We start from the raw sequence: 115,343 nt of genomic DNA, 5'->3' as shown, positions 1-115,343 counted from the left end.
AACCCTGGAGTGCGGCCAGGGCGGCAGGCCGGTCGAGGGTCAGCGCCCCATCGGCAATCCGGACTCGATCGCCGAAATGCTGCGCGACGCCAGCGGCCCGGTGACCATCATCGTCGGGGAGCAGGTCGCCCGCGACGACGCCCGCGTCGAACTCGAAGCCCTGCGCGCGGTGTTGCGCGCGCGGGTGGCCACCGTGCCCGACGCCAAAGACGTCGCCGGCACACCCGGCCTCGGATCGTCGTCCGCGCTCGGGGTGACGGGCGTCATGGGCCACCCGGGTGTGGCTGAAGCGGTGGCCAGCAGCGCCGTATGCCTGATCGTGGGCACGCGCCTGGCGGTCACCGCGCGCACCGGGTTGGACGACGCTCTGGCGGCGGTGCCGACGGTGTCGCTCGGGTCTGCGCCGCCGTATGTCGCATGCCCGCACGTGCACACCGACGACCTGCGCGGCTCGCTGCGCATGCTGACCCTGGCGCTCTCGGGTCCGGGACGGCCCGCGAAGGTGCGGGTGCCGGGCGCGCTGCGGCCCACCGAGCTGGCGCCGCCGCCCTTCGCCGGGCCGGGCGTGCGGTACCGCGACGCCATGGCCGTGCTGGACGGCGTCCTGCCCGACGGGGCCGACATCGTGGTCGACGCCGGCAACACCGGCGCCGCCGCCATCCACTACCTGCCGGCGCGCCGCGGCGGCAGGTTTGCCGTCGCGCTCGGGATGGGCGGGATGGGCTACAGCTTCGGGGCGGGGATCGGAATGACTTTCGGGCGTGCCAGCAGTGGCCGGCCCGGCGGCCGCACCGTCGTGATCGCCGGGGACGGCGCGTTCTTCATGCACGGCATGGAGGTGCACACCGCGGTGCAGTATCGGCTACCGGTGACGTTCGTCCTGTTCAACAACAACGCGCACGCGATGTGTGTGACCCGCGAGCAGTTGTTCTATGACAACCTGTACAGCTACAACCGTTTTCGCCCCAGCCGGCTGGGCGCAGGGCTGGCGGCGATGTTCCCGGGCTTGACGTCGGTGGACGTCAACGACGTCGATGGGTTCGCGGCGGCCATGGGCGCCGCCCTCGGCATCGACGGTCCGGCGGTGGTCAGTGTCGAGTGCAACGCTGACGAGATCCCGCCTTTTGCGCCGTTTCTCGCGGCGGCACCCATCAAAGGTGCTGTCGCGAACCATATTTCGCTTGCTAAGGAGAACCAGACCAATGTCGCTGCCAGCGCTTGAGGACATCCCCGACCTGATCGACGGGGTCACCCGCATCGAAACCAGTCCCAGGGAGAAGGCCACGCCCATCATCATGGACATGATGCGGTCGGTATACCCGCACGATCAGGTCTTCGGGCAGTACTGCACCGTCAACGATTACGTCGACTGTCCACCCGACGAGTTGTATGAGTACATGGCCGACACCCGCAGCCTGGAGGAGTGGACCTACAGCCTGCGCGGATTCACGCCCACCGACGAGCCCGGGCTGTGGCTGGCCCACGATCGGCTCGGCTCGGAGACCGAGATCTACACCCGCACGGTCGCCAACGCGCAGGCCCGGACCGTGGACTACCACTGCGCCTGGGATCAGGGCAAGCACCTGTGGATGATCTATCTGATGCGCGTCGTCGACGCGGCGGTGGTCCTCGATAAACCGGGATCGGTTGTGCTGTGGACGAATTGCCACCACCCGTTCTACGACCACAACCCCTATCCGGAGACCGCGCCCGCCCAGCGCCCGGTGTGGGTCGGCGACTTCTGGGACATGTTCGGCGCCGGGCATTACCTGGAGCTGCGCAACCTCAAGGCGATCGCCGAGTACCGCCACCGCAACGGGCTGCCGGTGACGCCGGTATGGATGAGGTGACACCATGAGCGTCAGCCTGATCGATGTCTCCACGTACCTGCCGGGCGAGCGGATCCCCGCCGACTACTATGCGCGGTTCGCCGAATCCGACGACCTGCGTGAGAACGTGATGTTCCGCGCGCCCAAGTTCCGCCATCACGTCGGCGCGGACGAGAGTTCCATCGACATGATCGAACGTGCGACCCAGGGCCTGATCGAGCGGCATGGTCACGACGTCATCGAAGGCGCCGACGTGCTGATCACCCACACCCAGGTGCCCGACATGGCGTTCTACGGCCAAGGCGGTGGCATCGCGCACCGGCTGGGCATGCGACCGTCGTGGGTGCTCGACCTGAACAACGGCGGCTGCGGCGCATTTGTCTTGGCGCTCAACGTCGCCCGCAAACTGCTGGCCGCGGGCGAAGGGCACACCGCGCTGATTGCGATCGCGCAGAACGCGGCCGGTCAATTCTTCGACCAGCCCACGATCCGGCGCAAGGCGCAGTCCGCGGTGCCCGGCGACGGGGCCGCGGTGGGACTGGTCACGGTGGGCGACCAATCGCCCATCTTGGATATCGAGTGCCGCAACTACGGCGAGTACGCGGGCGAGATGACGCTCTCCTACGACCCGCCCCGCAAGTGGTGGCAGGCCGGGCCCGGCGAGGGCAGCATCGGCTTCACCGAAAGCAAGATCACCAAGGTGCTGGCCCGCGGCAACCGGCAGGTCCCCGAGGTGGCGCTGGCGGTGTGCGATCGAATCGGGTTGGCCGCCAAGAACATCGACCTGCTGGTCACCAACCAGCCGAACCGGGCGTTTCTGCGCAACTGGCGCGACGCGCTCGAGGTGCCGCAGTCGAGACACCTCGACACCTTCGATGAGTGCGGCAACCTGTTCGGCGCCGGCATCCCGATCAATCTGGACCGCGCCATATCCGACGGTCGGCTCGCGGCCGGGGACGTGGTGCTGATGGCGGCCTTCGCGCATGCCGGCGACTTCGCCGCCGCCGCCGCGGTGCGCTGGGGTGGGCGGGGCTGATGCACCGCGTCCCGGGCCTGATGGACGGCGGGATCTGCGAAGCGCTGCCCAGCGCGGTGGATCCGTTTGCCCTGTCGCTCAACGAGAATCCGTTTCCCCCGCTGCCGGCGGTCCGTTCGGCGCTGATCCGGTCCGTTGGCGCGGCGAACCGGTATCCGGAGTTCCTGCCGGAACGGTTGCGCGACGTGATCGCCGCCCACATCGGTGTGTCCGCGGACCGGGTGGTGCTGGGTGCGGGGGCGACGGGTGTCGTGTTGCAGGCGTTGCGTGCGCTGACGTCGCCAGGTGACACGATGGCGATGTCCTCGCCGACGTTCGACGGCTATCCGATCGTCGCGCAGATGGCGCGGCTGAATCCGTCGCTCGTCCCGCTCGACGAGCGCGGCCACAACGACCTCGGCGCGCTGGCCGACGCGGCCGGGCAGGCGCGGGTGGTGGTGGTGTGCCGGCCGCACAACCCGACTGGCACCATCGAGCCCACGGCCGCCGTGTTCCGGTTTCTCCGCCGGGTGCCGCGCGACACCGTCGTGCTGCTCGACGAGGCCTATATCGAGTTCACCGCGGCCGAGCACCGTTTCGACGTGGCGGCGTTGGTCGCGCGCTTTCCCAACGTGGTGGTGGTGCGGACCTTCTCCAAGGCCTACGGCCTGGCGGGGCTGCGGATCGGTTACGCGGTGGCGTCGGCCGAGCTGGCCCGGATGCTGTGGTCCCAGCAGTTGCCGTTCGGCATCGCGATCACCAGTTTGCTTGCGGTGGCGGCGTCCTATCACGCGGAAGACGAACTGCTGCGCCGCATCCGGTTGATCACCGCCGAACGCCGCCATCTGCGGAAGCGCCTGAGCGCGATGGGGATCGACACCACCGACGCGCATGCGAATTTCATGTATCTGCCCTGCCGCGGTGGGCAGTGTCGGCCGTGGCGTGAGGTTTTCGGCGACAGCGGCCCCCGGGTGCGGTATTACGCCGACGGTGGCGCGCGGATCACCGTGGGCAGCCGAGCGTCGACGACGGCGGTGCTGTCGGCGCTGGGAAAGGCCACACCCGGGCGCTAAGTGCGGTAAGAAGGGGCGTGGCGCAATCACAACCGGACAAGCGCGATCCGATCGCCGCGGCGCGCGCCAATTGGGAGCGATCCGGGTGGGGTGACGTGGCACCGGGCATGGTGGCGGTGACCTCGGTGATGCGCGCGCACCAGATCCTGCTGGCGCGGGTCGAGACCGCGCTGCGCCCCTACGACCTGAGCTTCTCGCGGTACGAACTGCTGCGGCTGTTGGCGTTCAGCCGGACCGGGGCGCTGCCCATCACCAAGGCCTCCGACCGGTTGCAGGTCCACGTCACCAGCGTGACGCACGCCATCCGGCGGCTGGAGGCCGACGGACTGGTGCAACGGGTACCGCACCCCACCGACGGGCGCACCACGCTGGTGCAGATCACCGACCTGGGCCGCTCCACGGTCGAGGACGCCACCGTCACCCTCAACAAGCAGGTGTTCGCCGACATCGGGATGACCGACACCGAATCGCAGAGCCTGGCGGCGAGCATTGAAACGTTGCGGCGCAACGCCGGTGACTTCTAGCCCGGTAGTTCTTTGCTGCCGCGCAGCATCTCGATGACCGCGCTGAAATCCTTGTCGGCGTGGGCGGCGGCGAATTTCGCGTAGATCTCGGCGGCGTGGGAGCCCAGCGGCGCCGCCGATCCGGTGGAGGACACCGCATCCATCGCCAGGCCCAGGTCCTTGTTCATCAGCGCGGCGGCAAAACCCGGCTTGAAGTCGTTGTTGGCCGGCGACGTCGGAACCGGGCCGGGCACAGGGCAATTGGTGTGCACGGCCCAACAGTTTCCGGTCGCCCCGGTGATGACGTCGAACAGCGACTGCGCGGACAACCCCAGCTTCTCCGCCAGGATGAACGCCTCGCCGATCGCGATCTGCTGCACCGCCAGCACCATGTTGTTGCACACCTTCGCGGCCTGCCCGGCCCCGGCCGCGCCGCAGTGAATAATCTTGCCCGCCATGGGTTCCAGCACCGGCCTCGCGCGTTGCAGGGCGTCGGCGTCACCGCCGACCATGAACGCCAGCGTCCCGGCGACGGCACCCTTGACCCCGCCCGAGACGGGCGCGTCCACCTGCGCGACGCCGTTCGACTCCGCCAGCGCATTCACTTCGCGGGCGTCGTTGACCGAGATCGTCGAGCTGTCGATGAACAGGGCGCCGGGTCGCGCGGCCGGCAGGATCTCCGCGTAGCAGCGCTTGACCAGCTCCCCGTTGGGCAGCATGGTGACGACGACGTCAGCCCCGGCCACCGCGTCGGTGGCGCTGCCGAATGCGGTGACGCCGGCCTCCGTCGCCGCGGACAACGCCGCGGGCACCGGATCGAATCCACGCACCGCATGTTTGGCCGCAACGAGATTCGCCGCCATGGGGCCGCCCATGTGGCCCAGGCCCAGGAAGGCCACCGTCAGGTGCTCGGTCATCTCCACGACCTTTCTATACGGTTGCGCGGACCCGTGCGGCTTCGGCCCGGCCGATGACCACCCGCATGATCTCGTTGGTCCCTTCCAGGATTCGGTGCACCCGCAGGTCGCGGACGATCTTTTCCAGACCATACTCGCGCAGGTAGCCGTAGCCGCCGTGCAGCTGCAGGGCTTTGTCGGCGACCTCGAAGCAGGTGTCGGTGACGTAGCGCTTGGCCATCGCACACAACTCGACCTTGTCGGGATCGTTCGTGTCCAGCGCGTTGGCCGCCCGCCACAACATCATTCGCGATGTCTCGAGACCGGTGGCCATGTCGGCCAGGGTGAACCGGATGGTCGGTTCGTCGAGCAGGGACGACCCGAACGCCTGCCGATCGCGCACATAGGCTCCGGCCTTGTCGGCGGCGGCTTGGGCGCCACCGAGCGAACACGCGGCGATGTTGAGCCGGCCGCCGTTGAGCCCGTTCATCGCGATGCCGAACCCGGCGCCCTCGCCGTCGGCGCCGCCCAGCATCGCGTCGGCCGGCACCCGGACCCCCTCCAGAATCACCTGGGCGGTGGGTTGGGCATGCCAGCCCATCTTCTCCTCGAGGGATCCGAAACTCAGTCCCGCGGTGCCCTTTTCGACGACGAAGGCGGAAATGCCGCGCGGGCCCTCATTGCCGGTGCGGGCCATCACCACGTACACGTCCGAGGCGCCCGCGCCGGAGATGAACTGCTTGACGCCATCGAGCACATAGTCTGCATTTTTTTCGGGGCCCTGTTTGACGGCGCGGGTGCTCAACGCGCTGGCGTCGGACCCGGCGCCCGGCTCGGTGAGGCAGTAGCTGGCGATGACGTCCATGGATGCCAGCCGGGGCACCCAGTCCTTGCGCTGCTCGGCGGTGCCGAACGTATCGAGCATCCACGCGCACATGTTGTGAATGGACAGGAATGCGGCGGTGGTCGGGTCGGCGATGGCGAGCTGCTCGAAGATGCGGACCCCGTCGAGGCGGCGTAGCCCGCTGCCGCCGACGTCGTCACGACAGTAGATCGCCGCCATGCCGAGTTCGGCGGATTCGCGCAGCACGTCGACCGGAAAATGTTTGGCCGCATCCCATTCCAGGGCGTGCGGCGCGAGGCGCTTGGCGGCGAACGCGGCGGCCGTCTCGGTGATCACCCGTTCGTCGTCGTCGAGGGTAAAGGAAGCCATGAATCAGCCGGCCTAATCCATTGTGGGAATGACGAACTCGGCGCCGTCCTTGATGCCGGACGGCCACCGCGACGTCACGGTCTTGGTCTTGGTGTAGAACATGATCGACGAGGGGCCGTGCTGGTTGAGGTCGCCGAAGCCGGAACGCTTCCAGCCGCCGAAGGTGTGGTAGGCCACCGGCACCGGGATCGGCACGTTGACACCGACCATGCCGACCTGCACGCGCGAGACGAAGTCGCGGGCGGCGTCGCCGTCGCGGGTGAAAACCGCCACGCCGTTGCCGTATTCGTGCTCCGACGGCAACCGCAGGGCCTCCTCGTAATCATGCGCGCGCACGATGCACAGCACGGGCCCGAAGATCTCGTCGGTGTAGATCGACATGTCCGGGGTGACGTGGTCGAACAGGGTGGGGCCGATGAAGAAGCCGCCTTCGAGGTTGGCGTCGCCGAAGGTCAGGTCGTCGCTGGCGCGGTCGCGGCCGTCGATCACCAGCTCGGCGCCCGCGTCGACGCCCTGGGAGATGTAGTCGCGCACCCGCGCCACGGCCGCTTCGGTCACCAGCGGGCCGTAGTCGGCCTTGGGGTCCAGGCTGTGGCCCACGCGCAGGTTGTTGATCCGCTCGATGAGGCGGGCGCGCAGCCGGTCGGCGGTCTTGTCGCCGACCGGGACCGCGACGCTGATGGCCATGCAGCGCTCGCCGGCGCTGCCGTACCCGGCGCCGATCAGCGCGTCGACGGCCTGGTCCAGGTCGGCGTCGGGCATCACGATCATGTGGTTCTTGGCGCCACCGAAGCACTGTGAGCGCTTGCCGGTGGCCGCGGCCCCGGCGTAGATGTACTGGGCGATGTCGGAGCTGCCGACGAACCCGACGGCCTGGATGTCGGGGTGGTTCAGGATGGCGTCGACGGCCTCCTTGTCGCCGTGCACGACCTGGAACACGCCCGGTGGCAGCCCGGCCTCCAAGAACAGCTCGGCGAGCCGGACCGGGACCGACGGGTCACGCTCGCTGGGCTTGAGCACGAAGGCGTTGCCGCAGGCCAGCGCCGGGCCGGCCTTCCACAGCGGGATCATCGCCGGGAAGTTGAACGGGGTGATGCCGGCGACCACACCCAGCGGCTGGCGCAGCGAGTAGACGTCGATGCCCGGCCCGGCGCCCTCGCTGTACTCGCCCTTGAGCAGGTGGGGGATGCCGATGCAGAACTCGATGACCTCGATGCCGCGCTGGATGTCGCCCTTGGCGTCGGCCAGCGTCTTGCCGTGTTCGCGCGACAGCAGCTCGGCCAGCTCGTCGACTGACTGGTTGACCAGCTCGATGAAGCGCATCATCACCCGGGCTCGCCGCTGCGGATTCGTTGCCGCCCAACCCTTTTGGGCCTCAACTGCCGATGCCACCGCGGCGTCGATGTCGGCCTGGCCGGCCATCGGCACGGTGGCCTGCACGCTCCCGGTGCTCGGGTCGAAGACGTCGGCGCTGCGGCCGGACTGGCCGGCGGTGCGCTGCCCGTCGATGAAGTGCGGAATCTGTGTGGTCATGGGGCCCTCGGGTGTGGTTGAGCGCTTAAGCGGATACTTGCATATCCTAGTAACGCGGTTCGGGCGTTGGCAAGGTGGGAGCGGGCTAGCCTGACAGCTGATGCACACCATCGCGGCCGACTATCTGGTGGTCGGCGCGGGCGCCATGGGCATGGCGTTCACCGACACGCTGGTCTCCGAGACGGAGGCCCGCGTCGTGGTGGTCGACCGCCACCACGCCCCCGGCGGGCACTGGACCATGGCCTACCCGTTTGTGCGACTGCATCAGCCCTCGGCGTTCTACGGCGTCAACTCCGCCAGGCTCGGCAGCGACACCATCGACCAAGTCGGTTGGAACAGGGGCCTTTACGAACTGGCGACCGCCGGCGAAATCTGCGCGTACTACGACCGCATCATGCGCCGCGAGTGGTTGCCGACCGGGCGGGTCAGCTACTTCCCGATGAGCGAATACCTCGGTGACTGCCGGTTCCGCACGCTGGCCGGCGCCGATTACACCGTCGGCGGGACGTGCCGCGTCGTCGACGCCACCTACATGCGGGTCACGGTTCCGGCGATGCGCCGCCCCCCGTACGAGGTGGCCCACGGCATCGCGTGCGTCCCGCCCAACGACCTGCCCCGCCTCGGCCCGTACGAGCGCTACGTCGTCGTCGGGGCCGGCAAGACCGGAATCGACACCTGCCTGTGGCTGCTCGGTCACGGCGTCGAACCGGATCGGCTGACCTGGATCATGCCCCGGGATTCGTGGCTGTTGGACCGCGAGACGATGCAGCCCGGCACGTTGTTCGCCGACAAGCTCAAGGCCAGTTTCACCGCACAGCTGCGCGCGATCAACGACGCGGCCTCGGCGCAGGATCTGTTCGCGCGTCTCGAAGACGCGGGCGTGCTGTTGCGGGTCGACCCGGCGGTCCGGCCCGCGATGTATCGCTGCGCGACCGTCACTCGGCTCGAACTCGAGCAGCTGCGGCGCGTCACCGACGTGGTGCGCATGGGTCACCTGGTGGCCGTCGAGGCGGGCAGGCTGATTCTCGACGGCGGCACCGTGGCGGTCAGCGGCGACGAACTGTACATCGACTGCACTGCGGACGGTGCCGAAAAGCGTCCCGCCACACCCATTTTCGACGCCGCAGGCATCACGTTGCAAAGCGTGCGCGGCTGTCAGCAGATCTTCAGCGCTGCGCTGATCGCGCACGTCGAGGCCGCGTACCGCGACGACGCGGTGAAGAACGAGCTGTGTGTGCCGCTGCCGCATCCGGACACCGACCTCGACTGGTTGCGGCTGGCGCTGGCCGACTACACCAATCAATTGCGCTGGTTCGACGACCCGGAGCTGATGTCGTGGCTCTCCGCGGCGCGCCTGGATCTGTTCGGCCATCTGATCGGCCACCTGCTGCCGGCGGCGTCGGCGAAGCCGCGGGTGCGCGAGCGGATACTGAGCATCGCCAAATCCGTGTTCTCGGCCACCGCCACCAAGCTCGACCAGCTCATGGCCGCCGAAGCCGCACTCGCTGCGCCCTGACCCGTGTAACCCGAGTCGATATTCATCGGGTGAAGGAGGCAAGTGGCGGCAAGAAATGAACCCGTCGGCCCGCGACCCCTGCGCGCGGTGCCCGACGACGGCAATGACGCCGGCTACCCGAGCTGGGAAGCCGTGTACTCCGACAACGCGACCTGGGTGTACCGCACGCTGTTCGCGCGCGTCGGAAACCACACCGACGCCGAGGACCTCACCGCCGAGGTGTTCCTGGCCGCGCTGCGGCCGCTGCGGCTGACCGCGAGCGTCGCCGAGGTGCGGGCGTATCTGCGGGCTACGGCCAGGACGGTGCTGGCCGCGCACTGGCGCGAGACGCTGGGGCGCGAGATAACCTCGATCGAGGACGTCGAACAACCAGCCGACAGCCAGGACGCGATCAGCACCGCGCCGCAGCGGGTTGCCCGCGTTCTGGACAGCCTGCCGGACCGCTACCGCCAGATATTGGAATCGCGCTTTCTGCAGGGCAATTCGATCAAGGAGTCAGCCGCGGAACTCGGGATCAGCGTGGCCAACGCCAAAGTGCTCCAGCACCGCGCCCTGCGGTTGGCGGCCCAGGTCAACGATGGGGGCCAGCCATGAATGCGCGAGGGTTGCGGCGTTATGTGGACGATCTGTTGCGGGGGCGCCGGCCCAGGCCGTTCGCTCCCGACGATTTCGAGGCGGCGCAGCTGCGCACGGCAATCGAGCTGCGCGCGGCCCGCGAGGGTGGTGACGCGCCGCGTCCAGAGTTCCTGACCGACCTGCACCGGCGCCTCGCCGAGCAGATGTCCGGCGCGCCAACGCAAACGGCGCCGGGCCGCGGCAGCACCCGCCGTCAGGTCATCGTCGGCACGTCGGCCGCCGCGACGGCGGCGGTCGCCGCGGTTTCCGTCGATCGCGCCCTGATCCGCGGCCAATCCGGCGACGGTCACGCCCCCGAGGCCGCGGCCGGGCAACTCACCCCCAACGAGGGCAGCTGGCAGCGGGTGGCGGCCAGCTCGGAGGTGCCCGACGGTGTCATGCACGCCTTCGACCTCGGCTCGGTGACCGGATTCGTCCGCCGCGTCGACGGCAAAGTCCAGGCGGTCTCGGGGGTGTGCACGCATCAGGGTTGCAAGCTGTGGTTCGACGCGCCCGACGACACGTTGCGCTGCCCCTGCCACACCACGTCGTTCTCGCCCGCCGGCCAGGTGCTCACCCACCAATTGCCGATAGCGCCAAAGCCGTTGCCGTCCCTGATGGTTCGTGAGGACAACGGGAGCATCGAGGTGTTCGCGCCGCCGCGTCCCGAGCGGCCGGCCTGAGCGGTGTAACCCACCGCCATATCTCTGGGCATGGATATCCCCATGCTGCGAAGATGTTCGGTGGTCGTGCCCGCCGTGGCGGCGCTGCTGTTGGCCGGTTGCTCCCAGTCACGGCCGGTCGCGACCACCCCCGCGCCCACGACCGAGCCGTCGATATCCGCACCGGCGGCTCCCGTGCGCGGAAACCAGGTCACCATCGACGGTTTCGCGTTCCAACCCGCCTCGCTGACCATCACCGCCGGAACCACCGTCACGTGGACCAACCGCGACGAAGAACCCCATACGGTGGCCGCAAGCGACGGCTCGTTTCACTCACCCGGCATGGGCACCGGAGCCATCTTCACCCATACCTTCGCCACCGCAGGGACTTTCGACTATGTCTGCTCGATTCACCCGATGATGCGCGGCACGGTGGTGGTGACGGGATGAGCGACCACGCGAACGGCATGACCCGCCGCCAGCTCATCCGGCACACGGCTTGGTTCGGTGCGGCCGTCGGGTTCGCCGTGGCCGGCGGTGAGGTCATCTCCCACGTCGCCGGGGACGCCGCGGCCCAGCACACGGCGGGCCGGCCCGCCCTGCGATTCGCCCAGATCAGCGACAGCCACCTCGGTTTCACCGGCGCACCTAACCCGGATGTCACCTCGACGTTTGGCCACGCGATCGATCAGGTCAACAACCTCGGGTACACACCGGATTTCGTCATCCACACCGGGGACCTCACCCATCTCTCCAGTCCGGAGCAGTTCGACCAGGTCAAGCAGATGATGACGGGCCTCAAGACGCCACACGTGCTCACCGTGCCCGGGGAGCATGACTCGGTCGACGACGCGGGGCAGAAGTACCGAAACGCATTCGGCGCCGGTTCTGTTGGCGATGGATGGTACAGCCTCGATATCGCCGGCGTGCACCTGATCGCGCTCGTGAATACCCTGAACCTGCATAAGCTCGGCCATCTGGGCGCCGATCAGTTGGAGTTCGTCAAGAAGGACGTCGCCCGCCTGTCCAGCGACACGCCCATCGTTGTGTTCAGCCACATCCCGCTGTTCGCCATGTACCCGCGGTGGGGCTGGGGCACCGACGACGCCACCCAGGCGCTGAGCTACCTGCGCCGTTTTTCGTCCGTCACCTGCCTCAACGGCCATGTCCACCAACTGTTCTCCAAAACCGAAGGCAACGTGAGCTTCTACAGCGGAACCACCACCGCTTACCCGCTACCACGCCCGGGTGACGGGCCGGCGCCCAAGCCGGTCACGCTGCCCGCGGGCAAGCTGCGCGACGCGTTGGGCATCCGCGAGGTCAGCTACACCAGGGGAGAGGCCGCCTTGGCCTTGAAGGAGCGCACACTGCAATGACTTTCACGCACGCACTGGTTCGGCTCGGCCTCGCCGCGTCGCTGGCCGTCGCCGCCGCGGCCCACGCCTACCTCTATTGAGGTGAGCCCGTCGTAGTGGTCCAGTCGTTGTGGGACTCTGTTGCTCGAGTGTTCGGGCAGGAAGAATCGACGACGGCATGGCATCGAACAAGCGCCGGCGGCATACGCCGGATCAGATCATCCGCAAACTCGCCGAGGGCAACAAGCTGCTCGCCTCGGGCCAAGAGGCGGCCGAGGTGTGTCGGCATTTGGAGATCGCGGAATCGACGTGGCATCGCTGGCTGGCCCAGTACGGCGGCATGAAGGCCAACGACGCCAAGCGGCTCAAAGAGCTCGAGGCCGAGAACGCCCGCCTCAAGAAACTGGTCGCCAACCAAGCCCTCGACATCGACATGCTCAAGGAGATCGGGTCGGGAAACTTCTGACCCCGAACCGCAAACGCCGCGCAGCGACCATGTTGCGCGAGCGGTTCGGGGTCTCTGAACGCCGCGCCTGTACCGTCGTCGGTCTGCACCGTTCCACGATGCGCCTGACGCCGCCACCGATCAGCACCGAGGAATCCGAGCTACGTGCCTGGCTGCGCCGGTTCTCCACCGACCGGCCCCGCTGGGGGTGGCGGCGGGCGGCCAAGATGGCCCGCCGAGCGGGTAGGCGGGTCAACAACAAGCGCATCCGGCGGCTGTGGCGCGAGGAGGGCCTGCGGGTCCCTCAGCGGCGCCGTAAGAAGCGTTTGTCCGGTATCGGTGTCGCCGTGGGCGCGATGTCACCGATTCGGCCGAATGTCATCTGGGCGATGGACTTCCAGTTCGACACCACCGCCGATGGCCGCACGTTGAAGATGCTCAACGTGATCGATGAGTTCACCCGCGAAGCCCTGGCCATCGAGGTCGACCGCAGCATCGACGCCGACGGCGTGGTCGCCGTGCTGGAAGGCCTCGCCCTGGCGCACGGAGCGCCGCACTATGTGCGCTTCGACAATGGCCCGGAGTTCGTCGCGCACGCGGTGGCCGATTGGTGCCGATTCAACAGTGCCGGTTCACTTTTCATCGATCCCGGCTCGCCATGGCAGAACGCATTCATCGAATCGTTCAACGGCAGGCTACGTGACGAACTGCTCAACTCGTGGCGCTTCGACTCCCTGCTGGAAGCCAGAGTGATCATCGAGGACTGGCGTCGCGACTACAACGCCAACCGACCCCACACCGCCCACGGCGAACTCACCCCGGCCGAGTTTGCCCTACAGTGGGCCACGGCCCACCAACCGAAAGTTGCATAGCGACTGGACCACCAAACGGGTCCCCCTCAGTGGGCGCGATGTCACCGATTCGGCCGAATGTCATCTGGGCGATGGACTTCCAGTTCGACACCACCGCCGATGGCCGCACGTTGAAGATGCTCAACGTGATCGATGAGTTCACCCGCGAAGCCCTGGCCATCGAGGTCGACCGCAGCATCGACGCCGACGGCGTGGTCGCCGTGCTGGAAGGCCTCGCCCTGGCGCACGGAGCGCCGCACTATGTGCGCTTCGACAATGGCCCGGAGTTCGTCGCGCACGCGGTGGCCGATTGGTGCCGATTCAACAGTGCCGGTTCACTTTTCATCGATCCCGGCTCGCCATGGCAGAACGCATTCATCGAATCGTTCAACGGCAGGCTACGTGACGAACTGCTCAACTCGTGGCGCTTCGACTCCCTGCTGGAAGCCAGAGTGATCATCGAGGACTGGCGTCGCGACTACAACGCCAACCGACCCCACACCGCCCACGGCGAACTCACCCCGGCCGAGTTTGCCCTACAGTGGGCCACGGCCCACCAACCGAAAGTTGCATAGCGGCTGGACCACCAAACGGGTCCCCCTCAATAGGGCCGATGCCAGACCTACTCTACCGTCAAACGCATGTTTCTCTGTCAGGAAAAACGCCGTGAGCGGGCGAAGTTTTCAACCAGATCGGCGGTGTTGGAAATGGTTTCGGCAGGCTTGGTCATCCGTGCTGCGAGCTCTCGGGCGCGGACGGCATATTCGGGAGCAAGGATCTTACGCAGGTCTTTGACGAGTGATTCGCGGGTCGTCGTGGAAAAGCGCCGGGACGTGCCCACCTTCAACCGTTTGAATTGAGCCCCCCAGATCGGCTGATCGGGCATCGTCCAGAGGATCAGCGTGGGAACCCCTGCGCGAAGGCTTGCGGCGGTGGTGCCCGCCCCGCCGTGGTGGACCACCGCGCGGCAGGCGGGGAAGGTCGCCGCGTAATTCACCGCTCCGACCACCTTGACGTGGTCGAACTGGGGAACGTCGCGGAAGTCGGTCCACCCCGAGCAAATCAACGCCCGTTCGCCCAATTCCGCGCATGCGCTGGCGATCATTTCGACTGTCGCGGAAGGGGATTCGACCGCAAAGCTGCCAAAGCCGAAGCAAATCGGCGGCGTGCCCGACGCAATCCAGGACGCGACTTCGTCGTCGGCTTCCGTGGTCAACTCCATTGTGAGCGGTCCGACGAAGGGCCGTTGACCATTCCATTTCGCCCACTCGGCCGCTAGCCCCGGAAAGCAAACCTCGTCGTACGCTTGGATTTCCAGCGCTCCGCTTTCGGCGAGGCGTCGCCAAGAGGTGCCTTTCGCCTTCGGCAGGCCTAGTTCGCGACGCTGAAGATCATCGAGCTTCTTGGTCAGAAGATGCCAAGACGCCAAGCCCATCGCCGTCATTCCGGCGCGGATCAGTGGCGGAGGTAGTGCCCCAATGAGTTGCCCGTTGGGTCTAATCGGAAAGAAGTGCAGCGTGGCAAACGGGATGTCGTAGTATTCCGCGACGTTGGCGGCGGCCTGTTCGAAATTGAGGCCGGTCAGTAACAAGTCGGCGTCTTGCGCCAACGACTTCAAAGTTGTATTCATATGCGCCCACATGTCGGCGACGGGGTCCCATAGCCCATGCCACGCCGCGCGCAGCTCGTCAAGCTTCCAGAAGTTATGGAAGATCAACGTCCAGAATTCGCGGTTCGCTTCGAGGCCCTCCTGGAGCCCATCCTGGGTGTCAAGCCCATAAGAGACCGTTGTGAGGCCAGTGGACTCGACAAAACTAACCAAGTTGGGTGGGACGGCAATGCGCACATCGTGTCCTCTGCGCAGCAGTTCGCGACCGACAGCGACGGAGGGCTCGATGTCTCCGCGAGTGCCAAAGCTTGCCAAAGCAAACTTCATGAGAATCCCACCCTTTTCACTCCATACCGCCGAAGTTCTGCGCCATCATGACATCCGAGGCATCTTGGGCGCAGCTCATTGGGCAATGTCGTAGGTCATTTCGGCTTGGGTCCTGGCAAGCGACCCGGTCAAGCTAGTGCGTTTCGCGAGATGCTGTTATTGGGCAGAGCTGTTTGCGCCTTATGGCTGTGGTGATTGGGTTACGTTACTGACATGGAAGGGCCCGGCGGTCATCGGGTTACGTGGTGATGGCGGAGTTAGGGTTGGGATTTGGTATACCCGCGGGCCAGCGATGCGGTACACGCAGATGAGACGGATCTTGTACACGCCGGCGTGCTGGATGTTAGATTCGCTCGTTTCGGGGAGGGTTGTCGGATGAACCGGATTAAGGCCGTGCAGCGGGCGCTCGAAGGGCGGCCGAACAGCATCTACTTGGAGATTGGTGTCTCGCGTGGGACAGCGTTCCGGCGCATCGCCGCCGACGAGAAGATCGCCGTCGACCCGGCGTTCAGGCTCTCGGCGCGTACGCGGCGACGTGCCGACTCGAAGGCTGGTGCGACCCACTACTTCGAGACCACAAGCGACGCCTTTTTCGCCAACGAGACAGCTTTCCTCAAGCAGCGCCGCATCGACGTCGCCCTGATCGATGGTCTGCACACCTACGGGCAGGTCGTTCTCGACGTGGAAAACACCTTGCGCTATTTGCGTGACGATGGCGTCATTTTCCTGCACGACTGCAACCCGACGCGACGATCGGTGGCATGTCCGGCAGACTCGTACGCTGATTTCCGCCGGCAGAACCGCTGGTGGGAGATTGACTGGAGTGGCGACGTCTGGAAGGCGATCGTCTTCCTGCGGAGCACGCGCCAGGATCTGCGAATCGCGGTGCTCGACTGCGACTGGGGCGTGGGCATCGTCAAGAAGGGATCTTCGGAGTCACGACTGTCTTACTCTCAGGAGGAGATCGAGGCGCTCAGTTACACGGATCTGGCCGCCGAGCGTGATCGGTTGCTCAATCTGAAACCACCTGCTTACCTTGATCGATTGCTCGCCTCAGAGGGCCGAATCTCATCTACGCCGTAGGGCGGCCGATGCCACGCCTATCGCGGCAGTAGTTGGTGCTACCATCTGCTGCGTGTCTCGTGCGGCCACGGTGCGGATTGGCATTCTTGGCACGGCGCGTATCGCGCCGATGGCACTGATTAACCCAGCCCGCGACAACGATGAAGTCGTGGTTGCCGCAGTGGCCGCCCGAGATGCGTCGCGCGCTCAAGCTTTCGCCGCCGAACACGACATCGACGGAGTCCTCGATAGCTACGAGGCGCTGATCGCCGAGCCAAATGTCGATGCAGTCTACATAGCTCTGCCAAACAGCTTGCACGGCAAGTGGACTAAAGCTGCACTTGCCGCGGGCAAGCATGTTTTGTGTGAGAAACCGTTCACTGCCAATGCCGAAGAGGCCCGCGAAATCGCCAACCTGGCCGCGAAGTCAGACAGGGTCGTGATGGAGGCGCTCCATTACCGTTATCATCCATTGGCTTTGCGCGTCGAGGAGATCATAGCCTCGGGGGAGCTGGGCAAGTTGCGGCGGGTGGAAGCGACTCTCTGCTTTCCGCTTCCGAAGTTCTCCGATATCCGTTACGACTACTGCCTCGCCGGCGGGGCGACAATGGATGCCGGGTGCTATGCCGTCGATATGGTTCGCATATTCGGCGGTTCAACGCCGGAGGTCGTTTCAGCACAGGCGAAGCTGCGTGGGCCTCAGGTGGATCGAGCGATGACGGCCGAGCTGCGATTCGACGCCGGTCATACGGGACGGGTCCGCTGCTCCATGTGGTCCACAAATCTGTTGCAGATGAGCGCCAAGGTGACCGGCGATCGCGGTGAGGTGCGTGTGTTGAACCCGGTGATGCCACAGTCTTTCCATCGGCTGTCAGTCCGGTCTGCGGACGGCAAACGAGCGGAACGCTTCCCGCGCCGCCCTTCGTACGCATATCAACTCGACGCTTTCGCCGCCGCGGTATTACGGGGCGAGCCTGTGGCAACAACACCGGAAGCTGCGATCGAGAACATGGCCGTCATTGATGCGATCTATTGCGCGGCGGGACTTCCGGTCCGCCAGCCGGCCTAGGCCAATCGCCGTGGGCGAGTGGACGTTTCCGACGGCGCGCGTTGGCGGTCGTTAGGTATTGAAGTGCGCCTGGTTCACATGCGCGGCCACGCGTAAAGCATTGGCCGCGATCGTAAGACTGGGATTCAAGCCGGCGCTCGACGGGAAGAACGAGCTGTCCACTACATAGAGGTTGTCGAGTTCATGCGCCCGGTTGTTCGGATCCAGCACGCTCGAGCTGGGATCGGTGCCGAATCGGCATGTGCCGCAGACGTGAGCCACGGCCTTATTGTCTTCCGCACCTCGCAGCGTGATCTTGCGGAAAGGGGCCAATACTTCTTGTAATTGCTGCAAGAAGATTGCACGGCGTTCGATCTCACTGGTGTGAAGACGATATTGCAGTCGCAAGCGCTGACGGCCATCCGTGCTCTGCTTTTTGGTTGGTAGGACGCGATTGTCCAGATAGGGGAGGTCCTCCATGATCGTCGCGAGCACCAGTCCACCACTGAAGAACCGCTCATAGACTTGGCGAACGGCTGGATTCATCATGCGTAATGCCCTGGCCCGCCACCCAGGGGTGCTGGTCAGAATTTCCATGGGCGCCATGGAGCCGAATGACTGTATGGTGCCGTATTTTTGGCCCTCCCAGAAGTAAAAATCGTTGAGCCCGATCTCCTTATTGGCGCCTGACATCCGCTGACGGGGCTGCGGCCAGATCTCGACCAAATCCACAAGATGACGCATCAGGTTGCGGCCCACCAAATCTGAGCCGTTGGCCAGTCCGCGCGGCCAGTCTGCGGAACGGGAATTGAGCAACAGCACCGGCGTGACCAATGCGCCGGCAGCCATTGCCACCACCTTCGCCCTGAGAGCCACCTTGCCCTCGCGGCTCTCGCAGATCACTTGTCGTACCTGTGTGCGGTCCGCCTCAACACGCACGACCTGGCATTCCGCAAGTAAGTGAGCGCCGTGCTCAGCGACAGCCGGCAACACGCAATTTCGGGCAGCGTCGTTTTTACACGACCGGTGGCAGAGAAAGCTCTGACAGGTAGAGCAGTTTTCCGTGTAGTCACAAGCCATCGGCAGGTGATAGGGATGCAAGCCGCGACCCACCAGATAGTCGACCAATGGCTGGTTTTCCACCGAAAACGGCGGTGACGCAGGGAGATCCGTCGAGACCGCCTCCGGCCGTAGCGGGTCGGGCTGGCCTCGGACCCCCAAAAGCCGCTCGGCCGCGGCGTACCAGGGTCGCATCTCGTCGTAATTGATCGGCCACGCGTCTGGCACGGTGGAATCGCCGGGACTTCGGAAGTGCTGACGAGGTGTGAAATCCTCAGCGAAAAATCGCTCGCAAACCATGCCGTAGAGGGACGATGAGCCGCCCGTCCCGCTGCCTAGAAAAGGCACAAACCGGTGTGATGAGCGCCCGCTGATGTCTTCGATTTCGTCGGTTGAGCGTCCAGATCGCGCCAACACTTCGTAGTAGGTCTTGGGCGAACGGCACGCGCGGGCCTCGGCCACTTCGGGCATCGACGCGCGGATTGTTCCCGGCGCCCCCGGAAGGGTCGAGCGGCCCTTCTCGACGAACAACACCCTTCGACCCGAACGGGCCAGGGAGTAACCGAGCACCCCGCCGCCCATCCCGGTGCCGACAACGATTATGTCCCACACTTGGCGTTCCGCCTCGCGCGCGCTCAGCTCACGGTCAGCCAAAATCCATTTCCTCAGCGGATGATTGCCCCAGCTCTGCCCCGTCTGGGCGAACCCCGACAGTACCACCTGCCATTGGTATGGAGGTGGAAGTTTCCGGCTCGAGAACATTAGCTGTGAGCGGGCAAGTGGATGATGACCCTGTCATGGCGCGGCGGGGCGGGTCCACCCGACGACCGTCGCGCGATGTGTAAGGTGACGCCTGAACCGCTGCGAACATGCCTCTTTTGACAGAACCGGTACATGGGGCGTCTGTGACTGCGCAAGACTGGACGGGCAATCGGCGATAGGTGAATACGCATGAAACTGGGGCAGGTATTCGATCCGCGAAGAAATGCGCTCAATGTGTGGCGTCTGGTGATGGCCAGCGCGGTCGTCCTGCAGCACTCCTGGCCACTCACCGGCCATATGGCTCCGGGACTGGGAGGTCTTTATGACGTCGCGGTCGACGGGTTCTTTGTCCTCTCCGGATTCCTCATCACCGCTAGCTGGCTGCGCAACCCGCGTCCTCGCGAGTACTTCGTGGCGCGTGCCCTTCGCATCTTTCCTGGGTTATGGGTCTGCCTGATCATCATCGCGTTCGTTATCGCGCCGATTGGCGTGGCGGTTCAGGGCGGCTCGCCGAAAAAGTTGCTGATGTCCACCGCGCCAATCGAATACGTCCTAAACAACGCCGTGCTCAACGTGTATCACGCCAGTATCGCGGGAACACCGAACGGCGTCCCGTGGCCGCATGTCTGGGATGGCACTCTTTGGACTCTCATCTTTGAACTGTTCTGCTACATCGGAGTTGCCGCGGCCGGCATGACCGGGTTGCTCAGTCGCCGTTGGGCGGTGCCTGTGGCGTTCCTAGCGGCCGTTTCGGTGGCAGCGGTCGTGTCCTACCCGGCTTTCGCGGTGCAAACAATCCCGCAGATGATCGCGCGCTTCGCTGTCGTCTTCCTCGCCGGAATGCTCATACATCAATTTCGTGAGGTGCTTCCCGCTCGGTGGTCGCTCGTCGCACTGAGCATGGCTATCGTTGTGGTGTCCGCGCTGCTCATGGTCAATTATCGGGTGGTGGCCGCCATTCCATTGGCCTACGCCGTGATTGTTTCAGGTGCATTGATTCGCAATCCGCGCTTGAGATTGCGTACCGACTTGTCCTACGGCGTCTACATCTATGGATGGCCGTTGCAACAGTTGCTGGTTATCTGCGGCCTTGGGATTTTTGAATCCGTTCGCATTCGCGGTCATTGCGGGCGCCGCGACCCTGTTGCTCGCCGCCGGCAGTTGGTTCATGGTGGAAAAGCGAGCGATTGCCTTGAAATCCCGATTCACTCGCAAGGGGCTTGGTGCGCCCGCAGCCACCGTCCAGCAGGAGGCGGCTTCGGGCTGAACGGGTCGGCGCGCAAATACGCAAATAGACGTGCGTCCCGCTCTCTACGTGCGTCAGCCCCCGGTCTCCGCAACCAGCAAAGCGTTAAGGCTCAGCTGAGCAATTGCTGTTCCGTCTTTTGCGGTTGGCTTCCATTATGCGCAGAATCTGCGATCGAACTAGGGGCTGGGGGCGTCTTCACCCAATCCGCCAGGCCATCGACAAATGCTACCTTTTTCTGCAGAATGATTTGATAGTGGGCATGCAGAACTTTGTATTCGCCAGTATGGTATTTCAAAAATTGGTGGATTGCCCACGCTGTATTGGCGCGTGCTCGCGGATATGCCGGCCACATGACGTCATCGAAGATTATTATTCCACCTTGCTTCAGCAAGCGCCAAGAATTGATCGAGTCTGTTATAGCGTCATCCGCTAAGTGCGATCCATCCACATAGATGACATCAAATTGCTGTTGCTCATCGAGCAGTTGCGGCAAGACATGCAGCGATGATCCCTTGCGCTTCGTTACCCGTGTCCCACCCGAGGCGACGTTATTGTCAAAGCGCGCTTCAAGGTCCTGCAAATCAGGGGTTGCATGGTAGTGCCACTCGTCACTGCCGGCCCAAGTGTCAACCGCTGTCAACTGGCCTTGCGCAAAGTAGGTCAGGAAAAACAGGCTGGAACGCCCTTCCCATGACCCGATTTCGAGAATGCGCACGGGGTCCGAACGGTCGAAGACTTTCGGAAAGGTGACAGACCAGGGCACGACATTCATGTCGAACCAGCGCTCTTGAAATTGTCCCTGCGCGGCATGCCCATCGAACTCCGCACGAACTTCAGCGACATGCTTTGCCGTGCGGGATGGGATCCCCAGGTTGACCAGACGGTAACGCAATGCGTCAGTAAGGTAATGCCGAACCACCGAAGGGCGCATTCCGCCGATCCACCAAAAGAATAGGAATGTAAGTGTTCGGGGTGTCCAACGAAATCTCAGGGTGGTCATGTTTTCCTTGGTCTTGTTTCAAATGTCTGCGGTCTTGTCTCGCAACTTCAATTACCCGAATTATACCGTTTCGGTGAGATCGTTGACCGGCGTCGTTGGATACTAACAGGCAGTCGCGCGGCAGCGCGGCGCTTTGGCGCATCGCGGCAGGCCCGGGGGAGGTCAGCGGCGCCTCCGCGGCCAGGAGAGGTTAATCATGAACGGCGGCGTGGGAAGCCGGGTTGTTCGCCATCGCCGGTCAGGCGAGATGCTTCGCACGTGCAAAGTCTTCCACGAGATCGGCGGCATGGGTGAGGCTTTCGGCCGGCGTGGTCATCCGGGTGGCGAGCTCTCGGGCTCGGGTCGCGTACTCCGGGTCGAGGATGCGTCGTAGGTCCCTGACCAGTGATTCCCGAGTGGTATTCGAAAAGCGCCGGGCGGTACCGACCTTCAATCGCTTGACCGCGGCCCCCCACAATCTCTGGTTGACGTCCATCGACAGGATGAGGGTGGGAACTCCGGCGCGCAAGCTGGCGGCCGTGGTGCCTGAACCGCCGTGGTGAACGACTGCCCGGCAGGCACGGAAGATGGCCGCGTAGTTCACCCCGCCCACAACCTTGACGTGGTCGGCATGCGGGATGTCGCTGAAGTCGCTCCACCCAGCGCAAATCAGGGCGCGTTCGCCCAGCTCTGCGCAGGCGGATCCGATCATTTGGATCGCGTCGGCGGGGGATTCCACCGGCATGCTGCCGAACCCGAAGCAAATGGGCGGTGTTCCCGCAGCGATCCACGATGCGACTTCGTCGTCGGCCCCCGTCGTCAATTCCATCGTCAGTGAGCCGACGAAAGGCCGGTGGCCGTTCCATTTGGCCCATTCGGCTGCCAGCCCGGGGAAGCACGCCTCGTCATAACCTTGGACTTCCAGCGCTCCGCTTTCCGCGATGCGCCGGGCGGCGGGGCTCGTCGCTGTGGGTAACCCTAGTTCGCGGCGTTGCGCCCGCTCGACTTTCATGTTGAGGAACCACCCGAGCCAGTCGAACGCAGTCATCGCGAAGCGGGCCAGCGGTGGAGGCAAGATCGGCACAAGCTGTCCATTGGCACGTACTGGTACGTGGTGCAGGGTGGCTAATGGAACCCCTAGGTGTTCCGCAACGTTAATGGCGGCCTCTTGGTAGCTGAGTCCTACAAACAGGAGGTCAGCGTCGCCCGCCACCGACGTCAGGGTCCTACTCATCTGCGTCCAGATCTCGTCGCTGAGCTGCCACATCTCGTGCCATAGCCGGCGCAGTTCTCTGAGCTTCCAGAACGCTCCGAAGAATGACGTCCAGAAATTGCGGTAGACATCCAACCACGTTTGCGTGTCGAGCCCGTATGCGACCGCCGAGACGCCGGCCGCCTCGACGAAACCAACCGAGTCGGGCGGCACGGCCATGCGCACCTCGTGCCCTCTGCGCACAAGTTCACGGCCGACAACCAAGGAGGGCTCGATATCTCCCCGAGTTCCGTAACTTGCCACCACAAATTTCATCGCTAGTCCCGAAGCCTCACACTTCTGTGCGCAGTGCTGTGGTCCGCGCGCGCTGGCGCCGGCGCAGACGGTAAGCGCCTAGACAGCAAAACGCGTCCCGGCCGGTTCCAGCCACTTACTTGCGCCAGAACACACCGCATTGGTCGATGGTGACGATTTCTGCGGAGATGCCATGCTTGGCGCGGTAGTCCGTGACTGCTTGCCGACACCCGGCGAGGTTGTAGTCATCGATGATGCAGAAGCCCCCTGGGGACAACCGCGGGTACAGCCCATCGAGCGCTTGAATCGTCGACTCGTAGAGGTCGCCATCCAATCTCAACACCGCGATCTGTTCGATCGGGGCGTCGTGCAGCGTGTCCTTGAACCAGTCCGGCAGGAAGCGGACCTGCTCGTCTAACAGTCCGTAGCGCGCGAAATTCGCGCGGACATCCGCCTCCGACACCGCCAGAACGGGTGCGGCGTGATGTAGCCCGAGCGCGAATCGCGGCAGCTTGTCCGCCTCGTAATTCGCGGTATCAGGAGGCGGCACTCCCTCGAACGAATCGCATAGCCAAACCTGCCGCGTCTTGTCCCCGTAGGCCGCCAGCACGGCCCGCATCAAGATTGATGCCCCGCCTCGCCATACCCCGCACTCGACCAAATCGCCGGGGATGGCTTCGTTGAGCACCGTCTCAACACACTGCTGCAGGCTGGTTAGCCGCGTCATTCCAATCATCGTCTCGGCGTCCACGGGCCAGTCCATGCCCAGATCACGCGCCCGCTGATCGAAGGGGCGCTTACGCACCAGCATCATGTTGCGGTTTTTGAGGAAGGGAAGCCACGTCAACCACCCCACGCTGGCGCGCATCCCCAATGGCCACCCTACGGGCACTAATTGGTCCATGCCGTACCTCGTGAGATCACGCCGGATCTGATCGAGGTAGAGAGATCGGACGTCGCTATCGGTCACGGTCAAAACCGCCCCCTGTCTCGCATGCCAGTAGTGCCGGAGGTGAGCTTAGACGCCCACCGAAGTCGTCAATGCGCGTTTGAAGTTTTACATCGGGTTTGCCGGAGTTCGATTCCTCACATCGGAATGTTCCCGCGTCAGCAGAACTTTGGTTTGGTACCCGTGTGCCGCCCCTGGAATGTGTGCCACAGGCAGTCGCGTGGCACAGGCTACCCGAGGTCTCGCTTTGCGGGTGCGGCACCAAACGACCGGCGCCGCTAACGGTGCACTGGAGAGGGCGCAAGAGCCTGATCGCTTGCCGCCGATGGAAGATCGGGTTGGTCGTCAATCCACCCGAGTAGCGCGCGCAACCCATCATCGAGCGCCCACTTGGGGCGCCACTGGAGTTCGTTGCTCGCCGGTTCGACGTTACAACTCGCGGCGCGTATGTCGCCGTCGCGAAATTTCGGCACGACCACTGGTTCGGGGGCGTCGAAGGTGGCGGCGATCTTGCGAGCCAGCTCATGGATCGTGATGCCGTTGCCCGACCCGATGTCGAGGCAGCGAGATTCCGCCGCCGGTTTTTGCACCGCGGTGAACAGTGCATCAACGACGTCATCGATATAGACGAGGTCGCGCACGATACGTCCGTCCTCGTACACCTCCGACGGGAGTTTCTCGCGCGACAGCCTCGCGAAAAAAGGAACCACCCCCGTGTACGGATTGGTCAGCGACTGGCCCGGCCCGTACGCGTTCTGCAGGCGCAGCACGCTGAGCTTGGTGTCGTGCGCGGACGACCAGGCGGCCAACAAATGCTCCTGAGCGAGTTTTGTCGCACCGTAGATGTTGGTCGGTCGCGGCTCCGTTTCGCCGGCGCAGTTCGGCAGCGGTACCGCCGGTTCGCCGGTGGGCCCTACGGGATCCCAGACCCCCGCTAGCAGCTGTGCATGGCTGCGTGGGCGCGGATAGAAAATGTCTGGGCCGGATTGCCACGCGCCTTCGCCGTAGACGGCCCGCGAGGACGCTAGCACGAGTTGGTCAGGTACAAATTGATGGCGGCTCAGAGCGTCGAGGAGCTGCGTGGTACCTACCACGTTTACCGAGCCGTGGCGGGTTGCGTGGGAAAGCGATTGCGCCGTTCCCGTCTCGGCCGCCAAATGCACGATCTGCGACGGTTCGAACAATCTGAGTACCGCATCCCAGTCGGGTGCATGGGTGACATCGCCGGTGAAAAACCGCACCGGCGGCGCTAGCTTCAGGGTTGGACGCTCACCATGTACCTGCGGAAGCAGGACATCCATGACGGCGACGTCGTAACCGGCTTCGACGAGACGGCGCGAAAGCAGGGAACCGATGAATCCCGCCCCGCCAGTGATGAGCACAGACGCTGACAAAAGTCGACGCCTCCTGTTCGAGTGCAGCGAAAATGAGTGAGGGGCATACCGTGCCGGGAATTGGATCCGGATCGATCATATCGGTGAGTCCGCAACGCCTCCGAGTTAGCCCGCAATCGTGCGCGATCCCCACCCGAGCCGCTATCACACAAGATGGACCTTCGGCGCGTACAGGATCCAGCGTCCACCGCTTTCGTGAAACTGGCGTTCCTTGGCCATGATCTCTTCGGCATGGTTCCAGGCGAACAGCAACGCGTATTCAGGGTACGGGTCTGAGAACGATTCGGGCGCAGATACCGGAATCTTCGTGCCTGGAGTCAAACAGCCCTGCTTCTCCGGGGTCGAATCAAACACCATGGGCAGCAACTCGGGACCGATACCGCAATAGTTCATCACCGTGGCACTTCTCGATGTCGCCCCGTACCCGACAACACGTCGCCCGTCGGAACGCAGGTCATGGAGTAGGGAGAGCAGGTCCGTCCGAATTTGGTCGATGGCGGTGGAGAACTCGGCGAAGGTCGCTTCCTCGGCGAGTCCTGCGGCCTTCTCACGCGCCAGCAGTTGGTCGACGACGGCGGCCGGCTTAGAAATGCCCCTGCGGGCAACCGTGTAGCGGATGGAGCCGCCGTGCAGGTCAAGGTGCTCGGCATCGATTAGCTCGAAGCCGAACTGCGCAGCCATCGCCTGTACCGAGCGCACTGAGAACAGGTAGATGTGTTCGTCGTAGATTTGGTCGAAGTAGACGCAGTTCACGATGTCGCCGAGATAGCGATCCTCGAATACGAATAGTCCGTCCGGCGCAAGCAGAATATCGACTCCGAGGAAAATGGAGTCAAGGTACGAAATATGACTGATCGTGTTTGCCGAATAAATCAGATGAGCCGGACCGTGCTCGTCGCGGATCCTCGTTGCCGTCGATGCGTTGAAAAATTCTTTCCACACGTGCACGCCGTAGGTCTGCGCCACGTCCGCCGCCACAGCAGCAGGGTCAACCCCGAGATGTCGAATTCCTGCGTCGCTCAGCCTTTTCAGCATGACGCCGTCGTTGCTGCCGATTTCGACAACGAATCCGTCCTTGGTACTCGAGCATTTTTGCATTATTCGTTCTGCTACGTCTTCGCCATGTTTGCGAATCAGTGAGGAACCAGACGCGCGGTAGGGATATTCTGCATGAAACATTTTGTTTGGTGGGACCACGTCAATCTGTTGAAGCATCGTGCAAGAGGTGCACAGTCCCATTGCAAGGCGAAAAAATGGTACTTTCGACGCTTCCTCGGGCCGCACGAAGGCGTTCGATATGGGCTGGCGACCGAGATCCAGAACCTCGTGAACCCCGCCTCTGCATAGACGACATCTGTGCTCGGTCAACCCTGGCCCCTATCGCGCATATCAGTACCGGTCCGTGGCGACCTAGACTCAAATATTGACCTCACCGAAGAATTCCAGAGTTTTAACCTGAAGTCGCCACGGCACTGATCATGGCATCCCGCCAGGGACCCAGCAACTGTTGTTTTGGGCGTATTTTGGCGACGGCGCGCTAGCGCGCACCTGTGGCTGAACGTGGTCTGCGACGAACCGCGTCTTCTAAGAGGTCGGCAGCCCTGGCGATGCTGTCGGCAGGTTTGGTCATCCTCCCAGCGAGTTCGCGGGCTCGGATCGCGCATTCGGGGGAGAGCGTGCGGCGCAGGTCGGCTACTAGCGATGCGTGGCTGATGGCCGAGAAGCGCCGCGCCGTGCCTACGTTTAGACGTTTGACCTGATTTCCCCAGTACGGCTGGTCGGCCGAACTCCAGAGGATCAACGTGGGCACTCCGGCGCGCAGGCTCGCAGCCGTAGTGCCAGAGCCACCGTGGTGGACGACCGCGCGGCAGGCGGGAAACACCGCAGCGTAATTCACCACTCCTACCATTTTGATGCCATCCTGCGGTGGCACGTCGCTGTAGTCGCTGCCGCCGAAGCAGATCAACGCCCGCACGCCCAACTCCGCGCATGTTGCGCTGATCATCGTGACAATCTCTGCAGGCGATTCCACAGGAATGCTGCCGGAAGTGAAGCACACCGGGGGCGTTCCGGCGGCAATCCAGGACGCGACATCCGCGTCGTCATCGGTCGCCAACTCCATGGCCAGCGCGCCAACAAAGGGACGTCGCTCGCCCCACTTCGCCCATTCAGCCGCCAACCCGGGGAAACACACCTGGTCGTAGGCTTGGATCTCGAGCGACCCACGCTCGGTGATGCGGCGCGACGAGCGACGATTCGCCGGCGGCAGCCCGAGCTCACGGCGCTGCGCGTTCTCGACTTTTCTTGTCGAGCGCCAAAACAGCCACTCGGTCGCATTCATTGTCGACCGGACCACCGGTGGGGGCGCGCTGGGTACGAGCTGACCATTGGCTCGCATCGGGAAATGGTGGAGTGTGGCCAGCGGGATACCGTAGTACTCGGCAACATTGGCGGCGGGCTGCTCGAAATTTATTCCGGTGGACAGCAGATCGGCACCCTCCGCCAACGACAACAGCGTCGTGCTGGCCTCGCCCCAGTGCCGGATGATGGGCTCCCACACTCTTCGCACTACGTTGAGCGGGCCGCGGACTGTCCAAAGGCCGCGGAAGAAATCTCGCCACATGTTGCGAAGGAACTCTTCGTCCAAGAAATCCTGCACCTTTGGGCCGTAGGGCACCGCGGCAAGGCGGGCTGACTCCACGAATCCAACGAGATCGGGCGGGACGGCCATACGAACTTCGTGCCCTCGGCGCTGCAGTTCTCGGCCAACTGCGGCGGAAGGCTCGATGTCACCGCGAGTTCCGTAACACGCAAGAGCGAATTTCATTGCAGATCCTCGGCCGCCGTTGCTGTTCGCCTAGACGACATCAAAAGCATCAATCATTGCCTCTGGAAACTTGAGATCACAACGGTGGCATCCAACGTCCAACGGGCGCGTAGCGTCGCTGCGCATCGGAATGGTCTCGCCCGGCTAGGTCGGAGGCCGACGAACGGGAGACTGCGGTCCTTGGAGCGCTGGTCTCGGGAACTCCACTGTGGGGGCATCCGCGTCGTCGTCACTATGCAGTAGCGCGCGCACCGATGGACGCGTGCCCACCGAGCGAAGCAGCAGGCTGGCTGGCCTCGGCCGAACCAATTGCGGCCACCAGAACCACCGTCCGAGCAGAGCAGCGATGGTGGGCGTCATGAACGAGCGCACGATCAACGTGTCGAACATCAGGCCCAGGCCGATCGTGGTACCGACCTGACCGATGATCCGCAGGTCGCTGACCACCATCGAGGCCATGGTGAATGCGAACACCAGACCGGCGTTTGTCACGACCTTGCCGGTGCCCCCCATCGCGCGAATGATGCCCGTATTGATGCCGCCGGCTAGTTCCTCTTTCATTCGGGACACTAGCAATAGGTTGTAGTCGGATCCGACCGCCAGCAAGACGATCACTGACATTGGCAGCACCATCCAGTACAACTTGATGCCAAAGATGTACTGCCAGATCAGCACCGAGATTCCGAACGATGCGCCCAACGAGAGGGTCACTGTGCCGACGATGACCAGGGCGGCCACGAAACTTCGGGTCAGGATGAGCATGATGATGAAAATCAGGCACAGCGCACCAATGCCCGCGATAAACAGGTCGTACGTGGAGCCGTCCCGGAAGTCCTTGAATGTCGACGCGGTACCCGCGATGTAAATCTTGGAGTTTTCCAGCGGGGTGTTCTTGAGCGCCTCTTCGGCCGCCAGCCGGATCTTGTCGATGCGGTTGACACTTTCGGACGTCGCGGGATCGCCCCGGTGCGAGATGATGAATCGAGCGGCTTTCCCGTCCGGCGACAAGAACTGGGCCATCGCGCGCTTGAAGTCCGCATTGTCGAAAATCTCAGGCGGCAGATAGAACGAATCGTCGTTTTTCGAATCGTCGAACGCCTGCCCCATGACGGTGGCGTCCTTGTCATTGCTGGTCATCTGGCCGAGGATGCCGGACATGGTGCTGTGATTCGTCAGCATCATGTTCCGCATGTCCTCGGACATCGCGATCATCGGTGGATACTGCTCGAGCAGCTGAGGCATCAGCTGGTCCATGTGATCGAGATCGTGAAGGAGATATTGGATTTTATCGCTGAGCGTATCGACGCCATCAAGCACATCAAAGATACTCCGCAATGCAAAGCAAATAGGTATGTCGTAGCAGTGCTTTTCCCAGTAGAAATAACTCCGAAGCGGCCTGAAGAAGTCCTCAAAATCCGATAAATGATCGCGTATCTCAGAAACAATGACGGCCATCTCATGGGTTCTGGTGATGGATTCGTGCGTGATTTCAGTCATCCGCGTTTGCAGTTCGTAGATGCGCTTCATAATTGCAATTTGTTTGCCGATCATGTCCGCTTGAATAAGCATGTCGTCCATGCGCGCCTGCATGTACTTCATGTCCTGGCCCATCGTCGCCTGCTGCATGCTGAGCAGAAACGGAATCGACGTGTGCTGGATCGGTGTTCCCTCGGGCCGGGTGATGCCCTGCACGCGAGAGATGCCATGAACTGCGAAGACCGCCTTCGCAAGTCGGTGCAGCAACAGAAAGTCTGCCGAGTTCCGCATGTCGTGATCGGATTCGATCATCAAAATCTCGGGCATCATGCGCGACTGGTTGAAGTGGCGGTCGGCTGCCGCGTAACCGACGTTGGCCGGAACATTGTCAGGCATGTAGAGCCGGTTGTTGTAGCTTGTCTGGTAGCCGGGGAGGGTCACCAGGCCGACCAGGGCGACGGCGATCGTCGCGCACAGAATTGGCGCGGGCCAACGCACGATCGCCGTGCCGATCCGCCGCCACCGGCCGAACCCGATCGCGCGCCTCGGATCGAACAACCCGAAGCCACTCCCGACGGTCAGCACCGCGGGAACCAACGTCAGGGCGATTACCACCGAGATGAGCATGCCCACGGAGCAAGGCATGCCCATGGTTTGGAAGATGGGCATGCGGGTGAAGCTCAGGCACAACATCGCCCCGGCGATCGTTAGGCCGGAACCCAAGACGACGGGCGCGACGCTGCGATAGGTGGTGAAGTACGCCGTTTGCCGGTCTTCGCCGGCCTGGCGCGCCTCCTGATAGCGGCCGAAGAAGAAGATCGCGTAGTCCGTGCCCGCGGCCATGGCCAGCGCCACCAGCAGGTTGACGGCAAACGTGGAGAGTGCCATCCAATTGTTGTTGGCGATAAACGCGATCACACCGCGGGCGGCGAAGACCTCGATACCGACGGTGATCAACAGCAGAATGACGGTCGTGATCGAGCGGTAGACCAGGAGCAGCACGACGAAGATGATCAAGGCACCGATCATCGTCATTTTCAGAATGGATCGGTCGCCGGCGAGCTGCATATCGGAGAACAGCGCCGACGGACCGGTGACGTAGGCCCTGACCCCGGGGGGCGGCGGCGTCCGCGCGATCACGTCGCGGACCGAGGCCACGGATTCCTGACCCAAGGTCGTGCCTTGGTTGCCCGCCAGATTCAACTGCACATAGACGGCCTTGCCGTCCGGGCTCTGGGCGCCCGCCGCGGTGAGGCGATCGCCCCACAGATCTTGCACATGCTCGATATGCTTTGTGTCGCTTTTTAATTCAGCAACCAGTTTGTCGTAGTAGGCATGTGCCTGGTCACCCAGCTGCTGCTGCCCCTCCAGGACCAGCATCGCAAAGCTGTCCGAGTCGGATTCCTTGAAATCGCGGCCCATGCGCTGCATGGCCTCCACCGCCGGCGCGTCCTGGGGCGCGAGCGGAACCGAATGCTGTTGCCCGACAATCTCGAGCCGTGGCACACCGAACGTCACCAGCAGGGTCAGGGCCACCCACCCGATGATGATGAACACTGCAAGGTGGCGGATGGACCGCGCGACGCGCGAAGGCCGCGGTGGATGCGTGGTCATAAGGCCTCCGGCAGGCCGACGACGCTATTGCCCTGTGTCACAGTGTTCCCCACGGTCGCTGCTCCCATCCTGAAGTGGAAAGCCGCCACTTATTGCGGTTGCTTCAGGAGCAGTGAACGCACCAACGGACGGGGGCCGGTGTGCCGCAGCATCGTGCTGGCCGGGCGCGGGCGCACCAACTGTGGCCACCAGAACCAGCGTCCCAGCAATGCCGCGACGGACGGCGTCATGAATGCCCGCACGATCAGCGTGTCGAATATCAAGCCGATACCGATAGTCGTGCCCACCTGGCCGATGCTGCGCAGCTCGCTAACCGCCATCGAGGCCATGGTGAAGGCGAACACCAGGCCGGCGTTCGTCACCACCTTTCCGGTACCGGCCATGGCGCGGATGATGCCCGTGTGGATCCCCGCAGCCAACTCCTCCTTCATTCGGGAGACCAAGAGCAAGTTGTAGTCGGAGCCCACCGCCAACAGCACGATCACCGAGGTGGAGAGCACACTCCAGTGCAGTTGCATGTGCAGCAAGTACTGCCAGACCAGCACGGACAACCCGAAGGATGCGCCGAGCGAAAGCAGAACCGTGCCGACGATCACCATGGCGGCAATGAAGCTCCGCGTCATGATCAGCATGATGATGAAAATGAGGCAGATCGCGGATACGCCGGCGATCAGGAGGTCGAACTTAGATCCATCCACCAGATCTTTGGTGATCGCCGCGGTGCCGGTCAAATAGATCTTGGCGTTTTCCAGGGGAGTGCCCTTGAGCGATTCCTCGGCCGCGGTTTTGATCTGTTCGACCCGAGAGAGGCCCTCGGGTGTCGCTGGGTCGCCGCGCTGGGAGATCAGCAGACGAACGTCCTTGCCGTCCGGCGACATGAACACCTTCTCGACCCGCTTGAACGACTCGGACCCGTTGATGATCCCGGGCGGCAGGTAGAACGAATCGTCGTTCTTGGATGCGTCGAACGCCTGCCCCATGGCACTGGGATCCTTTGCGCTCGAATCCATTTGGCCCATGACGCCGGACATGGTGCTGTGCATGGTCAGCATCATGTTACGCATGCCCGACATCGTTTCGATCATCGGCGGGATCTGCATAACCAGCTCGGGCAGGATCGCATCAAGCTGATCGAGGTTCTTCACCAGGTCGCCCAGTTTGTCGTTGACTTCGTCGACGCCGTCGAGTGCATCGAAGACGGACCGGAGCGAGAAGCAGACCGGGATGTCGTAGCAGTGTTTCTCCCAGTAAAAGTAGCTGCGAAGCGGCCGAAAGAAATCCTCGAAATCCGAAATGCGATCACGCAATTCCGATGTAATGTCTTGCATTTCGTGCGTCGTCTGCACCATGTGGTGAGTCGTGGCAACGAGCTCCCTCATCAGACCCAGCATGTGCTGCATGAGGCCGATCATCTTCCCCAGCTCATTGGCCTGGGTGAGCATGTCGTTCATGCGATCTTTTTGGAAAGCCATGTTCTGCATTTGGCTCGCCTGACCCATGCTGATGATCCAGGGAATCGTCGTGTGCTGCAGCGGCACTCCCTCAGGGCGGGTCACGGTCTGCACCGTCGCGATTCCGGGAACGGCCAGCACGCCCTTGGCGAGTTTGTTGATGACCAGCATGTCCGTCGGATTGCGCAAGTCATGATCGGTCTCGACCAACAGAATTTCGGGCATCGACATCCGCTGGCCCGGGAAGTGGCGGGCCGCGGCCGCATACCCGACGTTGGCGGGAATGCTGGCCGGAATGAATTTCTGGTCGTCGTAGCTGGGCTTGTAATTCGGCAGCGTCAGCAACCCGATCAGCGAGACGGCCAACGACGCGATGAGGATGGGCGCCGGCCACCGCACGATGGCCGTACCGATCCGCCGCCACCTGCGGGTCGAGAGTGCACGCCGCGGGTCGAACAGACCGAACCGGGCTCCGGCGGCCAGGAGGGCCGGGCCCAGCGTTATCGCGACCAGGACCGCAATGGAGATACCGACGGCACAGGGGATACCCAGCGGCTGGAAAAAAGGAAGTCGGGTGAAGCTGAGGCAGAGCACCGCACCGGCGATGGTCAAACCGGAGGCCAATACGACCTTGGCGACGCCGTTGAATGTGGTGTAGAACGCCTCTTCTCGGCTTTCGCCCGCGTGCCGCGCCTCTTGATAGCGGCCGACGAAGAAAATGCCGTAGTCCGTACCCGTCGCGATGACAGCGGCGACCAGCAGGTTGACGGCAAAAGTGGTCAGGCCGACCAACCCGAGATGGCCGAGCAGCGCGACCATTCCGCGCGCGATCTGCAATTCCAGGCCGACGATCAGCAACAATAGAATGACCGTGACGATCGAGCGATAGACAAGCAGCAACGTCAGGAAAATCACGGCAAGGCTGACCAGCGTAACCAGCATGATGCTCTGCTGACCCGCGATGTTCATGTCCGCAATGATCGGCGCCGGCCCGGTCACGTAGACCTTTAATCCCGGTGGTGGCGAAGCCTCCTGCACGATCTTCCGAACGGCCGCCACAGACGCGTCACCCGCGGCCGCGCCCTGGTTACCGTTCAGATTCACCTGGACATATGCGGCCTTGCCGTCCTGGCTCTGGGCGGCGCCGCGGGTCAGCGGGTCGCCCCAGAAATTCTGGACGTGCTGCACATGCGCGTGATCGTCTTCCAGGAGCTTGACCAGGCGGTCGTAATACTTGTGTGCGTCGTCGCCGAGTTGTTGCTGGCCCTCCAGCAGGATCATCGCCAACGCGCCGGAATTGGTCTCATTGAAGTCCTTGCCAAGGCGCTCCATGGCCTTGAAGGACGGTGCGCCCAAGGGGCTCAGCGAGACAGCGTGCTCTGCCTCGACCTGCTCCAGCGAAGGGACGCCGATGCTGATCAGGACGGCGATCGCGAGCCAGCCCAAAATGATGGGGACCGACAGGCGATGGATGATCCGCGCAATCCGTGGTCGCGCGGCCGGCTGGGTCTCCACGGGGGGCGCGCTCATGTGGCCGTCAACACGCAATAGGTGAAGGCATTCATTTCGTGCGAGATCCTCTCGGCTTTGACGACACCGTCGACCACGATGCGGCAGCCGAGACTATCGCTATTGCCCTGCGCGACTACATTGCCCACGATCGACGGCAGCGTCGTCGAGATGTCGAACGTCCACGGCAACGGTATGCCGTTGATGTGGTTCGGCTCGCCGTTGGCGTCGAAGTAGCTGATGTCGGCCATCGAGCCGGCGGGTCCGAAAACCTCGTACTTCACGTGCTTGGGGTTAAACGGCTTGGTGTCCTGCTGCCTGGATTCGGCGTAAGTCGGGCGCTTCTCGGAGCCGAAAACACCATGCAGCCGCGAGACGGTCATGCCTCCGGCGATGACGACGGCCACGATGACCAGCGGGATCCACAGCCGGCCCAGGAAACCGAAAAGCCCGGGGCCCTTTTTCGTTTTCGGACGGGCCTTGGCAGGACCGCTTTGCTGCTCGGGTTCTTTTGACGATCGACGACCAAAGCCCAGGAAACCGCGTTGGCTAATGTCTCGTCCTTCCGCGATGGTGTTGTCGGGCCGGGCCCGTACCTCCGATTCGACCACTGCACCCCCTCTAGCCGCGCCGTCGCGCCGTCGCGCCGTTCGCCCCCGACCATGCAACTACACACCGGCCGCAATCGCGCCACGCAACGGCGCTCCGAATGCCAGGACCACCGCCGACCAGTCGTTTCTCTGTCACCTCTGGCAGGTCCCGCCCCCGGGGAGCGCGACCAAGTCTTGATGAGTAAACCACGGCAGTCGCTTCCGTATCAGTGCTTTGCCAACGCGATGCGGGATCGTAATGCCTATGCGCGTGCGTAACGACATTCGTCGATCACCAATCCGCCCGAGGACTCCCGCAGCGTCGCACCGCCACCTAAGCACAACACACCGTACGTGTCACTGGCACAGTTGGTTCAAGGTTCCTCCGGTTCAAGATTCCTCGCGGAGCCGGAGCCATCCGCCTCTTGGTGAATTTCGGGGCCACCGTCGCTTCGGCTAAACTGTGTGGTGACGAGCACAAAAACTTCATCGGCCTGAAGGACATGCCTGCCCCAAAGCGATATCTCGCAATCAACGCCATTGGTGCAGGTCATGGCAGCGAAATCCGGGGCATCGGAGCCCCGCCGCACACCGACACTCGACGGCGTCAACAGCCTTCTCGGCCACACCAGGAACTTTGACCAAACCTCGGGCGAGCGCCTTCGGGCTCAACTATGGTTTGGATCTGTTCCACTCATGTCCACTTGCATCTGGAGAATTGTGAGCATCAATCCATTCGACGACGACAACGGCAGCTTTTTCGTCTTGGTGAACGACGAGGAGCAACACAGCCTGTGGCCGGCCTTCGCGGATGTTCCGGACGGCTGGCGGGTGGTTCACGGGGAAGCGGACAGGGCTGCGTGTTTGGAGTACATCGAGCAGCACTGGCCCGACATCCGGCCGAAGAGCTTGCGCGACAAGCTCGCAACGGGCCGGGGTTTTGATCAGTAAGCAGTCGGGGTACGGGGCGGTTGGGCGGAGACTTGGGGGAGTCGATGGAGCACGTTGACCGGGTACTTCCGCTCACGCGCGGACAGCTTGACATCTGGCTGTCGCAGGAAGCCGGTTTCGTCGGTACGCAATGGCAGCTTGGGCTGCTGGCGCGAATCGACGGCGCGGTTCATTTTGACGCTCTAGAGCGAGCTCTTGGCCAAGCCGTCGCCGAGGCCGAATCGGGCAGGGTCTCGTTTTTCGAGGTCGACGGTGAGGTCGTTCAAAAGCCTATCGATTACCCGAGCGTCAAGTTGGATTTTCATGACCTCACGAGTTCACCCGATCCCGTAGAGGAAGTGCGGAGGATGGCTTCGACCATCCAGCGCACGCCGATGGCGTTGAACGGTCAGCTGTTCAAATTCGTGCTCTTTCAAACAGGGCACGAGGAATTCTATTTGTTTGGTTGCTGCCACCACATCGCCGTCGACGGTCTGGGCATGGCCCTGGTGTGCCGCCGGCTTGCGACCATCTACTCGGCGATGGTGGCCGGCAAGCCGATCCCCGACGCCTACTTCGGCTCGGCACAAGACCTGGTCGACCTCGAGTCGGAGTACGAAGCCTCCGACGACTACGCCGAAGACAAGGCCTACTGGAGCGAGCACCTGCCGCCGGAGAGCGGGCCCGTCGACCGGCTGCCCACCGCCGCGGGGGAGCAAGACCACTACTCGCCGTCGGCGTCGGTGCAGCTGGCCCCCGCGGTCGCCAACCGGATCAAAGAGTTGTCGAAGAAGCTGGCCATCCGCCGGTTCTCGGTGACCACCGCCGCCTGCGCCCTGCTGGTACGTGGGTGGTCCGGCAGCGGTTCGGAGGTGGCGCTCGACTTTCCGGTCAGCCGGCGGGTGCGTCCCGAATCGAAGACGCTGCCCGCGATGCTCGCCGGCGTGGTGCCGCTGGTCCTGACGACCGAGCCGCAGTCGAGCGTCGCCGACTTCTGCAAGCACGTCGACAAGCGGATCCGCGAGCTCCTGCAGCATCAGCGCTTCCCCGTCCACACCCTGGAGGGCGACGGGCTGCGGCAAGCGCCGAACCGGGTTGGCATCAACTTCATCCCGTCCCGGCTGACGCTGGACCTCGCCGGTTCCCCGGCGACCGCGTCGTACACCAACCACGGCCCGGTCGGGCACTTCGGGCTCTTCTTCCTCGGCGCCGGCGACCAGTTGTTCCTCAGCACCGCCGGCCCGGGCCAGCCGTTCGCGAGCTTCGGCGTCGCCGACCTGGCGGGCCGGCTGCAGCAGATCCTCGAGGAGATGACCGCCGACCCGGACCGGCCACTGTCGTCGATCGATCTGCTGACCCCCGACGAGCCCGCCCTCATCGACCAGTGGAGTAACCGGCCGGCGCTGCACGAGCCCGTGCCCGATCCCATTTCGATTCCCCAGGCTTTCGCCGAGCACGTGCAGAACGCGCCCGACGCGGTGGCGGTGACCTTCGGTGACCGCGCCCTGACCTTCGCGGAACTCGACGAGGCCTCGACCCGGTTGGGCCATCTGCTCGCCGGTCATGGCATCGGACCGGGGGACTGCGTGGCGGTGATGTTCCCCCGCTGCGCCGACGCCATCGTCTCGATGCTGGGGGTGCTCAAGACCGGGGCGGCGTACGTGCCGATCGACCCGGCGCACGCGTCGTCCCGGATGGATTTCGTGCTCGCCGACGCGGGACCCCGCGCGGTGATCACCACGGCGGACCTGCGCTCGCGGCTCGACGACCACGACGTCCTCGTCGTCGACGTGCACGACCCGGCCGTCGACAGCCAGCCCACCACCGCGCTGCCGCTGCCGGCGCCGGAGAACACCGCGTACATCATCTACACGTCGGGAACCACCGGGACCCCCAAAGGCGTTGCGATTCCTCATCTCAACGTCACGTGGCTGATCGAGTCGCTCGACGCCGGCCTGCCCAAGGGCAACGTGTGGACCCAATGCCACTCGGCGGCCTTCGACTTCTCGGTGTGGGAGATCTTCGGCGCGCTGCTGCGTGGCAGGCGGCTGCTGATCGTGCCCGAATCGGTGGCGTCCTCCCCGCAGGATCTGCACGCGCTGCTGGTCGCGGAGAAGGTCAGCGTGCTGACCCAGACCCCGTCGGCCGTGGCGATGCTGCCGGCCGACGACCTGGAGTCCACGGCGTTGGTGGTGGCCGGCGAGGCCTGCCCGACCGACGTGGTCGATCGGTGGGCGGCGCCCGGCCGGGTGATGCTCGATGCCTATGGCCCGACCGAGACCACGGTGTGCGCGTCGATCAGCACGCCGCTGACGCCCGGCTCCCCGGTGGTGCCGATCGGTTCCCCGATCGCCGGCGCGGCGATGTTCGTGCTCGACAAATGGCTGCAGCCGGTGCCCGCCGGCGTGGTCGGCGAACTGTACCTGGCCGGTCGCGGCGTCGGACACGGCTATGTGCGCCGGGCCGGGCTCACCGCATCGCGGTTCGTAGCCAATCCCTTTGGCGGCCCGGGCGCGCGGATGTACCGCACCGGCGACCTGGTGTGCTGGGGCCCGGATGGGCAGCTACAGTACCTCGGCCGCGCCGACGAGCAGGTCAAGATCCGCGGCTACCGCATCGAACTCGGTGAGATCCAGGCCGTGCTGGCCGGCCTCGACGGCGTGGACCAGGCCGCGGTGATCGCCCGCGAGGACCGCCCCGGCGACAAGCGGCTGGTCGGTTACATCACCGGCACCGCCGACCCGGCGTCGCTGCGCGCCCAGCTGGCCGACAAGCTGCCGCCCTACATGGTCCCGACCGCCATCATGGTGCTGGACACACTGCCGCTGACCGGCAACGGCAAGCTCGACAAGCGCGCCCTGCCCTCGCCCGAGTACGCCGCGAGCGAGTATCGAGCCCCGGCCAACGCCATCGAGGAGATCCTGGCCGACATCTACGCCCAGGTGCTGGGCGTGGAACGCGTCGGCGTCGACGACTCCTTCTTCGACCTCGGCGGGGACAGCATCCTGTCGATGCAGGTGGTGTCGCGGGCCCGCGCGGCCGGCGTGATCTGCCGACCGCGCGACATCTTCGTGGAGCAGACGGTGGCCCGCCTGGCGCGGGTGTCCGAGGTCGCCGGCGACGGCGAGCTCGGCGCGGCCGACGAGGGGATCGGGCCGGTGGTGGCCACCCCGATCATGCGCTGGCTGCAGACCATCGACGGGCCGATCGACGAGTTCAACCAGACCATGGTGCTGGCGGCTCCGGCGGGCGTGACCGAAGACGACGTGACGGCGGTGCTGCAGGCGCTGCTGGACCGCCACCCCATGTTGCGGCTGCGGGTGCAGGACGACGGCGCCGGCGGCTGGTCCCTCGAGGCGCCCGAGGCGGGTTCGGTACAGGCTCGCGACTGCCTGCGTGCGGTCGACGCGCTGTCCGACGCGGCGCTGATCGAGGCCCGCGGCCGGCTGAACGTCGCCGACGGCGCGCTGATGAGCGCGGTATGGGCAAGCGGCACAAGCCAATTGGCGTTGGTCATCCACCACCTTGCCGTCGACGGCGTGTCGTGGCGGACCCTGATCGAAGACCTCAACATCGCGTGGGCCCAGCATCACAACGGCCAACCGGTGGAACTGCCGGTGCCCGGAACGTCGTTTGCCCGTTGGTCTTCGCTGCTGGCCGACTACGCGCAGAGCCCGGCGGTGGCCGGGCAGGCCGACGCGTGGCGGCAGGTGGCCGCCACGCCGGCGGCATTGCCGGCCGTGCAGCCCGGCGACACCTACGCGACGGCCGGGCAGTTGACGGCGTCGCTGGACGCCGACACCACCCGGCTGCTGTTGGGCGAGGTGCCCGCGGCGTTCCACGCTGGGGTGCAAGACATTCTGTTGATCGCCTTCGCGCTCGCGTTCACCGAATTCCTGGGTGAGGCCGCGCCGATCGGTATCGACATCGAAGGACACGGACGCCATGAAGAGGTGGCGTCGCGCGTGGACCTGTCCCGCACGGTGGGCTGGTTCACCACCAAATACCCTGCGGCCCTACGGATCAACGGCACGCTGAGCTGGTCGCAGGTGGCCGCCGGTGCGGCCGCGCTGGGTGCGGTGATCAAGGACGCCAAGGAGCAACTGCGCGCCCTGCCCGATGGCCTGACCTACGGACTGCTGCGCTACCTGAACGACGACGTCGACCTGCAGGGCGCAGACCCGGTGATCGGGTTCAACTACCTGGGCCGCTTGGCCGCGGGGGCCGACCTTTCCGAGGACCTGTGGCGCGTCAGCGAGGACAGCCTGTCGTCGGCGGCCGTGGCCACCGCGGTGGCAATGCCGTTGGCGCACACCGTAGAACTCAACGCCGGCACCATGGACACCGAGGCCGGCCCGCACCTGCACGCCAACTGGCGGTGGGCGCCGTCGGCGCTGACCGACGAGCAGGTGAACCGGTTGAGCCAGTTGTGGTTCGACGCGCTGACCGGCATCTGCGAGCACGTGCGCAATGGTGGTGGCGGGTTGACCCCGTCCGACATCGCCCCCGCCCGCCTGGACCAGCAGCAGATCGACGAGCTCTGCCGTCAGCACCAGATCGCCGACGTGCTGCCGCTCAGCCCCGTTCAGCAGGGGTTGCTCTTCCACACCAGCTTCGCGCAGGAACTGGAGGACCTCTACGCGGTGCAGCTCGGCATCACCGTGAGCGGTTCCCTTGACGCGCAACGACTTCGGGAGGCGGTGCAGACCGTCGTCAACCGCCACCCCAACCTGGCGGCCCGCTTCATCGACGAATTCGGTGAGCCGGTGCAGATCATCCCGGCCAAGCCGGTGATGGCATGGAACTACGTCGAGCTGGACGGCGGAGGCTCGGCCCCGCGGGACGAACAGGTCGAGGCGCTGGCCGCCGCCGAACGCACCGCCGTCTGCGACCTGACCGGCGAATCGCCGTTCCGGGCGGCGTTGATCCGCATCGCACCCGACCGGCACCGGTTCGTGCTGACCATCCACCACATCGTCATCGACGGCTGGTCACTGCCGGTCCTGATGCGCGAAGTGTTCGCGGGCTACTACGGCGAGCGGCTGCCCGCGCCGCCGTCGTACCGCAGCTACCTGATGTGGCTGGCCGCCCAGGATCGTCCCGGCGCCCAAGCGGCCTGGGGCGAGGCGCTCGCCGGATTCGAAGCGCCCACGCTGGTGGCGCCGCCCGGCAAGATCGGCCGGCGCGCCGTTGCCACTTATACGATTTCGGCGGACACCACCCGCGCGCTGACCGAACTGGCCCGCTCCAGCCGCACCACCGTCAGCACCGTGCTGCAGGGCGCCTGGGCGCAACTGTTGACCTGGCTGACCGGCCAGCACGACGTGGCCTTCGGCACCGCGGTCTCGGGCCGGCCCACCGAGCTGGCCGGCGCGGACGCCATGGTCGGCCTGTTGATCAACACCGTGCCGGTGCGGGCCAACATCGCCGCCGCGACCACCGTCGCCGATCTGCTGGAGCAGCTGCAGCGCGTCCACGCCGAGACTCTCGAGCATGAACACTTGGCGCTCAACGAGATTCACCGCGTCACCGGGCACGACCAACTGTTCGACACGCTGTTCCTCTACGAGAACTACCCGATCGATGCCGGGGCGCTGCTGGGTGTCAACGAGCTGGCCGTCACCGAGTTCAGCAGCCGCGAGTTCAACCACTACCCGCTATCGGTGGTGGCCACCCCGGGCCACGAGCTGAGCCTGCGCGTCGAATACGACACCGAGGTGTTCGATGCGTCCGGCGTCGAGACGCTGATCGAACGGTTACGTCAGGTGATGGCCTCGATGGCCGCCGATCCCGCGCAACGCCTGTCGTCGATCGACCTGCTCGACGCCGCCGAGCACGAGCGGCTCGACGCCTGGGGCAACCGGGCGATGCTGGCGCAGCGCCGGCGCGCACAGGCGTCCATTCCGGCGTTGTTCGCCGCGCAGGTGGCCCGCGCCGCCGACGCCGTGGCGATCACCTGCGGCGAGCGGTCGTTCACCTACCGCGAGGTCGAAGAGTCGGCAAACCGGTTGGCGCACTTGCTTTCCGAGCGTGGTGCGGGGCCGGGTGAGCGGGTTGCGGTGGTGATTCCGCGGTCGGCCGAAGCGGTGGTGGCGATCTTCGCGGTGCTCAAGACGGGTGCGGCGTATGTGCCGATCGATCCGAGCGTGCCGGCGGCGCGGTTGGAGTTCGTGCTCGGTGATGCCGCGCCGGTCGCGGCGGTGACCACCGCCGAGGTGCGGCCACAACTGGACGGCTTCGACGGGGTGATCGTCGACATCGACGACCCCGCCGTGCGCACCCAGCCCAGCACCGAGCTGCCGGTGCCGGCCCCGGAGAATATCGCCTACATCATCTACACCTCGGGAACCACCGGAACCCCCAAGGGCGTGGCGATTCCACACCACAACGTGACGTTGTTGCTTGAGACACTGGATGCTCAGCTCGGGTTGGGCCAGGTGTGGACGCAGTGTCATTCGCTGGCGTTTGACTTCTCGGTGTGGGAGGTCTTTGGGTCGTTGCTGTATGGCGGGCGTTTGGTGATCGTGCCGGATGCGGTGGTGCGTTCGGCCGAAGATTTGCATGCGTTGTTGGTGCGTGAGCAGGTCAGTGTGTTGAGCCAGACCCCGTCGGCGTTTTATGCGTTGCAGAGTGCTGATGCGTTGGCGCCGGAGTTGGGTGAGCAGTTGAAGTTGCAGACGGTGGTCTTCGGTGGTGAGGCGCTGGAGCCGCATCGGTTGTCGACATGGCTGCATCGCCATCCGGGTCTGCCGCGGATGATCAACATGTATGGCATCACCGAGACCACGGTGCACGCGTCATTTCGGGAGATCGTCGACGGGGATGTCGACAGCAACGTCAGCCCCATCGGGGTGCCGCTGGCCAACCTCGCCTTCTTCGTGCTCGACGGCTGGTTGCGGCAGGTTCCCGTGGGCGTGGTCGGTGAGCTCTACGTCGCCGGCGGCGGCTTGGCCACCGGCTATGTCGGCCGCCCGGGCCTGTCTGCCACGCGGTTCGTGGCGTGTCCGTATGGGGCGCCCGGCGGGCGGATGTATCGCACGGGTGACTTGGTGCGCTGGGGTGCCGACGGGCAGCTGGTGTACATGGGCCGAGCCGACGAGCAGGTCAAGATCCGCGGCTACCGCATCGAACTCGGCGAAATCCAGGCCGCCCTCGCCTCGCTGTCCGGGGTCGAGCACGCGGCGGTGATCGCCCGTGAGGACCGCCCCGGCGACAAGCGGCTGGTGGGCTACGTGACCGGGACGGCCGACCCGGCCGAGGTTCGCGCCCAGCTCGGCGAGCGGTTGCCGAGCTACATGGTGCCCTCGGCCGTGGTGGTGCTCGAGGCGCTGCCGCTGACGGTCAACGGCAAGCTGGACACCCGCGCGCTGCCGGCGCCGGAGTATCAGGACGCCGACCGCTACCGCGCGCCGGTGAGCGCCATCGAGGAGATCCTGGCCGGCATCTACGCCCAGGTGCTGGGTGTGGAACGCGTCGGCGTCGACGACTCCTTCTTCGACCTCGGCGGCGACAGCATCCTGTCGATGCAGGTGGTGGCCCGCGCCCGCGCGGCCGGGGTGGTGTGCCGCCCGCGCGACGTCTTCGTCGAGCAGACGGTCGCCAAGCTGGCGCGCGTCGCCACGGTGGCCAGCGGCGACGACGACGTGATCGACGAGGGGCTCGGGCCGGTGGTGGCCACCCCGATCATGCGGTGGCTGCAGGCCATGGACGGCCCCGTCGAGCAGTTCAACCAGACCATGGTGCTCGCGGCGCCCGCGGAGGTCACCGCCGACGACGTGCCGGTGGTGGTGCAGGCGCTGCTCGATCGGCACGCGATGCTGCGGCTGCGCGTCGAGGACGACGGCGTCGGCGGCTGGTCGCTCGAGGTGCCCGAGGCGGGTTCGATCCAGGCCGGCGACTGCGTCGAGTCGGTGGACGTGCTCTCCGAAGCGGTGCTGGTCGACGCCCGGACGCGGCTGAATCTGGCCGACGGCGTGCTGCTGCGTGCCGTATGGGCAAGTGCGACAAACCAATTGGCGTTGATCATCCACCACCTGGCCGTGGACGGCGTGTCCTGGCGGACCCTGATCGAGGACCTCAACATCGCCTGGGCGCAGCACCACAGCGGGCAGCCGGTGGCGCTGCCGGTGGGCGGCACCTCGTTCGCACGGTGGTCGTCACTGCTGGATGACTACGCGCGGCGCCCCGAGGTGGTCGAACGGCTGGAGGAGTGGCGGCAGGTGGCCGCCGTCCCGGCGGTGTTGCCGCAGGCCCAGCCCGAGGACACCTACGTGACGGCCGGGCAGTTCTCGGCGTCGCTGGACGTCGAGACGACGCGGCTGCTGCTGGGCGAGGTGCCCGCGGCGTTCCACGCGGGCGTGCAAGACATTCTGTTGATCGCGTTCGGTCTGGCCTGGACCCAGTTCGTGGGCACAGGCGCGCCGATCGCCATCGACGTGGAAGGCCACGGACGCAACGAGGAGCTGGGCCCGCAGGTGGACCTGTCCCGCACCGTCGGCTGGTTCACCGCGAAGTACCCGGTGTCGTTGCGGGTCGGGGGACTGTCCTGGGGCCAGGTGGTCGGCGGCGACGCGGCGCTGGGCGGGCTGGTCAAGGACGCCAAGGAACAACTGCGCGCCCTGCCGGACGGCTTGACCTACGGACTGCTGCGCTACCTGAATCCCGAAGCGGGACTGGATGATCCGGATCCGGTCATCGGGTTCAACTACCTGGGTCGGCTCGGCGGCGGGGCCGCCGAACTGTCCGCCGATCTGTGGCAGCTGGACCCGGACAGCTTCGCGCTGGCCGGCGCGGCGGGCGCGGTCGCGCTGCCGTTGCCGCACACGGTGGAGCTCAACGCCGGCACCATGGACACCGCGGACGGCCCGCACCTACAGGCCAACTGGACGTGGGCCCTCTCGGCGCTGGACGAGAAGCAGATCAGCCGGCTCAGCGAGCTGTGGTTCGACGCCCTCGCCGGCATCTGCGCGCACGTGCGCAACGGTGGCGGCGGGCTGACCCCGTCCGACATCGCGCCCGCCCGGCTGAGCCAGCGCGACCTCGACGAACTGCAGCAGCGGTACCGGATCGCCGACGTGTTGCCACTGACACCGCTGCAGCAGGGGCTGCTGTTCCACACCGGCACCGCCCAGGGCGGCGAAGAATCCGAAGACCTCTACGCGGTGCAGCTCGACATCTCGGTCGCCGGCGCCATCGACCCGGAACGGCTACGCCAGGCGGTGCACACCGTCATCACCCGCCATCCCAACGTGGTGGCCAGCTTCTCGGAGGACTTCGGGGAGCCGGTGCAGGTCCTCTCGGCCGACCCGGAGCTGGCCTGGCAATACGTCGAGCTGGACGCCGGCGGCGACATCGACGAGCAGGTGGAGCGGTTGTCCACGGCCGAACGCGTCGCCGTCTGCGACCTGGCCGGGCAGCCGCCGTTCCGGGGCGCCCTGATCCGCACCGCGGAGAACACCTACCGATTCGTGCTCACCAACCACCACATCGTGCTCGACGGCTGGTCGAAGCCGCTCCTGCTGCAAGAGATCTTTGCCAGCTATTTCGGCGTGCGGCTACCGGCGCCGGTGCCGTATCGCAGCTTCATCACCTGGCTGTCGGAGCAGGATCGGGCCGCCGCACAGGCGGCGTGGCGCGAGGTGCTCGAGGGTTTCGAGATCCCGACGCTGGTGGGGCCGTCGGGCCGCACGGGGCTCGGACCGCGCGGCGTGGCCGAGTTCGGAGTGTCCGCGGAGACCAGTCGACTGCTGGGCGAATTGGCCCGCTCGTGCCGTACGACGGTCAGCACGGTGCTGCAGGCGGCATGGGCGCAGCTGCTGATGTGGCTCACGGGACAGCACGATGTGGTGTTCGGCACAGCGGTTTCGGGCCGTCCGACGGAATTGGCCGGCTCCGACGCGATGGTGGGCCTTTTGATCAACACCGTGCCAGTGCGGGCCACCATCGGCGCCGAAACCACCATCGCCGACCTGCTTGACCAGCTACAACGCGCCTACACCAACACCTTGGACCACCAGCATTTAGCACTGAATGAAATCCATCGTGTAACGGGACACGACCAAATTTTCGACACAATGTTCGTGTATGAGAACTATCCCATCGATACTGCCGCGCTATCGGCCGTGGACGAGTTAACTATTAGTGGATTCACGAATCGGGAATACAACCACTACCCGCTTTCGGTGCAAGCCGTGCCAGGCCACGAAATAGGTCTTCGCGTCGAGTTCGATACAGACGTGTTTGGCGAGGCGAGGATCGAAAAGCTTGTTGAGCGATTTCGGCGGGTGCTGGAAGCCATGACCGTGGACTTGGAGGAGCAGTCATGACCGTCGGTGCGGGACGGCGATTGTTGTCGATCGATCTGCTGGATGGCGGAGAGCACGACCGACTCGATGAGTGGGGTAACCGCGCGGTCTTGACGAAGCCGGTCAAATCTCCGGCGTCGATTCCCGAGGTGTTCGCGACCCACGTGGCGCGCGACCCTCAGGCCGTGGCGCTGACCTTCGGTGAGCGCTCGTTGACCTACCGCGAGCTCGATGAGGCCGCGAACCGGCTGGCGCACCTGCTGGCCGAGCAGGGCGCGCGCCCTGGTGAGTGCGTCGCGCTGCTGTTCTCCCGTTCCGCCGAAGCGATCATCTCCATTCTCGCGGTGCTCAAGACCGGGGCCGCCTACCTGCCGATCGACCCGGCGTTGCCGTCGGCGCGCATGGAGTTCATGCTCGGCGACGCCACGCCGATCGCGGTGGTGACGACGGCCAGCCTGCGCAGCCGGCTGGACGGGTTCGACCTGCCCGTCGTCGACGTCGACGAAGCCGCGGCCGACGACCAGCCCAGCAGCGAGCTGCCGGGCCCGGCGCCCGACGACATCGCGTACATGATCTACACCTCGGGCACGACGGGAACCCCCAAGGGCGTCGCCGTCACGCACCGCAACGTGACCGAGTTCCTGCGGACGCTGCACGCCGACCTGCCGACCGGACCAGGGAAGGTCTGGTCGCAGTGGCACTCGCTCGTCTTCGACGTCTCCGTCTGGGAGATCTGGGGTGCGCTGCTGCACGGCGGACGCCTGGTGGTGGTGCCCGAGTCGGTCGCCGGCTCGCCCGATGAGCTGCACGCGCTGCTCGTCGCCGAGAAGGTCAACGTCCTGAGCCAGACGCCGTCGGCGGTGGGCATGCTCTCGCCGGAGGGCCTGGAGTCGACGGCGCTGGTGGTGGCCGGTGAGGCCTGCCCGGCCGAGGTGGTCGACCGCTGGGCGCCGGGACGCGTCATGATCAACGCCTACGGCCCGACCGAGGCCACCGTGTACGCCGCGATGAGCACGCCGCTCGCGGGCGACTCCGGGGCACCGCCGATCGGCTCCCCGGTTCCCGGGGCGGCGCTGTTCGTGCTGGACAAGTGGCTGCGGCCCGCGCCGGAAGGCGTGGTCGGTGAGTTGTACGTGGCCGGGCGCGGCGTCGCCACCGGCTATGCCCGCCGGTCCGGATTGACGGCCTCGCGCTTCGTCGCCTGCCCCTTCGGCGGGCCGGGCTCGCGCATGTACCGCACCGGTGACCTGGTCCGCTGGGGCGCCGACGGCCAGCTGCAGTACCTGGGCCGCGCCGACGAGCAGGTCAAGATCCGCGGCTACCGCATCGAACTCGGCGAAATCCAGTCGGCCCTGGCCGCGCTGGACGGCGTCGAGCAGGCGGCGGTGATCGCCCGCGAGGACCGCCCCGGCGACAAGCGCCTGGTCGGCTACATCACTGGGACCGCCGACCCGACCGAGCTGCGCACCCAGCTGGGCCAGCGGCTGCCGGCCTACATGGTGCCGGCCGCGGTCGTCGTGCTGGAAAGCCTGCCCCTGACGGTCAACGGCAAGCTGGACAAGCGCGCCCTGCCCGCCCCCGAGTACCACAAGCGCGGCGGCCAGTACCGCGCCCCGAGCAACCACACCGAGGAGATCCTGGCCGGCATCTATGCCCAGGTGCTGGGTGTGGAGCGGGTCGGCGTGGACGACTCCTTCTTCGACCTCGGCGGGGACAGCATCCTGTCGATGCAGGTGGTGGCCCGGGCCCGGGCGGCCGGCGTGATGTGCCGCCCGCGCGACGTGTTCGTCGAGCAGACCGTCGCCCGGCTGGCCCGCGTGGCCACCGACGGCGCCGACGAGGACGACGTGGTCGACGAGGGGATCGGGCCGGTGCTGGCCACCCCGATCATGCACTGGCTGCAAACCGTCGAAGGTCCGATCGACGACTTCAACCAGACCATGGTGCTGGCCGCGCCCGCGGGCGTCACCTCCGACGACGTCGTCGTCGTGCTGCAGGCCCTGCTGGACCGGCACCCGATGCTGCGGCTGCGCGTCGAGGACGACGGCGAGGGCGGCTGGTCGCTGCAGGCGCCCGAACCGGGCACCGTGCAGGCCGCCGACTGCCTGCAGTCGGTCGACGAACTGTCCGACGCCACCCTGGTGGCGGCCCGGTCCCGGCTGAACCCGGGCGCGGGAATCATGGTGAGCGCCGTCTGGGCAAGCAAGACAAGCCAGTTGGCGCTGATCATCCACCACGTGGCCGTCGACGGCGTGTCGTGGCGGACGCTGATCGAGGACCTGAACATCGCCTGGGCGCAGCACCACAGCGGCCAGCCGGTGGCGCTGCCCGCCGGCGGGACCTCGTTCGCCCGCTGGTCCTCGCTGCTCGCCGAGCACGCACTCAGCCCCGAGGTCGTCGCGCAGGCCGACGCCTGGCGCGAGGTCGTCGCCACCCCGGCCGTGCTGCCGGCGGTGCGCCCCGAGGAGGACACCTACCAGACGGCCGAGCAGCTGTCGGTGTCGCTGGACGTCGAAACGACCCGCCTGCTGCTGGGTGAGGTGCCCGCGGCGTTCCACGCCGGGGTGCAGGACATCCTGTTGATCGCGTTCGGGATGGCCTGGACGCAGTTCCTCGGCGACAGCACGCCGATCGGCATCGACGTCGAGGGCCACGGCCGGCAGGAAGAGCTGGGCCCGCGCGTCGACCTGTCGCGCACCGTGGGCTGGTTCACCACCAAGTACCCGGTGTCGCTGACGGTCGACGGCCTGGACTGGGCGAAGGTGGTGGCCGGCGACGACGCGCTGGGCGCGGCGGTCAAGGCCACCAAGGAGCAGCTGCGCGCCCTGCCCGACGGGCTGACCTACGGCCTGCTGCGCTACCTGAACCCCGACATCGACCTGGGCGGATCCGACCCGGTGATCGGGTTCAACTACCTGGGACGGCTGGGCGCGGCCGCCGACCTGCCCGGCGAGTTGTGGCGGCTCAGCCCCGACAGCCTGTCGCTGAGCGGCGCCGCCGCGGCCGTCGCGATGCCGCTGATGCACACCGTCGACCTCAACGCCGGCACCATGGACACCGAGGAAGGCCCGCACCTGCACGCCAACTGGACGTGGGCGGCCTCGGCGATGGACCGCGAGCAGATCAGCCGGCTCAGCCAGCTGTGGTTCGAGGCCCTGACCGGCATCTGCGCCCACGTGCAGGGCGGTGGCGGCGGGTTGACCCCGTCCGACATCGCGCCCGCGCGGCTGAACCAGCGCCAGATCGACGAGCTGAGCAAGCAGCACCAGGTCGCCGACATCCTGCCGCTGACCCCGCTGCAGCAGGGGCTGCTGTTCCACGCCAGCTTCGCGCAGGACCCCGGTGATGACGTCTACGCGGTGCAGCTCGGCATCACCGTGACCGGCGAGCTGGACTCGCACCGCCTGCACGACGCCGTGCACACCGTGGTCAACCGCCACCCCAACCTGGCGGCCCGGTTCTGCCCGCAGTTCGGCGAGCCCGTCCAGGTCATCCCGGCCGACCCGGTCATGGCGTGGCGGTACATCCAGCTGGGCGCCGAGGACCTGGACCCCGAGCAACGGGTCGACGAGCTGTGCGCCGCCGAACGCGCCGCGGTGAGCGATCTGGCCAACCGGCCGGCGTTCCGCGCCGCGCTGATCCGGACCGCGGACAACAGGTACCGGTTCGTGCTGACCAACCACCACATCGTGATGGACGGCTGGTCGCTGCCCATCCTGCTCCGCGAGATCCTCGCCAGCTACTACGGCGACCAGCTGCCCGCGCCGGCGACCTACCGCAGCTACCTGACCTGGCTGGCCAGCCAGGACCGTGCCGCCGCGCAGGCGGCGTGGCGCCAGGTGCTCGACGGGTTCGACACCCCCACCCTGGTGGGACCGGCCGGCCGGATGCGGCTCGGCCGGCGGGCCGTGGAGTCCTACCGGCTGTCCGCGGAGACCACGCGCGCCCTGGGCGAGCTGGCCCGCACCTGCCACACCACCGTCAACACCGTGCTGCAGGCCGCGTGGGCACAGTTGCTGATGCGGCTGACCGGCCAGCATGACGTCGCGTTCGGCACCGCGGTGTCGGGCCGGCCGGCCGACCTGGTCGGCGCCGAGTCCATGGTGGGCCTGCTGATCAACACCGTTCCGGTCCGGGCCAGCATCACCTCGGAGACCACCGTCGCCGACGTGCTGGACCAGCTGCAGCAGCACCACAACGACACCCTCGAACACGAGCACCTGGCGCTGAGCGACATCCACCACGTCACCGGCCACGACGCGCTGTTCGACACCTTGTTCTTGTACGAGAACTACCCGATCGACACCAGCGTGCCGTTGGGCTTCCACGAGTTGGCCATCACCGATGTCACCAACCGCGAGTACAACCACTACCCGCTGTCGGTGATGGCGCTGCCGGGCCGGGAACTGGGCCTGCGCGTCGAATTCGACACCGACGTGTTCGACGCCGCCGGCATCGAAAAGCTGACCGAGAGGTTCCAGCGGGTGCTGTCGGAGATGACGGCCGACCCGACCCGACGGCTGATGTCGCTGGACGTCGTCGACGAGCACGAGCACGCCTGGCTCGACGAGCGCGGCAACCGTGCGGTGTTGAGCCAGCCGGCGCCCGCGAAGTCGATCCCGGCGATGTTCGCCGCCCAGGTGGCCAGCGCCCCGGACGCGCCGGCGCTGACCTTCGGCGGCAGCACGATGACGTACCGGGAGCTCGACGAGGCCGCCAACCGGATGGCGCACCTGCTGACCGAAGAGGGCGCCGGGCCGGGCGAGCGGGTCGCGCTGCTGTTCTCGCGATCCGCCGACGCGATCGTCGCCATCCTCGCGGTGCTGAAGACCGGGGCGGCCTACCTGCCGATCGACCCGGCGCTGCCGGCCGCCCGGATCGAATTCCTGCTCACCGACGCCGAGCCGGTCGCCGTGGTCACGACCGCGGCTCTGCGGGAGCGGGTGGCGGGCTGCGGCCCGACGGTGATCGATGTCGACGACCCGGCGCTGGCCACCCAGCCCGCGACGGCGCTGCCGATACCGGCGTCGGACAACATCGCCTACGTCATCTACACGTCCGGAACCACCGGCGTCCCGAAGGGTGTGGCCGTCACGCACGCCAACGTCGCCCAGCTGGTGGAGACGCTGCACGCCGACCTCCCGCAGGGCGGGGTGTGGGCGCAGTGGCACTCACTGGTGTTCGACGTCTCGGTGCACGAGATCTGGGGCGCGCTGCTGCACGGCGGACGCCTGGTCGTGGTGCCCGAGTCGGTCGCGGCCGCGCCCGACGAGCTGCACGCGCTGCTGGTCTCCGAACAGGTCACCGTGCTGAGCCAGACGCCGTCGGCGGTGGGCATGCTCTCGCCGGAGGGCCTGGAGTCGACGGCGCTGGTGGTGGCCGGTGAGGCCTGCCCGGTCGAGGTCGTCGATCGGTGGGCGCCGGGACGCGTCATGATCAACGCGTACGGCCCGACCGAGGCCACGGTCTACGCGGCCATGAGCGCGCCGCTGAAGAGCGGAACCGGATCGGCGCCCATCGGTTCGCCGGTGCCCCGCGCCGCGCTGTTCGTGCTGGACCGGTGGCTGCGCCCGGCGCCCGAGGGCGTCGTCGGCGAGCTGTACATCGCCGGTCATGGTGTGGCGACCGGGTATTCGCGCCGGCCCGGCCTGACGGCGGGACGCTTCGTCGCCTGCCCGTTCGGCGGCCCGGGTTCGCGGATGTACCGCACCGGCGACCTGGTCCGGTGGGGCCGCGACGGTCAGCTCGAGTACCTCGGCCGCGCCGACGAGCAGGTCAAGCTGCGCGGCTACCGCATCGAGCTCGGTGAGGTCCAGGCCGCCCTGGCCGCGCTGGACGGCGTCGAGCAGGCGGCGGTGATCGCCCGCGAGGACCGCCCCGGCGACAAGCGCCTGGTTGGCTACATCACCGGAACCGCCGACCCGGTCGGCATCCGCATCCAGCTGGCCGACCGGCTGCCCGCCTACATGGTGCCGGCCGCGGTGGTGGTGCTGGACGCGCTGCCGTTGACGGTCAACGGCAAGCTGGACCGGCGTGCCCTGCCCGCACCGGAGTACCAGAAGCGCGGCGGCGAGTACGTCGCGCCGTCCGACCCCACCGAAGAGATCGTCGCCGACATCTTCGCCCGCGTCCTCGGGATGGAACGGGTGTCGGTCGAGGACTCCTTCTTCGAGCTGGGCGGGGACTCGCTGTCCGCGATGCGGGTGATCGCCGAGATCAACACCGCCGTCGATGGCGCGCTGTCGGTGCGCACCCTGTTCGACTCGCAGTCGGTCCGCAGCCTGAGCCAGCGGATCACCAGCGGGGCCGACACCGAGGGCGCCGCCGGACCCGGCTTTGCCGCGGTGCACGGCGCCGACGCGAAGGAGGTCCACGCCCGCGACCTCACCCTCGACAAGTTCATCGACGCGACGACGTTGTCGACCGCGCCGACGCTGCCCGGCCCGAGCGCCGAGGTCCGGACGGTCCTGCTGACCGGGGCGACCGGTTTCCTGGGTCGCTACCTGGTGCTGGAATGGCTCGAGCAGCTGGAAGTCGTGGGCGGCAAGCTGATCTGCCTGGTGCGGGCCAAGTCCGACGAGGACGCGTGGCTGCGGTTGGAGAAGACCTTCAACAGCGGAGACCCGGAATTGCTGCAGCACTTCCAGGAATTGGCCGAAGAGCACCTCGAGGTCGTCGCCGGCGACAAGGGCCAGGCCAACCTGGGCCTGGACGAACAGACCTGGCAGCGGCTGGCCGACACCGTCGACCTGATCGTCGACTCCGCGGCCGTGGTCAACGGCGTCCTGCCCTACAACGAACTGTTCACCCCCAACGTCGGGGGCACGGCCGAGCTGATCCGGTTGGCGCTCACCACGAAGAAGAAGCCGTACGCGTACGTGTCGACTTCAGACGTGGGCCGCCAGATCGACCCGGCGGCGTTCACCGAGGATGCCGACATCCGGGTCATCAGCGCCACCCGCGTCATCGACGGCGGCTACGCCAACGGGTACGGCAACAGCAAGTGGGCGGGCGAGGTCCTGCTGCGCGAGGCCCACGACCTGTGCGGCCTGCCGGTCTCGGTGTTCCGCTCCGACATGATCCTGGCCGACACCAGCTACGCCGGTCAGCTCAACGTCGCGGACATCTTCACCCGGATGATCCTGAGCGTCGTGGCCACCGGCACCGCGCCCAAGTCGTTCTATCAGCTCGATGCCGACGGCAACCGGCAGCGCGCGCACTTCGACGGCCTGCCCGTCGAGTTCGTCGCCGAGGCGATCGCCAAACTGGGCGCCCAGGTGATGGACGGGTTCGAGACGTACCACGTGATGAACCCGCACGACGACGGCATCGGCCTCGACGAGTACGTCGACTGGCTGATCGAAGCGGGCTACCCCATCGAACGCGTCAACGACTTCGGCGAGTGGCTGCAGCGCTTCGAGACCGGCCTGCGCGGCCTGCCGGAACGGCAGCGGCAGAACTCGGTGCTGCAGATGCTGATGTTGCTGCTGCGCGACCCGAAGAACCTGCAGCCCGCCGAGCCGGCCCGGGGCGCCTTCGCGTCGACGGACCGCTTCCGGGCCGCCGTGCAAGAAGCGAAGGTCGGTTCCGACAACGACATCCCGCATGTCAGCGCGCCGGTGATCGTCAAGTACGTCACCGACCTGCAACTGCTCGGTTTGCTGTAATCCCTTCGGGGAGCTCGAAAGCGGCGTGGTCCACCGGGGCCACGCCGCTTTGGTGTGATGCGCAATTCGTTGTGATGGTCGGGCACAGGCGGCGGGGGTCCGGCCGCCGATAACGCGGCGATAAAGATCCATGCCGCAATGCGTGGCGACCAACGCCGAAACCCCCCGAAACATGCCATACCGTACGTTGCTGCGACCATCTTAACCAGTACTGGAGGTATGTATCAAGACCCTTGCCTTGAGTGAAATATATTATTTTGGCAATTCACAGGACATTAAGTTTGTATAACCCTGGACTAACGGGGTAGTCCTCTACTAAATTTTCGAACTGTTGCACTCATGTTGACTACGGCGTCTTCGGAGTGGGTGAGCGTCGACCGTTCCACCGTCGGCACCGCCCAGCCCTGTCGCTCCGGCCAACGACGAGCGGCAACGAAGGTTGCGGTCGGTCTTTGCCGACGCTGCGCCCGATCGCCGGGTGTGGCGCCGCGAAGCTGACCGCGCCGAAGGCGGGGCTACCTCGAGCAGCAGCGGACCGGTTTCCGGCCCGAATGCCTGCGCGAGCGGCTCCACTCAACCGGGGGGTTGAAAGGAACACCCTGTGGTTGGGGAGATGGATGGAGCTTGACGGCCGGGCGCTTCCGCTCACTCGCGGACAGCTAGACCTCTGGCTTGCGCAGCAGACGGGTCACTCCAACACGGAGTGGCAGCTGGGGTTGTTCGTGCGGATCAACGGCCCGGTCCAGCGCGACGCCCTGCAGTGGGCGATCCGGCAAGCCGTCCAAGAAGCGGAACCGACCAGGGTCGCCTTCTTCGAGGTCGACGGCGCGGTCTTCCAGCGCACGATCGACGACCCGAACGTCGAGCTGACGTTCGACAATCTCATCGACTCGCCCGAGCCGGTCGAAGAGGCCCGGCGCAGAGCGCTGACCATCCAGCGAACGCCCATGCCGCTGACCGGTCCGCTGTTCAAGTTCGTCCTGTTTCAGACCCGGCGCGACGAATACTTCCTGTTCGCCTGCTGCCATCACATCGTCATCGACGGGACCGGCGTCGGGCTGGTCGGCCATCGCATCGCCTCCATCTACTCCGCGATCGTGTCCGCCGGACCGATCCCGACGGCCGTCTTCGGTTCATTGCGCGACCTGGTCGACTGCGAATCCCACTACGAGGCCTCCGCCGATTACCGGGATGACGAGGCGTACTGGCTGGCGAACCTGCCCCCGGACCGCGACGGCCAGCCCGTGCCCGTCGGCGCGGGGGAGCGTGACCCGTGGCCGTCGGCTCCGGTGGCGCTGGACGCCGCGGTAATGCGCCGGGTGCACCGGTTCTCCGACGTGTGGGGCGTATCCCAGACATCGGTCATCACCGCGGCCTGTGCCCTGTTGGTCCGTGGGTGGTGCCCCGACGGCCCCGACGTGGTCCTCGATTTCCCGGTCAGCCGGCGCGTGCGCCCGGAACTCAAGACGCTGCCCGGGATGGTCGCCGGCGTCGTGCCGCTGGTGTTCACGACCGCACCGGAATCGACGGTCGCCGATTTCTGCAAACACGTCGAGGCGCGCATCGACGAGGCGGTAGTGCACCAGCGATTCCCGGTGCACGCTCTCGAGCGCAAGGTCCGCGGCCTGACGAAGTCGCCGGAGCGGGTCAGCGTCAACTTCATCCCGTCGGCGTTCACGTTGCCCTTCGGTGGGGTCACCGCCTCGGCGTCCTACACGAATTCCGGTCAGGCGGACGGCTTCGGCCTCATCTTCACCAGCGACGGCGACGAGCTCTTCCTCAGCACGGCGGGCAGGTGGGCACCCTGGTCCGGCCTCGACGCCCCCGACCTTGCGGAACTGCTGCAGCGGCTCCTGATCGCGATGACGGCCGACCCCACCCGGCGGCTGAGGGCGCTGGATGTGGTGGATGAGGTTGAGTGTGTGCGGCTTGGTGTGTGGGGCAATGTGTCGGGGTTGGGTCGTTCGGTGGTGCCGGTGTCGGTGGTGGAGGTGTTTGTCGGGCAGGTGGGGCGTACCCCGGATGCGGTGGCGGTGGTGTGTGGGGGTCGGTCGCTGACGTATCGGGAGCTCGATGAGGCGGCTAATCGGTTGGCGCACTTGTTGGTTGGGTGTGGTGTTGGTCGGGGTGGGGTTGTCGCGGTGTTGTTGTCGCGCTCGGTCGAGGCGATCGTGGCGATCCTGGCGGTGCTCAAGTCCGGGGCGGCGTATCTGCCGATCGATCCGGGGTTGCCCGGTGCGCGGGTGGAATTCATGCTGTCCGACGCCGCGGCGCGCGTCGCGGTCACCACGGCTGATCTGGTCGAGCGGTTGGACGGGTTCGCTGGGGTGGTCATCGACGTTGATGATTCGGCGGTGGCTGTGCAGTCGAGCGCGGCGCCGCCGGGGCCGTTGGCGGGTGATGTGGCGCATGTGATTTATACGTCGGGGACCACGGGTGTGCCCAAAGGTGTTGCGGTGACGCATCGTAACGTCACGCAGCTGTTCGATGGCCTGGATCTGGGTTTTGTCCTGTCGGCTGCGCAGGTGTGGACGCAGTGTCATTCGTATGCGTTTGACTTTTCGGTGTGGGAGATCTGGGGTGCGCTGCTGCATGGGGGGCGGTTGGTGGTGGTGCCCGAGGTGGTGGCCCGCTCGCCGCAGGAGTTTCACGCGTTGTTGGTGCGTGAGGGTGTGACGGTGTTGACCCAGACCCCGTCGGCGGCGGGGTTGCTGCCTACCGAGGGTTTGGATTGCGCGGCGTTGGTGGTGGGGGCCGAGCCGTGTCCGCCGGAGTTGGTGGAGCGTTGGGCGCCGGGGCGGGTGATGGTCAACGTCTACGGGCCCACCGAAACCACCATGTGGGCGAGCAAGAGCGTGCCACTGTCGCCCGGGCCGGGTGCGCCGCCGATCGGTGCACCGGTCACCCATGCGGCGTTTTTCGTGCTGGATGGGTGGTTGCGCCCGGTGCCGGTCGGCGTGGTGGGGGAGCTCTATGTTGCCGGTGACGGCGTCGGCGTCGGGTATTGGGGTCGCCCGGGGTTATCGGCGTCGCGGTTTGTGGCCTGCCCGTGGGTCGCGGGTGCCCGGATGTATCGGACCGGGGATCTGGTGCGGTGGGGGGCTGATGGGCAGCTGCGGTATGTGGGGCGTGCTGATGAGCAGGTCAAGGTGCGTGGGTATCGCATCGAGTTGGGCGAAATCCGCACCGCGTTAACTGCATTGGACGGCGTGGCGCAGGCCGCGGTCGTCGTGCGTGAAGATCGTGTCGGCGAGCGGCGTCTCGTCGGCTATGTGACTGGAGCCGCTGACCCCGCCGACATTCGGGCCCGGTTGGGTCAGCGGCTCCCTCCATACATGGTGCCCGCCGCGGTGGTGGTCCTTGAGGCGTTGCCGTTGACGCTTAACGGCAAGCTCGACACCCGCGCCCTGCCCGCCCCGGACTATCAGGGTCAGGGGTATCGGGCGCCGCAGACCGCTCTCGAAGAAATCCTGGCCGGCGTCTATGCCCAGATCTTGGGTATCGAGCGCGTCGGCGTGGAGGACTCCTTCTTCGACCTCGGCGGTGACTCGCTCTCGGCCATGCGGCTCGTCTCCGCCCTCAACGCAGAACTCGACGCCGACCTCAACGTCCGATCCCTATTCGAAGCACCCACCATCACACAACTGGCGCCCCACGTGGAGGCCGGCGTCGGTCGCACCGACCGATTGGTAGCCGCCGAACGGCCGGCCCTGGTGCCCTTGTCGTTCGCCCAATCCCGCCTGTGGTTCATCGACCAATTCCAGGGTCCGTCGCCGGTGTACAACATGGCGGTCGCGCTGAAGCTGAGCGGGCCGGTGGATGCCGAGGCGATGGGCGCCGCCCTGGACGACGTGGTGACCCGCCACGAAAGCCTGCGCACACTGTTCGTCGCGCCCGAAGGCACACCCCAACAGGTGGTCCTGCCGCCCGAACGCAGCGAGGCCGGCTGGCAGGTCATCGATGCCAGCCGGTGGCCCGCCTCCTGGCTGGCCGAGGCCACCCACGAGGCCGCGCGTTACACGTTTGACCTCGCCAACGAATTACCCTTGCGGGCATGGCTTTTCCGCACCAGCGACCGTGAGCACGTCCTGGTGGCGGTGGTGCATCACATCGCCGCCGACGGGTGGTCCCTGACCCCGCTGGTGCGCGATCTCGGAACGGCCTACGCCAGCAGGTCGTCCGGCCGAGCCCCCCAGTGGGCACCCCTGCCCGTGCAATACGTCGACTACACGCTATGGCAGCGCGCCCAATTCGGCGACCTCGAAGACCCGCACAGCCCCATCGCCGCGCAGCTCGCCTACTGGGAACGAAGCCTTGCCGGGTTACCGGAACATCTCGAGCTGCCCACGGACCGGCCGTATCCCTTGGTGGCCGATCACCGCGGGGCCAGTGTGGCCGTGCAATGGCCTGCCGAACTTCAGCAGCACATCGCCGACCTAGCCCGGGCCCACAACGCCACCAGTTTCATGGTCGTGCAGGCCGCCCTGGCTGTGCTGCTGTCCACCCTGAGCGCCAGTTCCGATGTCGCCGTGGGCTTCCCGATCGCCGGCCGGCGCGACCCGGCTCTGGACGACGTCGTCGGGTTCTTCGTCAACACCCTGGTGTTGCGCATCGATCTCGGCGGCGATCCCAGCGTCGCCGAACTGCTGGCCGGGGTGCGGCAACGCAGCCTGGCGGCCTACGAACACCAAGACGTCCCCTTCGAAGTGCTCGTCGAAAGGCTCAACCCCACCCGCAGCCTGGCCCACCACCCGCTGGTCCAGGTGATGTTGGCCTGGCAGAACAACGAACCCGTCGACCTGAGCCTGGGCGACGTGCAGGTCACGCCCGTGCCGCTGGAGACCCAGGTGGCCCGGATGGATCTGGTCTTCTCGCTCGCCGAAAGCTGGGACGAGGACGGCCGGGCCGCCGGCATCGGCGGAACGGTGGAATTCCGCACCGACGTCTACGACGCGTCGAGCATCGAGACACTTATCGCGCGACTGCGGCAGGTGCTTTCGGCCATGACCACCGATCCCGCCCGGGCGCTGTCAACGATCGACCTGCTCGCCGGCTCGGAGCACGCCCGCCTCGATGCGATCGGGAACCGCGCCGTGCTGACCCAGCCGGAGACCGGCCCGGTGTCCATCCCCGCGCTCTTCGACGAACAGGTGTCCCGCGCGCCCGGGGCGGTAGCGATCACCTGCGGCCAGCGGTCGTTCACCTACCACGAGATCGACGCCTCGGCGAACCAACTGGCCCGCTTGCTCATTGGCCGCGGCGCGGGCCCCGGCCAGCGGGTGGCGGTGGCGATCCCGCGGTCGGCCGAGGCGATCGTGGCGATCATGGCCGTGCTGAAGACCGGCGCGGCGTACGTGCCGATCGACCCCGCGCTACCGTCGGCCCGCATCGAATTCATGCTCACCGATGCCGCGCCGATCGCGATGATCAGCACGGCCGAGGCCCGAGCCCACCTGCCCCGGTCCGTACCGGTCATCGACATCGACGATCCCGCCGTGCGCGTCCAGCCCACCACCGGGCTGCCGGCGCCGGCGGCGGACAACATCGCGTACATCATCTACACCTCGGGGACCACGGGCGCCCCCAAGGGTGTCGCGGTCACCCACCACAACGTCACCCAACTGTTGCTGTCGCTGGATGCCCAGCTCGGTCTGGGCCACGTGTGGAGCCACTGCCATTCCCTGGCCTTCGACTTCTCCGTCTGGGAACTCTTCGGGTCGCTGCTGCGAGGCGGGCGCCTCGTCGTCGTCCCCGATCCGGTGGTCCGGTCTCCAGAAGACCTGCGCGCCTTGCTGATTGCCGAAGGCGTCCAGGTGTTGAGCCAGACCCCATCGGCGGTGGCGGCGCTGGCGTCCGACGGGCTGGAATCGGTGGCGCTGATCGTCGGCGGCGAACCGTGCCCGGTCGAGGTGATGGATCGGTGGGCGCCCGGTCGGGTGATGATCAATCAATACGGCCCGACGGAGACCACGATGTACGCGGCGATGACCGCGCCGCTGACAGCCAATCTCGACGTGGTGCCGATCGGTTCGCCGGTGCCCGGCGCCGCGCTGTTCGTGCTGGATCACTGGTTGCGGCCCGTGCCGTCCGGGGTGGTGGGGGAGTTGTACATCGCCGGCCGCGGGGTCACCGCAGGCTATCTAGGCCGGTCCGGATTGACGTCATCGCGGTTCGTCGCCTGCCCGTTCGGCGGGTTCGGCGCGCGCATGTATCGCACCGGCGACCTGGTGCGCTGGGGCGCCGACGAGCAACTCGAATACCTCGGGCGCGCCGACGAGCAGGTCAAGATCCGCGGCTACCGCATTGAACTCGGCGAAATACATTCCGCGCTCACCGAATTGGACGGCATCGAGCAAGCGGCGGTGATCGCCCGCGAAGACCACCCCGCGACCGTGCAGCTGGTCGGATACGTCACCGGAACGGCGGACCCGGCCGAAGTGCGGTCGCGCCTCGCCGAGCGGCTGCCGGCCTACATGGTGCCCGCCGCGGTTGTGACGCTCGACGCGCTGCCGCTGACCGTCAATGGCAAACTCGATACCCGCGCCCTGCCCGCCCCGGATTACGGCTCGAACGCCTACCGCGCCCCGGCCGACGCGATCGAGGAGATCCTCGCCGGCATCTACGCCCAGGCCCTCGGGGTCGAACGGGTCGGGGTGGACGATTCGTTCTTCGATCTGGGCGGTGACAGCATCTTGTCGATGCAGGTGGTTGCCCGGGCCCGCGCCGCCGGCGTAATGTGCCGGCCGCGTGACATTTTCGTCGAACAGACCGTGGCGCGGCTGGCCCGGGTCGTCACGCTCGTCTCCGCCGAGGACGACGCGGCCGACGCCGGGACCGGGCCGATGGTGGCCACCCCGATCATGCGGTGGCTGCAGAATATGGACGGTCCCGTCGAGCAGTTCAACCAGACCATGGTGCTGGCGGCGCCGGCGGGCGTGGGCCACGCCGACGTAGCGGTGGTCCTGCAGGCATTGCTGGACCGGCATCCGATGCTGCGGCTCTGCGTCGACGACGACGGCGCGGGCGGTTGGTCCATGCAGGTGCCCGAGGTGGGTGCGGTGGACGCCCGCGCCTGTTTGCGGACCGTCGACGTGCTCTCTGAGGCCGCGCTGAGCCAGGCCCGGTCCCGACTGAACCCCGGCGCCGGTGTGCTGCTTAGCGCGGTATGGGCCTGCGCGACAAACGAATTGGCGTTGATCGTTCACCATCTGGCCGTCGATGCCGTGTCCTGGCGGACCCTGATCGAGGACCTCAACATCGCCTGGGCGCAGCATCACCGCGGCCAGCCCATCGAACTGCCCGCGGGCGGGACCTCGTTCGCCCGCTGGTCGTCGCTGCTGTCCGACCACGCCCGCAGCGCGGCGGTGCTCGACCAGGCTGGGGCCTGGCGGCGCATCGAAGAGACGCCGGCCGTGCTGCCGGCGGTGCGGCCGGAGGACACGTTCGCGACGGCGGGGCAGCTATCGGCGTCGCTGGACGTCGAGACGACCCGGCTGCTGCTCGGCGAGGTGCCCGCGGCGTTTCACGCTGGGGTGCAAGACATCCTGCTGATCGCCTTCGGGATGGCGATCACCGAGTTCTTGGGTGCGGCGGGGCCCCTCGGGATCGACGTCGAGGGCCATGGGCGCAGTGAAGAGCTGGGCCCCTCCGTGGATCTGTCGCGCACCGTGGGGTGGTTCACCGCCAAACACCCGGTCGCCCTGAACGTTCCCGGTCTGGACTGGGGCCGTGTGGTGGCCGGTGACGCCGCGCTGAGCGGGCTGATCAAGGACGCCAAGGAGCAACTGCGCGCGCACCCGGACGGACTGACCTACGGGCTGCTGCGCTATCTGAATCCCGAAGCGGGACTGGAAGGTCCGGATCCGGTGATCGGGTTCAACTATCTGGGCCGGCTCGGCGGCGGAACCGCGGAGTTGTCCGGCGACTTGTGGCGACTGAGCCCGAACGGTCCGTCGCTGAGCGCGGCGGCCGCGGCGCCGGCGCTGCCGTTGCCGCACACGCTGGAGCTCAATGCGGGCACCATGGACTCCAACGACGGACCCCATCTGCAGGCGAACTGGACGTGGGCACCCTCGGCGCTGACCCACGGCGAGGCAACCCGCTTGAGCCGGTTGTGGTTTGAGGCGCTGTCGGGGATCTGCGCCCTGGTGCGGCGCGGCGGCGGCGGCTTGACCCCGTCCGACATCATCCCGGCCCGGCTCAGCCAGCCCCAGATCGACCAACTGGAACGGGAATACGACGTCGCCGACATCCTGCCGCTGACCCCGCTGCAGCAGGGGCTGCTGTTCCATGCGACCGCGGGCCGAGGCGACGCCGACGTGTACGCGGTCCAGCTGACCATCACGCTGCGCGGTGCCCTCGATCCGCACCGACTGCATCGGGCCCTGCATGCCGTCGTCCGCCGCCACCCCAACCTGGCCGCCCGATTCTGCTCCGACTTCGACGATCCGGTGCAGATCATCCCCGCCGCCCCGGACCTCGCCTGTCAGCATGTCGAGATCCGCGACGGCGACATCGAGGAGAAGGTGCAACGGCTGTGCGCCGCCGAGCGCGTCGCGGCGCGCACCGTCGGTGACGAACCGCCGTTGCGGGCCGCGCTGATCCGCACCGCGGACCCCGAACACCGGTTCGTCCTCACCGTCCACCACATCGTGATGGACGGCTGGTCGCTGCCGATCCTGCTGCAAGAGATCTTCGCCTGCTACTACGGCTCTCGCTTGCCGACGGTGCTGCCGTATCGCGGGTTCGTCAGCTGGCTGGCCGATCGGGACGTCGCCGCCGCGCGCCTGGCGTGGCGCGATGCGCTCGACGGTTTCGACACCCCGACCCTGGTGGCCCCGGCGGGTCGCGTCGAGCTCGGGCCGCGCGCCGTGGCCACACTGCGGTTGACGGCCGAAACCACCCATGCGCTAGGCGAACTCGCCCGCTCCTGCCGTACCACCGTCAACACCGTGCTGCAGGCCGCATGGGCGCAGCTGCTGATGTGGCAGACCGGTCAACGCGACGTCGCCTTCGGCGCCGCCGTCTCGGGCCGTCCGGCCGATCTGCCCGGCGCGGAATCCATGGTGGGTCTGCTGATCAACACCGTGCCGGCGCGCGCCCGCGTCACGGCGGCGACCACCGTCGCCGACTTGCTGGGTCAGCTGCAACGGGCCCACAACGACACCCTGGAGCACCAGCACCTGGCGCTCAACGAGATTCATCGCATCACCGGGCACGACCAGCTGTTCGACACCTTGCTGGTGTACGAGAACTATCCGGTCGACGCCACGACGTTGAAGGCGACGCACGACCTGACCGTTACCGAATTCACCAGCCACGAATACAACCATTACCCGCTGTCGTTGCAGGCCGCGCCCGGGGAAGAACTGCGCCTGCGCGTCGAATTCGACACCGACGTGTTCGCCCCGGCCGAAATCGACAGCCTGACCGCGCGGTTGCACCGGCTGCTGGTCGCTATGGCCGTCGATCCGGCGCGGCCGGTGCTGTCGGTGGACGCCCTCGACGGCCGGGAACATGCGCGACTTGCCCGGTGGGGGAATCGGGCGGCGTTGACCGGGGGCGCGGACGCACCGGCGTCGCTCCCTGCGCTGTTCGCCGCACAGGTGATCCGCGCTCCTGACGCGATCGCGGTGACCTTCGAGGGCCGCGCGATGACCTATCGCGCGCTCGACGAGGCGTCGAACCGCTTGGCGCACCTGCTTGTCGGCCACGGCATCGGCCCGGGCCACTGTGTCGCGCTGCTGTTTCCCCGGTCGGCCGAGGCGATCGTGGCCATCCTGGCGACCCTGAAAGCGGGCGCCGCGTACCTGCCCATCGACCCGGCGCTCCCGGAATCCCGGATCCACTTCATGATCGACGACGCCGCACCGACCATCGCGCTCAGCACGACCGTCCTGCGTTCGCGCCTTGCCGGGTTCGGCCTGCCGGTCATCGACGTCGACGGCACCGCCGCGCAAGACCACCCCAGCACCGCGTTACCGGCGCCGGCGCCCGAGAACGTCGCCTACATCATCTACACCTCGGGCACCACCGGCGTTCCCAAAGGCGTTGCCGTCACGCATCGCAACGTCGCGCGGCTGCTGGAGTCACTGCACGCCGCACTGCCCGAGGCCGGCACGTGGTCGCAATGCCATTCCTACGGCTTCGACGTCTCGATCCAGGAAATCTGGGGCGCGCTGGCCGGCGGGGGCCGACTGGTGATCGTGCCCGAGCCGGTGACGCGCTCGCCGGACGAGCTGCACGCCTTGCTGATCGCCGAAAACGTCACGGTGCTCAGCCAAACCCCGTCGGCGCTGGCGGCGCTGTCACCGCACGGACTGAACACCGCGCTGATCATCGGCGGCGAACCCTGCCCGGCCGCACTCGCCGACCGGTGGGCCCCGGGACGCGTGATGATCAACGCCTACGGTCCCACCGAAACCACCGTGGACGTGACCCTCAGTGCGCCGCTGGCCGCGGGCGCGGGCCGCCCGCCGCTCGGCGCACCGGTGGCCGGGGCCGCCCTGTTCGTGCTCGACGCGTGGCTGCGGCCGGTGCCCGCCGGCGTGGTCGGCGAGCTGTACGTGGCCGGTGCCGGGGTGGCCGTCGGCTATGCCCGCCGGGCCGGTTTGACGGCATCGCGGTTCGTGGCCTGCCCGTTCGGCGGGTCCGGGGCGCGCATGTATCGCACCGGGGACCTGGTGCGCTGGGACGCGGACGGTCAGCTGCGCTATGTGGGGCGTGCCGACGAGCAGGTCAAGATCCGCGGCCATCGCGTCGAGCTCGGTGAAATACACAGCGCCCTGGCTCAATTGGATGGGGTAACGCAGGCGGCGGTGATCGCCCGCGAGGACCGGCCCGGTGAAAGGCGGCTCGTCGGCTATCTCACCGGCACCGCCGATCCGGCCGGGGTCCGCGCCCGGCTGGCCGAGCGGTTGCCGGCCTACATGGTGCCCGCCGCGGTGATGGCCGTCGAGGCACTGCCGCTGACGCCCAACGGCAAGCTCGACACCCGCGCGCTCCCGGCGCCCGAATACACGGCCGGTGAATACCGGGCCCCGTCCACCGCGGTCGAGGAAATCCTGGCCGGCATCTACGCCCGGGTCTTGGGGCTCGAGCGGGTCGGGGTGGACGAGTCGTTCTTCGATCTAGGCGGCGACTCGCTGTCGGCGATGCGGGTGATCGCCACGATCAACACCACCCTCGACGCCGGCATCGGGGTGCGAATGTTGTTCGAGACGCCCACCGTTGGCCGGTTGGCCGCGCGCGTGCACGCGGGCGGGGGCAGGCTCGACGGCGTGGTGGCCCATCAGCGGCCGCCGGTGCTGCCGCTGTCGTTCGCGCAATCGCGGCTCTGGTTCATCGACCAGTTGCATGGCCCGTCACCGGTGTACAACATGGCGGCGGCCCTGCGGCTCAGCGGGCACCTCGATGCCGGCGCGCTCGCGGCGGCACTGCGAGACGTAGTGGCGCGCCACGAGAGCCTGCGCACGGTGTTCCCCGCCGCCGAGGGCATCCCGCGCCAGGTCGTGCTGCCCCCGGAGCGCGCCGATGTCCCATGGCAGGCGGTCGACGCCACGGGCTGGTCACCGGCACGCCTGGACGACGCCATCCGCGACACGGCGCGGCACACGTTCGACCTGGCCACCGAAATCCCCTTGCGCGCCCGGCTTTTCCGCCTCGACGACGAGCGGCACGTCCTGGTGGCCGTGGTGCACCACATCGCCGCGGACGGGGGCTCGCTGGCCCCGCTGGTGAGCGATTTGGCGCTGGCCTATGCCAGCCGTGCGGCCGGTAACGCCCCGGACTGGACGCCGTTGCCGGTGCAATACGCCGACTACACGCTATGGCAGCGCGCCCAATTCGGCGATCTGGAAGATCCGGACAGCCCGATCGCGAAGCAGCTGGCGTACTGGGAGCAGGCGCTGGCCGGGCTGCCCGAACGCCTCGAGTTGCCCACCGACCGGCCGTATCCGGTGGTCGCCGACTACCGCGGGGCCAGCGTGGCCGTGCAGTGGCCGGCCGAGCTGCAGCAGCGGGTGCGCGCGACGGCCATGGCGCACAACGCGACGAGCTTCATGGTGGTGCAGGCCGCCCTGGCGGTGCTGCTGGCCAAAGTCAGCGCGAGTTGCGATGTGGCGGTGGGCTTCCCGATCGCCGGCCGGCGCGACCCCGCCCTCGACGACGTGGTCGGGTTCTTCGTCAACACCCTAGTGCTGCGGGTCGACGTCGGTTCGGACCCCACCGTCGCCGAACTGCTCGCACAGGTTCGCCGGCGCAGCCTGGCCGCCTACGAGCACCAGGATGTGCCCTTCGAGGCGCTGGTCGAGCGGCTCAACCCCACCCGCAGCCTGGCACACCATCCCTTGGTCCAGGTCATGCTGGCCTGGCAAAACCACGAGCCGACGGACCTGAGCCTCGGCGACCTGCGCGTCATCCCGCTGGCCGTCGACACCCGCACCGCCCGAACCGATTTGGCCTGGTCGTTGGCCGAACGCTGGACCGATGGCGGCCAGCCCGCCGGGATCGCCGGCGCGGTGGAATTCCGCACCGACGTGTTCGACACCGCCACCGTCGAGACGCTGATCGAACGCCTGCAGCGGGTACTGGCGGCGATGACGGCCGACCCCGCCCGGCGACTGTCGTCGATCGATCTGCTCGACGGCGACGAGCACGCGCGCCTCGACGCCGTCGGTAACCGCGCGGCGCTGTCACGACCGGCCATCGGGTCGTCCTCGATTCCGGCGCTGTTCGCCCACCAGGTGGCACGCGACCCGCTGGCGGTGGCGCTGACGTCCTGCGACCTGTCGATGACCTATCGCGAGCTCGACGAGTCCGCGAACCGGTTGGCGCACCGGCTGATCGACGAAGGCGCCGGTCCCGGTGAATGCGTGGCGCTGCTGATGGAACGCTCGGCGCGGGCCGTCGTCGCCATCCTGGCGGTCCTCAAGACCGGCGCGGCGTACCTGCCGATCGACCCCGCGGTGCCCGCGCAGCGGATCGGATTCACGCTCACCGACGCCGCTCCCATCGTCGCCATCACCACCGCGGCCCTGCGGACGCGGCTCGACGGCTGCGGCGTCGCGGTCATCGACGTCGACGAGCCCGCCGCAGACAGCCGACCCGTCAGCGCCTTGCCCGCGCCCGAACCGGCCCACCTCGCCTACATCATCTACACCTCCGGCACGACCGGAACCCCGAAGGGTGTGGCGGTCACCCACCGCAACGTCACCGAGCTGCTGGCCTCCCTGACCGGCCGGCTGACGTCGCCGACCGGCGTGTGGAGCCAATGCCATTCGCTGGCCTTCGACTTCTCGGTGTGGGAGATCTTCGGCGCGCTGCTCTCGGGCGGACGGCTGCTGATCGTTCCGGACGACGTGGTGCGATCACCGGAAGAGCTGCGCGCCTTGCTGATTGCCGAAGACGTCAGCGTGCTCAGCCAGACCCCGTCCGCCTTCTTTGCCCTGCAGAGCGCCGACGTGCCGCGGCGGGCGGACCAGTTCGGCCCGCGGACCGTGGTCTTCGGCGGCGAAGCGCTGCTTCCCCAGCGGCTGGGCACATGGATGCACAACCACCCGCGCCGCCCGCAGCTGATCAACATGTACGGCATCACCGAGACGACGGTGCACGCCTCCTTCCGGGAGATCTGCGACGCCGACATCGACGGCCACGTCAGCCCCATCGGAAAGCCGTTGGCGCATCTCGGCTTCTTCGTGCTCGACGCGTGGCTGCGGCCGGTGCCCGCCGGCGTGGTCGGCGAGCTGTACGTGGCCGGTGCCGGGGTGGCCGTCGGCTATCTGGGCCGGGCCGGTTTGACGGCATCGCGGTTCGTGGCCTGCCCGTTCGGCGGGTCCGGGGCGCGCATGTATCGCACCGGGGACCTGGTGCGCTGGGGCGCGGATGGTCAGCTGCGCTATGTGGGGCGTGCCGACGAGCAGGTCAAGATCCGCGGGCATCGCGTCGAGCTCGGTGAAATACACAGCGCCCTGGCTCAATTGGATGGGGTAACGCAGGCGGCGGTGATCGCCCGCGAGGACCGGTCCGGTGAAAGGCGGCTCGTCGGCTATCTCACCGGCACCGCCGATCCGGCCGGGGTCCGCGCCCGGCTGGCCGAGCGGTTGCCGGCCTACATGATGCCCGCCGCGGTGATGGCCGTCGAGGCACTGCCGTTGACTCCCAACGGCAAACTCGACACCCGCGCCCTGCCCGCACCCGACTATCACGGCCGCGATCAGTACAGCGCCCCGACCACCGCCGTCGAGCAGACCATGGCCGACATCTACGCCCACGTCCTGGGTATCGCCCGCGTCGGAATCGATGACTCCTTCTTCGATCTCGGTGGCGACTCGCTGTCGGCCATGCGGCTGGTGGCCGAGATCAACGCCGGTCTCGATGTCCACCTCGGCGTCCGGGCCCTCTTCGAGGCGCCCACCGTCCGCCGATTGGCGGGCCGCCTTGGCGCCGACGGGGCGGGGCGCCTGCCGTTGGTCGCCGCTGCCCGGCCGGCGGTGGTGCCGCTGTCGTTCGCCCAGTCGCGGTTGTGGTTCATCAGCCAATTGCACGGGCCGTCGCCGGTGCACAACATGGCCATCGCCTTGCAACTACACGGGCGCCTCGACGGCGAGGCGTTCGGCGCCGCGCTGGCCGACGTCGTCGCCCGCCACGAAAGCCTGCGGACCCTGTTCCCGGCGCGCGAGGGCATACCGCAGCAGCTGGTCGTCGAGGCGGACGAGGCCGACTTCGGGTGGCAGATCAGCGATGCGCGCGGGTGGCCGGCCGGCCGGCTGGGCGACGCCATCGACACCGTGGTCGGCCACCGCTTCGACTTGGCCACCGAACTCCCGTTGCGGGCGTTGCTGTTTCGGCTGAACGACAACGAGTACCTGCTGGTGGCCGTGCTGCATCACATCGCCGCCGACGGGTGGTCGCTGACGCCGCTGGTGCGCGATCTGGGCGAGGCCTATGCCAGCCGCGCGGCCGGCGAGGCCCCGGACTGGGCACCGTTGCCCGTGCAGTATGTCGACTACACGCTGTGGCAGCGCGCGCAATTCGGCGAATTGCAGGACCCGCACAGCATGATCGCCGGGCAGTTGCGGTATTGGGAACACACCCTGGCCGGAATGCCCGAGCGTCTGGAACTGCCGACCGACCGGCCCTATCCGTTGGTGGCCGACTTCGGCGGGGCCAGCGTGGCGGTGGACTGGCCGGCGGAGTTGCAGCAGCGGGTGCGCGCGACGGCCATGGCGCACAACGCCACGAGCTTCATGGTGGTGCAGGCCGCCCTGGCGGTGCTGCTGGCCAGGATCACCGCGAGTTCCGATGTGGCGGTGGGCTTCCCGATCGCCGGGCGGCGCGACCCGGCCCTCGACGACGTGGTCGGGTTCTTCGTCAACACCCTGGTGCTGCGGGTCGACCTGGCCGGTGATCCCACCGTCGCAGAGGTGCTGGCGCACGTTCGCGCGCGCAGCCTGGCCGCCTACGAACATCAGGATGTGCCCTTCGAGGTACTCGTGGAGCGGATCAACCCGACCCGCAGCCTGGCGCACCATCCGCTGGTACAGGTCATGCTGGCCTGGCAGAACACCGATTCCGCCGAGCTGAGCCTCGGCGACGTGCGGGTCACGCCCGTGCCGGTCGACACCCGCACCGCCCGAATGGATCTCGCGTGGTCGTTGGCGGAACGCTGGACCGATGACGGCCAGCCCGCGGGGCTCGGCGGCGCGGTGGAGTTCCGTACCGACGTGTTCGACACCGCGACCATCGAAGCGCTGGTCACCCGGTTGCACCGGGTGCTGACGGCCATCACCGCCGACCCGGCCGCGCGGTTGTCGTCGATCGATGTGCTCGGTGCCGGTGAGCATGCGCGCCTCGACGCGATCGGTAACCGGGCGGCGCTGACGCGCAAGGGGCACACACCCGCGTCGATCCCCGGGGTATTCGCCGAGCACGTCGCGCGCACCCCGGAGGCGGTGGCCGTCACCGACGGAGCGTGTTCATGGACGTACCGTGAACTCGACGAGGCCGCGAACCGGTTGGCGCACTTGCTCGTTCGTCACGGCGTGGGGCCGGGCCAGTGCGTGGCACTGCTCGTGGAACGCTCCGCCCGCGCCGTCGCCGCGATCCTGGCGGTGCTCAAGACCGGCGCCGCATACGTCCCGATCGACCCGGCCCTGCCGGCGGCCCGAATCGATTTCATGCTCGACGATGCCGCGCCGACGGCGGTGCTCACCGTAGCCGAGTTACGTTCGCGTTCAAGCATTCTCGTCCCGATCGTCATCGAGATCGACGACCCGGCCATCGAGATCCAGCCGACGACGCCGCTGCCGGCACCGGCGCCGCAGGGCGTCGCCTACACGATCTACACGTCGGGCACCACGGGGATCCCCAAGGGCGTGGCCGTGACCCACCACAACGCCACCCAACTGTTCGCCTCGCTGGGCGCGGCCGGCCTGCCCGCGGCGCCCGCGAAGGTGTGGAGCCAGTGCCATTCGCTGGCCTTCGACTTCTCGGTGTGGGAGATCTTCGGTGCGCTGCTGCACGGCGGCCGGGTGCTGGTCGTGCCCGACGAGGTGGTGCGCTCGCCGAAAGACCTGCACGCCTTGCTCGTTGCCGAACGCGTCGACATGCTGACCCAAACACCGTCCGAGGTGGGGATGCTTTCCACCGAGGGGCTGGAACGGACGGTGCTGGCCGTCGCGGGGGAGGCCTGCCCCCTCGATGTGGTGGACCGCTGGGCCGCCGGGCGCGTGATGGTCAACGTCTACGGGCCCACCGAGATCACGATCGTCGCGGCCGTCAGCGCGCCGCTCACCCCGGGGCCCGAGGCGCCTCCGATCGGTTCGCCGGTGGCGGGCGCCGCGTTGTTCGTGCTCGACGGGTGCCTGCAGCCGGTGCCCGCGGGTGTGGTCGGTGAGTTGTATGTGGCCGGCGCCGGCGTGTCGACCGGCTACCTGCGCCGGGCCGGCCTGACCGCGTCGCGGTTCGTGGCCTGCCCGTTCGGCGGGGCCGGGACGCGCATGTACCGCACCGGGGACCTGGCCTGGTGGGGCCCGGACGGTCAGCTGCGCTACGTCGGGCGCGCCGACGAGCAGGTCAAGATCCGCGGCTACCGCATCGAACTCGGCGAGATCCAGGCGGCCCTGGCCGGGCTGGACGGCGTGGAGCGGGCGCTGGTGATCGCACGCGAGGACCGCCCCGGCGACAAGCGGCTGGTCGGCTACATCACCGGAGAGGCCAACCCGGCCGAACTGCGCACGCTGCTGGCCGAACGCCTGCCCGCCTACATGGTGCCCGCCGCGGTGGTGGTGTTGCCGGCCCTGCCGTTGACACCCAGCGGCAAGCTCGACACCCAGTCGCTGCCGGCGCCGGACTATCAGGGCACCGACGACTACCTGGCTCCGGCCACCGCCGTCGAGGAGATCCTGGCCTGGCTGTACGCCCAGGTGCTCGGCCTGGAGCGGGTCGGCGTCCAGGAATCGTTTTTCGACCTGGGCGGCGATTCGCTGTCGGCCATGCGCCTGGTCGCCGCGATCTACAACGCCCTCGACATCCACCTCCCGGTGCGCGCCGTCTTCGAGGCGCCGTCGGTGCGCGCCCTGAGCCAGCAGCTGAACGGCGATCACGATGCCGCAGAAGGGCTTCGGGCCGACTTCGCGTCCGTGCACGGCCGCGACGCGACCGAGGTGTACGCCAGCGATCTCACGCTGGACAAGTTCATCGACGCCCCGACGCTGTCGACCGCACCGGGGCTGCCCGGCCCGCGTGGCGACGTGCGCACGGTCCTGTTGACCGGGGCCACCGGCTTCCTCGGTCGTTACCTGGTGCTGCAGTGGCTGGAACGGCTGGAGCTGGCCGACGGAAAGCTGATCTGTCTGGTGCGGGCCACCTCCGACGAGGAAGCGCGCCGCCGCCTCGAAAAGACCTTCGACAGCGGCGATCCGGCGCTGTTGCGGTATTTCCACGAACTCGCCGACGACCATCTGGAGGTGATCGCCGGCGACAAGGGGCGCGCGAACCTCGGTGTGGACGAGCAGACCTGGCAGCGGCTGGCCGACACCGTCGACCTGATCGTGGACTGCGCGGCCGTGGTCAACGGCGTGCTGCCCTACAGCGAGCTCTTCGCTCCCAACGTCGCGGGCACCGCCGAGCTCATCCGCCTGGCGCTCACCACCAGCCGCAAGCCGTACACCTTCGTGTCGACGGCCAACGTCGGCGACCAGATCGAGCCGTCGGCGTTCACCGAGGAGGCCGACGTCCGCGCGGCCGGCCCGATCCGCACCATCGACGGCGGCTACGGCAACGGCTACGGCAACAGCAAGTGGGCGGGCGAGGTGCTGCTGCGCGAGGCCAACGACCTGTGCGGGCTGCCGGTTTCGGTGTTTCGCTGCGACATGCTCCTGGCCGACACCACCTACGCCGGCCAGCTGAACCTTTTGGACATGTTCACCCGGATGGTGCACAGCGTGGTGGCCAGCGGGGTCGCGCCGCGCTCGTTCTACGAACTCGACGCGCACGGCCACCGGCAGCGCGCCCACTTCGATGCCCTGCCGGTCGAGTTCGTCGCCGAGGCGATCACCACGCTGGGCGCCCAGGTGATGGACGGGTTCGAGACCTACCACGTGATGAACCCGCACGACGACGGCATCGGCCTCGACGAGTACGTCGACTGGCTGATCGAGGCCGGCTACCCGATCGAGCGGGTCGACGACTTCACCGAATGGCTGCAGCGGATGGAGACCGCCCTGCACGCCCTGCCGGAGCGGCAGCGCCACCAGTCGGTGCTGCAACTGCTGCAGTTGCGCAACGCCCAGCACGTGCCGCCGGCGGACCCCGCTCGCGGGTGCCTGGGCCCGACCGACCGGTTCCGGGCCGCGGTGCAGGAAGCCAAAATCGGTCCCGACAACGACATCCCGCAGATCAGCGCGTCGGTGATCGTGAAATACGTGACCGACCTGGAGCTGCTCGGCCTGCTCTGAAACGCGTTGGCCCGCACCGTGTTTGGCTGTCGGACGCAAACCCGTCGTCGCCGCGCCCCCGGCTGACTACCATGACGGGAGAACGCGACGGTCCCGCCCGCACGGAGGAGTGCCCATCCGATGACAACAGCGCGCCTGCCCCGATTGCCGCTCGACGAAGCCAAGGCCGCCGCCGACGAGGCGGCCGTCCCCAACTACATGGCCGAGCTCAGCATCTTCCAGGTGCTGCTCAACCACCCGCCGCTGGCGCGCGGCATCAACGACTTGCTCGCCACCATGCTCTGGCACGGCGCCCTCGACTCGCGGCTGCGCGAGCTGGTGATCATGCGGATCGGCTGGCTCACCGGCTGCGATTACGAATGGACCCAGCACTGGCGCGTCGCATCCCGGCTCGGCGTGCCGGCCGAAGACCTGCTCGGCGTGCGGGATTGGCACAACCACGCCGGCTTCGGCGTCACCGAGCGGGCCGTGCTCGCGGCCACCGACGACGTGGTGCGCGACGGCGCGGTGAGCGCCGCGAACTGGGCCGCATGTGAGCGCGAATTCCAGGGTGACACAACGGTTCTCGTCGAGCTTGTCACGGTCATCGGGGCCTGGCGGATGGTGGCCTCGATCCTGCAGAGCCTGGAGGTGCCGCTCGAGGAGGGTGTGGCGAGCTGGCCCCCGGACGGCCGCTCGCCCTGAGTTGCCCACGCCCCGTGGTCGATTGACTTCGGAATCGATAACTTTTAGCGTCGGGCGATGAGAACCAGGGTCGCCGAGATGCTCGGAGTCGAATTCCCGATCTGCGCCTTCAGCCACTGCCGCGACGTGGTGGCCGCGGTGACCAACGCCGGAGGCTTCGGGGTCCTGGGCGCCACCGCGCACAGCCCCGGGCGCCTGCAGAGCGAGCTGGCCTGGATCGAGGAGCAGACCGGCGGCAAGCCGTACGGGGTCGACCTGCTGTTGCCGCCCAAGTACGTCGGTGCCGAACAGGGCGGCATCGACACGAGCCAGGCGCGCACCCTGCTGCCCGACGAGCACCGCGCGTTCGTCGACGACCTGCTGGCCCGCTACGGGGTCACCGCGGCCGCCGCCGAGCCGCGGGGCTCCCTGGGTGGCCTGAACATTTCGCCCAAGACCTACGAGCCGCTGCTCGACGTCGCCTTCTCCCACAACATCCGGCTGATCGCCAGCGCGCTCGGCCCGCCCCCGGCGGATCTCGTCGAGCGCGCGCACGACCGGGACGTGCTGGTGGCGGCGCTGGCCGGGACCACCCGGCACGCGCAACGGCACGCCGCCGCGGGCGTCGACCTGATCGTCGCCCAAGGCACCGAGGCCGGCGGCCACACCGGCGAGGTGGCGACCATGGTCCTGGTCCCCGAGGTCGTCGATGCCGTGGCGCCGGTGCCCGTCCTGGCCGCCGGCGGGATCGCCCGCGGTCGCCAGATCGCGGCGGCGCTGGCCCTGGGCGCCGAGGGCGTGTGGTGCGGCTCGGTGTGGCTGACCACCGAAGAGGCCGAGACCGTGCCCGTGGTCAAGGAGAAGTTCCTGGCCGCCAGCTCCTCGGACACCGTGCGGTCGCGGTCGATGACGGGCAAGCCCGCGCGGATGCTGCGCACCGCATGGACCGACGAGTGGGAGCGGCCGGAAAACCCCGACCCGCTGGGCATGCCGCTGCAGACCGCGCTGATCACCGAGCCGCAAGTGCGCATCAACTCCGCCGCCGCCCACCAGGGCGCCAAGGCACGCGAGCTGGCCACCTACTTCGTCGGGCAGGTGGTGGGCTCGCTCGACCGGGTCCGCCCGACGCGCTCGGTGGTGCTCGACATGGTCGAGGAGTTCATCGACACGATCGGCCGGCTCGAGGGCCTCGTCGAGAAGTGACCCCGGGGGTCGTACGCCCAGGTCAGGGCCCCGAACCTGACCGAATGCTGTACGCCTCCCGCATGAATCCGTAGAGAATCACCGACACGCTATCCGGGGATTTGACCCCGCCATACCCGTCGTGCATTATCGGTCGGGTATGCACCTCGTTAGGTGAGGCGTCTACACGAATACAGGCCACTGACCCCGAACGTCGAAAGACGCCCCGGGTCAGGACAGCTCCTCCCGGCTTAAGGGTTGAGCCCAGGTGGCTTCCGCTCGGATCGGTTTCCGGGCCAGGACACGTCGTGTAGTGCCGAAGCTCTGACGAGAGGGGTGCGGATTTCCGACGGTCGTCGGGTTCTGCTCCTCTGCTGCGCATAGATCGCATGCGACCCGCGCATGCGTCGTGACCGCGAGGAGGTGAGGGGCACATGCGTTCCAGCGATAGTCCGGATCGAAGTCCGAACCGTGTTTCGTCCCCCTCCGGTCTCCGGCGCGACCTTCTCGGCTGAGTCTTCGCAACGCGAAGTGCCTGCCGGCCAAGCGTTCTCGAGATCGGAACCGACACGGGACGGGACACGTCAGTCCAATCAATCCCCGTTTGGATCTCCCCTCTAGGAGGCGATGATGACCGCAGCTTTCTACGACGAAGTGGTAACCGGAGCGCCCGCCCGCACGCTGACCGTGGTGCGCGACACCGACGCGATCCCGGCCCTGCCGCAGGCCCCGGTGGCCAAGGCCCCCCGCCGCACCGACACCCCGCCGTTCGGCGCCGGTGGCGACCCGCTGGTGGACGGCGCCGCCCGCCTGCTGAGCGTGCCGCTGCGCCACGTGTACGCCGCGCTGTGGCGCGCCGGTGTCCTCGAAGTCCGGGCCTGAACGCCGAACTTCGATGGACGTCGAGCAACTCGAGCTCCAAGGGGTCGCTTGGTCGCAGAGGTAGCTCTGCGCCCCGGCGACCCCTTGGAGTGCACCCCGATTTGCGGGTCTTCGTAGAATCGTTGTACTGGCGCCGATCCGGCCATCACCGGGGAGCCTTCGGAAGAACGGCCGTCCTGGCTCAGTAGAACCGAACGGGTAGGCCCGTCACAGCCGTCATCGAGCGGCCACGCGAAAGCGCGGCAAGCGGGGTGGTACCGCGGCGCTCGCGCAGCCAGCGCGTCGTCGTCCCCGGTTTGCACCGTGGCACAGGAGACAACGCGCACCGTGACCGATAACGCTGACCTCGACGCTTCGCAGGTGGACTCCGTCCAGGCCTACCCCAAGCCGGCCGGCGGAGCGCCCGACTTCCCGGCGCTCGAGCTCGAGGTGCTCGACTACTGGGCCCGCGACGACACCTTCCGCGCCAGCATCGCCCGCCGCGACGGCGCACCGGAATACGTGTTCTACGACGGGCCGCCGTTCGCCAACGGGCTGCCGCACTACGGTCACCTGCTCACCGGCTACGTCAAGGACATCGTCCCGCGGTACCGCACCATGCGCGGCTACAAGGTGGAGCGCCGCTTCGGCTGGGACACCCACGGGCTGCCGGCCGAACTCGAGGTGGAGCGCCAGCTCGGCATCACCGACAAGTCGCAGATCGACGACATGGGCATCGCCGCGTTCAACGACGCCTGCCGCGCCTCGGTGCTGCGCTACACCGACGAGTGGCAGGCCTACGTCACCCGCCAGGCGCGCTGGGTCGACTTCGACAACGACTACAAGACGCTGGATCTGCCCTACATGGAGTCGGTCATCTGGGCGTTCAAGCAACTGTGGGACAAGGGCCTGGCCTACGAGGGCTACCGGGTGTTGCCGTACTGCTGGCGTGACGAAACCCCGCTGTCCAACCACGAATTGCGGATGGACGACGACGTGTACCAGAGCCGCCAGGACCCCGCCCTGACGGTGGGATTCAAGGTGGTCGGCGGCCCGCTGGACGGGGCCCACCTGCTGGTCTGGACGACGACACCGTGGACCCTGCCGTCCAACCTCGCCGTCGCCGTCAACCCCGAGGTCACCTACGTCGAAGTCCGTTCCGAGAACGGGCGTTTCGTGCTCGCGCAGCCACGGCTGGCCGCCTATGCGCGCGAGTTGGGCGACGAACCCGAGATCCTGTCCACCCATCGCGGGGCGGACCTGCTCGGCACGAGGTACCTGCCCCCGTTCCCGTACTTCATGGACACTGACAAGGCATTTCAGGTGCTGCCCGGCGAGTTCGTCACCACCGAGGACGGCACCGGCATCGTGCACATGGCACCGGCCTACGGCGAGGACGACATGGCGACCACCGACAAGGTCGGCATCGTCCCGGTCACGCCGGTCGACTCCAAAGGCCGCTTCGACGCCACGGTGCCGGATTATCAGGGACAGCACGTCTTTGACGCCAACCCGCACATCATCCGCGACCTGAAGAACGGCAGCGGACCGGCCGCGGCCAACGGCGCAGTGTTGCTGCGCCACGAAACCTACGAGCACCCCTACCCGCACTGCTGGCGTTGCCGCAATCCGCTGATCTACCGGGCGGTGTCGTCGTGGTTCGTCGCGGTCACCGAATTCCGGGACCGCATGGTCGAACTCAACCAACAGATCACCTGGTATCCCGAGCACGTCAAGGACGGCCAGTTCGGCAAGTGGCTGCAGGGCGCGCGCGACTGGTCGATCTCACGAAACCGCTACTGGGGCACCCCGATTCCGGTGTGGAAGTCCGACGACCCCGCCTACCCGCGCATCGACGTCTACGGCAGCCTCGACGAACTCGAACGCGACTTCGGGGTGCGCCCCACCAACCTGCACCTCCCGTTCATCGACGAGCTGACCCGGCCCAACCCCGACGACCCCACCGGAGCCAGCACGATGCGGCGCATCCCCGACGTGCTCGACGTGTGGTTCGACTCCGGTTCGATGCCCTATGCGCAGGTGCACTTCCCGTTCGAGAACGATGAATGGTTTTTGGGCGGGGCGGCGGGGGATGCCGAAGCCCACTATCCCGGCGACTTCATCGTCGAGTACATCGGGCAGACCCGCGGCTGGTTCTACACCCTGCACGTGCTGGCCACCGCGCTGTTCGACCGGCCGGCCTTCAAAACCTGTGTGGCACATGGCATCGTGCTGGGCTCGGACGGCCAGAAGATGAGCAAGTCGCTGCGCAACTATCCCGACGTGTCCGAGGTGTTCGACCGCGACGGCTCCGACGCCATGCGCTGGTTCCTGATGGCCTCGCCGATCCTGCGCGGCGGCAACCTCATCGTGACCGAGCAGGGCATCCGCGAGGGCGTGCGCCAGGTGCTGCTGCCGTTCTGGAACGCCTACAGCTTCCTGGCCCTCTACGCGCCCAAAGTCGGTACCTGGCGCACCGATTCGACACAGCTGCTGGACCGCTACATCCTGGCCAAGCTCGCCGAGCTGCGCGACGACCTGACCCAGGAGATGGACACCTGCGACATCTCCCGGGCCTGCGAGCAGCTGCGCCAGTTCACCGAGGCGCTGACGAACTGGTATGTGCGGCGGTCGCGTTCGCGGTTCTGGGAGGAGGATGTCGACGCCATCGACACCCTGCACACCGTGCTGGAGGTGACGGCGCGGCTGGCCGCGCCGCTGCTGCCCTCGGTGACCGAGATCGTCTGGCGCGGCCTGACGTCGCAGCGGTCGGTGCATCTGACCGATTGGCCGCAGGCCGGCGACGTGCCCGCCGACCCCGACCTGGTCGCCGCGATGGACCAGGTCCGCGACGTCTGCTCGGCCGCGTCCTCGCTGCGGAAGGCCAAGAAATTGCGGGTGCGGTTGCCGCTGCCGAAACTCACCGTGGCCGTGGAGGATCCGCGACGGCTGGAGCCGTTCGTCGACCTCATCGCCGACGAACTCAACGTCAAGGCCGTCGAGCTGACCGACGCGATCGACACCTACGGCCGCTTCGAGCTCACCGTCAATGCCCGGGTGGCCGGGCCACGGCTGGGCAAGGACGTGCAGGCGGCCATCAAGGCGGTCAAGGTGGGGGAGGGCGTCGTCAATCCCGACGGCACCCTGACCGCCGGTCCCGCGGTGCTGCAACCCGAGGAATACAGCTCACGCCTGGTCGCCGCCGACCCGGAATTCACCGCGGCCCTGCCCGACGGCGCGGGCCTGGTGGTGCTCGACGGCACGGTGACCCCGGAGCTGGAGGCCGAGGGTTGGGCCAAGGACCGGATCCGCGAACTGCAGGAGCTGCGCAAGTCGACGGGTTTGGATGTGTCCGACCGGATTTCGGTGGTGATGGCGGTGCCCGACGAGCGGGCCGACTGGGCACGCACCCACCGCGACCTGATCGCCGGTGAAATCTTGGCCACCCGTTTCGAATTCGGTGATCCGGGCGACGGCGCCGAAATCGGCGACGGCGTGCGGGTGAGCATCGCCAAGGCCTGACCCCGCGGCGGTCAACTTCTCGATCGCAGCGCCCGGTGGGCGTGCGCCCAGAACGGCATGCCGGCCACCACGGTCGCCCCGGTCGCGATGACGCCGACGGCGACGTCCACGCTCTCGCGGCCATCCGATGCCCAGTACACGTCCTTGAGGTCGAGCAGCAGCGCCAGCTCGTCGACGATCATGGCGTTGGCGGCGCCGTACGCCACCGCGGCCGCGGGGTGCCGGCGTTGCTCGTCGCTGCCGCGCAGCCCCACCCCGGCCACCGTCGCCAACAAGCCGATGCCGATGTTGTAGTGATGGAAGTGCTTGCCGCCCAACGACACCCCTCCGCCGGAGGGGCCGTGCCCGGCGCGGATCCAGTGGGTGAGCCCGCGCAGCCCGGCGAAGGTGAGGGTGAACGAGGCCCAGGCCAGCACCGTGGCCTGCTCCCCGGGTCGCAGGCGCTCGTTCCATTGGTGGCGCAGCCGCGTCCATCGCGTCGTCGGTGCGTTGGTGCCGTCAGGCTCCATACCCAACGACGCTAGACCAATAGCATCGATCGGGTGGAGTCTCGGTGGGTGCTGCACCTGGACATGGATGCGTTCTTCGCCTCCGTCGAGCAACTCACCCGCCCGACCCTGCGCGGTCGCCCGGTGCTGGTCGGCGGCGTGGGTGGGCGCGGCGTGGTGGCCGGGGCCAGCTACGAGGCGCGCGTGTTCGGGGCGCGCTCGGCCATGCCCATGCATCAGGCCCGCCGGCTGGTGGGGGTGAGTGCGGTGGTGCTGCCGCCGCGTGGCGTGGTGTACGGACTGGCCAGCCGACGCGTCTTCGACACCATCCGCGCCGTGGTGCCCGTCGTCGAGCAGCTGTCCTTCGACGAGGGCTTCGGCGAACCCGCCCAGCTCGCCGGGGCGTCCGCCGAGGACGTCGAGGCGTTCTGCGAGGACCTGCGCCGACGGGTCCGCGACGACACCGGGCTGATCGCCTCGGTGGGCGCCGGTTCGGGCAAACAGATCGCCAAGATCGCCTCCGGGCTGGCCAAGCCCGACGGGGTCAGGGTGGTGCGCCGCGCCGAGGAACGCGCGCTGCTGGGCGGGCTGCCGGTGCGCCGGCTGTGGGGGATCGGCCCGGTCGCCGAGGAAAGGCTGCATCGCCTCGGCATCGAGACCATCGGGGAGCTGGCCGCGCTGTCCGAGGCCGAGGCGGCGAACATTCTGGGCGCCACGACCGGGCCGGCGCTGCACCGGCTGGCCCGCGGCATCGACGACCGCCCGGTCGCCGAGCGCGCCGAAGCCAAGCAGATCAGCTCCGAATCGACCTTCGCCGCCGACCTGACCAGCCTGGAGCAGCTGCGGGAGGCGATCGAGCCGATCGCCGAGCACGCCCATCAGCGCCTGCTGCGCGACGGGCGCGGCGCGCGCACCGTGACGGTCAAGCTGAAGAAGTCCGACATGAGCACGCTGACCCGGTCGGCGACGCTGCCGTACGCCACCACCGAGGTGGCCGCGCTGCTCGGTCTGGCCCGGCGGTTGCTGCTGGATCCGCGCGAGATCGGGCCGATTCGCCTGCTCGGCGTTGGCTTTTCGGGGCTGAGCGACGTGCGCCAGGAATCGTTGTTTCCCGACCTGGAAGTGCTTGAGCCGCAACATGATTCGGCGTCAGTGGAAACGGCGTCGGACGCCATGTTCGCTCCCGGCCCCGACGACGCCGGGTGGCGGGTCGGCGACGACGTGGCCCACCGCGACCTCGGGCACGGCTGGGTGCAGGGCGCGGGCCACGGCGTGGTCACCGCGCGCTTCGAGACCCGCAGCTCCGGGCCCGGCCCGGCCCGCACGTTTCCCGCCGACGGCGGGGACCTGGTCCGCGCGAACCCGGTCGACTCGCTGGACTGGCCGGATTACGTCGGGGGGCTGCAGGCCTCAGAAGTCCGAGCGGTGTCAGCCCCACCGGGCAACGACGTCGCCGGCGGGTAGCTTCGCGGCCAGCGCGGCGATCAGCAGCACGCGCGCCTGGGGCGGCCGCAGCCGCGGCACCATCACCGCCCCGGCGGCCGCCATGTCGTGCCCGGGGCCGTAGCTGGCGCCGACCCGCCCGCCGGGCACGCGGGTGGAGACCGCGACCACCACCCCGTCGCGGCAGTGCCGGCGCACCGCGTCGACCACCGCCGGCCCGGCGTTGCCGGACCCCAACGCCTCGAGCACCACGGCCCGCGCCCCGGCGGCCACGCACGCGTCGATGGCGACCGCGTCACTGCCCAGGTAGGCCGCGACGATGTCGACGCGCGGCGCGGTCGCGGCCCGCAGCTCGCCGACGTACGGGCGGGTCTTGGGGCCGGCCAGTCTCACGTCGCCGGCCACGGTGCCGAGCAGCGGGCCGGTGAAGCCGCTCAGGTCCTCGGTGGCCACCTTGCTCATCCCCAGCGGTTGCAGCACCCGCCCGGCGAAACACAGCAGCACGCCCAGGCCCCGGGCGGCCGGGCTGGCCGCCACGGCCAGCGCGTCGCGCACGTTGCCGGGGCCGTCCGCGTCCGGCGCGTCGGCGCTGCGCATGGCGCCGGTCAGCACCACCGGGGTCTGGCCCGCATAGGTGAGCTCGAGCCACAGCGCGCTTTCCTCCATGGTGTCGGTGCCATGCAGGACCACCACCCCGTCGGCGCCGCCGTCGACGGCGGCCGTCACCCCGTCGCGGATCCGGTCCCAATCGGCCAGCGTCAGCTCCGAGCTGTCGACCGCCAACAGGTCGACGACCTCGACGTCGTGCTGTTCGCGGAAGGGGGCCGTCAGATCGGCCCCGCTGTACGAGGGCCGGTGCACCCCGTCGTCGCCGGTCCCGGTCGATATCGTGCCCCCGGTGGCGATCACGGTCAGGCGGGCCATGCTGGCATCATTGCGCATCGCCGCCGGGCGAACAGGGTGAGCCCGCGCGGGGCGGTAGGGGATGATGGGGAAGTGCCTGAAGAACCGACGAAATCGACTGAGCCGGTGACCTCAGCCGAACAGGCTGGTGAGGCCGCCCCGATCGAGCGGGACGCGGAGCCCGGCACCGTGGCGCCGCCCGAATCCGCGCCCAGGAGGCTGCGGCTGCTGCTGTCGATCGCGGCCATCGTGCTGGCCCTCGACGTCGTCACCAAGGTCCTCGCCGTCAAACTGCTCCCGCCCGGCCAGCCGGTGCCCATCATCGGTGACACGGTGACCTGGACCCTGGTCCGCAACTCGGGGGCCGCGTTCTCGATGGCGACGGGCTACACCTGGGTGCTGACGCTGATCGCGACCGGGGTGGTGGTCGGCATCTTCTGGATGGGCCGGCGCCTGGTGTCACCCTGGTGGGCGGTGGGCCTGGGCATGATCCTCGGCGGCGCCATGGGCAACCTGGTCGACCGCTTCTTCCGCGCCCCCGGACCGCTGCGCGGCCACGTCGTCGACTTCCTCTCGGTCGGCTGGTGGCCGGTGTTCAACGTCGCGGATCCCTCGGTGGTCGGCGGCGCCATCCTGCTGGTGGTGCTGTCGATCTTCGGCTTCGACTTCGACTCGGTCGGCCGGCGCACCGCCGGCGACCGGCGCAAGGACGAGGACGACGCCGGAGACGGCGCGGGTGAGTGACCGCTCGATGCCCGTCCCGGAGGGACTGGCGGGCATGCGCGTCGACGCCGGCCTGGCGCGGCTGCTGGGGCTCTCGCGCAGCGCGGCGGCCGCGATCGCCGAGGACGGCGGCGTCGAGCTCGACGGCGTGCAGGCCGGCAAGTCCGACCGGCTAACCGGCGGCGCCTGGCTGCAGGTGCGGCTGCCCGACGCGCCACCGCCGCTGCAGAACACGCCGGTGGACATCGAGGGCATGACGATCCTGTACTCCGACGACGACATCGTCGCGGTCGACAAGCCGGCGGCGGTGGCCGCGCACGCGTCGGTGGGCTGGACCGGACCCACCGTCCTCGGGGGTCTGGCCGCCGCCGGGTACGGGATCACCACCTCGGGGGTGCCCGAGCGGCAGGGCATCGTGCACCGCCTGGACGTCGGCACGTCCGGGGTGATGGTGGTGGCGCTGTCCGAGCGCGCCTACACCCTGCTCAAGCGGGCGTTCAAACAGCGCACCGTCGACAAGCGCTATCACGCGCTGGTGCAAGGACATCCGGACCCGTCCAGCGGGACCATCGACGCCCCGATCGGGCGGCACCGCGGCGGCGAATGGAAGTTCGCGGTCACCAAGGACGGCCGGCACAGCCTCACCCACTACGACACCGTGGAGGCGTTCGTCGCCGCCAGCCTGCTCGACGTGCACCTGGAAACCGGCCGCACGCACCAGATCCGGGTGCATTTCTCCGCGCTGCATCACCCCTGCTGCGGCGACCTCGTCTACGGCGCCGACCCCAAGCTCGCGAAAAAGCTTGGCCTGGAACGGCAATGGCTGCACGCCCGCTCGCTGTCGTTCGCCCATCCGGCCGACGGCAGGCGGATGGAGATCGTCAGCCCCTACCCGCCCGACCTGCAGCACGCACTGGACGTGCTGCGCGACGAGGGCTGACTCACGCCGGCTTGCGGGCCTCGACGAGCAGGCGCACGGAGTGGCCGACGAACGGCCCGTCGGATTCGATGCGCTCGTGCAGTTCGGCCAGCCGGTCGCGATACCGCTGCACGGTGAAGTCGGGCACCGTCCAGATCACCTTGCGCAGGAAGTACACGACCGCGCCGATGTCGAAGAACTCGGCCCGCATCCGCTCCATGCGGATGTCGACGATCTGCAGCCCGGCCGCCTCGGCCTGCGCGCGCACGGTGTCCGGGTGAAACTCGGTCCATTTCTCCGGCTGCGGCCCGATGAAGTATTCGACCAACTCGCCCAGGGTGGCGGGGCCGATCTGCTGCGCGAAGTAGGTGCCGCCGGGGCGCAGCACCCGCAGGATCTCCGACCACCAGACGGAGATCGGATGCCGCGTGGTCACCAGGTCGAACGCGTCATCGCCGAACGGCAGCGGCGGTTCGTCGCGGGTCGCGACCACCACCGCGCCGAGCGGATGCAGGCGACGGGTGGCCAGGGCCGCGTTGGGGGGCCACGTCTCGATGGCCGCCATGGTGGGCGGGAACGGTGCCGCGCCGGAGAGCACCTCTCCGCCGCCGGTGTGAATGTCCAGCGCGGCCGACACCGTCGCCAACCTGGCGCGCAGCAGCCGCTGGTAGCCCCACGACGGACGTTCCTCGGTGGCCCGGCCGTCCAACCAGGAAAAATCCCAACCGTCGAGTGGGGCGGCGTCCGCCTCCGCGATCAGGTCGTCAAATGTGCGGGACATGCATAGCATTGTCGCCGCGCGGCGAGCCGGTGTCACCGACGCGAGACCGCCGGCGCGTTCACACCGTGGTGGTTTCGGCCGTGGCGATCTCGGGGGCCAGCGGGGCGATCGCGCCGAGTATCTCGGTCACCGTCTCGGACGGCACCCCGGCGGCGGCCAGCGCGTCGGCCAAATGCCCGGCCACCAAACTGAAGTGGCGCATGGTGATCCCGCGACCCTGGTGCACCTGCTTCATCGGCGCGCCGGTGTAGGGCTCCGGGCCGCCCAGGGCCGCGGCGAAGAACTCCACCTGTTTGCCCTTGAGGCGGCTCATGTTCGTGCCGGTGAAAAAGCCGGACAGCTGCGCGTCGGCAAGCACCCGGACGTAGAAGTCCTCGACCACGACTTCGATCGCCTCGTGCCCACCGATCCGGTCGTAGATGGGTGCCGGTGCGGCCTTGCGGAAGCGCGCCAGAATTTTCATGACCACGATTGGAACATTTCGGCGTTGCCCGTCGGTTTATCCGCGATCACGCCCGGATTGCGTTGTGTAACAGGGTGATTGCCCAAGGCTGACGGGTGTTCTCGGCGACGCGTGAGGGTGGGGGTCGGGATACATGACGGCAATCGGCGGCACGGCGGCGCGATGATGCCCTAGGTTGGCTTAATGATGCACGTCACATCACTCGCCCAGCCCCGTAAGGCGGTCGTGGCCATCGGGCAGGCCAGTTGCGGTCGGGGGGCTCACATCATCAGGAGCGATTGCCGATGAACCTTGGTGACTTAACGAACTTGGTGGAGAACTCGCTCGGGAACCTGGTGGAAAAGCCGCTCGCGGCGGTCTCTCACATCGTCAACACCCCGAACTCGGCGGGACGGTACCGGCCGTTCTACCTGAGGAATCTGCTCGACGCGGTGCGGGGCCGCACGCTCGAGGAGGCCGTCACGGGCAAGACGGTCCTGATCACCGGGGGATCGTCGGGCATCGGTGAGGCCGCGGCGAAGAAGATCGCCGAGGCCGGGGGGATTGTGGCGCTGGTCGCCCGCACCCGGGAGAACCTGGAGAAGGTCGCCGACGAGATCCGCGAGAGCGGTGGGACCGCGCACGTCTACCCGTGCGACCTGTCCGACATGGACGCCATCGCCGCCATGGCCGACCAGGTGCTCAGCGAGCTGGGCGGCGTCGACATCCTGATCAACAACGCCGGGCGGTCGATCCGGCGCTCCCTCGAGCTGTCCTACGACCGGATCCACGACTATCAGCGGACCATGCAGCTGAATTATCTGGGCGCGGTCCAGCTGATCCTCAAGTTCATCCCCGGCATGCGGGAACGCGGCTTCGGCCACATCGTCAACGTCTCCTCGGTGGGCGTGCAGACCCGCGCGCCGCGCTTCGGGGCCTACATCGCCAGCAAGGCAGCGCTGGACAGCCTGTGCGACTCGCTGCAGGCCGAGACGGTGAACGACGGCGTCAAGTTCACCACCGTGCACATGGCGCTGGTGCGCACGCCGATGATCAGCCCCACCACGCTCTACGACAAGTTCCCGGCGCTCACGCCCGAGCAGGCCGCGGGGGTGATCGGCGACGCGATCGTGCACCGGCCCCGCCGCGCCAGCTCACCCTTCGGGCAGTTCGCCGCCGTCGCCGATGCGGTCAATCCGGCGGTGATGGACCGGGTGCGCAACCGCGCGTTCGCCATGTTCAGCGACTCCAGCGCCGCCAAGGGGGATGAATCACCAAACGACACAACGGAATTCGATAAGCGCAGCGAGAACTTCGTGCGGGCCACCCGCGGGATACATTGGTGAGACCATGAGCCTTCCGAAACCTGACCTGCAGACCACCGTTGTCATCACCGGCGCCTCGTCCGGTATCGGCGCCGAACTGGCTCGCGGATTGGCCCGTCGCGGCTTCCCGCTGCTGCTGGTCGCCCGCCGCCGCGAGCGCCTCGACGAACTGGCCAACGAGGTGGGCCAGGAGTATTCGGTCGCCGTCGAGGTGCTGCCGCTGGACCTGGGCGACAGCAAGGCCCGGGCCAAACTGGCGAGCCGGTTGCGCACCGAACCGATCGCCGGCCTGTGTAACAGCGCCGGTTTCGGCACCAGCGGGGTGTTTCACGAACTGCCGCTGGAACGCGAGAGCGAAGAGGTGACCCTCAACGCGCTGGCGTTGATGGAACTCACCCACGCGACGCTGCCGGGCATGGTGTCGCGGGGGGCGGGCGCGGTGATGAACATCGCGTCGATCGCCGGATTTCAGCCGGTTCCCTACATGGCGGTGTACTCGGCCACCAAGGCGTTCGTGCAGACGTTTTCCGAAGCGGTGCACGAGGAGCTGCACGGGACGGGCGTGTCGGTCACCTGCCTGTGCCCGGGGCCGGTGCCGACCGAGTGGGCCGAGATCGCCAACGCCGAACGGTTCAGCATCCCCATCGCGCAGGTCTCGCCGCGCGACGTGGCCGAGGCGGCCATCGGCGGCATGCTGTCCGGCCGTCGCACGGTGGTGCCCGGGGTGGTGCCCAAGGTGGTCAGCACCGGCGGGCGGTTCGCGCCGCGCAGCCTGCTGTTGCCCGGCATCCGGATCGGCAATCGATTCCGCGGCGGCCCCAAGACCTGAGCGATCCGGTCGCGGATCAACGTGAGAGGCCGCGACACTGAACCTACGCACACGACACGCCGGGACGGGTGTGCGTGGATGCAGTCTCGAGGAATGGGGCGGCGCATCGCGCGCAGGTGGCGCACGACGCGGGCGCTAGGCTCGGGCGGTGGCCGCCGTGGATCTGACCGCCGATGTCCCGATGACCCCGCAGGACATGTGGGACCGCGTCTCCGACCTGTCGGACCTGGGCGACTGGCTGACCGTGCACGAGGGATGGCGCAGCGAGCTGCCCGACGACATCGCCGAGGGCACCCAGATCGTCGGCGTGGCGCGGGCCAAGGGCTTCCGCAACCGCGTGACCTGGACCGTGACCACCTGGGACCCGCCGCACGAGGTGGCGATGTCGGGAGCCGGCAAGGGTGGCGCCAAATACACCGTCACGCTCACCGTGCAACCCACCGCCGAGGGCTCGACGCTGGGTCTGCGCCTGGAACTGGGAGGACGGGCGCTGTTCGGTCCGGTGGGCTCCGCGGCGGCCCGCGCGGTCAAGGGCGACGTCCAGAAGTCGCTGAAGAACTTCGTCGAGTTGTACGCCGGCGACTGATCGCAACACACGCGGCGACACGCCCAACTAGTGTCGGTCCGCGGTCATAGACTGGCGTCCCTATGAACCACTCGTCCTTCGTGCACCTGCATAACCACACCGAGTATTCGATGTTGGACGGTGCCGCGAAGATCGGGCCGATGCTGGCCGAGGTGGACCGGCTGGGAATGCCCGCGGTCGGGATGACCGATCACGGAAACATGTTCGGCGCCAGCGAGTTCTACAACGCGGCGACCAAGGCCGGGATCAAGCCCATCATCGGCGTCGAGGCGTACATCGCGCCGGCCTCGCGCTTCGACACCCGGCGGATCCTGTGGGGTGACCCCGGCCAGAAGTCCGACGACGTGTCGGGCAGCGGCTCCTACACGCACATGACGATGATGGCCGAGAACGCCACCGGCCTGCGCAACCTGTTCAAGCTGTCCTCGCTGGCCTCGTTCGAGGGCCAGCTGGGCAAGTGGTCGCGGATGGACGCCGAGATCATCGCCGAACACGCCGAGGGCATCATCGCCACCACCGGCTGCCCCTCGGGCGAGGTGCAGACCCGGCTACGGCTGGGGCACGAGCGCGAGGCGCTGGAATCGGCCGCCAAGTGGCGCGAGATCTTCGGCGCCGACAACTACTTCCTGGAGCTGATGGACCACGGGCTGTCCATCGAGCAACGGGTCCGCGAAGGGCTGCTCGAGATCGGCCGCAAGCTGGGCATCCCGCCGCTGGCCACCAACGACTGCCACTACGTCACCCGCGACGCCGCCCACAACCACGAGGCGCTGCTGTGCGTGCAGACCGGCAAGACGCTGTCGGACCCCAACCGGTTCAAGTTCGACGGCGACGGCTACTACCTGAAGTCGGCCGCCGACATGCGCGAGATCTGGGACGACGAGGTTCCCGGCGCGTGTGACTCCACCCTGCTGATCGCCGAGCGGGTGCAGTCCTACGACGAGGTGTGGGCGCCGCGCGACCGGATGCCGATCTTCCCGGTCCCCGAGGGGCACGACCAGGCCAGCTGGCTGCACCACGAGGTGCTCGCCGGGCTGCAGCGCCGGTTCCCCTCCGGGGTGGGCCAGGACTACATCGACCGGGCCGAGTACGAGATCAAGGTCATCTGCGACAAGGGTTTCCCGTCCTACTTCCTGATCGTCGCCGACCTGATCAACTACGCGCGCTCGGTCGACATCCGGGTGGGTCCGGGCCGTGGCTCGGCGGCGGGCTCGTTGGTGGCCTACGCGCTGGGCATCACCAACATCGACCCGATTCCGCACGGTCTGCTGTTCGAGCGGTTCCTCAACCCCGAACGCCCGTCGGCGCCCGACATCGACATCGACTTCGACGACCGTCGTCGCGGCGAGATGGTGCGCTACGCGGCCGAGAAGTGGGGTTCGGACCGCGTCGCGCAGGTGATCACCTTCGGCACCATCAAAACCAAAGCCGCGCTGAAGGATTCGGCGCGCATCCACTACGGCCAGCCCGGATTCGCGATCGCCGACCGGATCACCAAGGCGCTGCCGCCGCCGATCATGGCGAAAGACATTCCGCTGTCGGGCATCACCGACCCGGCCCATGAGCGGTTCAAGGAGGCCGCCGAGGTCCGCGGCCTGATCGAAACCGATCCGGACGTGCGCACCATCTATCAGACCGCGCGGGGCCTGGAGGGCCTGATCCGCAACGCCGGCGTGCACGCGTGCGCGGTGATCATGAGCAGCGAGCCGCTGACCGAGGCCATCCCGCTGTGGAAGCGGCCCCAGGACGGGGCGATCATCACCGGCTGGGACTACCCGTCCTGCGAGGCCATCGGCCTGCTGAAGATGGACTTCCTGGGCCTGCGCAACCTGACGATCATCGGCGACGCGCTGGAAAACATCAAGTCCAACAGGGGAATTGACCTCGACCTGGAGTCGGTGCCGCTGGACGACAAGCCCACCTACGAGCTACTCGGCCGCGGCGACACCCTGGGCGTGTTCCAGCTCGACGGCGGGCCGATGCGAGATCTGTTGCGCCGCATGCAGCCCACCGAATTCAACGACATCGTCGCGGTGCTGGCGCTGTACCGTCCGGGCCCGATGGGCATGAACGCCCACAACGATTACGCCGACCGCAAGAACGGTCGCCAGGCGGTCAAGCCGATCCATCCGGAGCTGGAAGAGCCGCTGCGCGAGATCCTGGCCGAGACCTACGGCCTGATCGTCTACCAAGAGCAGATCATGTTCATCGCCCAGAAGGTCGCCTCCTACACGATGGGCAAGGCCGACGCGCTGCGCAAGGCGATGGGTAAGAAGAAACTCGAGGTCCTCGAGGCCGAGTACAAGGGCTTCTACGACGGCATGACCGCCAACGGCTTCTCCGAAAAAGCGGTGAAAGCCCTGTGGGACACCATCCTTCCGTTCGCCGGGTACGCGTTCAACAAGTCGCACGCGGCCGGCTACGGCCTGGTCTCCTATTGGACGGCCTACCTGAAGGCCAACTATCCGGCCGAGTACATGGCCGGCCTGCTGACGTCGGTGGGTGACGACAAGGACAAGGCCGCGGTCTACCTGGCCGACTGCCGCAAGCTCGGCATCACGGTGCTGCCGCCCGACGTCAACGAGTCCCTGGTGAACTTCGCCTCGGTGGGCCAGGACATCCGCTTCGGGCTGGGCGCGGTGCGCAACGTCGGCGCCAACGTGGTCGGCTCGCTGATCGGCACCCGCAACGGCAAGGGCAAGTTCACCGACTTCTCGGACTACCTGAACAAGATCGACGTGGCGGCCTGCAACAAGAAGGTCACCGAGTCGTTGATCAAGGCCGGCGCCTTCGACTCGCTGGGGCACGCCCGCAAGGGCCTGTTCCTGGTGCACACCGACGCGGTCGACTCGGTGCTGGGCACCAAGAAGGCCGAGGCCATGGGCCAGTTCGACCTGTTCGGCGGCGACGGCGATGGTGGCGGCATCGACTCCGTGTTCAACATCAAGGTGCCCGACGACGAGTGGGAGGACAAGCACAAGCTGGCCCTGGAGCGAGAAATGCTGGGGCTCTACGTGTCCGGGCACCCGCTCAACCAGGTGGCGCATCTGCTGACCGCCCAGGTCGACACCCAGATCCCGGCCATCCTCGACGGCGATGTCCCCAACGACACGCAGGTGCGGGTGGGCGGCATCCTCGCGTCGGTCAACCGGCGGGTCAACAAGAATGGGATGCCCTGGGCGTCGGCCCAATTGGAGGACCTCACCGGTGGCATCGAGGTGATGTTCTTCCCGCAGGCCTACTCCGTCTACGGGGCCGACATCGCCGACGACGTCGTGGTGCTGATCAAGGCGAAGGTGTCGCTGCGCGACGACCGCGTCGCGCTGATCGCCAACGAGCTTGTGGTGCCTGACTTTTCCAACGCCCAGCCGAACCGGCCGCTGGCGGTCAGCCTGCCGACGCGGCAGTGCACCATCGACAAGGTCACCGCGCTCAAGCAGGTGCTGGCCCGTCACCCCGGCACGGCGCAGGTGCACCTGCGGCTGATCAGCGGTGACCGGATCACGACGCTGGAACTGGATGCCTCCCTTCGGGTTACGCCGTCCCCGGCGCTGATGGGGGACCTCAAGGCGCTGCTCGGCCCCGGCTGCCTGGGCGGCTAGGCGGAGCGCCGGAGTGCCGGATCGCCAAACCTCCGCGAGTGTGAAATTAGCCGCACATTCGCGCCCCAACGTGAAGCTAGCCGCACACTCGAGCGCCACCGGCTACCCGGCCAACCGCAGCGCCGCCTGGTGGTCGTGGGTCGGGACGATCGTGACCGCATGGCGCGCCAGGTGCAGGCGGTGCAGGGTCTTGAAGGTCTGCTCGCGGTCCTCGTCCACCAAAACACCCGGGTAGCTTGATTTTTGGCGGACCTTCTCGATCTGCATGGCGTGCCAGGCCGCGTCGCCGGCGATCAGGATCCACCCGCGTGCGGTGTGGGCGAGCACCCCGACGCTGCCCGGGGTGTGCCCGGCGAGGTCGACCAGCAGCACGGAGCGGTCGCCGAAGAGGTCTCGGCTTCGGGTGAAGGTGAGCACCGGCGGACCGTCCAGTTCATAGTCGACAACGGCCCGGCCGCGCAACGAATCCCGCACGCCGCCGACGGGTGCGACGGGCCCGGCGCCGATCCAGTCGTGTTCGGTGCGGTGCAGGTGGACGGGCAGGCCCGGTAGGTCCAGCAGGCCCGAGACGTGGTCCCAGTGCGCGTGGGTGGGCAGCGCGAAATCCAATCGCGTCGCCTCGGGCAACCGACCCAGCGCGTTGATCGTCGGGACGGTGCCGGCGGGGGGACGGACGGCGACCCGGAGCACCGCGGGCAGTTGGGCGATCGCCCGTCTCTCGACGTCGACGCACACGGCGGGGTCGACGATGAAGGTGGCGTCCGGGTGACACACGACGAACGACGTCAGCGAGTTCTCGATGCGGGCCGGCGTGAAGACGCCCTCGACGATGGCCGCGGTCGGCACCGAGCGGGGCACCTGTGGTAGCGCGGTCACCGTCACCGTGCGCCCGGGCGTGGGCAGCCCGGCGTCGGTGATTGTGCGGATGAAGCGCTCGTCGGGCCGCCTCGGACGCATCATGCCGAACACCAGTCCCGTTGCGGCGCTGCAGCATTGGCGGATACCGGGCGAGCGGACGGGGTCGGCCACGGGTGCGTGCGTCATGGCAGTTCCACCCGCACGATCACGCTGTCCGGCCATACCCCGCGGTCGCGAGCGCGCCGCAGTTTCTCGCGGGCACACAGGTTTTGGTGCACGTTGGTCACGCCGGGAACCTTGATCAGCGGCACGATGTTCCATTGCCAGCCGTAGCGCCGGTGCAGCACGCGGTTGGCGCGTTCGGCCTCGGCGCCGGAGAGCACCGTGGCGTGCCCGGTCACCCAGGACGCCTCAGCCGCGCCCGGGCGCAACCGTCCCCGGTAGTCGCACGCCGCGAGTTCGACGTCACGACGCGCGGCCAGCCGCCGGGTCTTCGGGCCCACCTTGGTGCGGAACAGCAAGCCGCCGTCGTCGACGGCGAACCAGATCGGGGTGTCGACGGGCGTGCCGTCGCGGCGAAACGACCGCAGCAGCGCGTAGCGAGACTCGGCGAGTTCCGCGTATCGGGGGATGGTCATGACCATAGTCAAGGACTTAGAGTTGACTCGAAGTCAAGCCGTGGATTCTCGGGAGGTCGTGATGGCGCCAAGCCTGACGATCGGGGAGGTGGCGCGCCAGGCCGGGGTGGCCGCGACCGCGTTGCGCTACTACGAGCAGATCGGCCTGGTGCCCGAGCCGGCGCGGCTGGGCGGTCAGCGCCGCTATGACGACTCGGTTCTGGCCCGCCTCGAGGTGATCGCGCTGTGCAAGGCCGCCGGGTTCTCGCTGGAAGAGATCCAGTTGCTGTTCGCCGACGACGCGCCCGGGCGGCCGGTCAGCCGCGCGCTGGCCGAGGCCAAACTCGCCGAGATCGACGCGCAGATGGAGTCGCTGGCCCGCGCCCGGGCCGTCATCGAATGGGGGATGCGCTGCACGTGCCCCTCAATCGACGCCTGCACCTGTGGCATTCACCCACCCCACGCCGGCAAGGAGCCCGCATGACCCAGCAGCACCCCATCGCCGTGCAGAACTTCTCGCACATCTGCGTCGGCGTCTCCGACATCGAGGCCTCGCTGGCCTTCTACACCGGCGTGCTGGGCATGGACGTGGTGTTCGACGTCGAACTCGAGGGCGCCGGACTGGAATCGGTCACCGGCGGCGCCGCCCAGCGGGGCCGCATGATCGGCGGGCTGATCGGCGCGGCGATGGTGGAGCTGTTGTCGTTGGGCGCGGTGCCCGAGTGCCCGAGCGGCCCGCACCTGGGTTATACCAACATGTCGTTTCGCGTCGACGATCTGGACGCCGCCTACCAGACCGTCACGCGCCACCACCCGGGTGTGCGGGCCGACCCACCCGTCGACATCGGGGGAGTGCGAATGTTCTTCGTCTACGACCCCGATGGCACACCGATCGAGTTGGTCGAGCTGCCCGGCGGCGTGACGAGCACCGTGCAGCTGTGGCGCCCCGGGTCATGACCCGGCCCCCGGCGAAGTCACGCGATATGTTCCCTGCCCCTGTGCGCGGACGTAGGCTCACGAAGGCAGTGCTGATGCGGCGCCGAGGAGGACGGAAATGACGACAGCGCAGGCTCCCGCCACCCTATGCGAGGCTTTCCAGCGCACCGCGTCGATCGACCCGCAGGCCGTCGCGCTCCGGACGCCCGGCGGCGCCCAGACGCTGACGTGGCGCGAGCTCGCGGAGCAGGTGCGCATGGTCGCCGCCGGCCTGGCCGGTCTGGGGGTCCGGCGGGGCGACACGGTGTCGCTGATGATGGCCAACCGGATCGAGTTCTACCCGTTCGAGATCGGCGCCCAACACCTTGGGGCCACGTCGTTTTCGGTGTACAACACGTTGCCCGCCGAGCAGTTGACCTACCTGTTCGACAACGCCGGCACCAAGGTCGCGATCTGCGAGGAGCAGTATGTGGACCGCATTCGCGCCAGCGGTGCACCCATCGAGCACATCGTCTGCATCGACGGCTCGCCGCCCGGTACCATCTCGGTCGACGACGTGTATGCCGCCGCGCACAAGGATTTCGACTTCGAGGCGACGTGGCGGGCGGTACGACCCGACGATGTCGTCACGCTCATCTACACCTCCGGGACCACCGGAAACCCCAAGGGCGTGGAGATGACGCACGCCAGCCTGCTGTTCGAGGCGCGCGGGCTCGACGCCGTGCTCGGCAGCCGGTTCGGTGATCGAACCACGTCCTACCTGCCGTCGGCGCACATCGCCGACCGGATGATGGCGCTGTATCCCCTGGAGGTGTTCGGCACCCAGGTGACCACCGTCGACGACGCACGCGCCGTGGCGGCGGCGCTGCCCGACGTGCGGCCCACGGTCTGGGCCGCGGTCCCTAGAGTGTGGGAAAAGCTCAAGGCCGCAATCGAATTCGTCATCGCCAGCGAGACCGACGACGTCAAACGCCAGGCGTTGCACTGGGCGATGTCGGTGGCAGACAGGCGCGCCGGCGCGCTGGTGTCAGGCGGGCCGGAGCCCGCCGAGCTTGCCGTCGAATGGGCCAGGGCCGACGAGCTCGTGCTGTCCAAGCTGCGCGAGCGGCTCGGGTTCGGCGAACTGCGCTGGGCCGTGTCCGGTGCCGCTCCGATCCCCAAGGAGACCCTGGCGTTCTTCGCGGGCATCGGCATCCCGATCAGCGAGGTCTGGGGCATGTCGGAGCTCAGTTGCGCTGCGAGCGTGGCGCATCCGGACGACACGCGACTGGGCACCGTCGGCAAGCTGCTGCCCGGCCTGGAGGGCAAGGTCGCCGAGGACGGCGAATATCTGATCCGCGGCCCACTGGTGATGAAGGGCTACCGCAAGGAACCCGCGAAAACCGCCGAGGCGATCGACGCCGACGGCTGGCTGCACACCGGCGACATCATCGAGGTCGACGCCGACGGTTACCTGCGAATCGTCGACCGCAAGAAGGAGCTGATCATCAATGCGGCCGGAAAGAACATGTCCCCGGCCAACATTGAGAATGCCATCCTGGCGGCGTGTCCCATGGTCGGGGTGATGATGACCATCGGCGACGGGCGACCGTACAACACCGCGCTGATGGTCTTCGACGCCGACTCGGTCGGCCCGTACGCGGCCCAGCGCGGCCTGTCCGACGCCTCGCCCGCCGCCCTGGCGGCCGACCCGGAGGTCATCGCGCAGATCGCCGCCGGGGTGGCCGCGGGCAACGAGAAACTGTCCCGCGTGGAACAGATCAAACGGTTTCGGGTCCTGCCCACCGTGTGGGAACCCGGTGGTGACGAGATCACGCTGACGATGAAGCTGAAGCGCAAACCGATCATGGCGAAATACGCCGAGGAGATCGAGCAGCTCTACGCTCCCGAATCGCATCCGGACGTGCACGAGCCGGCCGAAGCCGTCACGGTGCAGCCGGCATGACCGGGGGACCGGTGGGCACGGCCCGCGAAATCGGCCGGGCCGGTGTTCGAAAGCTGTTGCAGCGCACCGGCATTGTCGAGGAGTCGACGTCACCGCTGTCGACGGACCCGGCCGAGGTCGCCGATTTGCTCGGCGCGCCGTGGTACGACGAGCGGCTGGGCAAGCTGGCACATGAGCTCGGGCGCGAGCTGGACAGCGTGCGCGCCGAGGCCGCCTGCTACCTGCGCGAGATGGCGCCCTCGCTCGACGAGCGGGCGGTGAAGGCCTGGCGCAGCTTCAGTTGCTGGCTGATGCGCGCCTACGACGTGCTGACCGACGAGGATCAGATCGCCCAGCTGCGCAAGCTGGACCGCAAAGCCACACTGGCGTTTGCCTTTTCGCATCGCTCCTACCTGGATGGGCTGCTGTTGCCCGAGGTGATCCAGGCCAACCGGCTCTCGCCCGCGCTCACCTTCGGCGGCGCCAACCTCAACTTCTTCCCGATGGGCGCCTGGGCCAAGCGCACCGGAACCATCTTCATCCGGCGCCAGACCAAAGACATTCCGGTCTACCGCTTCGTGCTGCGCGCCTATGCCGCGCAACTGGTGCAAAACCACGCCAACCTGACCTGGTCCATCGAAGGCGGCCGGACCAGGACGGGCAAGCTGCGGCCGCCGGTGTTCGGAATTCTGCGCTACATCAGCGACGCCGTCGACGAAATCGACGGCCCCGAGGTGTATTTGGTGCCGACGTCGATCGTGTACGACCAGCTGCACGAGGTGGAGGCCATGACCACCGAGGCCTACGGCGCGACGAAGCGGCCCGAGGACTTTCGCTTCCTGATCCGGCTGGCGCGACAGCAGGGCGAGCGGCTGGGCCGCGCCTACCTCGACTTCGGTGAACCACTGCCGCTGCGCAAGCGCCTCGAGGAGCTGCGCGCCGAGGAGTCCGGCACCGGCACCGAAATCGAACGCATCGCGCTGGACGTCGAACACCGGATCAACCGCGCCACGCCCGTCACCCCGACCGCGGTGGTGAGCCTCGCGCTGCTGGGCGCCGACCGCTCGCTGTCCATCAGCGAGGTGCTGGCCACCGTGCGCCCGCTGGCGAGCTACATCGCGGCGCGCAACTGGAAGGTGGCCGGCGCCGCCGACCTGACGAACCGCTCGACCATCCGCTGGACGCTGCACCAGTTGGTCGCCTCCGGCGTCGTCAGCGTGTACGACGCCGGCACCGAACCGGTCTGGGGCATCGGGGCGGAGCAGCACCTGGTCGCCGCGTTCTACCGCAACGCCGCCATCCACATCGTCGTCGACCGCGCGATCGCCGAGACGGCGTTGCTGGCCGCCACCGAGGACGCCGAGGGTTCGGTCGACGGGCTGGTCCAGCCGACCGCCGTGCGCGACGAGGCGCTCAAACTGCGCGAATTGCTGAAATTCGAGTTCTTGTTCTCCGCGCGAGCGCAATTCGAAAAGGAGCTCGCCGACGAGGTCCGCCTGCTCGGGCGCGTGGATGACACCAGCAAGGCGGCCAGCGCGGCCGACGTGCGCGGCCTGCTGGAAAAGGCCGACGTGCTGCTGGCGCACCTGGTGCTGCGCCCGTTCCTCGACGCCTACCACATCGTCGCCGACCGGCTCGCCGACTACGACGACGAATCGTTCGACGAGGACGCGTTTCTCGCCGAATGCCTCGAGGTGGGCAAGCAATGGGAGCTGCAACGGAGGATCGCCAGCGCCGAGTCCAGATCGATGGAGTTGTTCAAGACAGCGCTGCGATTGGCCCGGCATCGTGAACTGGTCGACGGCGTCGAGGACCTGGACATCGCCCGGCGGCGCCGTGAGTTCGCCGAGGAGATCGCCGCGGCCGTCCGGCGGGTGAACACCATCGCGGAGCTGGCCAGGGCCCAGTGATCGTGCGTTCAGCGCGGGCGGTGCGGTTCACGGACCGTTAACGTGTGGTCGCGATAGTGCGTGGGCGACGTCGGTGAGGGTCGACGGTGTTCGATAGCGGCCGGTGAAGCGAGGATGCGATGAGTGAGGAATCGGGCGGGCGGTCCCGCCCGCTGATCGGGTATGTCACCCACGACATCGCGCCGCCGATCAGCCCCGCGCCGATCGGCCGGGAGTGGATGTCGGAGATACGCCAGGGCTGGCCGCACCGGTGCCTGCCGATGCTGATCGCCAACCAGAGCGGCTGGGAGGTGCGCAACCGCAGCGCGTTCACCGCGACGTGGATGGGCGGCAACGACCGCACCAACCTGATGATCGCCCCCGACACCCGCGACAGCGGCCAGTTCCTGCCGTCGAGTCACTTCGGCTACGGCATCCTGACCTGGCACCTGCCGATCCTGTTCCGCACCCCGCCGGGTTACAACCTGCTCGTCCGCGGGCCGGCCAACCATCCGAAGGACGCCATCTCCCCGCTGGAGGGAATCGTCGAAACCGATTGGTCCAGCTCGAGTTTCAGCATGAACTGGAAATTCACCCGCGAGTTCATGCCGGTGCGATTCGAGATCGACGAGCCCATCTGCATGATCGTGCCGCAACGCCGGGCCGAGCTGGAGGAGTTCGCGCCGGAGCTTCGGCCCATCGAATCCGACGAGGAGCTGCACCGCAAGCACGAGCACTTCCTGGGCTCGCGCGGGGCGCTGGGTCGCGAACAGGAAGCGGCGGGCGGCGCGCCCAACGAGAAGGTGCCGTGGCAGGGCGATTACACGCGCGGGCGGCACAGCGACGGAGAGCCCGGCGCCGACGACCACCAGACCCGCCGCCGACTGCGGCCGTTCGTCGCGCACGAATCGGAGAACGCGGACTAGCGCGAAATCACCGCGCCCGCACGGGAAGTGCGGCGGGTGCCGCCGCCTGGGTGATCGCGTGGGGCGCCTGCGCCGAGGCGCCGGCCCACGCGATGTATCCGTCGGGACGCACCAACACGGCCGGGCCGCGGTCGGCCCGCTGCCCCTGCAGCATGGCGGGTGCCTCGACCGGGGCGGCACCGTATTCGCGGATGAAGACGTAGCCGCCGCCGCGCTGCAGGCGCGCCAACCGTCCCTCGACGAGGGGGATCGCGGCGGCCCGGGTGCCGACCAGTCCGCGCCGGCCGTACCGCAGCCCGGTACCCGCGAAACTGCCGGCCACGAAGTCCTGCACGGCGGGTATGCGAAGAAGGTTGGGGACCAACAGGTTACGCAGCCAGATGGCGGGTCGCCGGTGCAGCGTCGCGGCGCGGGCGATCATGCCGGACTGCACCAGCACCCGCTTGCCGATCGGATGGCGTTCGCTGTGGTAGGTGTCCAGGAGCGCGTCGTCGGCGCCGGAGAGCACCGCGTCGAGCTTCCAGGCCAGGTTCGCGGCGTCCTGGATGCCGGTGTTCATGCCCTGGCCGCCCATCGGGGAGTGCACGTGCGCGGCGTCACCGGCGAGGAACACCCGGTCGTGTCTATACCGGGCGACTTGCCTTTCGTCGCAATGGAATCGCGACTTCCAGCCGATCTCGGTCACGCCGAAATCGGTGCCCATGGCGCGGGCCAGGACATCGACGATCTCGGCGTCGTCGACGGGCGCGTCGTCGGGCAGCTGGTGGTCGCGGTCCCACACCAGGGCCCGGTACCACGAGCCGTCCTCGTCGTGGCGGTTATATGGCGCCAAAAATCCCAGGACGTCACCGGCGGTGCCCACCACCAACCCGCCCCGGGACGGGCCGTGGGCCAGCTTGACGTCGGCCAGCATCAGCGAGGTCAGCACCATCTTGCCGGGGAAGTCCGCGCCCAGCAGGGTGCGGACGGTGCTGTGCGCGCCGTCGGCGCCGATGACATACCGGGCCCGCCACGTCTGCCGGTGCGCGGGATCGTCGTCGCCCTTGGGGCGGGCGGTGACGGTGACGCCGTCGGCGTCCTGCGCGAGCGCGACCACCTCCACGCCGCGGCGGATGTCGGCGCCTTCGGTCACCGCGTAGCGGCGCAGCGCGGCGTCGACATTGGTCTGCGGGGTGATCAGGACGAACGGGTAGGCCGAGTCCAGCCGGGTCAGGTCGAGGCGGGCCTTGGCGAACAGCGTCACGTCCGGGCCTCGCTGCCCGACCGCGAGTAGCTCGTCGGCCGCGCCGCGGGCGTCGAGGACCTCCAGGGTTCGCGGCATCACGGCGAACGCGCGGCTGGTCGGGTTCTCGGCGGCCCAGCGCTCCAGCACGGTCACCGCCCGCCCGGCGCGGGCCAGGTCACCCGCGGCGGTCAGACCCGTGGGGCCGGCCCCGACCACCAGGACGTCGACCTCGTGAACGGCGGTTGTGGTCATCGGATCGCTCCTTCCGGTTCGGGGTACCAGCGACGGATGTCGCCGGGGGTGGATTGCGCGGCCCGGTTGAAGACGAAGCGGCAACCGGGCTGGGTGGTGTGCGCGATGTTGACGATCGACTCGAACAGCAGGGTGTTGCCGGGCACCAGGCGGATGCCGGCGCCGATCAACACTGCGTCGTAGCGCTTGGCGCGCAGCCACTCACCGGCCTTGTCGGCGCCGGCGACGCCGACGTCGATCAGGCAGTTGTCGACCTGGTAGCCCGCGGCGCGCAGACCCGCGACGTTGGCGTCGTTCGCGGCCCGCAACACGTCCTTCGACAGGCCGCGGAACTGGGCGAACTCCGGCGACGAGTAGTCGATCGCGTCGGGGTCGAGCCCGATCTGGATGACGGTCACGGTCATGTCTGCGCCTCCTCGGCCACCCGATTCAACAACTGTTGAAATCAACGTAAGCCCGGCCGCTGGCGATGTCAACAGTTGTTGAACTAGAATTTCGGCATGCCCGGTAAAACCCGCGACGGCAAGGTCACCCGCGCGACGATCCTGAGCGCCGCGCGGACCCTGTTCTCTGCCCACGGCTTCGAGCGGACCACCATCCGCGCGGTCGCGGCCGAGGCCGGTGTCGACCCGGCGCTGGTCATGCACTACTTCGGCAACAAGGCCGACCTGTTCGCCGCGGTCTCGCGGCTCGACATCACCTTTCCCGACCTCACCGGGGTCGCCCCGGAACGCATCGCCGACATCCTGGTGCCGTTCCTCATCCGGGTGTGGGACCCGGCCGGGTCGTTCCTGCCGCTGCTGCGCGCGGCCGCCACCAACCGGACCGCCGCCGACGCCCTGCTGGAGGTGTTCGTCGACAAGGTCGCCCCGGCGTTGGCCACCGTCACCCCCGACCGGGCCGCCGAGCGGACCGCGATGGTGGGATCGCAGGTGTTGGGAATCGCTATGGCGCGCAACGTCGTTGGGGTGCCCGCGCTGGTCGCGATGGACGACGCGACGCTGACCGAATGGCTGCGCCCGGTGCTGGCGCACTACCTCACCGGCGCGGCGCCGTGATCGCGCCGCATGGGGCCACTGCGCTGAGCCGACGGGACCGGCGAATCCGCGCCTAAAGTTGATGCCATGCCGCTTACCGGAGAATACGAACCGTCGCCATGGGATTGGTCTCGCGAGCAAGCCGACAAATACGCCGAGTCGGGGGGAGCCGAGGCCGCCGACATGAAGGGCAAGCCGATCATCCTGCTGACGACGGTGGGCGCCAAGACCGGCAAGCTGCGCAAGACGCCGCTGATGCGCGTCGAACATGACGGCCAGTACGCGGTGGTCGCCTCGTTGGGCGGGGCGCCGAAAAACCCGGTCTGGTACCACAACATCAAGAAGAACCCCCGCGTCGAGCTGCAGGACGGCTCGGTGACCCGCGATTACGACGCCCGCGAGGTCTTCGGCGAGGAGAAGGCGACCTGGTGGGAGCGCGCCGTACAAGCGTGGCCCGACTACGCCGAGTACCAGACCAAGACGGACCGCCAGATCCCGGTGTTCGTGCTGACCCCGGTCGACTGAATTCCGGAGTTGGTCGGCTGTCGTGGCACCATTGATCAGTGTCCGCCGAATTGAGCCAGAGTCCGAGCGTCTCGCCGCTGTCCGCGGCTGACATCGACGGCGCGGCCAAGCGGATCGCCGCGGTGGTCACGCCCACCCCGTTGCAGTTCAGCGACCGGTTGTCGGCGATCACCGGCGCGCAGGTCTACCTCAAGCGCGAGGACCTGCAGATCGTGCGCTCCTACAAGCTGCGCGGCGCCTACAACCTGCTGGTCCAGCTGTCCGAGGCGGAGCTGGCCGCCGGCGTGGTGTGTTCGTCGGCGGGCAACCACGCGCAGGGCTTCGCCTACGCGTGCCGGATGTTGCAGGTGCACGGCCGCGTCTATGTGCCGGCCAAGACGCCCATGCAGAAGCGCGACCGGATCCGTTACCACGGCGGCGACTTCATCGACCTGATCGTCGGCGGCAGCACCTACGACCTGGCCGCCGAGGCGGCCCTGGCCGACGTGGCAAGCACCGGCGCCACACTGGTGCCGCCCTATGACGATCTGCGCACCATGGCTGGTCAGGGCACCATCGCCGCCGAACTGCTCGATCAGCTCGACCAGGAGCCGGACCTGGTGGTGGTCCCGGTCGGCGGCGGCGGCTGCATCGCCGGCATCACCACCTACCTCGCCGAACGGACGAGCAACACCTCGGTGCTGGGCGTCGAGCCGGCCGGCGCCGCGGCGATGATGGCCGCGCTGTCGGCCGGGGAGCCGGTGACGCTGGACGACGTCGACCAGTTCGTCGACGGCGCCGCGGTCCGACGCGCCGGCGACCTGACCTACGCCGCGCTGGCGGCCGCCGGCGACATGGTCTCGATCACCGCGGTCGACGAGGGCGCGGTGTGCACCGCGATGCTGGACCTGTATCAGAACGAGGGCATCATCGCCGAGCCCGCGGGCGCGCTGGCCGTCACCGGATTGCTGGACGCCGACATCGAGCCCGGATCGACGGTGGTGTGCCTGATCTCGGGCGGCAACAACGACGTGTCGCGCTACGGCGAAGTGCTCGAGCGTTCGCTGGTGCACCTCGGCCTCAAGCACTACTTCCTGGTGGACTTCCCCCAGGAGCCCGGCGCGCTGCGCCGCTTCCTCGACACCGTGCTCGGACCGAACGACGACATCACCCTGTTCGAGTACGTCAAGCGCAACAACCGGGAGACCGGCGAGGCGCTGGTCGGCATCCAGTTGGGATCCTCGGCCGACCTGGACGGCCTGCTGGCCCGGATGCGCGCCACCGAGCTGCATGTCGAGACCCTGAAACCGGGGTCGCCGGCCTACCGCTACCTGTTGCTCTAACTCCCGGACCGCGATAGATGCACGAGCCGTATGGATCCGGTACCAGCGGTTTCGGCCTGGTCAGCGCCGGCTTGGCGGCGTGCCTCCTGCTGCTGGCGTGGGCGGCGATATGGATCGCGCGGCGTGGGCCCCGGGTGGCCCGGGTGTGGCGGCGGGTGTCCGACAACGCCGCGATCGGCGAGGCGTTGACCTGGGTGCGCGACCGGATCGGCGCCGGGGAGGGGGCGCTGGCGCGTCGGTTGCGGGGCAGCGAGGTCGCCGCTGTGGCGTTGCTGGTGGGGCTGGTCGTGGTCGTGGCGCTGGCGGTCGGCTTCACCGAGGTGCTCGACGACGTGCTCGAGGGCGACGGCATCGCCGGATTCGACCGGCCCGCCACGAGATGGCTGGCGACCCACCGCGATCTGTGGCTGACCGGCGTCCTGCGGGTGGTCACCGTCGCGGGCAGTCCGCTTTTTCTGGCCGCGGTCGCCTTGCCGATCTCCGTCGTTGCCGGTTGGCGGTGCGGGTCGTGGCGGCCCGTGGTGCTCGCCCTGGCCGCCGGCGTGGGCATCCCGGTCGTGCTGTTCACGGCCAAGGTGTTGGTGGGCCGGCAACGCCCGTCCCTACCGTTCGCCCTCATCGACGCGGACGGGTATTCGTTTCCCTCCGGACACGCGACCGGCACCGCCGCGAGCATGGTCATCGCCGCGTGGCTGCTCACCCGCTGGCTCGTCCCGTGGTGGGCCGGGCGCGTGGCGGTATGGGCGCTCGCGACCGCCGTGACGTTCGTCGTCGGGTTTTCCCGCGTCTATCTGGGAGTCCATTACATCAGCGACGTGCTGTCCGGCTGGTTGCTGGGGATGGCCTGGGCCGGCACCGTCATGCTCGTCGGGTCCTGGTGGGACAACACCCGACGCGCGCGCGGCTCAGCGGCGATACCCCCGTAAGTACGGGGGCACCGCCGTGCCGAGGGGCAGGTCGTCGGCCGGCGCCGGCGGCCCGGCCGTCAGGCTCAGCGGCACCACGCCCGCCCAATGGGGCAGCGCGAGGTCCTGCGGATCGTCAGCCGGTGGCCCGCTGCGCACCTTCGCCGACACCTCGAGGAGGTCGAGCGCGAGCACCCCGGTCGCGGCGAGCTCGCGGGCATCGGGGGCGCGGCAGTCGGCGGCGCGCCCCGCCGCGATGTGATCGAGCAGGCCGTCCAGCGCCCGCGACTTCTCCGCCGGATCGTCGACCACGCGCGCGTCACCCAGCACCACCACCGAGCGGAAGTTCACCGAGTGCTGCATCGCCGAGCGGGCCAGCACCAGGCCGTCGACCAGGGTCACGGTGACGCAGACCGGCAGCCCCGATCCCGCGGCTGTGGCCGCCTTCGCCGCCAGCACCGGGCCGCCGCCGGTCGACCCGTGCAGGTAGAGCGTTTCGTCGAGCCGGGCGTGCGTGGTGGGCAAGACCACCGGGCGGCCGGCGCTCAGGTAGCCCAGATGGCAGATCAGCGCCTCATCGAGGATGCCGTGCACGGTGCGCCGGTCGTAGTGCGCGCGCTCCCGGTAGCGGGTCGGGGTGGTGCGTGTGGTCGGTGGGTATGCGGTGTCCACGGCGTGGCCCTTACATTTGTTCTAGTACATACTATATTGCGTGCCAGTACAAAACAGCATAACCGGAACGGGCGCGGAGTCCATAGCCGCCAGCATCGAGGCGGCGATCTCGGGCGGTTCCCTGGCGCCCGGGGATGCGCTACCGCCGGTGCGCGAGTTGGCCGCACAGCTCGGCGTCAACGCCAATACCGCCGCCGCGGCCTACCGCCTGCTGCGTCACCGCGGGGCCGTCGAGACCGCCGGTCGGCGCGGCACCCGCGTGCGCCATCGCCCCGCGACCACGCCACGCTCGCTGCTCGGCCTGGACGTGCCCGCCGGCGTGCGCGACCTGTCGACCGGGAATCCGCACCCGGCACTGCTGCCCATCGCGGGCGCCGTGCCGCCCGGCCCGGGTGCGGACCCGCCAGTGCTCTACGGCGAGCCGGCCGTCTCGCCGGCGCTGGCAGAGTTCGCCGCCCGCGCGCTATCCGCCGATGGGATCCCCGCCGACCACCTGGCGGTGACCAGCGGCGCGCTGGACGGCATCGAACGCGCGCTCACCGCGCATCTGCGCCCCGGCGATCGCGTCGCCGTCGAGGACCCGTGCTGGGCCAACCTCCTCGATCTCCTTGCCGCGCTGGGCCTTTCGGCCGAACCGGTGCGCGTCGACGACGACGGCCCGCTGGCCGACGACCTGGCCCGGGCGCTGGGTGCCGGGGTGCGGGCGCTGGTGCTCACCAACCGCGCCCAAAACCCCACGGGCGCCGCGCTTTCGGCGGAGCGCGCCGACGCCCTGGGCGGGCTGTTGGCGCGGCGGGCCGAGGATCTGCTGGTGGTCGAGGACGACCACTGCGCCGGCATTTCCGGGGCGCCGCTGCACACCCTGGCCGGCCACACCGCCCATTGGGCGTTCGTCCGCTCGGCGTCCAAGGCCTACGGCCCCGACCTGCGGGTGGCCGTGCTCACCGGCGACCACCGCACCGTCGAGCGGGTGCACGGCCGGCTGCGGCTCGGGCCCGGTTGGGTGAGCCACCTCCTGCAGCGCATGGCCGTCGGCTTGTGGTCCGACCCGGCGGCGGCGGAGCTGGTGGCAACCGCCGAGCGCCGCTACGCCGACAGCCGAATCCGGCTGTGCGACGCCCTGGCCCGGCGCGGCATCGACGCGCATGGGCGCTCCGGGCTCAACGTGTGGGTGCCGGTTCCCGACGAGGCGGTCGCGGTGTCGCGCCTGATGGGCGCCGGCTGGGCGGCCGCACCGGGCAGCCGGTTCCGGATGCACACGCCGGCGGGCATCCGCATCACCATTTCCGAGCTGAGCGCCGCTGAGATCGATCCACTCGCGGACGCGGTCGCCCGCGCGGTGCGCCCGGCCGGCCGGACCATCGTGTAACCGCAGCTCACGCGCCCTCGTCGTCGTCGGTGCCGGGCCCGGGACCCCTCCACAACAGCTCGACGCTGGGATACGGCGGCATGTCGTGGCGCACGGTGTGGCGGCCCGACGGCGGCTTGGCGGTGCGGCGGCTCGGCTTGCGCCGGCAGATGCGCCGCAGGGGATGACCGAATTCCGATTGACTCATGGCGGCATCATCGGGGGTGAGCCCGCCGGGCCGCTATTCAGTTATCCACAGCCCGCTCGGGCCGGGAGAATCGCGACGACGAACTGGCAAGGATTCCGGCGGCCTGGGCAACTTCGCCGTACGCGGCCGTCAGGCTCGACAACGTCGAATGCGCGTTGCGGCCACTGGGATTGGGGACCACCCACAGTTCGGTGGCGCCATACGGCGACGGCTGTTTGCCCGCCTGGGCGCGGCGCTGACCGAAAGCGGCCCGGTACGCGGTGATCCCGAGGACCGCGACGACACGCGGCGAGAACTGTTCCACCATCCGGTCCAGTTTCCGCCTGCCGTTGATCAGTTCGGCGGCGGTGAGCTCGTCCGCGCCCGCGGTCGCCCTGTCGACCAGGTTGGTGATGCCGATCCCGCGCCGCACTAGGTATTTCCAGTCGTCCGGCGCAAGCCCCGACGAGGCGTCGATCAAGTGATCGGTGATGCCGGCGCGGGAGAGCGACGGCCAGAACCGATTGCCGCGAGGCGCGAAATGTGCTTGTACCGCAGCGGTTCTCAGGCCGGGATTGATGCCCACGAACAACAGTCGGACCTGGTCGGAGATCAGGTCGGGCACGGTGCTGCCGTGGAATCGTTTCAGCTCCTCCCGGGTGAAGCGGAGCTCATCCATGGTGCAACGACGCGTGATCAGCCGGGGCCACCCGCGCTCCGCAGTATCGCGAACGAATGCCCGGGCAACTCGGTCTCGTCGGGGTGAACCGCCGGCTCGTCCCAGGCCAGCACCACCTCACCGCTGACCGGGACCCGCACCCGCTCGGCGCCCAGGTTGCACGCGATGCGCAGCCGCCCGCGCGAGACGACGATCCAGCCCTGGCCCTCGTCGTAGTCCACGGTCAGGTTTTCCAGCCAGGGGTCGGCCAGGTCGGGGTGGTCGCGCCGCAGCGCGATCAGGTCGCGGTAGAGGCGGTGCAGCCGGGCGTGCTCGCCGGTGTCGACCTCGGCCCAATCCAGCTTGGAGTTGGTGAACGTCCGCGGGTCCTGCGGGTCGGGGATCTCGTCGGCGTCCCAGCCGTGTTCGGCGAACTCGGCCTTGCGCCCCTCGGCGGTGGCCTTCGCCAGTTCCGGTTCGGGGTGCGAGCTGAAGAACTGGAACGGGGTCGACGCCGCATATTCCTCGCCCATGAAAAGCATTGCGGTATAAGGAGTCCCAAGGACGAGCGCGGCCTTGATCGCCAGCTGGCCGACGGTCAGGTTCTGCGACGGCCGGTCGCCCAGGGCCCGATTGCCGACCTGATCGTGCGTGCAGGTGTAGGCGACCAGCCGGGTGGCCGGGATGCCCGATTGCGGGCTGGTGTCCAGCGGCCGGCCGTGGCGGCGACGCCGGAACGACGAATAGGTGGCGGCGTGAAAGAAGCCGTGGCGCAACGTCTGCGCCAGGGTGGCCAGGCTGCCGAAGTCGGCGTAATAGCCCTGGCGCTCGCCGGAGACCGCGGTGTGGATGGCGTGATGGATGTCGTCGGCCCACTGCCCGGTCAGGCCGTAGCCGCCGCGCTCGCGCGCGGTGATCAGCCGTGGGTCGTTCAGGTCGCTCTCGGCGATCAGCGACAGCGGTCGCCCCAATTGCTGTGCCAGCCAGTCCGTTTCGGTGGCGAGCTCCTCGAGGATGTGGATCGCGGTCGTGTCCACCAGCGCGTGCACGGCGTCCAGTCGCAGGCCGTCGGCATGGAAATCGCGCATCCAGCGCAGCGCGCAGCCGATGATGTAGCGGCGCACCTCGTCGGAATCGGCATCGGCGATGTTGATGCCCTCGCCCCACGGGTTGCTCGCCGACGACAGGTAGGGCCCGTAGCGCGGCAGGTAATTGCCCGACGGGCCGAGGTGATTGAACACCGCGTCGATCAACACTCCCAGGCCCCTGCCATGGCAGGCATCGACGAAGCGCACCAATCCGTCGGGACCCCCGTAGGGCTCGTGCACGCTGTACCACAGCACGCCGTCGTATCCCCAACCATGGGTTCCGGCAAAGGAATTCACCGGCATCAGCTCGACGAAGTCGACGCCGAGATCGACCAGGTAGTCCAGCTTGTCGATGGCGGCATCGAAGGTGCCCGCCTCGGTGAACGTGCCCAGGTGCAGCTCGTAGATCACCGCGCCCTCGACCGGGCGGCCGGCCCACCCGCTATCGGTCCACCGCGCGGCGGCCGGATCCCACAGCTGCGAGCGGGCGTGCACGCCCTCGGGCTGGCGCGCCGAGCGCGGGTCGGGCAGGACGGTGGGGTCGTCGTCGAGCAGATAGCCGTAGCGGGCGTCCGGGGCGGCGTCCACGGTCGTATGCCACCAACCGTCGGCCGAGTGCGTCATGGCGTGGGTCTGGCCGTCGACGTCGAGGCGAACCAGCGCGGGTTTGGGCGCCCAGACCCGGAATTCAGTCATGGTGGCGTTCCAGCAGCACGACGGGCAGGTCGGCGAACAGTTGGGCCGCCGACGTGGGGCCGTCGGCGATCGCCCCGGTGAGCGCGTCCTTCCAGGTGCCGTCCGGCAGCGGCAGCACCGTGTTACCCCAGCCGGCTTCGGCCAGCCGCACGGTCCAGCGGGTCACCGCCACCACGATGTCCTCGCCGCGGCGATACGCCAGCACGTGATCGGCGGCGTCGCCGTCGGCCAGGATGGGTACGTAGGCGCCGTGCAGGAAGGTGTCCGGATGGTCACGGCGCACACGGAGCGCGGTGGTGACGACGCGGATCTTCGGATGCTCCAGCGCCTGCAGGGCGGCGCGCCGTGCCGAGTAGTCGACGGCCCGGCGATTGTCGGGATCGACCAGGCTGTCGTCCCACAGCTCGGTGCCCTGGTACACGTCGGGAATCCCGGGCACGGTCAGCGCCAGCAGCTTCTGGGCCAGCGCGTCGCTGGCGGCATGCGGATTGAGTTGGGCGACAAGCTCGGTCAGCTGGCCCGCCACCGGGCCGTCGAGCACGGTGTCCAGCCACCGGTGCACCGCGTCCTCGAATGCGGTGTCCGGGTCGTTCCACGAGGTGTGCCAGGCCGCTTCGCGGATGGCCTTCTCGGCGTAGGCGTGCAGGCGCTCGCGCAGCTCGGCGGTGACCTCGCCGTTGACCGGCCATACGCCGAAGATGTTCTGCCACAAGAACTGTCCGGTCGCCGGGTCGGGGGACGGCGCCTTGATCTCCCAGCGGGCGAGGAACTCGGTCCACAGCGACGGCACCTGCGACAGCACCGAGATGCGGGCGCGCACATCCTCACCCCGCTTGGTGTCGTGGGTGGTCAGCGTCGTCATGGCCTGGGGCCACAGCCGGGCGCGGGTGGCGGCGCTGTGGTGGAACTCGGCGGCGCCGACGCCGAAGCGGTGCGGCTCGCCGCCCACCTCGTTCAGCGAGACCAGCCGGGCGTCGCGGTAGAACAAGCAGTCCTCGACGGCCTTGGCGGTGACGGCGCCGCACAGCTGCTGCAGGCGCGTCGCCGGCTCACCGCTGCGGGCCAGCGCCGCGGCCAGCACCTGCAGCGCCGGACCCAATGCCGGTGCGCCCGCCTGGGTTTCGGCCAGCGCGGTGGGCAGCAGCGCGACCAGGCCGGGGTAGTCGCAGCGGTAGACCCCGATGTGGGTGAGCAGCGCGGCCACCGCCTCGGGCAGCTGCGGGTGGTCGACGCCTGCGGTGGCCGCGATGCTGCGGCGCAACCGGCGTAGCTCGCTCGCCAAGGTGTCGGTGGCCGAACGGGTCTTGAGGTCCGCCAGCATGTCCGGCATCGCCTGGTAATCCACCCCGGCGGATTCCACCAGCGCCGTCAGCGCCGGGGCGCCGTCGGGATCCACCAGAACACCGCCGATTTCGCGCAACACGTCATAACCGGTGGTGCCCCCGACCGGCAGGGTGGGCTCGAGCGCCTCGTCGACGGCCAGGATCTTCTCGATCACGATCCAGGCGTCGGGGCCGGTCAATTCGCGCAGCCACGCCAGGTATCCGCACGGGTCCGACAGGCCGTCGGGGTGGTCGATGCGGATGCCGTCGACCAGGCCCTCGGTGAACCACCGGGCGACCTCGGCGTGGGTGGCGTCGAAGACGGCGCGATCCTCCTGGCGCAACCCGGCCAGCGAGGTGATCGAGAAGAAGCGGCGGTAGCCGCACACGCCGTTTCGCCAGCCGACCAGGCGGTAGTGCTGGCGGTCGTGCACCTCGGGGCCGGTGCCGGCCGCTGTGCCGGGCGCGATCGGCAGCGCCAGGTCGCCCAGCCGCAGCAGGTCGCCGTCGACGGTGAGGTCGGCGGCGTCGTCGTCGGACCCCAGCACCGGCAGTACGATGCGGCCGTCGTCGTCGAGGTCCCAGTCGATGTCGAAATACGTTGCGTAGGGCGAGGAACGGCCGTTGCGCAGGACGTCCCACCACCACGGGTTCTGCTGGGGCACGTCGATGCCGACGTGGTTGGGCACGATGTCGACGATCAGGCCCATGCCGCGTTCTCGCGCGGCCGCCGACAACCGCGCCAACCCCTCGCGGCCGCCGATCTCGGGGGACACCGTCGTCGGGTCGGTGACGTCGTAGCCGTGGCTCGATCCCGCCGCCGCGGTCATGATGGGGGACAGATACAGGTGCGACACCCCGAGGTCGTTCAGGTAGTCGAGCAGGTTTTCGGCGTCGGCGAAGGTGAACGCGAACCCACTGGATTCACCACGTAGTTGCAGCCGGTAGGTGGAGATGACGGGTAATGCCATGCGTCACTGCGTCTTACGCAATACCAGCAGCGAGCGCGAGGGTAGCGACACCTTCTCCTCGGCGGTCACCACCTGGTCGGCCCCTTCTTTGCGGCCCGTCGGTTCGTTGGTGTCCAGTTCCACGGTCCACTCTTTCGCGTAGTCGCTGTGCGGCGTCGCGAACTCCACCGGCTCGTCACCGGCGTTGAAACACAACAGGAATGAGTCGTCGACGACCCGTTCCCCGCGCGCGTTGGGTGCGCTGATGGCCTCACCGTTGAGGAACACCGCCACGCACTTGTGAATGCTTTCGCCCCAGTCCTCATGCGTCATCTCGCGGCTGCTCGGATTCAGCCAGGCGATGTCGCGCACCTCGTCGCCGGTTCGGATCGGCTCGCCCTCGAAGAACCGGCGCCGGCGAAACACCGGATGCCGCTTGCGCAGCGTGGTCACCCTGCGGGCGAACGCCAGCAGGTCGGCGTTCTTGTCGACCAAAGACCAGTCCATCCAAGACAATTCGGAGTCCTGGCAGTACACGTTGTTGTTGCCGTTCTGGGTGCGGCCGAACTCGTCGCCGTGGGCGATCATCGGCGTGCCCTGGCTGAGCATCAGCGTCGCCCAGAAGTTGCGCATCTGCCGGTAGCGCAGCTCGGTGATGTCCGGGTCGTCGGTGGGGCCCTCGACGCCGCAGTTCCACGACCGGTTGTGGCTCTCGCCGTCCCGGTTGTCCTCCCCGTTGGCCATGTTGTGTTTCTCGTTGTAGGACACCAGGTCGTTCAGGGTGAACCCGTCGTGCGCGGTGACGAAGTTGATGCTCGCGCTGGGACGGCGGCCGGTCGCCTCGTACAGGTCCGACGACCCGGTCAGCCGGGAAGCGAACTCGCCAAGGGTTGCGGGTTCGCCCCGCCAGTAATCGCGCACAGTATCGCGATACTTCCCGTTCCATTCGGTCCACAAACCCGGGAAATTTCCGACTTGGTAGCCGCCCTCGCCGACATCCCACGGTTCGGCGATCAGTTTGACCTGGCTGACGATCGGATCCTGCTGCACCAGATCGAAGAACGCGCTCAACCGGTCGACGTCGTGCAGTTCGCGGGCCAGCGTGGCGGCCAGATCGAAGCGGAACCCGTCGACGTGCATCTCGGTCACCCAGTAGCGCAGCGAGTCCATGATCAGCTGCAGCACGTGCGGGTGGCGGGGGTTGAGGCTGTTGCCGGTGCCGGTGTAGTCCTTGTACCGCCGCAGGTCGGTATCGTCGAGCCGGTAGTAGGCGGCGTTGTCGATGCCGCGGAAATTGATGGTCGGCCCCAGGTGATTGCCTTCGGCGGTGTGGTTGTACACCACGTCGAGGATCACCTCGATGCCGGCTTCGTGGAAGCTGCGCACCATGGACTTGAACTCGGCGACGCTGGACGTACGGTTGGCGGCGTACTGGTTGTGCGGCGCGAAATAGCCGAACGTGTTGTAGCCCCAGTAGTTTCGCAGACCCAGGTCCAGCAGCCGCGAGTCGTGCATGAACTGGTGCACCGGCATCAGCTCGATGGCCGTGACCCGCAGCGAGCGGAGGTGGTCGATGATCGCCGGGTGGGCCAGCCCGGCATAGGTGCCCCGAAGCTCCTCGGGGACGCTGGGATGGGTCTGCGTCATCCCCTTGACGTGGGCCTCGTAGATGACGGTCTCGTGGTACGGGGTCAGCGGAGCGCGGTCGGATCCCCAGTCGAAGAACGGATTGCTCACCACGCTGGTCATGGTGTGGCCCAGCGAATCGACCATCGGCGGAACGCCCGGGTCGAGCCCGTCGGCGTTGGGTCCGTCCGGGTCCCTCTCGTTGAAGGCCTTCATGTCGTAGGAGAACAGCGCCTGACCGAAGGTGAAGTCGCCGTGAAAAGCCTTGCCGTACGGGTCGAGCAGCAGCTTGCTGGGGTCACACCGGTGGCCGGCGGCCGGGTCGAAGGGGCCGTAGACCCGAAAGCCGTAGCGCTGGCCCGGAGTGATGTTCGGCAGGTACGCGTGCCAGACGAATCCGTCCACCTCGTCCAGGGGAATCCGCGACTCGCTGCCGTGATGGTCGATCAGGCACAGCTCGACCTTCTCGGCGATTTCGGAGAACAACGAGAAGTTGGTTCCCGCGCCGTCGTAGGAGGCGCCGAGCGGATACGGGTTTCCCGGCCACACGGTGGCCAGCTTGGGTTGGTGGTTACCGCCTGGTTCTGAAGCGGGACTGTTGGTTGACACCTAACGACCTTATCCGCGCGGGGTTGGCCTCACGCGCGGTAGCGGCCAGGAGTAAGCCGGGTCACCACCAGCCGGTCGCCTCGGCGATCTGGCGGCCCAATTCGGGTGCCATGGTCCGCACGTAGGTGGGCGAGAGGTGGTGGGCGCCGTGATAGATCAGGATGTTCCCCTCGACCGGGCGGCACACGTCGGCGCGGCAGATCGCGTCGGACATGTCGAGCACCTTGAGCTGCGGGAACTGCGCGACGAAGTCGAGCGTCTGGTTGCGGTCGGAGAGCATGTCGGAACGCTTGATCGCGCAGGACTGCGGCGTGCCGTTGCGTTTGGCGAGGCAGTCCGCCGGGTCGAACGGCTGGCCGTTCTTCACCAGCCACGGCGTGTCCCGCATCCCGAGAATCGGAATGTTGTTGTCGGACAACGTCTGCCAGATGCCGATATAGGTGGCGGGCATCACGTCGCCGGACTTGATGTTCCACGGCCGCGTGGTGGTGGTGAACACGTAGTCGGGCCGGTCGGTGACGAGTTTGGTCATCGTCCGCTGCACCCACTCCCGGCATTGCGGGTACGGGGCGTTGTTGCCCATGATCAGCGGGACCTGCTCGGTCGACAGCGGGCAGCCCATCTTGAGGTACGTCACGACCTTGAAGTGGTGCAGCTTGCCCAGGATGTCCAGCGCGGGCAGCCAGTGTTCGGCGTGCGATCCGCCCGCCAGCGCGATGGTCCGGTCGGCGGCGATGTCGCCGTAGGTGCAGGTGACCACCGCGGGGTTGACGAAGTCGCTGATGCAGCCGTCCCGGGTGGAGGCGGGCAGGTCCTGTTTGACCTCCAAGACGGTGGGACGCATGGGCAGCGCGGGCACCCGCACGTGTTCGGTGAGGGCGCGAGCGCCGGGGTAGTCCTGCGGGTTGAGGACGCTGAGCTCCTTGCCGGCCGACCGCAGGACGGTGACGTGCTGACGCCAGGTGAATGAGGTCGCCGTCAGGGTCACGCCCAGCAGCACGATGGCCGATCCCAGGGCCATCGTCGGCCGGGCCAGCCGCGTGGCCCACGGAATGGTCGGTGCCGGCGCGGCGGCCGGTTTCGAGGATGCGCGGTAGCGCAGCGGGTCCTCGACGAGCCGGTTCGTCAGATACGCCAGCACCCCGGACACCAACAGCAGCACCGCGCCTTCGACGACGCCGGCGTGCTTGTGCCCGCTGTAGGACAGCCAGAAGATGAGCAGCGGCCAGTGCCACAGGTAGAGCGCGTACGCCATGGCGCCCAGCTCGACCAGCGGCCGCGTCGCCAGCAGCCGATTGGGCAGCGGCAGCCTCCCACCCGCGCCGCCGCCCTGCAGGTTGGCTCCGACCAGGATCATCAGCATGGCGGCGCCGACCGGCACCAGCGCCCACGGGCCGGGGAACTCGTGCACGCCGTCGATCAGCGCCCCGCAGGACAGCACCGCCACTAGCGCGACCGTGGCCAGCATCGTCCGCAACCACATGGGCCAGCGGATGCGGCCCACCAGCGCACCGACCAGCGCTCCCAGCAACAACTCCCACCCTCGCGCGAAGCTGTTGTAGTAGGCGGCCGCCTGGTCCTGCTGATGGGCGATGATCGCGTACACAAACGAGGCCACCGTCAACGCGGTCAGGACCCCCACCAACGCGGGCCGCAGCCGGGGCGGGCGCCGGAACAGCAGGGCCAAGCCGGCGATCAACAGCAGGAAGCTGACGTAGAACTGGCCCTGCACCGACATCGACCAGATGTGCTGCAACGGGCTGACGGCCTCGCCCGCCCGCAGGTAGTCCGAGGCGGTGTTGGCCAGCTCCCAGTTCTGGTAGTAGCCGAGGCTGGCCAGGCTCTGGTCGGCGAAGGTCTCCCACCGGGTCTCGGGCTGCACCAGGATGGTCAGCACCGCGCAACCGGCCAGCACCACGACCAGGGCCGGAACCAGCCGCCGGATGAGCCGGATCACCTCGGCCACCGGCGACAGCGTGACGGCCGGGTTCAATGCGGCGCGAATGATCTTGCCGCCGAAGAAGAATCCCGACAGCGCCAGGAACACGTCCACGCCGCCGGAGACCCGGCCGAACCAGATATGGAAGGCGGCGACCAGCGCAATGGCGACACCGCGCAGGCCGTCCAGGTCGTAGCGGTAGAACCCCTGGGACCCCGTGCTGCGCGTTCCCGCGGCGGACGAATCGGCGGTGGCGTCCGGTGCGGGAGACGGTGGCGGGGTCGGCATGATCGCCAGTCAATTTACCGAAAACCCGCCACCGGCTCCCGACAGCTCGCGGTGGGGAGGCTGCTCAGCGGGTCGCTGAGCCTCCGCCCGGGCGGCCGGGGTGCCGGTGGCGGGTGCCGGATCGCCAAGAAACGGCCCGGAATTTACCTGCCGATGCCGGCGCCGGTCGGCTGCAACGGCGACTGCTGGGCCGGCAGCTGCACGGGCGCCTGCTGGTACGGCGACTGCTGCAGCGGTGCCTGCTGCGTGGGCAGCTGCTGCGGGGCCTGCTGGTACGGCGACTGCTGGGCCGGGGCCTGCTGCAGCGGGGCCTGCTGGGTGGGCAGCTGTTGCGGGGCCTGCTGGTACGGCGACTGCTGAGCCGGCAGCTGCTGTGCCGGTGCCTGCTGCAGCGGCGCCTGCTGGGTGGGCAGCTGCTGCGGGGCCTGCTGCAACGGGGCCTGCTGCGCCGGCGTCGCGCCGAGCACCCGGACCATGTAGGGCGTCATGCCGTTGGTGCG

The 115,343-nt window shown here is 67.8% G+C and carries 67 protein-coding genes, 3 pseudogenes and 1 riboswitch (2 of these 71 running past the window's edge); of the genes and pseudogenes, 40 read left to right on the top strand and 30 right to left on the bottom strand.

What is annotated here, in order from left to right:
* The 5 genes in view from AC5Y5B_RS01075 to AC5Y5B_RS01055 are tightly spaced (at most 17 nt apart) and all read left to right on the top strand, a layout consistent with a single transcriptional unit that may run on beyond the window.
* Positions 1–1,222, top strand: partial view of a thiamine pyrophosphate-binding protein gene (locus tag AC5Y5B_RS01075; protein WP_500002821.1) — the 3' portion only. It extends 521 nt beyond the left edge of the window; the window shows 1,222 of its 1,743 coding nt (coding positions 522–1,743); the start codon falls outside the window, past its left edge; its stop codon occupies positions 1,220–1,222.
* Complete coding sequence (locus AC5Y5B_RS01070) at positions 1,203–1,850, top strand: SRPBCC family protein (RefSeq protein WP_112632654.1); 648 nt, start codon at positions 1,203–1,205, stop codon at positions 1,848–1,850. Before AC5Y5B_RS01075 ends, AC5Y5B_RS01070 begins: the two co-directional genes overlap by 20 nt.
* Positions 1,851–1,854: 4 nt before the next feature.
* A complete protein-coding gene (locus AC5Y5B_RS01065) occupies positions 1,855–2,865 on the top strand; it encodes a 3-oxoacyl-ACP synthase III family protein (protein WP_112632653.1) in 1,011 nt (336 codons plus the stop codon).
* On the top strand, positions 2,865–3,917 hold the full coding sequence (locus AC5Y5B_RS01060; RefSeq protein WP_112632652.1) for a pyridoxal phosphate-dependent aminotransferase: 1,053 nt from the start codon (positions 2,865–2,867) through the stop codon (positions 3,915–3,917). The genes AC5Y5B_RS01065 and AC5Y5B_RS01060 overlap by 1 nt, the downstream gene beginning before the upstream one ends.
* Before the next feature lie 17 nt (positions 3,918–3,934).
* The gene (locus AC5Y5B_RS01055; RefSeq protein ID WP_500002815.1) at positions 3,935–4,441 is read left to right on the top strand and encodes a MarR family transcriptional regulator; all 507 of its coding nucleotides are present in this window, start codon (positions 3,935–3,937) and stop codon (positions 4,439–4,441) included.
* Here the strand turns inward: AC5Y5B_RS01055 and mmsB are convergent.
* Genes mmsB through AC5Y5B_RS01040 form a run of 3 tightly spaced genes read right to left on the bottom strand, consistent with a single transcriptional unit; the run spans position 4,438 to position 8,062 of the window.
* Positions 4,438–5,337, bottom strand: a complete 900-nt coding sequence (mmsB, locus tag AC5Y5B_RS01050; protein WP_500002812.1) for a 3-hydroxyisobutyrate dehydrogenase — start codon at positions 5,335–5,337, stop codon at positions 4,438–4,440. The two genes, AC5Y5B_RS01055 and mmsB, sit on opposite strands and share 4 nt — an antisense overlap.
* 13 nt (positions 5,338–5,350) lie before the next feature.
* Entirely contained in the window at positions 5,351–6,529 is a 1,179-nt protein-coding gene (locus AC5Y5B_RS01045; protein ID WP_500002810.1) for an acyl-CoA dehydrogenase family protein, read from the bottom strand.
* 12 nt (positions 6,530–6,541) lie between these two features.
* Positions 6,542–8,062 carry a CoA-acylating methylmalonate-semialdehyde dehydrogenase gene (locus AC5Y5B_RS01040; protein ID WP_500002807.1) on the bottom strand — a complete coding sequence of 507 codons (1,521 nt, stop codon included), beginning with the start codon at positions 8,060–8,062 and terminating at the stop codon, positions 6,542–6,544.
* A gap of 100 nt (positions 8,063–8,162) precedes the next feature.
* Here AC5Y5B_RS01040 and AC5Y5B_RS01035 point away from each other — a divergent pair, with 100 nt between their 5' ends.
* The 7 genes and pseudogenes from AC5Y5B_RS01035 to AC5Y5B_RS01005 all read left to right on the top strand — a co-directional run.
* A complete protein-coding gene (locus AC5Y5B_RS01035) occupies positions 8,163–9,578 on the top strand; it encodes an NAD(P)-binding protein (protein WP_500002805.1) in 1,416 nt (471 codons plus the stop codon).
* Positions 9,579–9,620: 42 nt separating this feature from the next.
* On the top strand, positions 9,621–10,172 hold the full coding sequence (locus AC5Y5B_RS01030) for an RNA polymerase sigma factor (RefSeq protein ID WP_112632645.1): 552 nt from the start codon (positions 9,621–9,623) through the stop codon (positions 10,170–10,172).
* Positions 10,169–10,876, top strand: a complete 708-nt coding sequence (locus AC5Y5B_RS01025) for a Rieske (2Fe-2S) protein (RefSeq protein WP_500002801.1) — start codon at positions 10,169–10,171, stop codon at positions 10,874–10,876. Before AC5Y5B_RS01030 ends, AC5Y5B_RS01025 begins: the two co-directional genes overlap by 4 nt.
* Positions 10,877–10,918: 42 nt before the next feature.
* The gene (locus AC5Y5B_RS01020; protein WP_500002799.1) at positions 10,919–11,305 is read left to right on the top strand and encodes a cupredoxin domain-containing protein; all 387 of its coding nucleotides are present in this window, start codon (positions 10,919–10,921) and stop codon (positions 11,303–11,305) included.
* Positions 11,302–12,231, top strand: coding sequence for a metallophosphoesterase family protein (locus tag AC5Y5B_RS01015; protein ID WP_500002798.1), 930 nt, complete (start codon positions 11,302–11,304; stop codon positions 12,229–12,231). The genes AC5Y5B_RS01020 and AC5Y5B_RS01015 overlap by 4 nt, the downstream gene beginning before the upstream one ends.
* Positions 12,232–12,388: 157 nt before the next feature.
* Positions 12,389–13,527 (top strand): IS3 family transposase gene (locus AC5Y5B_RS01010; RefSeq protein WP_112635047.1). Its coding sequence is split into 2 segments (ribosomal slippage): positions 12,389–12,659 and positions 12,659–13,527, totalling 1,140 coding nucleotides; the frame shifts between segments, so codons are not numbered across the junction.
* A gap of 26 nt (positions 13,528–13,553) precedes the next feature.
* Positions 13,554–14,081 (top strand): annotated as a pseudogene (locus tag AC5Y5B_RS01005) (integrase core domain-containing protein); the annotation flags it as partial.
* Positions 14,082–14,158: 77 nt separating this feature from the next.
* On the opposite strand, the gene AC5Y5B_RS01000 reads toward AC5Y5B_RS01005, so the two are convergent.
* A complete protein-coding gene (locus AC5Y5B_RS01000) occupies positions 14,159–15,442 on the bottom strand; it encodes a glycosyltransferase (RefSeq protein ID WP_500002795.1) in 1,284 nt (427 codons plus the stop codon).
* A gap of 375 nt (positions 15,443–15,817) precedes the next feature.
* On the opposite strand from AC5Y5B_RS01000, the gene AC5Y5B_RS00995 reads away from it, so the two are divergent.
* Both AC5Y5B_RS00995 and AC5Y5B_RS00990 read left to right on the top strand, forming a co-directional pair.
* Entirely contained in the window at positions 15,818–16,525 is a 708-nt protein-coding gene (locus tag AC5Y5B_RS00995; RefSeq protein ID WP_500002793.1) for a class I SAM-dependent methyltransferase, read from the top strand.
* Between the two features lie 52 nt (positions 16,526–16,577).
* Positions 16,578–17,573, top strand: coding sequence for a Gfo/Idh/MocA family protein (locus AC5Y5B_RS00990; protein WP_500002790.1), 996 nt, complete (start codon positions 16,578–16,580; stop codon positions 17,571–17,573).
* Between the two features lie 51 nt (positions 17,574–17,624).
* Here the strand turns inward: AC5Y5B_RS00990 and AC5Y5B_RS00985 are convergent, their stop codons facing one another.
* Positions 17,625–19,331, bottom strand: coding sequence for a GMC oxidoreductase (locus AC5Y5B_RS00985; protein WP_500002787.1), 1,707 nt, complete (start codon positions 19,329–19,331; stop codon positions 17,625–17,627).
* A 231-nt stretch (positions 19,332–19,562) separates the two neighbouring features.
* On the opposite strand from AC5Y5B_RS00985, the pseudogene AC5Y5B_RS00980 reads away from it, so the two are divergent.
* Positions 19,563–20,640 (top strand): annotated as a pseudogene (locus AC5Y5B_RS00980) (acyltransferase family protein).
* Positions 20,641–20,731: 91 nt separating this feature from the next.
* Here the strand turns inward: AC5Y5B_RS00980 and AC5Y5B_RS00975 are convergent.
* The 9 genes from AC5Y5B_RS00975 to AC5Y5B_RS00935 all read right to left on the bottom strand — a co-directional run bounded on the left by AC5Y5B_RS00975 (position 20,732) and on the right by AC5Y5B_RS00935 (position 34,765).
* Positions 20,732–21,622 (bottom strand): class I SAM-dependent methyltransferase, encoded by an 891-nt coding sequence (locus AC5Y5B_RS00975; RefSeq protein ID WP_500002783.1) that lies wholly within the window; start codon positions 21,620–21,622, stop codon positions 20,732–20,734.
* Positions 21,623–21,860: 238 nt separating this feature from the next.
* Positions 21,861–23,129 (bottom strand): glycosyltransferase, encoded by a 1,269-nt coding sequence (locus AC5Y5B_RS00970; protein ID WP_500002779.1) that lies wholly within the window; start codon positions 23,127–23,129, stop codon positions 21,861–21,863.
* 115 nt (positions 23,130–23,244) lie between these two features.
* The gene (locus AC5Y5B_RS00965) at positions 23,245–24,078 is read right to left on the bottom strand and encodes a TylF/MycF/NovP-related O-methyltransferase (RefSeq protein WP_500003786.1); all 834 of its coding nucleotides are present in this window, start codon (positions 24,076–24,078) and stop codon (positions 23,245–23,247) included.
* Between the two features lie 257 nt (positions 24,079–24,335).
* A complete protein-coding gene (locus tag AC5Y5B_RS00960) occupies positions 24,336–25,439 on the bottom strand; it encodes an NAD-dependent epimerase/dehydratase family protein (protein WP_500002775.1) in 1,104 nt (367 codons plus the stop codon).
* Between the two features lie 156 nt (positions 25,440–25,595).
* Positions 25,596–26,819, bottom strand: coding sequence for a methyltransferase domain-containing protein (locus AC5Y5B_RS00955; protein ID WP_500002772.1), 1,224 nt, complete (start codon positions 26,817–26,819; stop codon positions 25,596–25,598).
* Between the two features lie 169 nt (positions 26,820–26,988).
* On the bottom strand, positions 26,989–28,278 hold the full coding sequence (locus AC5Y5B_RS00950; RefSeq protein ID WP_500002770.1) for a glycosyltransferase: 1,290 nt from the start codon (positions 28,276–28,278) through the stop codon (positions 26,989–26,991).
* A gap of 144 nt (positions 28,279–28,422) precedes the next feature.
* Positions 28,423–31,368 (bottom strand): MMPL/RND family transporter, encoded by a 2,946-nt coding sequence (locus AC5Y5B_RS00945; protein WP_500002767.1) that lies wholly within the window; start codon positions 31,366–31,368, stop codon positions 28,423–28,425.
* 89 nt (positions 31,369–31,457) lie between these two features.
* Positions 31,458–34,349 (bottom strand): MMPL/RND family transporter, encoded by a 2,892-nt coding sequence (locus AC5Y5B_RS00940; RefSeq protein WP_500002764.1) that lies wholly within the window; start codon positions 34,347–34,349, stop codon positions 31,458–31,460.
* Entirely contained in the window at positions 34,346–34,765 is a 420-nt protein-coding gene (locus AC5Y5B_RS00935; RefSeq protein WP_500003784.1) for an MmpS family transport accessory protein, read from the bottom strand. The genes AC5Y5B_RS00940 and AC5Y5B_RS00935 overlap by 4 nt, the downstream gene beginning before the upstream one ends.
* A gap of 873 nt (positions 34,766–35,638) precedes the next feature.
* Between AC5Y5B_RS00935 and AC5Y5B_RS00930 the strand changes: the two genes are divergently transcribed.
* The 8 genes and pseudogenes from AC5Y5B_RS00930 to ileS all read left to right on the top strand — a co-directional run bounded on the left by AC5Y5B_RS00930 (position 35,639) and on the right by ileS (position 79,003).
* Positions 35,639–35,869 carry an MbtH family protein gene (locus tag AC5Y5B_RS00930; protein ID WP_067182895.1) on the top strand — a complete coding sequence of 77 codons (231 nt, stop codon included), beginning with the start codon at positions 35,639–35,641 and terminating at the stop codon, positions 35,867–35,869.
* Between the two features lie 44 nt (positions 35,870–35,913).
* Complete coding sequence (locus AC5Y5B_RS00925) at positions 35,914–46,173, top strand: amino acid adenylation domain-containing protein (RefSeq protein ID WP_500002760.1); 10,260 nt, start codon at positions 35,914–35,916, stop codon at positions 46,171–46,173.
* Positions 46,170–53,819, top strand: coding sequence for a non-ribosomal peptide synthetase (locus AC5Y5B_RS00920; RefSeq protein WP_500002757.1), 7,650 nt, complete (start codon positions 46,170–46,172; stop codon positions 53,817–53,819). Before AC5Y5B_RS00925 ends, AC5Y5B_RS00920 begins: the two co-directional genes overlap by 4 nt.
* A gap of 650 nt (positions 53,820–54,469) precedes the next feature.
* Positions 54,470–72,775 (top strand): annotated as a pseudogene (locus AC5Y5B_RS00915) (amino acid adenylation domain-containing protein); the annotation flags it as partial.
* Positions 72,776–72,895: 120 nt separating this feature from the next.
* Positions 72,896–73,459, top strand: a complete 564-nt coding sequence (locus tag AC5Y5B_RS00910; RefSeq protein WP_500002755.1) for a carboxymuconolactone decarboxylase family protein — start codon at positions 72,896–72,898, stop codon at positions 73,457–73,459.
* Positions 73,460–73,516: 57 nt separating this feature from the next.
* Positions 73,517–74,641, top strand: a complete 1,125-nt coding sequence (locus AC5Y5B_RS00905; RefSeq protein WP_500002754.1) for an NAD(P)H-dependent flavin oxidoreductase — start codon at positions 73,517–73,519, stop codon at positions 74,639–74,641.
* A gap of 138 nt (positions 74,642–74,779) precedes the next feature.
* Positions 74,780–74,963: riboswitch (M-box (ykoK) riboswitch) on the top strand.
* Between the two features lie 287 nt (positions 74,964–75,250).
* A complete protein-coding gene (locus AC5Y5B_RS00900; protein WP_112633597.1) occupies positions 75,251–75,502 on the top strand; it encodes an Rv1535 family protein in 252 nt (83 codons plus the stop codon).
* A 360-nt stretch (positions 75,503–75,862) separates the two neighbouring features.
* Complete coding sequence (gene ileS, locus AC5Y5B_RS00895; RefSeq protein ID WP_500003780.1) at positions 75,863–79,003, top strand: isoleucine--tRNA ligase; 3,141 nt, start codon at positions 75,863–75,865, stop codon at positions 79,001–79,003.
* A gap of 11 nt (positions 79,004–79,014) precedes the next feature.
* Here the strand turns inward: ileS and AC5Y5B_RS00890 are convergent, their stop codons facing one another.
* Complete coding sequence (locus AC5Y5B_RS00890) at positions 79,015–79,512, bottom strand: hypothetical protein (protein WP_205869131.1); 498 nt, start codon at positions 79,510–79,512, stop codon at positions 79,015–79,017.
* 33 nt (positions 79,513–79,545) lie between these two features.
* On the opposite strand from AC5Y5B_RS00890, the gene AC5Y5B_RS00885 reads away from it, so the two are divergent.
* Positions 79,546–80,955 carry a DNA polymerase IV gene (locus tag AC5Y5B_RS00885; protein ID WP_500002752.1) on the top strand — a complete coding sequence of 470 codons (1,410 nt, stop codon included), beginning with the start codon at positions 79,546–79,548 and terminating at the stop codon, positions 80,953–80,955.
* On the opposite strand, the gene AC5Y5B_RS00880 is transcribed toward AC5Y5B_RS00885, so the two are convergent.
* Positions 80,920–81,876 (bottom strand): asparaginase, encoded by a 957-nt coding sequence (locus AC5Y5B_RS00880; protein ID WP_500002749.1) that lies wholly within the window; start codon positions 81,874–81,876, stop codon positions 80,920–80,922. The genes AC5Y5B_RS00885 and AC5Y5B_RS00880 overlap by 36 nt on opposite strands.
* A 54-nt stretch (positions 81,877–81,930) precedes the next feature.
* Between AC5Y5B_RS00880 and lspA the strand changes: the two genes are divergently transcribed.
* Positions 81,931–82,581, top strand: a complete 651-nt coding sequence (gene lspA, locus AC5Y5B_RS00875; RefSeq protein WP_500002745.1) for a signal peptidase II — start codon at positions 81,931–81,933, stop codon at positions 82,579–82,581.
* A complete protein-coding gene (locus AC5Y5B_RS00870; RefSeq protein WP_500002743.1) occupies positions 82,574–83,500 on the top strand; it encodes an RluA family pseudouridine synthase in 927 nt (308 codons plus the stop codon). Before lspA ends, AC5Y5B_RS00870 begins: the two co-directional genes overlap by 8 nt.
* A 1-nt stretch (position 83,501) precedes the next feature.
* On the opposite strand, the gene AC5Y5B_RS00865 is transcribed toward AC5Y5B_RS00870, so the two are convergent.
* Together AC5Y5B_RS00865 and AC5Y5B_RS00860 are read right to left on the bottom strand one after the other, a co-directional pair.
* Complete coding sequence (locus AC5Y5B_RS00865; protein ID WP_112633396.1) at positions 83,502–84,260, bottom strand: methyltransferase domain-containing protein; 759 nt, start codon at positions 84,258–84,260, stop codon at positions 83,502–83,504.
* Positions 84,261–84,318: 58 nt separating this feature from the next.
* Positions 84,319–84,723, bottom strand: a complete 405-nt coding sequence (locus tag AC5Y5B_RS00860) for a group I truncated hemoglobin (protein WP_112633395.1) — start codon at positions 84,721–84,723, stop codon at positions 84,319–84,321.
* Positions 84,724–85,007: 284 nt separating this feature from the next.
* Here AC5Y5B_RS00860 and AC5Y5B_RS00855 point away from each other — a divergent pair, with 284 nt between their 5' ends.
* The 4 genes from AC5Y5B_RS00855 (at position 85,008) to dnaE (ending at position 91,044) form a co-directional block, all read left to right on the top strand.
* Positions 85,008–86,048 (top strand): SDR family NAD(P)-dependent oxidoreductase, encoded by a 1,041-nt coding sequence (locus AC5Y5B_RS00855; protein WP_500002740.1) that lies wholly within the window; start codon positions 85,008–85,010, stop codon positions 86,046–86,048.
* 4 nt (positions 86,049–86,052) lie between these two features.
* The gene (locus AC5Y5B_RS00850) at positions 86,053–86,856 is read left to right on the top strand and encodes an SDR family NAD(P)-dependent oxidoreductase (RefSeq protein WP_112633393.1); all 804 of its coding nucleotides are present in this window, start codon (positions 86,053–86,055) and stop codon (positions 86,854–86,856) included.
* A gap of 148 nt (positions 86,857–87,004) precedes the next feature.
* On the top strand, positions 87,005–87,442 hold the full coding sequence (locus AC5Y5B_RS00845; protein ID WP_500002732.1) for a type II toxin-antitoxin system Rv0910 family toxin: 438 nt from the start codon (positions 87,005–87,007) through the stop codon (positions 87,440–87,442).
* A 62-nt stretch (positions 87,443–87,504) separates the two neighbouring features.
* Positions 87,505–91,044, top strand: a complete 3,540-nt coding sequence (dnaE, locus tag AC5Y5B_RS00840; RefSeq protein WP_112633391.1) for a DNA polymerase III subunit alpha — start codon at positions 87,505–87,507, stop codon at positions 91,042–91,044.
* Between the two features lie 102 nt (positions 91,045–91,146).
* Here the strand turns inward: dnaE and AC5Y5B_RS00835 are convergent, their stop codons facing one another.
* The gene (locus AC5Y5B_RS00835) at positions 91,147–92,088 is read right to left on the bottom strand and encodes an MBL fold metallo-hydrolase (protein ID WP_112633390.1); all 942 of its coding nucleotides are present in this window, start codon (positions 92,086–92,088) and stop codon (positions 91,147–91,149) included.
* Complete coding sequence (locus AC5Y5B_RS00830) at positions 92,085–92,540, bottom strand: PPOX class F420-dependent oxidoreductase (RefSeq protein ID WP_500002724.1); 456 nt, start codon at positions 92,538–92,540, stop codon at positions 92,085–92,087. Before AC5Y5B_RS00830 ends, AC5Y5B_RS00835 begins: the two co-directional genes overlap by 4 nt.
* A 61-nt stretch (positions 92,541–92,601) precedes the next feature.
* Here AC5Y5B_RS00830 and AC5Y5B_RS00825 point away from each other — a divergent pair, with 61 nt between their 5' ends.
* From AC5Y5B_RS00825 to AC5Y5B_RS00805, 5 genes are all read left to right on the top strand, one after another.
* Entirely contained in the window at positions 92,602–93,003 is a 402-nt protein-coding gene (locus AC5Y5B_RS00825) for a helix-turn-helix domain-containing protein (RefSeq protein WP_112633389.1), read from the top strand.
* Positions 93,000–93,476: a VOC family protein gene (locus AC5Y5B_RS00820; protein ID WP_112633388.1), complete on the top strand. Its 477-nt coding sequence runs from the start codon at positions 93,000–93,002 to the stop codon at positions 93,474–93,476. Before AC5Y5B_RS00825 ends, AC5Y5B_RS00820 begins: the two co-directional genes overlap by 4 nt.
* Positions 93,477–93,573: 97 nt before the next feature.
* Positions 93,574–95,400: a fatty acid--CoA ligase FadD11 gene (gene fadD11, locus AC5Y5B_RS00815; RefSeq protein ID WP_500002719.1), complete on the top strand. Its 1,827-nt coding sequence runs from the start codon at positions 93,574–93,576 to the stop codon at positions 95,398–95,400.
* The gene (locus AC5Y5B_RS00810; RefSeq protein ID WP_500002716.1) at positions 95,397–97,289 is read left to right on the top strand and encodes a lysophospholipid acyltransferase; all 1,893 of its coding nucleotides are present in this window, start codon (positions 95,397–95,399) and stop codon (positions 97,287–97,289) included. The genes fadD11 and AC5Y5B_RS00810 overlap by 4 nt, the downstream gene beginning before the upstream one ends.
* Positions 97,290–97,408: 119 nt before the next feature.
* Positions 97,409–98,194, top strand: a complete 786-nt coding sequence (locus AC5Y5B_RS00805; RefSeq protein ID WP_112633385.1) for a DUF6065 family protein — start codon at positions 97,409–97,411, stop codon at positions 98,192–98,194.
* A 7-nt stretch (positions 98,195–98,201) separates the two neighbouring features.
* On the opposite strand, the gene AC5Y5B_RS00800 is transcribed toward AC5Y5B_RS00805, so the two are convergent.
* Positions 98,202–99,671 carry an FAD-dependent oxidoreductase gene (locus AC5Y5B_RS00800; RefSeq protein WP_500002714.1) on the bottom strand — a complete coding sequence of 490 codons (1,470 nt, stop codon included), beginning with the start codon at positions 99,669–99,671 and terminating at the stop codon, positions 98,202–98,204.
* A complete protein-coding gene (locus AC5Y5B_RS00795) occupies positions 99,668–100,075 on the bottom strand; it encodes a hypothetical protein (protein WP_500002711.1) in 408 nt (135 codons plus the stop codon). The genes AC5Y5B_RS00800 and AC5Y5B_RS00795 overlap by 4 nt, the downstream gene beginning before the upstream one ends.
* 96 nt (positions 100,076–100,171) lie before the next feature.
* Between AC5Y5B_RS00795 and AC5Y5B_RS00790 the strand changes: the two genes are divergently transcribed.
* The 4 genes from AC5Y5B_RS00790 (at position 100,172) to AC5Y5B_RS00775 (ending at position 103,481) form a co-directional block, all read left to right on the top strand.
* The gene (locus AC5Y5B_RS00790) at positions 100,172–100,729 is read left to right on the top strand and encodes a TetR/AcrR family transcriptional regulator (protein ID WP_112633382.1); all 558 of its coding nucleotides are present in this window, start codon (positions 100,172–100,174) and stop codon (positions 100,727–100,729) included.
* Positions 100,730–100,795: 66 nt separating this feature from the next.
* The gene (locus tag AC5Y5B_RS00785) at positions 100,796–101,233 is read left to right on the top strand and encodes a nitroreductase family deazaflavin-dependent oxidoreductase (protein WP_112633381.1); all 438 of its coding nucleotides are present in this window, start codon (positions 100,796–100,798) and stop codon (positions 101,231–101,233) included.
* 38 nt (positions 101,234–101,271) lie between these two features.
* Positions 101,272–102,555, top strand: a complete 1,284-nt coding sequence (ilvA, locus tag AC5Y5B_RS00780; protein ID WP_112633380.1) for a threonine ammonia-lyase — start codon at positions 101,272–101,274, stop codon at positions 102,553–102,555.
* A 17-nt stretch (positions 102,556–102,572) separates the two neighbouring features.
* Positions 102,573–103,481, top strand: coding sequence for a phosphatase PAP2 family protein (locus AC5Y5B_RS00775; RefSeq protein ID WP_112633379.1), 909 nt, complete (start codon positions 102,573–102,575; stop codon positions 103,479–103,481).
* On the opposite strand, the gene AC5Y5B_RS00770 is transcribed toward AC5Y5B_RS00775, so the two are convergent.
* The gene (locus AC5Y5B_RS00770) at positions 103,461–104,132 is read right to left on the bottom strand and encodes a pyridoxamine 5'-phosphate oxidase family protein (RefSeq protein ID WP_112633378.1); all 672 of its coding nucleotides are present in this window, start codon (positions 104,130–104,132) and stop codon (positions 103,461–103,463) included. The genes AC5Y5B_RS00775 and AC5Y5B_RS00770 overlap by 21 nt on opposite strands.
* A gap of 40 nt (positions 104,133–104,172) precedes the next feature.
* On the opposite strand from AC5Y5B_RS00770, the gene AC5Y5B_RS00765 reads away from it, so the two are divergent.
* Positions 104,173–105,501 carry an aminotransferase class I/II-fold pyridoxal phosphate-dependent enzyme gene (locus tag AC5Y5B_RS00765; protein WP_500002702.1) on the top strand — a complete coding sequence of 443 codons (1,329 nt, stop codon included), beginning with the start codon at positions 104,173–104,175 and terminating at the stop codon, positions 105,499–105,501.
* 7 nt (positions 105,502–105,508) lie between these two features.
* Here the strand turns inward: AC5Y5B_RS00765 and AC5Y5B_RS00760 are convergent, their stop codons facing one another.
* The 7 genes from AC5Y5B_RS00760 to ripD form a co-directional block, all read right to left on the bottom strand.
* Positions 105,509–105,688 carry a hypothetical protein gene (locus tag AC5Y5B_RS00760; protein ID WP_500002700.1) on the bottom strand — a complete coding sequence of 60 codons (180 nt, stop codon included), beginning with the start codon at positions 105,686–105,688 and terminating at the stop codon, positions 105,509–105,511.
* A gap of 37 nt (positions 105,689–105,725) precedes the next feature.
* On the bottom strand, positions 105,726–106,346 hold the full coding sequence (locus AC5Y5B_RS00755; RefSeq protein WP_500002698.1) for a mismatch-specific DNA-glycosylase: 621 nt from the start codon (positions 106,344–106,346) through the stop codon (positions 105,726–105,728).
* A 17-nt stretch (positions 106,347–106,363) separates the two neighbouring features.
* Positions 106,364–108,109 carry a malto-oligosyltrehalose trehalohydrolase gene (treZ, locus tag AC5Y5B_RS00750; protein WP_500002695.1) on the bottom strand — a complete coding sequence of 582 codons (1,746 nt, stop codon included), beginning with the start codon at positions 108,107–108,109 and terminating at the stop codon, positions 106,364–106,366.
* On the bottom strand, positions 108,102–110,402 hold the full coding sequence (treY, locus tag AC5Y5B_RS00745) for a malto-oligosyltrehalose synthase (RefSeq protein ID WP_500002693.1): 2,301 nt from the start codon (positions 110,400–110,402) through the stop codon (positions 108,102–108,104). Before treY ends, treZ begins: the two co-directional genes overlap by 8 nt.
* Positions 110,403–110,405: 3 nt before the next feature.
* Complete coding sequence (gene glgX, locus AC5Y5B_RS00740; RefSeq protein ID WP_500002691.1) at positions 110,406–112,616, bottom strand: glycogen debranching protein GlgX; 2,211 nt, start codon at positions 112,614–112,616, stop codon at positions 110,406–110,408.
* Between the two features lie 61 nt (positions 112,617–112,677).
* Positions 112,678–114,843, bottom strand: coding sequence for an acetyltransferase SucT (sucT, locus tag AC5Y5B_RS00735; protein WP_500002689.1), 2,166 nt, complete (start codon positions 114,841–114,843; stop codon positions 112,678–112,680).
* A 143-nt stretch (positions 114,844–114,986) separates the two neighbouring features.
* A protein-coding gene (gene ripD, locus AC5Y5B_RS00730; RefSeq protein WP_500002687.1) for an NlpC/P60 family peptidoglycan-binding protein RipD crosses the window boundary here: on the bottom strand, positions 114,987–115,343 show its end. It continues 450 nt past the right edge of the window; 357 of the gene's 807 nt are visible here — the last part of the coding sequence; its start codon lies beyond the right edge, outside the window — the gene reads right to left on this strand; it ends in the stop codon at positions 114,987–114,989.

It is taken from the genome of Mycobacterium sp. NGS33, from assembly GCF_059812885.1.
The sequence above is the reverse complement of the archived record's forward strand: the minus strand, read 5'-3'. Positions and strand labels throughout refer to the sequence as shown.

Coding starts and splice junctions, on each gene's coding strand:
- AC5Y5B_RS01070 (WP_112632654.1), top strand. CDS start 1,203: ATGTCGCTGCCAGCGCTTGAGGACATCCCCGACCTGATCGACGGGGTC.
- AC5Y5B_RS01065 (WP_112632653.1), top strand. CDS start 1,855: ATGAGCGTCAGCCTGATCGATGTCTCCACGTACCTGCCGGGCGAGCGG.
- AC5Y5B_RS01060 (WP_112632652.1), top strand. CDS start 2,865: ATGCACCGCGTCCCGGGCCTGATGGACGGCGGGATCTGCGAAGCGCTG.
- mmsB (WP_500002812.1), bottom strand. CDS start 5,337: ATGACCGAGCACCTGACGGTGGCCTTCCTGGGCCTGGGCCACATGGGC.
- AC5Y5B_RS01045 (WP_500002810.1), bottom strand. CDS start 6,529: ATGGCTTCCTTTACCCTCGACGACGACGAACGGGTGATCACCGAGACG.
- AC5Y5B_RS01040 (WP_500002807.1), bottom strand. CDS start 8,062: ATGACCACACAGATTCCGCACTTCATCGACGGGCAGCGCACCGCCGGC.
- AC5Y5B_RS01035 (WP_500002805.1), top strand. CDS start 8,163: ATGCACACCATCGCGGCCGACTATCTGGTGGTCGGCGCGGGCGCCATG.
- AC5Y5B_RS01025 (WP_500002801.1), top strand. CDS start 10,169: ATGAATGCGCGAGGGTTGCGGCGTTATGTGGACGATCTGTTGCGGGGG.
- AC5Y5B_RS01020 (WP_500002799.1), top strand. CDS start 10,919: ATGCTGCGAAGATGTTCGGTGGTCGTGCCCGCCGTGGCGGCGCTGCTG.
- AC5Y5B_RS01015 (WP_500002798.1), top strand. CDS start 11,302: ATGAGCGACCACGCGAACGGCATGACCCGCCGCCAGCTCATCCGGCAC.
- AC5Y5B_RS01000 (WP_500002795.1), bottom strand. CDS start 15,442: ATGAAGTTTGCTTTGGCAAGCTTTGGCACTCGCGGAGACATCGAGCCC.
- AC5Y5B_RS00995 (WP_500002793.1), top strand. CDS start 15,818: ATGAACCGGATTAAGGCCGTGCAGCGGGCGCTCGAAGGGCGGCCGAAC.
- AC5Y5B_RS00975 (WP_500002783.1), bottom strand. CDS start 21,622: ATGACCACCCTGAGATTTCGTTGGACACCCCGAACACTTACATTCCTA.
- AC5Y5B_RS00970 (WP_500002779.1), bottom strand. CDS start 23,129: ATGAAATTTGTGGTGGCAAGTTACGGAACTCGGGGAGATATCGAGCCC.
- AC5Y5B_RS00950 (WP_500002770.1), bottom strand. CDS start 28,278: ATGAAATTCGCTCTTGCGTGTTACGGAACTCGCGGTGACATCGAGCCT.
- AC5Y5B_RS00945 (WP_500002767.1), bottom strand. CDS start 31,368: ATGACCACGCATCCACCGCGGCCTTCGCGCGTCGCGCGGTCCATCCGC.
- AC5Y5B_RS00940 (WP_500002764.1), bottom strand. CDS start 34,349: ATGAGCGCGCCCCCCGTGGAGACCCAGCCGGCCGCGCGACCACGGATT.
- AC5Y5B_RS00925 (WP_500002760.1), top strand. CDS start 35,914: ATGGAGCACGTTGACCGGGTACTTCCGCTCACGCGCGGACAGCTTGAC.
- AC5Y5B_RS00920 (WP_500002757.1), top strand. CDS start 46,170: ATGACCGTCGGTGCGGGACGGCGATTGTTGTCGATCGATCTGCTGGAT.
- AC5Y5B_RS00910 (WP_500002755.1), top strand. CDS start 72,896: ATGACAACAGCGCGCCTGCCCCGATTGCCGCTCGACGAAGCCAAGGCC.
- AC5Y5B_RS00905 (WP_500002754.1), top strand. CDS start 73,517: ATGAGAACCAGGGTCGCCGAGATGCTCGGAGTCGAATTCCCGATCTGC.
- AC5Y5B_RS00900 (WP_112633597.1), top strand. CDS start 75,251: ATGACCGCAGCTTTCTACGACGAAGTGGTAACCGGAGCGCCCGCCCGC.
- AC5Y5B_RS00890 (WP_205869131.1), bottom strand. CDS start 79,512: ATGGAGCCTGACGGCACCAACGCACCGACGACGCGATGGACGCGGCTG.
- AC5Y5B_RS00880 (WP_500002749.1), bottom strand. CDS start 81,876: ATGCGCAATGATGCCAGCATGGCCCGCCTGACCGTGATCGCCACCGGG.
- AC5Y5B_RS00865 (WP_112633396.1), bottom strand. CDS start 84,260: ATGTCCCGCACATTTGACGACCTGATCGCGGAGGCGGACGCCGCCCCA.
- AC5Y5B_RS00860 (WP_112633395.1), bottom strand. CDS start 84,723: ATGAAAATTCTGGCGCGCTTCCGCAAGGCCGCACCGGCACCCATCTAC.
- AC5Y5B_RS00855 (WP_500002740.1), top strand. CDS start 85,008: ATGAACCTTGGTGACTTAACGAACTTGGTGGAGAACTCGCTCGGGAAC.
- AC5Y5B_RS00850 (WP_112633393.1), top strand. CDS start 86,053: ATGAGCCTTCCGAAACCTGACCTGCAGACCACCGTTGTCATCACCGGC.
- dnaE (WP_112633391.1), top strand. CDS start 87,505: ATGAACCACTCGTCCTTCGTGCACCTGCATAACCACACCGAGTATTCG.
- AC5Y5B_RS00835 (WP_112633390.1), bottom strand. CDS start 92,088: ATGACGCACGCACCCGTGGCCGACCCCGTCCGCTCGCCCGGTATCCGC.
- AC5Y5B_RS00830 (WP_500002724.1), bottom strand. CDS start 92,540: ATGACCATCCCCCGATACGCGGAACTCGCCGAGTCTCGCTACGCGCTG.
- AC5Y5B_RS00825 (WP_112633389.1), top strand. CDS start 92,602: ATGGCGCCAAGCCTGACGATCGGGGAGGTGGCGCGCCAGGCCGGGGTG.
- AC5Y5B_RS00820 (WP_112633388.1), top strand. CDS start 93,000: ATGACCCAGCAGCACCCCATCGCCGTGCAGAACTTCTCGCACATCTGC.
- fadD11 (WP_500002719.1), top strand. CDS start 93,574: ATGACGACAGCGCAGGCTCCCGCCACCCTATGCGAGGCTTTCCAGCGC.
- AC5Y5B_RS00810 (WP_500002716.1), top strand. CDS start 95,397: ATGACCGGGGGACCGGTGGGCACGGCCCGCGAAATCGGCCGGGCCGGT.
- AC5Y5B_RS00805 (WP_112633385.1), top strand. CDS start 97,409: ATGAGTGAGGAATCGGGCGGGCGGTCCCGCCCGCTGATCGGGTATGTC.
- AC5Y5B_RS00800 (WP_500002714.1), bottom strand. CDS start 99,671: ATGACCACAACCGCCGTTCACGAGGTCGACGTCCTGGTGGTCGGGGCC.
- AC5Y5B_RS00795 (WP_500002711.1), bottom strand. CDS start 100,075: ATGACCGTGACCGTCATCCAGATCGGGCTCGACCCCGACGCGATCGAC.
- AC5Y5B_RS00790 (WP_112633382.1), top strand. CDS start 100,172: ATGCCCGGTAAAACCCGCGACGGCAAGGTCACCCGCGCGACGATCCTG.
- AC5Y5B_RS00785 (WP_112633381.1), top strand. CDS start 100,796: ATGCCGCTTACCGGAGAATACGAACCGTCGCCATGGGATTGGTCTCGC.
- AC5Y5B_RS00775 (WP_112633379.1), top strand. CDS start 102,573: ATGCACGAGCCGTATGGATCCGGTACCAGCGGTTTCGGCCTGGTCAGC.
- AC5Y5B_RS00760 (WP_500002700.1), bottom strand. CDS start 105,688: ATGAGTCAATCGGAATTCGGTCATCCCCTGCGGCGCATCTGCCGGCGC.
- AC5Y5B_RS00755 (WP_500002698.1), bottom strand. CDS start 106,346: ATGGATGAGCTCCGCTTCACCCGGGAGGAGCTGAAACGATTCCACGGC.
- treZ (WP_500002695.1), bottom strand. CDS start 108,109: ATGACTGAATTCCGGGTCTGGGCGCCCAAACCCGCGCTGGTTCGCCTC.
- treY (WP_500002693.1), bottom strand. CDS start 110,402: ATGGCATTACCCGTCATCTCCACCTACCGGCTGCAACTACGTGGTGAA.
- sucT (WP_500002689.1), bottom strand. CDS start 114,843: ATGCCGACCCCGCCACCGTCTCCCGCACCGGACGCCACCGCCGATTCG.